This is a genomic window from Pelomonas candidula, from assembly GCF_043555985.1.
Classification (GTDB): Bacteria; Pseudomonadota; Gammaproteobacteria; order Burkholderiales; family Burkholderiaceae_C; genus Pelomonas; species Pelomonas candidula.
This window is the reverse complement of sequence record NZ_JBIGIC010000002.1, coordinates 332,248-444,039: the sequence shown is the minus strand read 5'-3', so window position 1 is coordinate 444,039 and position 111,792 is coordinate 332,248. Positions and strand designations below refer to the sequence as shown.

At 68.7% G+C, this 111,792-nt stretch carries 104 protein-coding genes, 1 tRNA gene and 2 pseudogenes (2 of these 107 cut by a window edge); 71 read left to right on the top strand and 36 right to left on the bottom strand.

Features of this window, described 5'->3' with window-relative positions; genetic code table 11:
• Together ACG04R_RS05610 and ACG04R_RS05605 are read left to right on the top strand one after the other, a co-directional pair.
• A protein-coding gene (locus tag ACG04R_RS05610) for a LysR family transcriptional regulator (RefSeq protein WP_394407078.1) crosses the window boundary here: on the top strand, window positions 1–117 show its end. The gene continues 759 nt to the left of window position 1, outside the view; 117 of the gene's 876 nt are visible here — the last part of the coding sequence; the start codon falls outside the window, past its left edge; its stop codon occupies window positions 115–117.
• Window positions 114–716 (top strand): DUF1294 domain-containing protein, encoded by a 603-nt coding sequence (locus ACG04R_RS05605; protein ID WP_394407077.1) that lies wholly within the window; start codon window positions 114–116, stop codon window positions 714–716. The genes ACG04R_RS05610 and ACG04R_RS05605 overlap by 4 nt, the downstream gene beginning before the upstream one ends.
• On the opposite strand, the gene ACG04R_RS05600 is transcribed toward ACG04R_RS05605, so the two are convergent.
• The gene (locus tag ACG04R_RS05600) at window positions 713–1,381 is read right to left on the bottom strand and encodes a 2-keto-4-pentenoate hydratase (RefSeq protein WP_394407076.1); all 669 of its coding nucleotides are present in this window, start codon (window positions 1,379–1,381) and stop codon (window positions 713–715) included. The genes ACG04R_RS05605 and ACG04R_RS05600 overlap by 4 nt on opposite strands.
• A 593-nt stretch (window positions 1,382–1,974) precedes the next feature.
• Here ACG04R_RS05600 and ACG04R_RS05595 point away from each other — a divergent pair.
• Together ACG04R_RS05595 and ACG04R_RS05590 are read left to right on the top strand one after the other, a co-directional pair.
• On the top strand, window positions 1,975–3,957 hold the full coding sequence (locus ACG04R_RS05595; protein ID WP_394407074.1) for an OPT family oligopeptide transporter: 1,983 nt from the start codon (window positions 1,975–1,977) through the stop codon (window positions 3,955–3,957).
• 16 nt (window positions 3,958–3,973) lie between these two features.
• Window positions 3,974–4,050: transfer RNA gene (locus ACG04R_RS05590), tRNA-Arg, on the top strand.
• A gap of 175 nt (window positions 4,051–4,225) precedes the next feature.
• Here ACG04R_RS05590 and ACG04R_RS05585 read toward each other — a convergent pair.
• The 5 genes and pseudogenes from ACG04R_RS05585 to ACG04R_RS05565 form a co-directional block, all read right to left on the bottom strand.
• Window positions 4,226–4,507, bottom strand: coding sequence for a hypothetical protein (locus tag ACG04R_RS05585; RefSeq protein ID WP_394407073.1), 282 nt, complete (start codon window positions 4,505–4,507; stop codon window positions 4,226–4,228).
• 324 nt (window positions 4,508–4,831) lie between these two features.
• Window positions 4,832–5,047: pseudogene (locus tag ACG04R_RS05580) on the bottom strand (transposase domain-containing protein); the annotation flags it as partial.
• Window positions 5,048–5,308: 261 nt separating this feature from the next.
• The gene (locus ACG04R_RS05575) at window positions 5,309–5,872 is read right to left on the bottom strand and encodes a hypothetical protein (RefSeq protein WP_394407072.1); all 564 of its coding nucleotides are present in this window, start codon (window positions 5,870–5,872) and stop codon (window positions 5,309–5,311) included.
• A gap of 253 nt (window positions 5,873–6,125) precedes the next feature.
• The gene (locus ACG04R_RS05570; RefSeq protein WP_394407070.1) at window positions 6,126–6,737 is read right to left on the bottom strand and encodes an OmpA family protein; all 612 of its coding nucleotides are present in this window, start codon (window positions 6,735–6,737) and stop codon (window positions 6,126–6,128) included.
• Between the two features lie 254 nt (window positions 6,738–6,991).
• Entirely contained in the window at window positions 6,992–7,681 is a 690-nt protein-coding gene (locus tag ACG04R_RS05565) for an NUDIX hydrolase (protein ID WP_394407069.1), read from the bottom strand.
• Between the two features lie 104 nt (window positions 7,682–7,785).
• Between ACG04R_RS05565 and ACG04R_RS05560 the strand changes: the two genes are divergently transcribed.
• Genes ACG04R_RS05560 through ACG04R_RS05540 form a run of 5 tightly spaced genes read left to right on the top strand, consistent with a single transcriptional unit; the run spans window position 7,786 to window position 13,133 of the window.
• Window positions 7,786–8,628, top strand: a complete 843-nt coding sequence (locus tag ACG04R_RS05560) for a cysteine hydrolase family protein (RefSeq protein WP_394407067.1) — start codon at window positions 7,786–7,788, stop codon at window positions 8,626–8,628.
• Window positions 8,629–8,636: 8 nt separating this feature from the next.
• A complete protein-coding gene (pncB, locus tag ACG04R_RS05555) occupies window positions 8,637–9,833 on the top strand; it encodes a nicotinate phosphoribosyltransferase (RefSeq protein WP_394407066.1) in 1,197 nt (398 codons plus the stop codon).
• Window positions 9,830–11,542 (top strand): NAD+ synthase, encoded by a 1,713-nt coding sequence (locus ACG04R_RS05550; RefSeq protein WP_394407065.1) that lies wholly within the window; start codon window positions 9,830–9,832, stop codon window positions 11,540–11,542. The genes pncB and ACG04R_RS05550 overlap by 4 nt, the downstream gene beginning before the upstream one ends.
• Window positions 11,539–12,102 (top strand): prolyl hydroxylase family protein, encoded by a 564-nt coding sequence (locus ACG04R_RS05545; protein ID WP_394407064.1) that lies wholly within the window; start codon window positions 11,539–11,541, stop codon window positions 12,100–12,102. The genes ACG04R_RS05550 and ACG04R_RS05545 overlap by 4 nt, the downstream gene beginning before the upstream one ends.
• Window positions 12,099–13,133: a bifunctional nicotinamide-nucleotide adenylyltransferase/Nudix hydroxylase gene (locus ACG04R_RS05540; RefSeq protein ID WP_394407063.1), complete on the top strand. Its 1,035-nt coding sequence runs from the start codon at window positions 12,099–12,101 to the stop codon at window positions 13,131–13,133. The genes ACG04R_RS05545 and ACG04R_RS05540 overlap by 4 nt, the downstream gene beginning before the upstream one ends.
• A gap of 2 nt (window positions 13,134–13,135) precedes the next feature.
• On the opposite strand, the gene ACG04R_RS05535 is transcribed toward ACG04R_RS05540, so the two are convergent.
• Entirely contained in the window at window positions 13,136–13,816 is a 681-nt protein-coding gene (locus ACG04R_RS05535; protein ID WP_394407062.1) for an N-acyl amino acid synthase FeeM domain-containing protein, read from the bottom strand.
• 392 nt (window positions 13,817–14,208) lie between these two features.
• Between ACG04R_RS05535 and ACG04R_RS05530 the strand changes: the two genes are divergently transcribed.
• From ACG04R_RS05530 to ACG04R_RS05515, 4 genes are all read left to right on the top strand, one after another.
• On the top strand, window positions 14,209–16,257 hold the full coding sequence (locus ACG04R_RS05530) for an SPFH domain-containing protein (protein ID WP_394407061.1): 2,049 nt from the start codon (window positions 14,209–14,211) through the stop codon (window positions 16,255–16,257).
• A gap of 12 nt (window positions 16,258–16,269) precedes the next feature.
• Complete coding sequence (locus ACG04R_RS05525) at window positions 16,270–17,553, top strand: sensor histidine kinase (protein WP_394407060.1); 1,284 nt, start codon at window positions 16,270–16,272, stop codon at window positions 17,551–17,553.
• Window positions 17,550–18,236 carry a response regulator gene (locus ACG04R_RS05520; RefSeq protein WP_394407059.1) on the top strand — a complete coding sequence of 229 codons (687 nt, stop codon included), beginning with the start codon at window positions 17,550–17,552 and terminating at the stop codon, window positions 18,234–18,236. Before ACG04R_RS05525 ends, ACG04R_RS05520 begins: the two co-directional genes overlap by 4 nt.
• Window positions 18,237–18,322: 86 nt before the next feature.
• Window positions 18,323–18,607, top strand: coding sequence for a hypothetical protein (locus ACG04R_RS05515; RefSeq protein WP_394407058.1), 285 nt, complete (start codon window positions 18,323–18,325; stop codon window positions 18,605–18,607).
• Between the two features lie 89 nt (window positions 18,608–18,696).
• On the opposite strand, the gene ACG04R_RS05510 is transcribed toward ACG04R_RS05515, so the two are convergent.
• Window positions 18,697–19,389 (bottom strand): glutathione S-transferase C-terminal domain-containing protein, encoded by a 693-nt coding sequence (locus tag ACG04R_RS05510; RefSeq protein ID WP_394407056.1) that lies wholly within the window; start codon window positions 19,387–19,389, stop codon window positions 18,697–18,699.
• 40 nt (window positions 19,390–19,429) lie between these two features.
• Here ACG04R_RS05510 and ACG04R_RS05505 point away from each other — a divergent pair, with 40 nt between their 5' ends.
• Entirely contained in the window at window positions 19,430–20,164 is a 735-nt protein-coding gene (locus ACG04R_RS05505; protein WP_394407054.1) for a hypothetical protein, read from the top strand.
• Between the two features lie 15 nt (window positions 20,165–20,179).
• Here the strand turns inward: ACG04R_RS05505 and ACG04R_RS05500 are convergent, their stop codons facing one another.
• The gene (locus tag ACG04R_RS05500; protein ID WP_394407053.1) at window positions 20,180–21,412 is read right to left on the bottom strand and encodes a glycosyltransferase; all 1,233 of its coding nucleotides are present in this window, start codon (window positions 21,410–21,412) and stop codon (window positions 20,180–20,182) included.
• Entirely contained in the window at window positions 21,412–22,494 is a 1,083-nt protein-coding gene (locus ACG04R_RS05495) for a nitroreductase family protein (RefSeq protein ID WP_394407052.1), read from the bottom strand. The genes ACG04R_RS05500 and ACG04R_RS05495 overlap by 1 nt, the downstream gene beginning before the upstream one ends.
• On the opposite strand from ACG04R_RS05495, the gene ACG04R_RS05490 reads away from it, so the two are divergent.
• From ACG04R_RS05490 to ACG04R_RS05435, 12 genes are all read left to right on the top strand, one after another.
• Entirely contained in the window at window positions 22,378–23,490 is a 1,113-nt protein-coding gene (locus ACG04R_RS05490) for a ThiF family adenylyltransferase (RefSeq protein WP_394407050.1), read from the top strand. The genes ACG04R_RS05495 and ACG04R_RS05490 overlap by 117 nt on opposite strands.
• A 224-nt stretch (window positions 23,491–23,714) precedes the next feature.
• Window positions 23,715–24,362, top strand: coding sequence for an XrtA/PEP-CTERM system exopolysaccharide export protein (locus ACG04R_RS05485; RefSeq protein WP_394407263.1), 648 nt, complete (start codon window positions 23,715–23,717; stop codon window positions 24,360–24,362).
• Window positions 24,363–24,431: 69 nt separating this feature from the next.
• A complete protein-coding gene (locus ACG04R_RS05480) occupies window positions 24,432–26,024 on the top strand; it encodes an XrtA system polysaccharide chain length determinant (protein ID WP_394407048.1) in 1,593 nt (530 codons plus the stop codon).
• Window position 26,025: 1 nt separating this feature from the next.
• Window positions 26,026–27,009, top strand: coding sequence for an XrtA-associated tyrosine autokinase (locus ACG04R_RS05475; RefSeq protein ID WP_394407046.1), 984 nt, complete (start codon window positions 26,026–26,028; stop codon window positions 27,007–27,009).
• Between the two features lie 85 nt (window positions 27,010–27,094).
• Window positions 27,095–28,531: a TIGR03016 family PEP-CTERM system-associated outer membrane protein gene (locus ACG04R_RS05470; RefSeq protein ID WP_394407044.1), complete on the top strand. Its 1,437-nt coding sequence runs from the start codon at window positions 27,095–27,097 to the stop codon at window positions 28,529–28,531.
• 26 nt (window positions 28,532–28,557) lie between these two features.
• The gene (locus tag ACG04R_RS05465) at window positions 28,558–29,655 is read left to right on the top strand and encodes an XrtA/PEP-CTERM system-associated ATPase (protein WP_394407042.1); all 1,098 of its coding nucleotides are present in this window, start codon (window positions 28,558–28,560) and stop codon (window positions 29,653–29,655) included.
• A 17-nt stretch (window positions 29,656–29,672) separates the two neighbouring features.
• The gene (locus ACG04R_RS05460; RefSeq protein WP_394407041.1) at window positions 29,673–30,560 is read left to right on the top strand and encodes an XrtA system polysaccharide deacetylase; all 888 of its coding nucleotides are present in this window, start codon (window positions 29,673–29,675) and stop codon (window positions 30,558–30,560) included.
• A 48-nt stretch (window positions 30,561–30,608) separates the two neighbouring features.
• Window positions 30,609–31,610: a FemAB family XrtA/PEP-CTERM system-associated protein gene (locus tag ACG04R_RS05455; RefSeq protein ID WP_394407040.1), complete on the top strand. Its 1,002-nt coding sequence runs from the start codon at window positions 30,609–30,611 to the stop codon at window positions 31,608–31,610.
• Window positions 31,611–31,617: 7 nt separating this feature from the next.
• Window positions 31,618–32,808 (top strand): TIGR03087 family PEP-CTERM/XrtA system glycosyltransferase, encoded by a 1,191-nt coding sequence (locus tag ACG04R_RS05450; RefSeq protein WP_394407038.1) that lies wholly within the window; start codon window positions 31,618–31,620, stop codon window positions 32,806–32,808.
• Window positions 32,802–34,373, top strand: a complete 1,572-nt coding sequence (gene xrtA, locus ACG04R_RS05445) for an exosortase A (protein WP_394407036.1) — start codon at window positions 32,802–32,804, stop codon at window positions 34,371–34,373. Before ACG04R_RS05450 ends, xrtA begins: the two co-directional genes overlap by 7 nt.
• A 44-nt stretch (window positions 34,374–34,417) precedes the next feature.
• Window positions 34,418–35,698, top strand: a complete 1,281-nt coding sequence (locus ACG04R_RS05440) for a nucleotide sugar dehydrogenase (protein WP_394407034.1) — start codon at window positions 34,418–34,420, stop codon at window positions 35,696–35,698.
• A 46-nt stretch (window positions 35,699–35,744) separates the two neighbouring features.
• Window positions 35,745–36,908, top strand: a complete 1,164-nt coding sequence (locus tag ACG04R_RS05435; protein ID WP_394407032.1) for a TIGR03088 family PEP-CTERM/XrtA system glycosyltransferase — start codon at window positions 35,745–35,747, stop codon at window positions 36,906–36,908.
• An 11-nt stretch (window positions 36,909–36,919) separates the two neighbouring features.
• Here the strand turns inward: ACG04R_RS05435 and ACG04R_RS05430 are convergent, their stop codons facing one another.
• Window positions 36,920–37,300 carry a GtrA family protein gene (locus ACG04R_RS05430; protein ID WP_394407030.1) on the bottom strand — a complete coding sequence of 127 codons (381 nt, stop codon included), beginning with the start codon at window positions 37,298–37,300 and terminating at the stop codon, window positions 36,920–36,922.
• 236 nt (window positions 37,301–37,536) lie between these two features.
• On the opposite strand from ACG04R_RS05430, the gene ACG04R_RS05425 reads away from it, so the two are divergent.
• Genes ACG04R_RS05425 through ACG04R_RS05370 form a run of 12 tightly spaced genes read left to right on the top strand, consistent with a single transcriptional unit; the run spans window position 37,537 to window position 52,903 of the window.
• Entirely contained in the window at window positions 37,537–39,456 is a 1,920-nt protein-coding gene (locus ACG04R_RS05425; RefSeq protein ID WP_394407028.1) for an XrtA/PEP-CTERM system amidotransferase, read from the top strand.
• A 19-nt stretch (window positions 39,457–39,475) separates the two neighbouring features.
• Window positions 39,476–40,792, top strand: a complete 1,317-nt coding sequence (locus ACG04R_RS05420; RefSeq protein ID WP_394407026.1) for a nucleotide sugar dehydrogenase — start codon at window positions 39,476–39,478, stop codon at window positions 40,790–40,792.
• Complete coding sequence (locus ACG04R_RS05415) at window positions 40,789–42,003, top strand: glycosyltransferase family 4 protein (RefSeq protein ID WP_394407024.1); 1,215 nt, start codon at window positions 40,789–40,791, stop codon at window positions 42,001–42,003. Before ACG04R_RS05420 ends, ACG04R_RS05415 begins: the two co-directional genes overlap by 4 nt.
• A gap of 5 nt (window positions 42,004–42,008) precedes the next feature.
• Window positions 42,009–43,205 carry a glycosyltransferase family 4 protein gene (locus tag ACG04R_RS05410; protein ID WP_419964740.1) on the top strand — a complete coding sequence of 399 codons (1,197 nt, stop codon included), beginning with the start codon at window positions 42,009–42,011 and terminating at the stop codon, window positions 43,203–43,205.
• A complete protein-coding gene (locus ACG04R_RS05405) occupies window positions 43,198–44,514 on the top strand; it encodes a putative O-glycosylation ligase, exosortase A system-associated (protein WP_394407020.1) in 1,317 nt (438 codons plus the stop codon). The genes ACG04R_RS05410 and ACG04R_RS05405 overlap by 8 nt, the downstream gene beginning before the upstream one ends.
• The gene (locus ACG04R_RS05400; RefSeq protein ID WP_394407018.1) at window positions 44,511–45,470 is read left to right on the top strand and encodes a polysaccharide deacetylase family protein; all 960 of its coding nucleotides are present in this window, start codon (window positions 44,511–44,513) and stop codon (window positions 45,468–45,470) included. Before ACG04R_RS05405 ends, ACG04R_RS05400 begins: the two co-directional genes overlap by 4 nt.
• Window positions 45,470–46,744: a glycosyltransferase gene (locus ACG04R_RS05395; protein WP_394407016.1), complete on the top strand. Its 1,275-nt coding sequence runs from the start codon at window positions 45,470–45,472 to the stop codon at window positions 46,742–46,744. The genes ACG04R_RS05400 and ACG04R_RS05395 overlap by 1 nt, the downstream gene beginning before the upstream one ends.
• A complete protein-coding gene (locus tag ACG04R_RS05390; RefSeq protein WP_394407014.1) occupies window positions 46,741–48,234 on the top strand; it encodes a lipopolysaccharide biosynthesis protein in 1,494 nt (497 codons plus the stop codon). The genes ACG04R_RS05395 and ACG04R_RS05390 overlap by 4 nt, the downstream gene beginning before the upstream one ends.
• 5 nt (window positions 48,235–48,239) lie before the next feature.
• A complete protein-coding gene (locus ACG04R_RS05385; protein ID WP_394407012.1) occupies window positions 48,240–49,310 on the top strand; it encodes a Gfo/Idh/MocA family protein in 1,071 nt (356 codons plus the stop codon).
• Entirely contained in the window at window positions 49,310–49,897 is a 588-nt protein-coding gene (locus tag ACG04R_RS05380) for an acyltransferase (RefSeq protein WP_394407010.1), read from the top strand. Before ACG04R_RS05385 ends, ACG04R_RS05380 begins: the two co-directional genes overlap by 1 nt.
• Window positions 49,898–50,995, top strand: a complete 1,098-nt coding sequence (locus tag ACG04R_RS05375) for a DegT/DnrJ/EryC1/StrS family aminotransferase (RefSeq protein ID WP_394407008.1) — start codon at window positions 49,898–49,900, stop codon at window positions 50,993–50,995. It abuts the gene before it with no gap.
• Window positions 50,996–51,004: 9 nt separating this feature from the next.
• Window positions 51,005–52,903, top strand: a complete 1,899-nt coding sequence (locus tag ACG04R_RS05370) for an acyltransferase family protein (protein WP_394407006.1) — start codon at window positions 51,005–51,007, stop codon at window positions 52,901–52,903.
• Here ACG04R_RS05370 and ACG04R_RS05365 read toward each other — a convergent pair.
• The 9 genes from ACG04R_RS05365 to ACG04R_RS05325 all read right to left on the bottom strand — a co-directional run bounded on the left by ACG04R_RS05365 (window position 52,888) and on the right by ACG04R_RS05325 (window position 60,792).
• Window positions 52,888–54,561 (bottom strand): asparagine synthetase B family protein, encoded by a 1,674-nt coding sequence (locus ACG04R_RS05365; protein WP_394407004.1) that lies wholly within the window; start codon window positions 54,559–54,561, stop codon window positions 52,888–52,890. The two genes, ACG04R_RS05370 and ACG04R_RS05365, sit on opposite strands and share 16 nt — an antisense overlap.
• Window positions 54,562–54,575: 14 nt before the next feature.
• Window positions 54,576–55,685: a GNAT family N-acetyltransferase gene (locus ACG04R_RS05360; protein ID WP_394407002.1), complete on the bottom strand. Its 1,110-nt coding sequence runs from the start codon at window positions 55,683–55,685 to the stop codon at window positions 54,576–54,578.
• A 249-nt stretch (window positions 55,686–55,934) separates the two neighbouring features.
• On the bottom strand, window positions 55,935–56,090 hold the full coding sequence (locus ACG04R_RS05355) for a hypothetical protein (protein ID WP_394407000.1): 156 nt from the start codon (window positions 56,088–56,090) through the stop codon (window positions 55,935–55,937).
• Window positions 56,087–57,190, bottom strand: a complete 1,104-nt coding sequence (locus tag ACG04R_RS05350; RefSeq protein ID WP_394406998.1) for a glycosyltransferase — start codon at window positions 57,188–57,190, stop codon at window positions 56,087–56,089. Before ACG04R_RS05350 ends, ACG04R_RS05355 begins: the two co-directional genes overlap by 4 nt.
• Window positions 57,187–58,128, bottom strand: a complete 942-nt coding sequence (locus ACG04R_RS05345) for a glycosyltransferase family 2 protein (RefSeq protein WP_394406996.1) — start codon at window positions 58,126–58,128, stop codon at window positions 57,187–57,189. The genes ACG04R_RS05350 and ACG04R_RS05345 overlap by 4 nt, the downstream gene beginning before the upstream one ends.
• Window positions 58,129–58,131: 3 nt before the next feature.
• Window positions 58,132–58,800: a tetratricopeptide repeat protein gene (locus tag ACG04R_RS05340; RefSeq protein ID WP_394406994.1), complete on the bottom strand. Its 669-nt coding sequence runs from the start codon at window positions 58,798–58,800 to the stop codon at window positions 58,132–58,134.
• 2 nt (window positions 58,801–58,802) lie between these two features.
• A complete protein-coding gene (locus tag ACG04R_RS05335; protein WP_394406992.1) occupies window positions 58,803–59,729 on the bottom strand; it encodes a hydrolase 1, exosortase A system-associated in 927 nt (308 codons plus the stop codon).
• On the bottom strand, window positions 59,726–60,538 hold the full coding sequence (locus ACG04R_RS05330) for a hydrolase 2, exosortase A system-associated (RefSeq protein WP_394406989.1): 813 nt from the start codon (window positions 60,536–60,538) through the stop codon (window positions 59,726–59,728). The genes ACG04R_RS05335 and ACG04R_RS05330 overlap by 4 nt, the downstream gene beginning before the upstream one ends.
• Window positions 60,535–60,792, bottom strand: coding sequence for an acyl carrier protein (locus ACG04R_RS05325; protein ID WP_394406987.1), 258 nt, complete (start codon window positions 60,790–60,792; stop codon window positions 60,535–60,537). Before ACG04R_RS05325 ends, ACG04R_RS05330 begins: the two co-directional genes overlap by 4 nt.
• A 121-nt stretch (window positions 60,793–60,913) precedes the next feature.
• On the opposite strand from ACG04R_RS05325, the gene ACG04R_RS05320 reads away from it, so the two are divergent.
• Window positions 60,914–62,503, top strand: coding sequence for an acyl-CoA ligase (AMP-forming), exosortase A system-associated (locus ACG04R_RS05320; protein ID WP_394406985.1), 1,590 nt, complete (start codon window positions 60,914–60,916; stop codon window positions 62,501–62,503).
• On the top strand, window positions 62,500–63,762 hold the full coding sequence (locus tag ACG04R_RS05315; protein WP_394406984.1) for a pyridoxal-dependent decarboxylase, exosortase A system-associated: 1,263 nt from the start codon (window positions 62,500–62,502) through the stop codon (window positions 63,760–63,762). Before ACG04R_RS05320 ends, ACG04R_RS05315 begins: the two co-directional genes overlap by 4 nt.
• Window positions 63,763–63,826: 64 nt before the next feature.
• On the opposite strand, the gene ACG04R_RS05310 is transcribed toward ACG04R_RS05315, so the two are convergent.
• From ACG04R_RS05310 to ACG04R_RS05295, 4 genes are read right to left on the bottom strand one after another with little or no spacing between them, the layout of a single operon-like run.
• Window positions 63,827–64,744, bottom strand: a complete 918-nt coding sequence (locus ACG04R_RS05310) for a hypothetical protein (protein WP_394406982.1) — start codon at window positions 64,742–64,744, stop codon at window positions 63,827–63,829.
• Window positions 64,741–65,478: an arginyltransferase gene (locus tag ACG04R_RS05305; protein ID WP_394406981.1), complete on the bottom strand. Its 738-nt coding sequence runs from the start codon at window positions 65,476–65,478 to the stop codon at window positions 64,741–64,743. The genes ACG04R_RS05310 and ACG04R_RS05305 overlap by 4 nt, the downstream gene beginning before the upstream one ends.
• Complete coding sequence (locus ACG04R_RS05300; RefSeq protein ID WP_394406979.1) at window positions 65,475–66,206, bottom strand: leucyl/phenylalanyl-tRNA--protein transferase; 732 nt, start codon at window positions 66,204–66,206, stop codon at window positions 65,475–65,477. Before ACG04R_RS05300 ends, ACG04R_RS05305 begins: the two co-directional genes overlap by 4 nt.
• The gene (locus ACG04R_RS05295) at window positions 66,206–68,008 is read right to left on the bottom strand and encodes a methyl-accepting chemotaxis protein (RefSeq protein ID WP_394406977.1); all 1,803 of its coding nucleotides are present in this window, start codon (window positions 68,006–68,008) and stop codon (window positions 66,206–66,208) included. Before ACG04R_RS05295 ends, ACG04R_RS05300 begins: the two co-directional genes overlap by 1 nt.
• A 50-nt stretch (window positions 68,009–68,058) precedes the next feature.
• Between ACG04R_RS05295 and ACG04R_RS05290 the strand changes: the two genes are divergently transcribed.
• From ACG04R_RS05290 to ACG04R_RS05205, 18 genes are all read left to right on the top strand, one after another.
• Window positions 68,059–68,421 (top strand): ArsC family reductase, encoded by a 363-nt coding sequence (locus ACG04R_RS05290; protein WP_394406975.1) that lies wholly within the window; start codon window positions 68,059–68,061, stop codon window positions 68,419–68,421.
• 196 nt (window positions 68,422–68,617) lie between these two features.
• The gene (locus ACG04R_RS05285) at window positions 68,618–69,766 is read left to right on the top strand and encodes an ammonium transporter (RefSeq protein WP_394407262.1); all 1,149 of its coding nucleotides are present in this window, start codon (window positions 68,618–68,620) and stop codon (window positions 69,764–69,766) included.
• A gap of 49 nt (window positions 69,767–69,815) precedes the next feature.
• Window positions 69,816–70,520: a riboflavin synthase subunit alpha gene (locus ACG04R_RS05280; RefSeq protein ID WP_394406973.1), complete on the top strand. Its 705-nt coding sequence runs from the start codon at window positions 69,816–69,818 to the stop codon at window positions 70,518–70,520.
• Between the two features lie 177 nt (window positions 70,521–70,697).
• On the top strand, window positions 70,698–70,790 hold the full coding sequence (gene kdpF / locus ACG04R_RS05275) for a K(+)-transporting ATPase subunit F (RefSeq protein WP_394406971.1): 93 nt from the start codon (window positions 70,698–70,700) through the stop codon (window positions 70,788–70,790).
• Window positions 70,787–72,583, top strand: a complete 1,797-nt coding sequence (kdpA, locus tag ACG04R_RS05270; RefSeq protein ID WP_394406969.1) for a potassium-transporting ATPase subunit KdpA — start codon at window positions 70,787–70,789, stop codon at window positions 72,581–72,583. Before kdpF ends, kdpA begins: the two co-directional genes overlap by 4 nt.
• Window positions 72,580–74,715, top strand: a complete 2,136-nt coding sequence (gene kdpB / locus ACG04R_RS05265; protein ID WP_394406967.1) for a potassium-transporting ATPase subunit KdpB — start codon at window positions 72,580–72,582, stop codon at window positions 74,713–74,715. Before kdpA ends, kdpB begins: the two co-directional genes overlap by 4 nt.
• A 20-nt stretch (window positions 74,716–74,735) precedes the next feature.
• Window positions 74,736–75,476 carry a TorF family putative porin gene (locus tag ACG04R_RS05260; RefSeq protein WP_394406965.1) on the top strand — a complete coding sequence of 247 codons (741 nt, stop codon included), beginning with the start codon at window positions 74,736–74,738 and terminating at the stop codon, window positions 75,474–75,476.
• A 14-nt stretch (window positions 75,477–75,490) separates the two neighbouring features.
• Window positions 75,491–76,108, top strand: a complete 618-nt coding sequence (kdpC, locus tag ACG04R_RS05255; protein ID WP_394406963.1) for a potassium-transporting ATPase subunit KdpC — start codon at window positions 75,491–75,493, stop codon at window positions 76,106–76,108.
• 6 nt (window positions 76,109–76,114) lie between these two features.
• Window positions 76,115–76,249, top strand: coding sequence for a hypothetical protein (locus ACG04R_RS05250; RefSeq protein WP_394406962.1), 135 nt, complete (start codon window positions 76,115–76,117; stop codon window positions 76,247–76,249).
• A gap of 4 nt (window positions 76,250–76,253) precedes the next feature.
• Window positions 76,254–77,225: a magnesium and cobalt transport protein CorA gene (locus ACG04R_RS05245; RefSeq protein WP_394406960.1), complete on the top strand. Its 972-nt coding sequence runs from the start codon at window positions 76,254–76,256 to the stop codon at window positions 77,223–77,225.
• 171 nt (window positions 77,226–77,396) lie between these two features.
• Window positions 77,397–80,090: a DUF4118 domain-containing protein gene (locus ACG04R_RS05240; RefSeq protein WP_394406958.1), complete on the top strand. Its 2,694-nt coding sequence runs from the start codon at window positions 77,397–77,399 to the stop codon at window positions 80,088–80,090.
• A 17-nt stretch (window positions 80,091–80,107) separates the two neighbouring features.
• Complete coding sequence (locus tag ACG04R_RS05235) at window positions 80,108–80,770, top strand: response regulator (RefSeq protein WP_394407261.1); 663 nt, start codon at window positions 80,108–80,110, stop codon at window positions 80,768–80,770.
• The gene (locus ACG04R_RS05230; RefSeq protein ID WP_394406956.1) at window positions 80,767–82,053 is read left to right on the top strand and encodes an MFS transporter; all 1,287 of its coding nucleotides are present in this window, start codon (window positions 80,767–80,769) and stop codon (window positions 82,051–82,053) included. The genes ACG04R_RS05235 and ACG04R_RS05230 overlap by 4 nt, the downstream gene beginning before the upstream one ends.
• Before the next feature lie 19 nt (window positions 82,054–82,072).
• Entirely contained in the window at window positions 82,073–82,291 is a 219-nt protein-coding gene (locus ACG04R_RS05225) for a DUF3820 family protein (protein WP_394406954.1), read from the top strand.
• Entirely contained in the window at window positions 82,288–82,998 is a 711-nt protein-coding gene (locus tag ACG04R_RS05220) for a phosphodiester glycosidase family protein (protein ID WP_394406952.1), read from the top strand. The genes ACG04R_RS05225 and ACG04R_RS05220 overlap by 4 nt, the downstream gene beginning before the upstream one ends.
• A 259-nt stretch (window positions 82,999–83,257) precedes the next feature.
• On the top strand, window positions 83,258–84,124 hold the full coding sequence (locus ACG04R_RS05215) for an ABC transporter ATP-binding protein (protein ID WP_394406950.1): 867 nt from the start codon (window positions 83,258–83,260) through the stop codon (window positions 84,122–84,124).
• Window positions 84,121–85,692: a hypothetical protein gene (locus tag ACG04R_RS05210; RefSeq protein WP_394406948.1), complete on the top strand. Its 1,572-nt coding sequence runs from the start codon at window positions 84,121–84,123 to the stop codon at window positions 85,690–85,692. Before ACG04R_RS05215 ends, ACG04R_RS05210 begins: the two co-directional genes overlap by 4 nt.
• Before the next feature lie 56 nt (window positions 85,693–85,748).
• Window positions 85,749–86,270 carry a hypothetical protein gene (locus tag ACG04R_RS05205; protein ID WP_394406946.1) on the top strand — a complete coding sequence of 174 codons (522 nt, stop codon included), beginning with the start codon at window positions 85,749–85,751 and terminating at the stop codon, window positions 86,268–86,270.
• A gap of 6 nt (window positions 86,271–86,276) precedes the next feature.
• On the opposite strand, the gene ACG04R_RS05200 is transcribed toward ACG04R_RS05205, so the two are convergent.
• Window positions 86,277–86,672, bottom strand: a complete 396-nt coding sequence (locus ACG04R_RS05200; protein WP_394406944.1) for a YciI family protein — start codon at window positions 86,670–86,672, stop codon at window positions 86,277–86,279.
• A gap of 90 nt (window positions 86,673–86,762) precedes the next feature.
• Here ACG04R_RS05200 and sigJ point away from each other — a divergent pair, with 90 nt between their 5' ends.
• Both sigJ and ACG04R_RS05190 read left to right on the top strand, forming a co-directional pair.
• Complete coding sequence (gene sigJ / locus ACG04R_RS05195) at window positions 86,763–87,761, top strand: RNA polymerase sigma factor SigJ (RefSeq protein WP_394406942.1); 999 nt, start codon at window positions 86,763–86,765, stop codon at window positions 87,759–87,761.
• Window positions 87,758–88,237: a carboxymuconolactone decarboxylase family protein gene (locus ACG04R_RS05190; RefSeq protein WP_394406940.1), complete on the top strand. Its 480-nt coding sequence runs from the start codon at window positions 87,758–87,760 to the stop codon at window positions 88,235–88,237. Before sigJ ends, ACG04R_RS05190 begins: the two co-directional genes overlap by 4 nt.
• 6 nt (window positions 88,238–88,243) lie before the next feature.
• On the opposite strand, the gene ACG04R_RS05185 is transcribed toward ACG04R_RS05190, so the two are convergent.
• Both ACG04R_RS05185 and ACG04R_RS05180 read right to left on the bottom strand, forming a co-directional pair.
• Window positions 88,244–88,651, bottom strand: a complete 408-nt coding sequence (locus ACG04R_RS05185) for a VOC family protein (RefSeq protein WP_394406938.1) — start codon at window positions 88,649–88,651, stop codon at window positions 88,244–88,246.
• Window positions 88,648–89,136, bottom strand: coding sequence for a helix-turn-helix domain-containing protein (locus tag ACG04R_RS05180; protein WP_394406936.1), 489 nt, complete (start codon window positions 89,134–89,136; stop codon window positions 88,648–88,650). Before ACG04R_RS05180 ends, ACG04R_RS05185 begins: the two co-directional genes overlap by 4 nt.
• A gap of 34 nt (window positions 89,137–89,170) precedes the next feature.
• On the opposite strand from ACG04R_RS05180, the gene ACG04R_RS05175 reads away from it, so the two are divergent.
• The 7 genes from ACG04R_RS05175 (at window position 89,171) to ACG04R_RS05145 (ending at window position 98,934) form a co-directional block, all read left to right on the top strand.
• Entirely contained in the window at window positions 89,171–90,409 is a 1,239-nt protein-coding gene (locus tag ACG04R_RS05175) for a M20/M25/M40 family metallo-hydrolase (protein WP_394406935.1), read from the top strand.
• A 282-nt stretch (window positions 90,410–90,691) separates the two neighbouring features.
• Window positions 90,692–92,521 (top strand): thiamine pyrophosphate-binding protein, encoded by a 1,830-nt coding sequence (locus tag ACG04R_RS05170; RefSeq protein ID WP_394406933.1) that lies wholly within the window; start codon window positions 90,692–90,694, stop codon window positions 92,519–92,521.
• A complete protein-coding gene (locus ACG04R_RS05165) occupies window positions 92,518–93,294 on the top strand; it encodes a citrate synthase family protein (RefSeq protein WP_394406931.1) in 777 nt (258 codons plus the stop codon). The genes ACG04R_RS05170 and ACG04R_RS05165 overlap by 4 nt, the downstream gene beginning before the upstream one ends.
• Window positions 93,291–94,115, top strand: coding sequence for a citrate synthase family protein (locus ACG04R_RS05160; RefSeq protein ID WP_394406930.1), 825 nt, complete (start codon window positions 93,291–93,293; stop codon window positions 94,113–94,115). Before ACG04R_RS05165 ends, ACG04R_RS05160 begins: the two co-directional genes overlap by 4 nt.
• A gap of 97 nt (window positions 94,116–94,212) precedes the next feature.
• Entirely contained in the window at window positions 94,213–96,234 is a 2,022-nt protein-coding gene (locus tag ACG04R_RS05155; protein WP_394406929.1) for a TonB-dependent receptor plug domain-containing protein, read from the top strand.
• Window positions 96,235–96,352: 118 nt separating this feature from the next.
• A complete protein-coding gene (locus tag ACG04R_RS05150; RefSeq protein ID WP_394406928.1) occupies window positions 96,353–97,282 on the top strand; it encodes an ABC transporter substrate binding protein in 930 nt (309 codons plus the stop codon).
• Window positions 97,282–98,934: an ATP-binding protein gene (locus ACG04R_RS05145; protein ID WP_394406927.1), complete on the top strand. Its 1,653-nt coding sequence runs from the start codon at window positions 97,282–97,284 to the stop codon at window positions 98,932–98,934. Before ACG04R_RS05150 ends, ACG04R_RS05145 begins: the two co-directional genes overlap by 1 nt.
• Window positions 98,935–98,949: 15 nt before the next feature.
• Here the strand turns inward: ACG04R_RS05145 and ACG04R_RS05140 are convergent, their stop codons facing one another.
• Both ACG04R_RS05140 and ACG04R_RS05135 read right to left on the bottom strand, forming a co-directional pair.
• On the bottom strand, window positions 98,950–99,702 hold the full coding sequence (locus ACG04R_RS05140; protein WP_394406925.1) for an MgtC/SapB family protein: 753 nt from the start codon (window positions 99,700–99,702) through the stop codon (window positions 98,950–98,952).
• Window positions 99,703–99,789: 87 nt separating this feature from the next.
• Entirely contained in the window at window positions 99,790–100,209 is a 420-nt protein-coding gene (locus ACG04R_RS05135) for a PilZ domain-containing protein (protein ID WP_394406923.1), read from the bottom strand.
• Window positions 100,210–100,371: 162 nt separating this feature from the next.
• Here ACG04R_RS05135 and ACG04R_RS05130 point away from each other — a divergent pair, with 162 nt between their 5' ends.
• Entirely contained in the window at window positions 100,372–102,723 is a 2,352-nt protein-coding gene (locus ACG04R_RS05130) for a putative bifunctional diguanylate cyclase/phosphodiesterase (protein ID WP_394406921.1), read from the top strand.
• A 25-nt stretch (window positions 102,724–102,748) separates the two neighbouring features.
• Here ACG04R_RS05130 and ACG04R_RS05125 read toward each other — a convergent pair whose 3' ends face one another.
• The 4 genes and pseudogenes from ACG04R_RS05125 to ACG04R_RS05110 form a co-directional block, all read right to left on the bottom strand.
• Window positions 102,749–103,096, bottom strand: a complete 348-nt coding sequence (locus tag ACG04R_RS05125; protein ID WP_394407260.1) for an FKBP-type peptidyl-prolyl cis-trans isomerase — start codon at window positions 103,094–103,096, stop codon at window positions 102,749–102,751.
• Window positions 103,097–103,126: 30 nt separating this feature from the next.
• A pseudogene (locus ACG04R_RS05120) lies at window positions 103,127–103,471 on the bottom strand (FKBP-type peptidyl-prolyl cis-trans isomerase); the annotation flags it as partial.
• Window positions 103,472–103,557: 86 nt separating this feature from the next.
• Window positions 103,558–104,421 (bottom strand): tRNA glutamyl-Q(34) synthetase GluQRS, encoded by an 864-nt coding sequence (gene gluQRS, locus ACG04R_RS05115; RefSeq protein ID WP_394406919.1) that lies wholly within the window; start codon window positions 104,419–104,421, stop codon window positions 103,558–103,560.
• 163 nt (window positions 104,422–104,584) lie between these two features.
• Entirely contained in the window at window positions 104,585–105,553 is a 969-nt protein-coding gene (locus ACG04R_RS05110; RefSeq protein ID WP_394406918.1) for a LysR family transcriptional regulator, read from the bottom strand.
• Between the two features lie 101 nt (window positions 105,554–105,654).
• Here ACG04R_RS05110 and ACG04R_RS05105 point away from each other — a divergent pair, with 101 nt between their 5' ends.
• Complete coding sequence (locus ACG04R_RS05105) at window positions 105,655–106,380, top strand: pirin family protein (protein WP_394406916.1); 726 nt, start codon at window positions 105,655–105,657, stop codon at window positions 106,378–106,380.
• Between the two features lie 181 nt (window positions 106,381–106,561).
• Complete coding sequence (locus tag ACG04R_RS05100; protein WP_394406914.1) at window positions 106,562–107,122, top strand: flavodoxin family protein; 561 nt, start codon at window positions 106,562–106,564, stop codon at window positions 107,120–107,122.
• 57 nt (window positions 107,123–107,179) lie between these two features.
• Here ACG04R_RS05100 and ACG04R_RS05095 read toward each other — a convergent pair whose 3' ends face one another.
• The gene (locus ACG04R_RS05095) at window positions 107,180–108,382 is read right to left on the bottom strand and encodes a DUF1501 domain-containing protein (protein ID WP_394406912.1); all 1,203 of its coding nucleotides are present in this window, start codon (window positions 108,380–108,382) and stop codon (window positions 107,180–107,182) included.
• Window positions 108,383–108,386: 4 nt separating this feature from the next.
• Window positions 108,387–109,922 (bottom strand): DUF1800 domain-containing protein, encoded by a 1,536-nt coding sequence (locus tag ACG04R_RS05090; protein WP_394406910.1) that lies wholly within the window; start codon window positions 109,920–109,922, stop codon window positions 108,387–108,389.
• A 253-nt stretch (window positions 109,923–110,175) separates the two neighbouring features.
• Here ACG04R_RS05090 and ACG04R_RS05085 point away from each other — a divergent pair, with 253 nt between their 5' ends.
• The gene (locus ACG04R_RS05085; protein ID WP_394406908.1) at window positions 110,176–111,132 is read left to right on the top strand and encodes an intradiol ring-cleavage dioxygenase; all 957 of its coding nucleotides are present in this window, start codon (window positions 110,176–110,178) and stop codon (window positions 111,130–111,132) included.
• Window positions 111,133–111,229: 97 nt separating this feature from the next.
• Here ACG04R_RS05085 and ACG04R_RS05080 read toward each other — a convergent pair whose 3' ends face one another.
• Window positions 111,230–111,792, bottom strand: the 3' portion of a protein-coding gene (locus ACG04R_RS05080) for a sulfate ABC transporter substrate-binding protein (RefSeq protein ID WP_394406907.1). The gene runs 430 nt beyond the window's last position; 563 of the gene's 993 nt are visible here — the last part of the coding sequence; its start codon lies beyond the right edge, outside the window; the stop codon is at window positions 111,230–111,232.

Genomic DNA, 111,792 nt, shown 5'->3' with positions numbered 1-111,792 from the left:
GAACTCGCGCTGCCGGACCTGCCCGTCTGGGCCTTGACGCCGCAGCGCGACGCGCAGCCGGCCAAGGTCCGCCACGCCATCGCGGCGCTGAAGTCCCATCTGGAGGACGCGCGATGAAGGGCGTGCTGACCCAGTGGGACGACGCCAAGGGCTACGGCTTCATTACGCCCGATGGTGGAGGCGCGAAATGCTTCGTCCACATCAAGGCCTTCGGGCCGCGTCCGCAGCGCCCCTTCGTCGGCGAGCGGCTGAGCTATCGGGAAGGGCTGGACGCGCAGGGCAAGAAGCGCGCGCAGGACGTGCGCAGCCTGGAGCCGCGGGCCATGCCGCCCATCCCCAAGGCCCGCGACCGCGGGCGCGTGCTGCTGCTGGTGCCGGCCTTTGCCGCCTTCGTGCTGGCCTGCCACCTGCTGTGGGGTGTGCCGAACGCGGCCTGGGGCGCGTACTCAGCCATGAGTATGGCCACCTTCATCACCTACGCGCTGGACAAGCGCGCCGCGCTGCGCGGCGGCTGGCGCGTGGCCGAGAACACGCTGCACACGCTGGCCTTGCTGTGCGGCTGGCCCGGTGCGCTGCTGGCGCAGGAGACGCTGCGCCACAAGAGCGCGAAGCCGGCTTTCCGGCGCGTGTTCTGGCTGACCGTGGTGCTGAACGTGCTGGGCTTTGCGCTGCTGTTCACGCCGCTGCGCGAGTGGGCGACGCAGCGACCGATCTAGAAAGCGAACTCGCCCAGGCCTTCGATGCTCAACGAGCCGTGGGCCGGGCCGGTGTGGGGATGCAGTCCGCCCCAGGCCCCCGTCGTCACGACGGCGCTGGCCGGCAGCGGTCGGCCGTTGCGCGTCGCATGCGCCCGCCACGCGGGCAGCACGCCGGCCGGGTTCGCCAGCGAATGGCCGCCGCGGCGCACGATGGTCTCCTGGCCGGGCAGTGCGAGACGCCATTCGAGATTCGCCCAGTCCAGCGCGCGGTAGGGCTGCCACTCGCCCAGCAGCAAGCCGGCGTTGGACTGGTGATCGGCCATGCGCAGTAGCGCCGGGGCGTCCAGGCCTTCCGCCCAGCGCGAGGCCACCAGCTCGACGGCGATGCACATCGCCTCGGGCGCGCCATCCGAGCCGACGCGCAGCGCCACCTCGGCCTCCACCCCCAGTAGCGCCGCGCCGGCGAGCGGGTTCACCGGCGAGTGACTGAACGGGCCCTGTGCGCCGGCACCGCCGGACTTCCAGCGGGCCAGTGGCCAGCCCAGCGCGGCGGCCACGCCGTCCTGCACAGCGTAGGCATCGGCCTCGTCGCGAACGGCACCGGCCCAGTCGGAGGCGTGCAGGTGGGTGCCGTCGCGGTGGGCGGCGGCGAGGGCTTGGATCAGGTCGTGGGCAGAGGGCATGGGCGGCTCGGAAATGGAGCGCCAGTGTCGGCGATGGCGCTTCGGTGGGCGCTCAACCATGTGATCACGAGGGCAGGGCGATCAACTTTCGCGACCGGATGGCGCCTCTTCTTGGGCAACTTCACACCCCACGCGGGCGGCAGATTTCGCAGCTCCGTTACATCCCACCGAGCGCCTTTCGGATGAAGTGTCGCCATTTCTGCTGCCTCCTACCTTCAGGTAGGAAGTTCGAATCCTCGCGAATATGGAGACAACCAGAGGTCGGGCTGTAGCGGGTAGAGGTTGGATGGTCTGTGGCGATGGTTTTTGTAAGTCATTAATTTATCAATGAAATCTCAGATTCCAAGAAGTTCCGGAAAGTCTCGTAAAATTCGCGCTGCTCTAACTTGGAGCAAGAGTCGCGAGTTCGAATCTCGCCGCCCCGATCAAACCTTTCCATGAACCCGCCGCCGGCTTGGTGCCGCCGGCGGGTTTGTCTTTTTGAAGGCCCTGCATCCAGGGGCTTCCCCCAAAGTCCGACCGGGCGGTCGGCCGGGACAATCCCCGCACTCGTTGCAACCCCTGGCATGGCCACAAGCCGTGCCTGAGAACCCATGGCTCTTCCCTACCTGACCGACGAACAGATCGCCACCTGGACCCGCGCCCAAAAGGACGAGTGGTGGTTCAAGAACGTGTTCCGCGGCGACATGGCCCAGCTGACGCTGCGTTCGGGCCTGACCGGCTTCCTGCTCGGCGGCGTGTTGTCGTCCACCGGCCTGTACATCGGCGCCAAGACCGGCATTTCGCTGGGCGTCGGCCTCACGTCGGTGATCCTTGCCTTTGCGCTGTTCCGCGCGCTGCATGCTGCCGGCATGGCGCAGGACTACACCATCCTCGAAAACAACTGCACACAGTCCATCGCCACGGCGTCGGGCTACGTGACCACGTCACTGATCTCCAGCCTGCCGGCCTACATGCTGGTCACCGGCCATGTGCCGCAGTGGTGGCAGATCGTGATCTGGATGTTCCTGGTGTCGCTGGTGGGCGTCCTGCTGGCCTTCCCCCTGAAGCGCCGTTTCATCAACGAAGACCAGGCGCCATTCCCCGAAGGCCGTGCCTGCGGCGTCGTGCTGGATTCGCTGTACCACGGCAAGGGCAACGAAGGCGTCTTCAAGGCCAAGCTGCTGGCCTGGGTGGGCGTCGGCGCTGCCGTCCTGCAAGGCATCTGCGGCGAAGGCTGGATGAAGCTGATCCAGTTCAAGCTGCTGGCCATGGACAAGTGGGCCGGCATGAAGGAGCCCTGGTATCTGCACGACCGCATCGACGACTACTACTACGCGTGGGCCGTCAAGGCGCACGGCTTCATCCCCAGCATCCTGGGCACGGACTTCCGCACGCTGGGCCTGCGCCTGGTCGTTGATGCCGCGTTGATCGGCACGGGCGGCCTGATGGGCATCGCCGTCGCGGCCAGCTGCTTCCTGGGTGCCTTCATCAACTTCTTCGTGCTGGCGCCGATGATGATCCAACTGGGCGACATCGCCCCGCGCGTGGGCCCGAGCGGCGCGCTGATCCCGCTGAACCGCGTCGAGATCGTCAACCAGTGGTCGCTGTGGTGGGGCGTGACGATGATGGTCGTCGGCGCGCTGGTGTCGCTGCTGGCCAAGCCGGAGATCTTCACGAGTGCCTTCAAGCGCAAGGCTGCCAAGGCCAAGACCGAGCCCCAGAGCGACCTGCTGAAGGACATCGAAGTGCCGCTGTGGGTATCGTGGATCGGCGTGCCCATTGCCAGCCTGCTGTGCTGCTACGCCACGCATGTCTTCTTCGGTGTGCCGCTGTGGCTCGCGATCCTGTCGCTGCCGCTGATCTTCGTGCTGACGGTGATCTGCACCAACTCGATGGCGCTGACGTCGTGGACGCCGACCGGCTCGCTGGCCAAGATCACGCAGTTCACGATGGGCGCGCTGGACCGCAGCAACCCCGGCTCCAACCTGCTGCCCGCCGGCATGACGGCGGAGATGGCGTCCAACGCGGCCAACCTGCTGTCGGACATCAAGCCCGGCTACATGCTGGGCGGCAAGCCGCGCCACCAGGCCATCGGCCACGTCATCGGCAACCTGGCCGGCGTGCTCGTCTGCGTGCCGCTGTTCTTCCTGCTGTTCATCAAGCCGGACGCCAGCGGCGCCTCCAGCGCGGCGGGCATGGTGTCCGACCAGTTCGGCTTCCCGGCCGCGCTGCAGTGGAAGGGCGTGGCCGACATCATCGCCAGGGGGCTGAAGAGCCTGCCGATGTCGGCGCTGATCTCGATGGCCGTCGCGGCCGTGGCGGCCATCGCCATCGAGCTGGCACGTATTGCCACCAAGGGGCGCTCGGGCCTGTCGGCCGTGGCCATCGGCCTGGGCGTCACGCTGCCGCCTCAGGCCACCTTCATGATGTTCGTCGGTGCGTTGCTGTTCTGGTACCAGGGCCGCAAGCACAAGGCGCCCGGCACCCAGGGCCATCGCATCTGGGTCGAAGGCATGGAACCCATTTGTGCGGGCTTGATCTCCGGCGCGGCGCTGATGGGCATCGGCGACGCGATCATCAACGTGTTGATCTGATAATCACGGGTTCTGTCTGTCCGTAGCTCAACTGGATAGAGCAGCTGCCTTCTAAGCAGCAGGTCGGGGGTTCGAGTCCCTCCGGACAGGCCAAATTGAAGAACTCGACCCGGAGAGCCAGGCCTGGTACGGCGGCGAGGTGTTCGTTCAGCGTATGCGTGACCGACTTTGACGCATGGTGGCCCCGGCCAAGGGCTTGTCCCAGCGTGTGGCCGAAGGCTCTGAAACGTCATAGGAAAAGGGCTAAGAACATGCACCGCGGCGTAAGTCAGCGGGCATGCATCCGTTTCGCGCGCCGCAGCGCCTTGCGAACGGTCCGTTTGCTGCCCCCTGCGCCGACATAACGCCCCTGCCAGATGCCGGCGGAGATCTTGCCGCCGATAAGACCCACCCACCCCTGCGGCGTGAGCTCGTAGCGTCGTTCAATCGTGTGCATTTCGGTCTCGCGATGCGCCTGGAACTCAGGCTGTCGCACATCATGCGCGAGCCAGGATTCGTTACGGAAACCGCAGTTGGCCACCAGCGCCGCCGGCGCACAGCGGCACGACATGGTCGACGACGTAGCCCGGGCGTCCATGTACGTCCGGCCAACTCGCCGAGCACTGCGACTGCGTCCAAGATGGCCTCGGCAGTGAGGCGCCCTCCTTGCTACTGACGGTGCGTTTGCGCAGCGCATTTGGCAACGCCAAGGACGACGACCACGCATATCACGACCCCTAGCAGCCCACCTTTCAGCAGCGGCAACCAGCCAGATTCATAGGAAGACTTCGCCTACAGCACCGCTCCAACGAGCGCCGCCAAGGTTGTCCATACTGACGCGCGCAATACAAGTGGCGGTTTCATTGCTAACTCCAACGCAAGCCGTGAGCGGACTCTACGTCGCCACTGAAGTCCAGCGGTGTGGCAGCAACTCGCTGATCTTGCTGGCCGATTGAGTCGGCAGCCGATCCAGCACATCGCGAAGGTAGGCGTAGGGATCAAGCCCGTTGAGTTTGGCCGAGTGGATCAGGCGCATCACGGTCGAGGCCCGTTCGCCCGTGCGCAAGCTGCCGGCGAAGAGTCAGTTCTGCCGCCCGAGCGCGATGGGCCGGTTCCGCCAACTGCCTGCAGCGCCTTGAGCTGAGCAGCGTGCACTGCAGAGAAGCGATTCTGGGGAAACAAATGGGGTAACGAACGCAGTCGATCACGGTGGATCGTCAGTATCTATGCGGCCTAGCAGCCGATGTTCGAACTCCTCCGGAGGCAAGGTTAGTCATTGCTTGGTGGGGCAAGCTTGGCTGAAGCCTGATGGCATCTCGCGCCACGGCGCGAATGACAACGGGACCCAATGGTCCCGTTGCAGTGTGGGCAGTCAGTCCCTCAAACGCCTGCACTCCCACATCGCCCACACGGCCGCAGCGCACACGCACAGCGAGCGGAGCAGGTGTGCCAGCTGCAGTTGTTGGAAGGCTGCATCGGTGAAGCCGTGATCGTGCATGTCGTCTTGCGCGCCGGCGGCCCAGGGCGTGCATGCCACCGACAGCAGCCACAGCGTGGCCATGCCCCACAACGCGCGGCGTGAGACGCCCCTGGGCGAGCTCCACAGAGACAGTGCGGCGGCCAGTGCGCCGGCGCCGTAAGGCAGCACCACGATGGGTAGCCGGGTGGTGTAGCCGCGGGCAAAGGCCAGGAACGCGACGTCGCTTACGGCAGCCATGTCTACGTGGATGCGGTAGACGTTGAAGTAAAGCAGCCAGCACACACCGAAGTTGATCCAGGCCAGCGCAAGGTGCACCGTCTGTAGGCCGTCGGCCGCGCCGCCTTTGATAAGTGAGGGCAGCGGCCTTCGCATCACGGCCACTGTGCCCAGTGCGCCCGCATAGAACAGCACCGCCGAGCCGAGCATGGCCAGGAAAAAGATGAAGTAGACCGGCATCGCGAGGCTCCCTGTGAGGCCTTGCAGGGCTTCACAGCCGCAGCGCGGCGGATGGTACCCGTCGTGCCGGTTGTCCACGGTCGCTCTGCGTCCCTAACTGAGGTGAAGCTTCCGTGAATCTCGTGGCCCATGCCGGCCAACTGCCTCTCGGGGCGCCTGGGTCAATCAACGATCCAGGCGCCTTTCCCATTTCAGGTTCGCGCACGAGGACACCGACCTGGGCCTCGGCGCACGCCAGTCCGCAGCCGTTGGCTCAGCGCATCACGATCAGCTGAACTCGCCGGTTCGTGCTGCGACCTTCGCGAGTCTTGTTGTCGGCCAGCGGCGCAGAGTCACCGTAGCTGATCGTTGCCATGCGCGCCAGCGGCAGGCCGGCGCGGGACAGGTGCAGGCGCACGGCTTCGGCTCGCTTGAGGCCCAGTTGCTGGTTGATCGCCTGGCTGCCGGTCGAGTCGGTGTGGCCCTGGATCTCGATGAACACCGGCTGGTTGTCGGTCTTGAGCTTGGCGACGAGCTGATCGAGCTCCTGGCCGGCCTGCTCGGTGAGTTCGGCATGGCCTGACTTGAATTTGATCTTGTCATCGCTCAGCAGGACGCTCATCAGCAGCCCGGGCGGCGCGGGCAGGTTCTTGGCGGCCTGGGCTCGCGCCGCAGCCTCCTGCTCCAGGGCTTGGATACGTGCCTCGCTGCCCTGCAGCCGCCCGCCCAGTGCCTTGAGGCCGTCGTCATGTGCCTGCACGCGGGTGCCGAGGCCGTCCACGCTGGTCTGCACCGGTGCGACGGTCTCCTTGACGAAATCCTGGGTGGCGCAAGCGCTCAGCAGCAGGACGCTGCTGGCGAGGATCAGGGGCGAAATTTTCAGCATCGTTGGTCTCGTGAAGAAAGAAACGGCGCGACTCTAGGCAGCCGCCCCACGGACAAACGTACCGAGCTGTGAGCAATCCGCACCTCGTTAACCGGGCTCAACAAAGCCTTACCGGTTTTTCGCGATGGCGCTTATGCCGCAGGCAAGGGGTATTGGTTGCTGTGTGGGCAGCCTTCGGGGAACGAGCCGGGCTGCGGTGGGCCCGATCGCCAGCATCCATGCGTGCTGACTGGCCGGGTTCGGCACCCGCCGGATCAGGCGTTCAAGCCTCGCCCGACCACCCTCAGCGTCTGCCGGAATTCATCCTTCAGCCGGTACAACTGGGCCGGCCGATGTGCTCCCTCGGCACGCTTGGCGCCCGGCACGGCCTCGAGGATGGCCAGTTCGTCCATCTTGCGGCGGAAGCTCACCGGGTTGATGGCCTCGCCCAGCAGTGCCTCGTAGATGGCGTGCAGTTGCGGCAGCGTGAACGGCTCGGGGCACAGGTGCACCGGCAGCGACGAGTACTGACTCTTGTTGCGCACGCGCTCGACCGCGGTGGCGACGATGCGACCGTGGTCGAACGGCAGCTGGGGCAGGCGGTCTACCGGCAGCCACAACTGGCCGGGCTGGGTGGATTCCGGCGCCGGCACCAGCGCGAAGTAGGCGACCGACACGCTCCAGCCGCGTGGGTCGCGGGCCGGGCCGCTGAAGCTGGCCAGCTGCTCCAGGTACGGGCTTTGCAAGCCGGCCTTCTGCAACAGTACGCGCTGGGCGGCGTCCTCGCAGCCCTGGTCTTCGTCGGCGTGGACGTAGCCGCCCGGCAGCGCGAGCGCGCCGCCGAAGGGCTCCCGGTCGCGCTTGAGCAGCAGCACCTGCAACTGGGCATCGCGCAGCGTCAGCAGCACGACGTCCACGGTGCAGATCAACCGCGTGTCGGACGTGGAGTTCGTTGAGTCGTTCACCGAAGAGAGGATAAGCGGTCATTCGCACTTGTGAACTTTCCCCATCAACTTAATTGCACACTTAATTTAAGTGGGTTTATCATGCAGCCACACCACGAGAAGACATGCACATGAACACGCATCTACTGCTGATCGACCCGCAGAACGACTTCTGCGACCTGCCGCCCGACTGGCTGCCGCGTTCGCCGGTGACGGGCGAGCCCATCCGCCCCGCGCTGCCGGTGACTGGCGCCCACGCCGACCTGCAGCGCGCCGCCGGCCTGGTGCAGCGCCTTGGCGGCAAGCTCGACGCCATCACGGTGACGCTGGACTCCCACCATCGCATCGACATCGCCCACCCCGGCTTCTGGTTGGAGGCGGCCACTGGCAGCGCGCCTGGCCCGTTCACGCCGATCACGGCGGCGCAGGTCCGCGCCGGTGCCTACGCGCCGCGCGACGCGGCCCAGCTCGACCGCGTGCTGGCCTACCTCGACGCGCTGGAGTCCACCGGCCGCTACACGCTGATGGTCTGGCCCGTGCATTGCCAGATGGGCAGTTGGGGCCACGGCGTGCACGCCGGCCTGCAGGCGGCGCTGGACGCGTGGGCGGACGCCGCGGGCCGTTCGGTGGAGGTCGTCACCAAGGGCGAGAACCCATGGACCGAGCACTACAGCGCGCTGCAGGCCGAAGTGCCCGATCCGGCCGACGAGGGCACCGCGCTGAATCGGGCGCTGCTGGCCGAGCTGGATCGCTTCGACCGCGTGCTGATCGCCGGCGAGGCTGGCAGCCACTGCGTGCGCGCGACCGTCGAGCACCTGGCCGCCCACCTGCCGTCGAAGCAGCTGAACAAGCTGGTGCTGCTGACCGACTGCATCAGCCCCGTGGCGGGCTTCGAGGCGCAACAGGCCGAGTTCCTCGCCGCGATGCAGGCACGCGGCCTGCAACTGATGCGCAGCACCGACCTCTGAGAGAAAACATGACCACCCCCGTCATCACCAGCCTGCTGGACACCGACCTCTACAAGTTCACGATGTGGCAGGCGATGCTGCATCGCCACCCGCAGACGCAGGCCGAGTACCGCTTCGTCTGCCGCAACCAGCCGGGCTATCCGCTGGCCGAGCTGAAGGCCGACGTCGAGCATGAGCTGGACGCGCTGTGTTCCTTGAGCTTCCGCGCCGATGAGCTGGCCTACCTGAAGGGCCTGCGCTTCATCAAGAGCGACTTCGTCGACTTCCTGCGCATCTTCCGGTTCCAGCGCGACTTCGTCGAAGTGACCACCGACGGCCCGCAGCTGCACATCGTCGCCCGCGGCCCGCAGGTGCATGTGATGGGCTTCGAAATCCCGGTGCTGGCCATCGTCAACGAGCTGTACTTCCGCCGGCTCGACACACCCGAGGTGCGCGCCGAAGGCCAGCGTCGGCTGGCCGCCAAGATCGCCGCGCTGCAGGCCTTCGCCGCCGAGCCGCGCCCGCAGCGCCACCCGTTCGACCTGTTCGACTTCGGCCTGCGCCGCCGCTTCTCGGGCGCCTGGCAGCGCGAGGTCGTCACGCAGCTGCGCGACGCGCTGCCTCAACACTTCAAGGGCAGCTCCAACGTGCTGCTGGCCAAGGAACTGGGCCTGGTGCCCATCGGCACGATGGCGCACGAATACCTGCAGACCTACCAGGCGCTGGGTACCGTGCGGCTGCGCGACCACCAGAAGGCCGCGCTGGAGGACTGGGTGCAGGAGTACCGCGGCGACCTCGGCACGGCGCTGACCGACGTCGTCGGCATGGAAGCCTTCCTGGCCGACTTCGACCTGTACTTCGCCAAGCTCTTCGACGGCCTGCGCCACGACAGCGGCGATCCGGTCGTCTGGGGCGAGAAGGCGCTGGCCCACTACGCCAAGCTGCGCATCGACACGCACACCAAGCGCCTCGTGTTCAGCGACGGCCTGACGGTGACCAAGGCCATTGAGCTGTACCGCCACTTCGCCGACCGCGTGCAGCTGGGCTTCGGCATCGGCACCCACCTCAGCAACGACTTGGGGCCCACGCCGCTCAACATCGTCATGAAGCTGACCCACGCCAACGGCCAGCCCGTGGCCAAGCTCAGCGACAGCCCCGGCAAGACGCTGTGCGACGACGAGACCTTCCTCGCCTATCTGCGCCAGGTGTTCGGGATCAAGCCGTGATCAAGCTCACCATCGCCCAGCTGAACCTCACCGTCGGCGACGTGGCGGGCAACGTGCAGCGCATGGTCGCCGCGGCGCGGCAGGCGGCGTGGGCGGGCTCGCAGCTGGTCGTCTTCCCCGAGCTGGCGCTCAGCGGCTACTACCCCGGCGACCTGCTGGACGAGCCGGCCTTTCTGCGCCAGGTCGATGCCGGTCTCGAATCGCTGCGTGCCGCATCGCGCGAGCTGCCCGAGCTGGCCTGGGTGTTCGGCGCGCCGCTGCGGCGCGACGGCCCGGGCAAGCAGCTGGAGAACGGCCTGCTGGTCATGAAGGGCGGCGAGGTGTTGCTGCGCTACGCCAAGCAGCTGCTGCCCACCTACAACATCTTCGACGAGCGCCGCCACTTCGAGCCCGGCCCGGACGTCGCCAAGGTGCTGCGCGTCGGCGCGGCCCAGGTCGGCCTGCTGATCTGCGAGGACGGCTGGAACGACGACGGCGCCGATTACGGCATCAACCCCTTCGAGCGCCTGCGCGACGCCGCGCCCGACCTCGTCATCAGCATCAACGCCAGCCCCAGCAACATCGGCAAACGCGAGCAGCGCCACCAGGTCTTCGCCGCCGCGGCGAAACGCAACGGCCTGCCCATCCTCTACGTCAACCATGTCGGCGGGCATGACCAGCTGGTCTACGACGGCGCCAGCTTCGCTGTCGAGCCCGACGCCGGCGTCGTCTTTGAGGCCGATCGCTTCGTCGAGTGCGTGCGCACGCTGGGCTTCGAGGATGGCCGCTTCGTGGAGGCGGACGGCAACCGCCCCGCGTGGCCCGACCCGGTGGGCCTGAGCGCCATGGCTTTCTACCGCGCGCAGATCGTGCTGGGCTTGCGCGACTACGCGCGTCGCTGCGGCTTCACGAAGGCGGTGGTCGGCTGCTCCGGCGGCATCGACAGCGCGTTGACGCTGGCCTTGGCCGCCGAGGCGCTGGGCGCGGACAGCGTCGTCGGCATCACGATGCCCTCCAGCTTTTCGTCCAGTGGCTCGGTGACGGACTCCGAGACGCTGTGCCGCAACCTGGGCATCACGCTGCTGAACCACCCGATCCATGGCGCCGTCGACGCGCTGAAGGCCCAGTTCGCCGACAGCTTAGGCGCGGCCATGCAGGGGCTGACGCTGGAGAACTTGCAGGCCCGTGTGCGCGGCACCATCCTGATGGCCTACTCGAATGCGAACGGCCACCTGCTGCTGACCACCGGCAACAAGAGCGAGGTGTCGGTGGGCTACTGCACGCTGTACGGCGACACCAACGGCGGCCTGGGGCTGATCGGCGATCTCTACAAGACCGAGGTTTTCGCGCTGAGCCGCCACCTCAACGACGCGGCCGGCCGCGAGCTGATCCCGATGGCCATCATCGACAAGGAGCCGTCCGCTGAACTGGCCCCGGGCCAGCGCGACAGCGACAGCCTGCCGCCTTACCCGGTGCTGGACGAACTGCTCAAGCTGCTCATCGAAGGCGAGCGCCTCGCCGCCGGCGAACGTGAGCCTGCCGAGGCGCGCATGGCCGCGCTGCGCGAGACGGCCGAGGGCAGGGCGCTGATCGAGAAGGTCGCCTGCATGATCCAGCGCAGCGAATACAAGCGCCGCCAGGCGCCGCCGCTGATCCGCCTGCGCGCACGGGCCTTCGGCCAGGGGCGGCAGATGCCCATTGCCGCGGTGTTTCCGGGCGCGCTGTCATGACGATCATCCAGCACAGCGAGCGGGCGTTTTCGGTCCCCGGCCTCGTAACGCCAGACGAATGCGGCGAGCTGATCGCGCTGGCCGAGCGGTCGGGCTTTGACGCGGCCTCGGTGCGGACAGAGGCTGGCCAGCAGGCCATGCCCCGCGTGCGCAACAACGAGCGCACGATCGTCGATGAATCGGCTTGGCCGGCGAGGCTTTGGCAGCGGTTGAAGGGCATCGAGCTGCCGTTGGTCGATGGCCAGAGCGCGGTGGGGCTGCCGCGCTCGCTGCGCTTCTACAAATACCTGCCCGGCCAGCGCTTCAAGATGCACAAGGATGGGCCGTGGCGCGAGGACGAGTTGGTCAGCCAGCTGACCTTGCTTGTCTACCTGAACGATGGCTTCGGCGGCGGCTGCACGGATTTCCGCAGCTTCGTCGTGCAGCCCGAGGCGGGCAGCGCGCTGTTGTTCCTTCACGATACCTGGCATGAAGGCGCCGCCGTCACCGACGGTGTCAAGTACGTGCTGCGTTCCGACGTGCTGTACGCCCCCCATTCCTCAACGACTGTTCTGCCATGACCTCTGCCGCCGTTGTCATCGGTCGCTTCCAACCCGTCCATAACGGCCACCTCGCGCTGCTGCGTGCGGCGCTGGCCGAAGCGCCGCGCGTCATCGTGATGCTGGGCTCGGCCCACCAGGCGCGTTCGCCGCGCCACCCGTTCAGCTGGACGGAGCGTGCCGAGATGATGCGCCTGGCGCTGACCGAGACCGAGCGCGAGCGCGTGGAGATCGTGCCGCTGCGCGACCTCTACGACGAGGCCCGCTGGGTGCAGGCCGTGCGGGCGGCCGTGCAGCAGCGCGTCGGCAATGGCGACGTGACGCTGGTGGGCCACTTCAAGGACGCGACCAGCGGCTACCTGCGCCGCTTCTCGCCGTGGAAGCTGCTGAGCCTGCCGCGCCAGCACCGCGTGGACGCCACGGATCTGCGCGCCGCGCTGTTCGAGGCTGAACCCGACGTGCTGGAAGGCGTGCTGGCCAGTTGGGTCGATCAGGTACCGGCCGGCACGCGCAGCTTCGTTCAGGCCTGGGCGCATCTGCCGTATCTCGCCGCGCTGCGACGCGAGTGGGCGATGTTGAAGCGCTACCGCCAGGCCTGGGCCGCGGCGCCGTATGCGCCGACGTTCGTCACGGTGGACCTGGTGCTGCGCTGCGCCGGCCATGTACTGCTGATCCAGCGCGGCAAGGACCCTGGCCAGGGGCTGTGGGCCTTGCCGGGTGGTTTCGTCGAGCCGCGCGACACGCTGTACCAGTCGGCCGTGCGTGAGCTGGAGGAGGAGACGGGCCTGCGTCTGTTGCCTGAGACGCTGCAGCGCGCGTTGCAGGGCATGGCAGTGTTCGACCACCCCGACCGCAGCCAGCGGGGCCGCACGATCTCGCACACGCACCACTTCGACCTGGGCGACCGTGAACTGCCCGAGGTTCAGGGCGGCGACGACGCGGCGCACGCGCGCTGGGTGCCGGTGGCCGAGCTGGCGGCGATGGAAGCGGAGTTCTTCGACGACCACTTCCACATGCTGGACCGCTTCCTGGGCCTGCTGCCCGCGGCCTGAATTCAGGGCAGGCGGGCCAGCATCGTCGCTTCGGTCGCCTCGTCCCAGAACAGCGGGTACAGGCTGCGTGCCGACGCGACGGAGTCCGGGTGGCCGCCCCACAGCGCGATCTGCTCGCGCACGTCGGCGAAGGCGATGCTCATCAGCACGGCCGGCGCGTTGACGCGCGGGTTGTGCCGGGCGGCCGTGATCGGCACGAGGCCCAGGCAGCGCCGGTAGAAGCCGACGTGGCGCGGGTTCACCTCGACGACCAGCCGGTCGCAACGGGCGCGGCGGTGCGCGTGCAGGTAGCCGAGATGGAAGAGGTGCGCCAGCGCCCGCTTGGGGTCGCGGGAATGATGGTCCATCGCCAGGCCGCCGAATTCGCACAGCTTGACGCCGGTGGCGCGCCACTCATTCAGCTCGGCGCTGAACAGCAGGTCGGCGTGCAGACCGCCCACGCCATCGAAGCGTACGGACAGCGTGCCGACGATGTCGGCGCCATCGCGGGCGGTGCAGACGACGTCGCCATCCTGGTTGCGGCTGGTGTAGCGCTCACGGGACACAGCCAGGCCGCGGTCGCCGTAACGGCGCTCGACGAGATCAAGCGCTTCGCCATCCAGGCCGCCGAAACCACTGTCCATTGCCAGTGGTTCGCTGGCGAGGGCGGGCGAACGTCCGCTTGCTTCAAAGGTGGGGAACATCAACTGCATCCTTTGCGCTCAGGGTATGAGCGCGGCGCAGTCTAGGGATGAGAGGCTCTGCCAGGTGGGTATCTCACACACCGATACACCGGCCCTTCGCCAGCCATGAGATTTCTCACGCGGTGGGTGTCGCGGGTGCGACGGCCGTGCGGCGTTGTCCTACACGGCCGGTGCGGATGGCTTGCTGTCCTACACACGGCGGGCCCACTCGCGGCTACATTGGTTTCGGGCTCACGCCCCCTGCTGTTCCTCCCTGAGCAGGCGTCTGTCCGTGACAGCGGAAGACGGTTTCAACCCCGGCCGCAAGGCTGGGGTTTCTTTTTTGCGCGCTCCTTATGCGGCCCTGATGCCGCCGCGGACACAGTGGTGACACCTTCACTACGGTGCTCCGCATGGACATCCAGTTCTTCCCCGTCGCCCAGACGTTGCTTGTCGTCACCTTGCTGCTGGCGCTCGTCTTCTACAAGCGCCTGCTGCGCCTGTTCGGTTTCGTCATCGTGCCCGACGACTCCATCGGCACGGTGACGAAGAAGTTCGTGCTGTTCGGCCGCCACCGCGAGCTGCCGCCCGGCCGCATCGTCGCGCTGTTCGGCGAGGCGGGCCTGCAGGCGGACACGCTGGCCCCCGGCCTGCACGTGGGCCTGTGGCCGTGGCAGTACCAGGTCGACCTCGTCAAGTTCACCGTCGTGCCGGACGACGCCATCGGTATCGTCGAGGCTTGCGACGGCCTGCCGCTGCCCGATGGACGCGTGCTGGCCCGTCACGTCGACTGCGACAACTTCCAGGACGCGCGCGCCTTCCTCGCCGGTGGCGAGCGCGGCCTGCAGACGAGCGTTGTGCCGCCCGGCGCGTGGCGCATCAACACGCTGCTGTTCACGGTGCGCCTGGAGCGCATGACCGCCATCGAGCCCGGCAAGATCGGCATCGTCGAGGCGCGTGACGGCCGTCCGCTGACTGGCGGCCGCGTCATCGGCCGCGCCGTGGCCTGCGACAGCTTCCAGGACGCCCGCGCCTTCATGGACGGCGGCGGTGAACGTGGCCCGCAGATGAATGTCATCCCGCAAGGCAAGTACCGAATCAACCCCGGACTGTTCCGGGTCACGCAGGTGCAGGTGACCGACGTGCCCGACAACAAGGTCGGCATCGTCACCACGCGCGAAGGCGCGTCGCTGACCACCGGCGAGATCGCCGGCCCCGAGGTGCCCGGTCACAACCTGTTCCAGGACCCGCAGGCCTTCGTCAACGCCGGCGGCACCAAGGGCCTGCAGGAGCAGGTGCTGCTGGCCGGCCGCTACTTCATCAACCCGATGTTCGCCACCGTCGAGATCATCGACATGACCGAGGTGCCCATCGCGTCGGTGGGCGTCGTCGTGGCTTTCGTCGGCAAGGCTGGTGTGGATGTGACGGGTGAGGGGTTCCGCCACGCCAACATGGTCCGCAAGGGCGAGAAGGGTGTGTGGGTGGACGTGCTGGACCCGGGCAAGTACGCCATCAACACCTACACCCACAAGGTGCGCGTCGTGCCCACGGCCAACGTCGTGCTGAACTGGGCCACCGGCAAGACCGAGGCGCACAAGCTGGACGCGAATCTCTCGACGATCACCGTGCGCTCGGCCGACGGCTTCACGTTCAACCTGGATGTGAGCCAGATCATCCACATCCCGCGCAACGACGCGCCCAAGGTCATCGCGCGTTTCGGCAGCATGGAGGCGTTGGTCACCCAGGTGCTGGAGCCCACCATCGGCAACTACTTCCGCAACGCCGCGCAGAACTCGGACGTCATCGACTTCCTGAAGAAGCGCAGCGAGCGCCAGGCCGAGGCCAAGGCCGCCATTTCCGCGGCGCTGAAGGCCTATGACGTGGGCGCCGTCGAGACGCTGATCGGCGACATCGTGCCGCCGGCCGAGCTGATGAAGACGCTGACCGACCGCAAGCTGGCCGAGCAGGAGAAGGTCACCTTCGAGACGCAGATGGAAGCCCAGGGCGTGCGCCAGCAGCTGGAGCAGGCGACGGCGCTGGCCCGCACGCAGGCCCAGGTGGTGGACGCAGAGCGCAAGGTCGCGATCGCCGAGTTCAGCGCCCAGGCGGCCGTGAAGACGGCCGACGGCGCGGCGCGTTCCAAGAAGATCACGGCCGAGGCCGACGCCGAGGTCACCCGCGTGACTGGCCAGGCGGAGGCCGGCCGCACGCTGGCCATCGGCGAGGCCGAGGCCGAGGTCATCCGCCAGAAGATCGGCTCGATGGAGTCTGGCAACTACGCCATCGTGCAGGTGGCGCAGGCACTGGCCGGCGCCGGCGTGCAGCTGGTGCCGGAGGTGCTGGTCGGTGGCGGGCAGTCGGCAGGGCAGGGCGGCACGCTGGTCGACGTGCTGCTGGCCGGGCTGGTGAAGGACAGGCTGGCGAAGCCTGAACAGCCTCGGGTCGCCGCGGAGGCCACCTAAACTGCGCGCCCCATGATTCCCCGCCCCATCGTCCAGTTCCTGCCCTGGATCGCCACCGGTTCGCTGATGGCGCTGGCCTGGGTGGGCTGGAAGCTGCGCCGGGCCTGGGAGGGCCTGCGCGCGGCGCAGCGGGCCGCGCAGCTGGAGCGCGCGCTGCGAGAGTTCGGCGACCTGATGCGCGATGCCGAGCGGCCCGAGGTCCACGCCCATGAGCTGCTGCAGGCGCTCCATCAACTCGGCGGCCTACCCGCCGCGGCGCTGCTGCGGCCGTCCTGCGGCGCGCAGGACGTCGTCCTTGGCGAGCCCGACGCCAACGCGCTGGCCGGCCTGGAGCTGTGCGCCGACAGCGGCCGTGCGCTCGGCCCCGGCACGGCCCACCACGCCGGCGAGCCCGACCTCTACCTGCCGCTGCGCGGCCGCGACGCGGCGCTCGGTGCCGTCACGCTGCGCGGGCTGGGCGCCGCGGTGCTGGCACCCGACCACCTCGCCCATGCCCAGGCCTTGTGCGACCAGATGGGCCTGGCGTTGCAGCGCCGCTGCGTGCAGGACGCGGCCCGGCAGTCCGCCGAGCTGGCCGAGATGCAGTCCACCCGCAATGCGATGCTGGCCGCCATCTCGCACGACTACCGCACGCCGCTGGCCACCATCATGGGTTCGGCGTCGGCGCTGCACGCGCAGGGGGAGCGGCTGTCGCACGAGCAGCGCCAGGAGCTGGCGGCCCGCATCGTCGACGAGACGACCCGCCTCGTGCGGCTGACCGACAACACCTTGCAGCTGGCGCGCCTGGGCGCGCCGGGCGTGTCGCTGCGCTGCGACTGGGAGTCGGCCGAGGAGATCGTCGGCGCCGCGCTGCGCCGCGTGCGCCGCCGCCCGGACGGCGACCGCGTGAAGGCGCGCATCGAGCCCGAGCTGCCATTGTTGTGGTGTGATGCGGCCCTGATGTCTCAGCTGCTGGACAACCTCGTCGACAACGCCCTGAAGTACAGCCCGGCCACCGCGTTGGTCGAGCTGGTGGTGCGCCGCGTCGGCGAGCAGGCCATGTTCGCCGTGCGCGACCGCGGCGCCGGCATCGAGCCCGCCTGGCGCGACCGCGTGTTCGACGCCTTCCAGCGCGGCGACCTGGCTGCGTTCAAGCAGCGCCCGCCGGGTGCCGGCGTCGGCCTGGCCGTGTGCCGCGCCATTGCTGAGGCGCACGAAGGCAGCTTGAGCCTGCGCCCGCGCGGCCACGGCGGCTGCAGCTTCGAGGCGCGTCTGCCTTTGCGCGAAGCGCCGGAACTTCCCGAGGCCGTGGCATGAGGCTGCTGCTCGTCGAAGACGACCGCGAACTGCGCGTGACGCTGCGCGAGGCGCTGTCCGTCGAAGGCTACGAGGTGCTGACCGCCGCCAGCCTTGCCGACGCGATGGCCCAGCTCGCCCACGCGGGCAACCTCGACGCGGTGCTGCTGGACTTGGGCCTGCCCGATGGCGACGGCGAGGAGCTGCTGCAGGCGCTGCGCCGCGACCGCGCCACGCCGCTGATCGTCATCTCGGCTCGTCAGGTGGAGGGGCAGAAGATCCGCCTCCTTGACGCCGGTGCCGACGACTACCTCGTCAAGCCCTTCGGCATCGGCGAGCTGCTGGCGCGGCTGCGCGTGGCGCTGCGGCACCGCGGCACCGTGGCCCAGCCGGCCATCACGATGTACCGCCGTGCCGGCCTGGAGGTGGATCTCACCGCCCACCGCGTACGCCGTGACGGTGCCGACGTGCGCCTCACGCCCACCGAGTTCAAGCTGCTGGCCCGCCTCGTGCGGCAGGCCGGCCAGGTCGTCACGCACCGCCGGCTGCTGGCCGATGTGTGGGGCGCCGAGGCGACGGAGCAGACGCACTACCTGCGCCTGTACATGGCCCAGTTGCGCGCCAAGCTGGAGGCCGACCCGGCCGAGCCCTGCGTGCTGCTGACCGAGCCCGGCGTGGGCTACCGCATCGCCGAGCCGCGCTGAACGTCTTCCGCGGCGTTCGAAGATGGACGCATGGCAGGCGGCCGCTAGGATGCGCGGCCCCTGACCTGCCGATCGCCTACTTGCCCATGAGAGTCCTGCTGCTGTTGATCTGTGTCGCGCTGAGTGCCTGTGCCACCCGTTGGGTGAACCCGCGCAATCCCACGGCAGACCTGCAGGCGGACATGGCCTCCTGCGACAAGGAAGCGGAGCGTGTGGCGCGGTTGGATCAGCTCATCGGGCCCGCCGGGAGCGGCTGCTATTCCAGTCGTGACTGCACGGCGACGGCGGAGACGCAGAACCTTCGAATCACCACGCACGCCGTACAGGTGCGCAAGCAGTGCATGGCGGTACGCGGCTGGCGTCAAGACTGAGGCCCGGAAGGCATGCTGCGCGCGCGATCCCCGCGTGCCGCAGTCGCTTCCTCAGTCGTCAAGGTCCCATTGTTCTGACCAGGCCTGGTTCAGCGCTGCTCCACCTGCCGCTGCCCGAACAGCACTTCCCGCGCCTTCTCGTCCGTCAACGGCCTCCGCGCGCCCGCCAGCACTTCCAGCCCTCGCTGCACCGCCGGCCGCTTGGCGATCTCGTCGAACCACCCCTTCAGGTGCGGGTAGTCGGCCATCTCCACGCCCTGGTTCTTCCACGAGCGCAGCCACGGGAAGACGGCGATGTCGGCGATGCTGTATTGCGGCCCGCCGAGGTAGGTGGTGTGCGCAAGCCGCTTGTTGATGACACCGTAGAGGCGCCTGGCCTCGTTGGTGTAGCGCTCGATGGCGTAGGGCAGTTTCTGTGGCGCGTAGATGCGGAAGTGGTGCGCCTGCCCCAGCATCGGCCCCACGCCGCCCATCTGGAACATCAGCCACTGCAGCACCTCGTACTTGCCGCGCGTGTCGGCGGGCAGCAGCTTGCCCGTCTTGCCAGCGAGGTAGAGCAGGATGGCGCCGCTCTCGAACAGCGAGATCGGCTCGCCATCGGGCCCCTCGGTATCGGTGATGGCCGGGATCTTGTTGTTGGGGCTGATGGCGAGGAAGCCCGGCGCGAACTGGTCGCCGGCACCGATGTCCACGGGATGGACCCGGTACGCAAGGCCGCACTCCTCCAGCATGATGTGCACCTTGTGGCCGTTGGGTGTGGGCCATGAATACACTTCGATCATCGTTGCCTCCATCAGCAATGCAGCCCGATTCTCTCGACTCATGGTCGTAAAGCAAGTCAAGCACTGGCTCGTGACCCGCGCCAACGCAGCGCGGTGGCGTCCGATCCAGGAATGGGCCGAGGCACGCGGCGCCGAGTTCTCGCAAACCCGTGACGGCCAGGGTTTCCTCATCGAGCATCCCGGCGCGTCGCCCGGTCCGTTGCGCGTTGAATGGGGCGTGTCCCAGCGCAGCTACCTCCCCGGCACCGAGTTGCGCATGCGCTGCGAGATGGGGCTGCACCCCGACCTGCAGACCATGGTGCTGTGCCGCGCGCTGATGGAGAACCTGGAGCGTGCCGTCTTCGAGGCCTACACGGACACGCTCAAGACCCGCGTCGACACCGACACACCGGAGGAGATGCGCTGGCTGGTGATGTTCCCCAAGTTCAACCACGCGGCCTCGCAGATCGTGCGCCAGCGCTACGGCATCGTGGGCGTCACGAAGGAGCTGACGGGCGCCTGGGTCGACGGCGAGCTTGGAGAGGCGCTGGTGCAGGCCAGCCAGGATCTGCTGCCCGAGGGCCACCCCTTCGTGCTGATGTGCATGCGCGGCAACCTCTACCTGCGCACTGAGATGGCCGAGGCTGACCTGCCGAAGGTGCAGGCCCTGGTACGGCTGCTCGAAACGGCCGCGCGCGAGGCGCGGCGCGTGAACGACGGATTGTCCGAGACCGGTGTCTGGCCGACGACGACGTCCATCGCGTGGACGCCGTCCACGCGGCTTGGCGACACTTAGAGCGTCGACAGGCCCTCAGGGGTGCGATGCCAGCAGTCGGGTGGCGGCCTTGTCGAAGGCGGCTCCAACGCCCCTGGCGGCGGCCAGCAAGGGTTGCTGGAAACCCCTCGCAGCGTTTGCTGCAGCCTCCGAGCGCAGCAGCCTCTCGGCGGCCTGTCGGATGGCCGACTTGCTCAATCGATCGGCACGCAGCACGATGCCTGCGCCCGCGGCTTCAATGGGTGCCATGTTCAGGAATTGATCCATGTTGCTGGCGATGCCCAGTATCGGAACGCCCGCGGCCAGCGCCTGCTGGGTGCTGAGGCTGCCGCCGTTGCAGATGACCAGGCGCGAACGCAGCGCTGCGGCATCCCCTGGCAGATAACTCGCGAGCCGCGCATTCGTCGGCGTGTCGGGAGGTGCGGCGGCACCGGCTGTCGAGGCCAGTGCACGGACGGGCATGTCCTTCAGCGCCTCCAGAATCATCGGGAGCAGCGATGCGTTACCTGAACTGCCCAGCGTGACATAGGCGCTGCCGAGACTTTCGTCGACCGGTTCGTCCCACCAACTCGGTGGCGCGACGGATGGTGACCACATCAGCGGGCCGATGTAGGAGTGGGTATCGCTCGCGCCGCTCATCGGGTAGAGCGGCTTGAGGTCCGGGATCAACAGGTGGTCGGCATCGGTGTAGACGCGTCGCAGGTTGTTGCCCAGTGGAGGCAGCTTGTGGTGCCTGCGCAGCCGGTTCATCGGCTGGCAGTGGGGGATGAAGGCCAGTGGCCGGAAGGTATGGAACAGTGCGCTGGCCAGCGGGAGCGGCAGTACGCGGCTCAGCGGGATCACCGGCAGTGCGTAGCCGCCCTCGTATTGCGGTGTCCAGTAGGCATTGGTGATGGCCATGTACGGTATGCCGGCCAGCCGCGCGCTGACGGACAGCGACAGCCGGAAATCGCCGATCACCAGATCCGGCTTGAAGCCCTCCAGCAGGTGAAGGTCCTCGGTCACGTAGGCATTCAGCGTGTCGAAGTCGTAGACCGGCTTGCCCTTGGCGAGCGCCTCGTTGAACTGCGCGCTCGGGATGCTGCGCATGTCCTCGCGCTGCCACGGCCCGTCGGCGGTGAAGGCGGCATATCGTGGGTCGCAGGCGAGCAGCAACTCGTGACCTGCGGGCGCAATGGCGCGGGCGAGCGCGATCGGCCGCGCGACGTGAGCCAGCGTGACGGCTTCGGCAAAAAGCGCGATCCGGAGCGGGCGGTCCGGCGCTGGCATCACGCTGCCCCCTTGATCAACAGGCTCTCCAGTGGGCGCCTCAGCGAGCGTGCGGTAGGCGACGGGCCGTGGCCGACGCGCCCCATGAAGACGGCGTGCGACGCGGCGTGTTCGCCCACCACGCCGACGAAACGCTGGTCGAGCTGCTGCGCCATCTCCCGTGCACCGGGCTTGATGGAGAAGTCGATGCCTTCGCGGGCATAGCGGGTGAAGACCAGCGGCGTGACCTCGGGCTGCAGCATCAGGCCCAGATGCGTGGCCGTCAGCCAGAAGCGTTGTGTCGCGCGGCCGGCCTCGATGTAGTCGTCGATCGTGCGCGCAGGGGTCTTGGCGAGCAGCAGGAAGTGAGCGGCGCAGGCCAGTCCCGGCACGAAGTCGAGCTGGATGCGCGGCGCCCAGGTGCCGGCGAAGAAGCGGTTGAACATCTCCACCCGGCCCCAGTTGTTCATGACGAAGCGCATCAGCCGCGTCGTCATCGGGTCGGTGCCCAGAGCCTGGTCCGGCACCCGGTCCTCGCTGAACTGCGCCTGCCATTCAATGATGTCCTTGTGGACACGGTAGGCCTCGGGTGTGACCAGGCGGATCTTGGCCGAGTGGAAAAGCATCTTGGCGACCTTCAGCCGCGAGCTGGCGCCTTCCAGCCATTCGATGGTGTGGCTCGGCCCGACAGCGGCTTCGAAGGCCTGCTTCTGTTGCGTGGTGAGCGGCTGGGTCTTCAGCGGGCGCCGCTGCACGCTGCGGGTCTTGATGCTGGCTTTCAGCGGATCGGGATCGATGGCTGGGTCGCCGATGAACTCGAGATCAAACACCGGCCGGGTTTCCGGCGAGTCGGCTCGCCGCCGCACCTCCGTGCGAAGCTGATGATGGCTGGCGGCAATCGCAGCCGTCTCGATCATTGCGCCGATGGAGATCTGGCTCGGATGGCCGTCCAGGTCGTAGACGCAGTGCTCGCGCGTGTCAAAACCATGGATTACCACGCGATGGGCATCGATGATTTCGAAGCGCCAGGGCTGCGTGTTGTCGCCGCTGGGGGCCCATCGTGCAAAATCGAGGATCTGCAGAATGGTGGCTTGCGAATCCATGGTTTTCGCGACCTTTCTCGTATTGGATTGCCGCGCGGTGGCGACGTGGTGGCGGCAGGCTCAGGTCTGAGCTTGTCCTTGACGGCGTCGTCGCTTGGCGCAAAGGGAGGGAACTTGAACCAAGCTTCGACCTTCGACTATGGGCGAGCATTTTCCCGGAACATCGGCTGGGTGACCGAAGCCGAGCAGGAAAAACTTCGCTCGGCGCGCGTGGCGATTGCCGGCCTTGGCGGTGTCGGCGGGGCCCATCTGCTGACGCTGAGCCGGCTCGGCATGAGCCGGTTCAATATCGCGGACTTCGATGAGTTCGGCGTCCACAACATGAACCGGCAGGTTGGTGCGTTCATGTCGACCGTCGATCAGCCGAAAGCGCGGGTGCTGGCAGGAATGGCGCGCGACATCAATCCGGAGACAGATGTCCGGGTATTTCCGGAAGGTGTCACCGAGGCGAATCTCGATGAATTCCTGCGCGACGTCGACGTGTATGTGGACGGAATCGATTTCTTTGCGCTGCCGGCACGGCGCATGCTGTTCAAGGCCTGCTACGAGCGCGGCATTCCGGCGCTGACGGCGGCGCCACTCGGGATGGGCGTGGCGCTGATGTATTTCAAGCCGGGCGGCATGAGTTTCGAGCAGTATTTCAGGGTCGAGGGCCGCGGCGAGAATGAGCAATATGCGCGATTCATTGCCGGCCTGTCGCCGGCGATGCTGCAGCGCGATTATCTGGTGGCGCCGCACGCAGTGAATTTCAAGGAGCGGCGTGGCCCGTCGACCATGATGTCCTGCGACCTGTGTGCCGGCGTCATGGGGGTGGCGGTATTGAAAGTGCTGCTGGGTCGTGGCAAGTTGCGTGCGGCGCCGTGGACCATGCAATTCGATGCCTACCACCAGAAGCTCAAGTTCACATGGCGCCCGTTCGGGAATGCCAATCCGATCCAGCAGCTCATGTTGCTGCTGATCCGGCCCTTGCTTGAGGGGCGGGCGAAGCCGGGTTGAGTTCGAGGGGCGGGCGCAGGGATTCTGGGGTGTGAAATTGCACGACTTTCGGAGGTGTACCCCCCCGATTCCACTGCCGGTATGCAGTCGGGCCTATGGCATCATGCGCGCGCCCATTCCGGCGTGGCGAGGAAGCTTTCTGCTCGCGCCGTTTCGATGAACAGACCCACAGAGGACATGCCTTGGACACCCTTCATGCTTTAGCTCGCGGCGATGCGCAACAGATGTCGGCCGGCGGTGTTTCGGCGTCCGGTCATCGCGGGGTGTGGTCCAGCCTCTGGAAGGTGTTGACGGTGCTGGCGATCGGGCTGGTGGCGGGTTGCGCCAGCACCAATCACCCACCCGCACCGGCGAGCGTGGCCAGCAGTGACTACAGCTACATCATCGGCGCTGGTGACAACCTCAACATCCAGGTCTGGCGCAACCCAGAGCTGTCGATGTCCGTGCCGGTGCGTCCGGACGGCAAGATCGCTGCGCCGCTGGTCGACGAGATGGTCGTGCAGGGCAAGACATCGGTGCAGGTCGCGCGCGAGGTGGAGAAGCAGCTCAGCAAGTACGTGCGCGACCCGGTCGTGACCGTCATCGTCACCTCGTTTGTCGGGCCCTACAGCGAGCAGATCCGCGTCGTCGGCGAGGCCGCCAAACCTCAGTTCCTGCCCTACAAGCAGCAGATGACGCTGCTGGACGTCATGATCGCCGTCGGTGGTCTGACAGACTTTGCGGCCGGCAACAGTGCCACCATCCTGCGTACGGCGGAAGGCAACAAGCAGTATTCGGTTCGCCTGAAAGATCTCATCAAGCGTGGTGATGTGTCTGCCAACGTGGAGATGCGGCCGGGCGACATCCTGATCATTCCGCAGAGCCTGTTCTGATTTGCCGATGGAGCCTTTCCGGCCTGGGCTGGTGGGGCTTCACGAAAGCATTAACCGAGACTGTTTTCGATGGAATTGCTGATTGCTCAGCTGCTGGTCATTGTCCGGCGTATGTGGAAGTACCGCTGGGTGGGCCTGGTGGTGGCCTGGGTGACCGGCGTGGTCGGTGCCGTGGTCGTGTTCGTGCTCCCGGATCGGTACGAGGCCAGCGCGCGCATTTACGTCGATACCCAGTCCATCCTGAAGCCGCTGATGTCGGGTCTGGCGGTTCAGCCCAACGTCGAGCAGCAGGTGACGATGCTGAGCCGGACGCTGATCAGCCGGCCCAACGTCGAGAAGCTGGTCCGCATGGCTGACCTGGATCTGAAAAATCAGTCCAAGGCCCAGCAGGAAGCCACCATCGAGACGGTGACCAACAACCTGTCCATCCAGAGCATCGGGCGGGACAACCTCTACGTGCTTGGCTATCGCGACAGTGATCCGGAGACGGCCAAGCGCGTCGTGCAGTCGCTCGTGTCGATTTTTGTCGAATCCAGCCTTGGCCAGACGCGTGTCGGCGCATCGACGGCAACGACCTTCATCAACGAGCAGATCAAGACCTACGAGACCAAGCTCGAAGAGGCCGAGACGCGCCTGAAGGAATTCCGGCTGAAGAATCTGACGTTGGCGGGCTCCGGTGAGGGCAAGGACTCCGCCGCCCATATCGCTGAGATCAGCAACCAGCTCGAAGCGGCGCGTCTCGAATACCGATCGGCAGTCAATGCGCGCGACGCGGCGAAGGCGCAGCTTGACGCGGAGAGGGCCCGTGGTGGCGCTCAGACGACGACGCAGAGCCTGATGCAGGAGTCGAGCGCCAACGTCGGTACGCCTGAGCTGGATGCGCGGCTGGCCGAGCTACGGCGCAATCTCGACGGGCTGCTGCAGCGCTATACCGACCAACATCCGGACATCATCGCGACGCGCAAGTTGATCAAGGATCTCGAGGAGCAGCGCAAGCGCGAGATTGCCGAGCTGCGCAAGGCAGCTGCGGCAACGCCAGTGGTGAGCCTGGCTCAGGGGGGAGGTACGTTGGCGATGCAGGAGCTGGTGCGCATCCTTGCGACGACCGAGGTGCAGGTGGCTTCGCTGCGTGCCCGCGTGGACGAATACTCCTCGCGCTATGCCCAGGCGATGGCGGCCCTGAAGACGGCCCCGCAGGTCGAGGCCGATTTGGCCCAGCTGAATCGCGACTACGCGATCAACAAGAAGAACTACGAGGACCTCGTGCAGCGGCGCGAGCAGGCCTCGATCTCCGGCGAACTGGATGTGGCTTCGGGCGTGGCGGATTTCCGCGTCATCGACCCGCCGCGTGCCAATCCCAAGCCCGTGGCGCCCAACCGGCTGCTGCTGTTGGCCGGTGCGATGGCGGCAGCGCTGGGTATCGGCGTGTTCACGACGTTCGCGGCCAGCCAGCTGCGCCCGGTCTTCCATGACGCCAACGACCTGCGGGCTCGCGTCGAGCTGCCCATCCTGGGCGTCGTGACTCGGCTGGTCACCGATGCCGATCGTGCGCGGCTGCGGGTGGACCTGATCCGCTTCTCGGCAGGTGCCGGTGGGTTGCTGGCCATGTTTGCCGTGGCCTTGACGATCTTGGCTGTGCAATTGAGCCGGCAGGTGGTTTGACATGACGAGCTTGATCGAACAGGCCGCACAGCGGTTGGAGCAACTGCGCCAGGCGGGCGTTGTGCTGCCCGGTGATGAACAAGGCGTGCCGGCCGCTGGATCGCCGGCCCTCCCGTCGGCGGCGGCTGCCGCTCCGGCCACCGGTCTCCCCGCGTCGTCGCCTGCGCCAGCGGTCGGCATCTCGTTGGTGGAGGATGGTCCTCATCCGTCTTCCAAGCGGGTCGAGCTGGATGTCGTCGCGCTGGCTGCCCAGGGCTTCCTGATGCCCCACACACCGCGTTCGCAGACCGGAGACCAGTACCGCGTCATCAAGCGGCCGCTGATCAAGAACGCGATGGGCAAGGGCGCCGCGACGATCAACCATGCCAACCTGCTGATGGTGACCAGCGCGCTGGCGGGTGAGGGCAAGAGCTTCACGTCCGTCAACCTGGCGCTCAGCATCGCGGCGGAGCTGGACAACACGGTCATGTTGGTCGATGCCGACGTGGCGCGCCCGTCGGTGCTTCGCATGCTGGGTCTGCCGCAGGGCCCGGGCCTGCTGGACGTGCTGGAGGAGCGGGTCGACATGTCGGAGGTGCTGCTGCGCACCAATGTCGAGAAACTGACGCTGCTGCCCAGCGGCACGCCGCACCCGCGCGCCACCGAGTTGCTGGCCAGCGACGCGATGAGCCATCTGCTGGACGACATGGCGAGGCGCTACCCTGACCGCATCATCATCTTCGACTCGCCGCCGCTGCTGCTGACGACCGAATCGCGCGTGCTGGCGTCCCACATGGGGCAGATCATCGTCGTGGTCCATGCCGAGAAGACGCCGCAGAGTGCGGTGCAGCAGGCGCTGGCTGCCATCGAGACCTGCCCGGTGAAGATGATGCTGCTGAATCAGGCCAGCCCCAACGCTGCCGGTGGCTACGGCTATGGCTATGGGTATGGCTATGGGTATGGCTACGGTTACGGCTACGGCAGCAATGATTCGGCGCAGAGCTGAGCCGCGCTGCCTCGCGTTCGCACTGGCCGCCTGTGCGGTGGCTGCGCAGGCCCAGCAGGGCGGTGCTGGCGATCAGTCGCGTGGGGTGAGCATCCAGACGAGCGTCAACGTCATGCAGACCTGGACCGACAACCTGCGTCTGAGCGACCAGAACAAGGATGCCGCGCTGATCACGACCGTGGCGCCGGGCATCCGTGTCGTCAGCAACAGCGGGGCGGTGCGAGGCAGCCTTGACTACTCGCTCAACGGCATTGCCTACACGAAGTCGGACCAGCCCTCGCGGCTGCAGAACGCGCTGACGGCCAACGCCCAGGCCGAACTGATCGCCCGCACGCTGTTCGTCGACGTGCGGGCCAACATCGGCCAGCAGAACGCCTCCGCCTTCGGTCTGCAAAGCGTGCCGACGCAAGGCTCGCAGGGATCGGTGGACAACCTCGCCAATCCCAACCAGCACGAGACCGGTACGCTGGCCGTGTCGCCGTCGCTGCGTGGCGTGCTGGGAGGGTTGGCGACCTACGAACTGCGCGGTGATTTCTCGCGCACGGAGGCGCGTGGCACGAGCCTCGGCGACAGCCGCAGCAGTGGCGGCTCGCTGCGCCTCAACGAGGCCAACCCAGGATTGCTGGGCTGGTGGGTGCTGGCGAGCAGCCAGGAGGTGAAGGCCAAGACGGCGTCGTCCAACCGCAACGACCTGCTGAAGCTCGGGGCGGACTACCACCCCGACGCGGACTGGATCTTCACGCTCAACGCCGGCCGGGAGCGCAACGACTATCTGGGGGGCAGCAGCCAGAGCGGCAACACCGGCGGCATTTCGTCGCAATGGACGCCGACGCCTCGCACGCAGATCGGTGCCGACTGGCAGTACCACAACTATGGCAACAGCCACGGGCTGACCTTCTCGCACCGGATGGCGCACTCGGTCTGGCGCTTCTCCGACACGACGACGACGACGCTCGGCAATACCGGTGCGTCAGGCGGCGCGCGTACCAACTACGACTTTTTCTACCAGCTGTTCGCTCCAAACGAAAAAGATCCGGTCAAGCTGGATGCCTTCGTGCGCGGCTATCTACAGTCGCAGAACCTGTCACCCGATGCGCTCTTGGCCGGCGGCTTCCTGTCCACCGGCCCCAGCCGGCTGCACAGCCAACAGCTGGGTGTCTTGCTGCAGGGCGTGCGGAGCACGCTGTCGGCGCAGATCAGCCGCACGATCACCAGCCGGCTGGGCAGCAACCTGAACCAGGGTGACCTGGCCAGCACGTCGCAGATTGAGCAGCGCTCGTACTCGCTGACCGCCAGCCACCAGCTGACGCCGCTGGCGGCGCTCTCGCTGACGGCCTCCCGCCAGGACACGAAGGGTGATGTCAGCAGCCAGTCGACGAAGTTGACCAGCCTGCTCGTCGGCTGGAATGCCCGCCTGGGCGCGCGGCTCAGTGCGCTACTCGGCGCGCGCCACAGCCGCTTCGAAGCTGTCACGCCCTACACCGAGAATGCGGTCTACGCCAGCCTGACCCAACAGTTCTGACATGGAACGACTCAGTCGCCACCGTCATGTATGAAGCCTTCTACGGCCTGAGCAGCAAGCCCTTCCAGCTCAGCCCGGACCCGAATTTCTATTACGGCAGCAAGCAGCATCGCCGCGCCAAGGCCTATCTGGACTACGGCGTGCTGCGCAACGACGGCTTCATCGTCATCACCGGCGAGATCGGCGCCGGCAAGACGACGCTGCTGCGCGGCCTGCTGGACAGCCTGAACCGCAGCAACGTCGTCATCGGCAACGTCGTGACGACCCAGCTCGACGCCGAGGACACGCTGCGCATGGTCGGCGCCGCCTTCGGCGTGCGCGTGAAGGACGCGCCCAAGTCCGAGCTGCTGATGACGCTGGAGGCCTTTTTCGTCAACCAGGTCACGCAGGGCAAGCGCTGCCTACTCATCGTCGACGAGGCGCAGAACCTCACGGCCCGTGCGGTCGAAGAGCTGCGCATGCTGTCCAACTTCCAGTTCGCCAACCAGTCGCTGCTGCAGACCTTCCTGGTCGGACAGCCGGAGTTCCGCAACATCCTGCAGAAGCCCGAGATGGAGCAGTTCCGCCAGCGCGTTGCGGCGACCTGCCACATCGGCCCGCTGGACGAGGACGAGACGCAGCGCTACATGGAGCATCGCCTGAAGTGCGCGGGCTCCACCGGCAAGCCCACCTTCGACCACGACGCCTTCCCGGCCATCCACAAGGCCAGCAACGGCATCCCGCGCCGCATCAACCGCCTGTGCGACCGCCTGCTGCTGCTGGGTTTCATGCAGGGGCGCAGCCACCTGACGCTGGCCGACGTGAAGGAAGTGCTGCGCGACATCGCCCAGGAGAGCGAGACGCCGCGGCACAGCGACGTCAGCCCGCTGGACAGCGTCCCGGCCAAGTTGCCCGACAGCCGTCCCGCAGCGTTGGACAGTGCGCCGGGCTCGCTGGACGTGGCCAAGCTCAAGCTCAGCGTCGCCGAGGTCGAAGGCCTGTCCACCGAGATCGCGGCGCTCAGCGCCGACCACCACACCGATCGCCTGCAGCGGCTGGAGCGCAGCATGATGCGCCTGGAGCGCATCAACCTGCAGACGCTGGCGCTTCTGCAGAAGCTGGTGGACGCCGTCAAACAGCACTGAGGTTGTCGATCATGCTGATGCCCACACCCACTCCGCCGCTGCGCAATGCGATGAGCATTGACGTGGAGGACTACTTCCAGGTCTCGGCCTTCGCGCCCTACATCCGCCGCGAGGACTGGAACGGCCTGGAGTGCCGTGTCGAGCGCAACATCGACAGCATCCTCGCGCTGCTGGCCGACAAGCAGGTCAAGGCCACCTTCTTCACGCTGGGCTGGATCGCGGAGCGCTATCCGCAGGTCGTCAAGGCCATTGTGGCCGGCGGTCACGAACTGGCCAGTCACGGCTACGGCCACGAGCGCGCCAGCGACCTGACGCCCGAAGCCTTCCTGGCCGACATCGCCAGCGCCAAGAAGCTGCTGGAGGATCTGGGCGGCGTGCCCGTCGTCGGCTACCGCGCGCCGAGCTTTTCCATCGGCAAGGGCAACCTGTGGGCCTTCGACGTGCTGCGCGACGCGGGCTACCGCTACTCGTCCAGCGTCTACCCGATCGCGCACGATCACTACGGCATGCCGGACTCGCCGCGCTTTGCCTATCCGGTGCGCGAGGGCCTGCTCGAGATCCCGGTCACGACGCTGCGCATGGGCTCGAAGAATCTGCCCAGCAGCGGCGGCGGCTACTTCCGCCTGCTGCCCTACGCGCTGTCGCGCTGGATGATCCGCCGCGTCAACGAGGTGGACGGAGAGTCGGCGGTCTTCTACTTCCACCCGTGGGAGATCGACCCCGGGCAGCCTCGCGTGCCGGGCATCAATGCCAAGACGCGCTTCCGGCACTACGTCAATATCGAGCGCACCCACGGCCGCATTGCGCGCCTGCTGGAAGACTTCCGCTGGGGCCGGATGGACGAGATCTTCCTTGGCCGCGAGGCCAGCCCGCGCGCTGTGGCGCCCTCGCTGAGCCCCGCCTGAATGAGTTCCTCTCTTCGTATTGCGCGGCTGGCCGCGCAAGATCAAGCCATGTCCGCCCGCTGGGACGCCTTCGTCCTGGCCCACCCGCTGGCCACGTTCTTCCATCGCAGCGGCTGGCTGCGCGTCATCGAGAAAAGCTTCGGCCACCGCGGCTTCTTCCTCTACGCCGAGCGTGACGGTGTCATCGAGGGCGTGCTGCCGCTGGCCGAGGTCAAGAGCCGGCTGTTCGGCCACTCGGTGTCCAGCCTGCCTTTCGCCGTCTATGGTGGCGTCGCCGCGCTGAACGACGAAGCCGCGGCGGCGCTCGAAGCCGAGGCCGAGAAGATCGCCAGAGGGCAGGGCGCCGAGCACCTCGAATACCGCAACCTCGGCGCCACCCGCCATGCCGACTGGCCGAGGCAGGACCTCTACGTGACCTTCCGCAAGGAGATCCTGCCGGAGGAAGAGGCCAACATGCTGGCCATCCCGCGCAAGCAGCGCGCGATGGTGCGCAAAGGCATCAAGAACGAGTTGACGGCCGACGTCGACGCAAACGTCGACCGCTTCTTCGACCTCTACGCCGACAACGTGCACCGCCACGGCACGCCGGCCATGCCGAAGAAGTACTTCCAGGCGCTGCTGGATGAATTCGGCCCGGACGCCGAGGTGCTGACCGTCACCACCTCCGACGGCAAGCCGCTGTCCACCGTGCTGACCTTCTACTTCCGCGACGAATGCCTGCCTTACTACGCCGGCGACGACGAGGCCGCCCGCGACCTGGCCGCCAACGACTTCAAGTACTGGGAGCTGATGCGCCGGGCCTGCGCGCGCGGCCTCAAGGTGTTCGACTACGGCCGCAGCAAGCAGGGGACCGGCCCGTACGCCTTCAAGAAGAACTGGGGCTTCGAGCCGCAGCCGCTGAGCTACGAGTACCGGCTTTTCAAGCGCGACGCGATTCCGCAGAACAACCCGAACAACCCGAAGTACCAGTTGATGATCAAGGCCTGGCGCAAGCTGCCCATCGGCTTTGCGAACTGGCTGGGCCCCTTCATCGTCAAGAACCTGGGTTGAGTATCTCTTGAAGATCCTCTACCTCGTCCACCGCCTGCCTTACCCGCCCAACAAGGGCGACAAGGTGCGCTCCTACCACCTGCTCAAGCATTTGGCGGCGAGGCATGAGGTTCATCTGGGCAGTTTCATCGACGACCCCGACGACGAGCAGCACCTGCCGCGTGTGCGTGAGCTGTGCGCCGGCCTGCACATCGCCCGGCTGAACCCGCGCAGCGCCAAGCTGTTGAGCCTGCGCGGCCTGCTGAGCGGCGAGGCGCTGAGCCTGCCCTATTACCGTGATGCCGGTCTGAAGGCATGGGTCGACGAATCCATGGCCCGCGTGGGCTTCGATGCCGTCGTCGTCTTCAGCGGCGTGATGGCGCAATATGCGCCGCCGGGACTGCACCAGCTCGTCGACTTCGTCGACGTCGATTCCGCCAAGTGGCGCGACTATGCACCGGAGCACGCCTGGCCGATGTCATGGCTGTATCGGCGCGAGTTCGACAAGCTGCTGGGCTTTGAGCAGCGCGTCGCGCGCGAGGCGCAATGCAGCTTCTTCGTGACCGACAACGAGGTCGCGCTGTTCCGCGAGCTGAGCCCGGGGCAGTCGTTCAATCTGGCGGCGCTGGGCAACGGCGTCGATGCCGATTTCTTCAAGCCCGATCCAGCTCGCGAGAGCCCGTTTTCAGCCGGTGAGCTGCCGCTGGTCTTCACCGGCGCGATGGACTATTGGCCCAACGTCGACGCGGTGAGCTGGTTCGCCAACGAGATGCTGCCGCCGTTGCGCGAGCGCTTCCCGGCGCTGCGCTTCCACATCGTCGGCCGCAGCCCGTCGCCGGCCGTGCTCGCATTGAGCAGCGAGATCGTCAACGTGACCGGCACCGTGCCCGACGTGCGGCCCTACCTGCAGCACGCGGCGGCCGTCGTCGCGCCGCTGCGGCTGGCGCGCGGCATCCAGAACAAGGTGCTGGAAGCGATGGCCATGGCCCGCCCTGTCGTGGCCGCGGGCAGTTGCGTGCGCGCCATCACGACGGCTGTGCAACCCGGACTGCTGCCGGCCGATGATGCGGCCAGCTATGTCGAGCGCCTGTCGGCACTGCTCGCCGACCGCGAGGCCGCGGACGCTGCAGGCCACAGCGCGCGTGATTTTGTCCTGGGCGCTTACAGCTGGGACGCCCACCTGTCCGGTCTCGATCGCCACCTGGAGAAGGCGTGCTGAACGTGCCCAAGCCCTGGCGCCTGCCGCTGCTCGGCCTGGCCGTGGCCTGGGCGCTGCTCGCGGTGATGTATTACGACACCGGTGCGGCCATGGTCGTCATCTGGAACCGCTCCGAGACGTTCGCGCACGCCTGGGTCGTGCCGCCGATCTCGGCCTGGCTGGTCTGGCGCCTGCGTGGCGACCTGACGGTCCTGGCGCCCCGGCCCGCGCCGTGCTGGCTGTGGTTCACGCTGCCGCTGGGCCTGCTGTGGTTGTTGGGCGACCTGGCGGTGGCCAATGCCGCGACGCAGTTCGCGTTGGTGGGCATGGTCGTGCTGATGGTGCCGGCCGTGCTGGGCACCGAGGTCGCGCGCCGCATCGCCTTCCCGCTGGGTTTCCTGTTCTTCGCCGTGCCCTTCGGCGATTTCCTGACGCCCTGGCTGGTCGATCGCACGGCCGATTTCACGGTGGTTGCGCTGCGCGCTACCGGCATCCCGGTGTTCCGCGAAGGCACGGAGTTCGTCATCCCGACCGGCTCCTGGTCCGTGGTGCAGGCCTGCAGCGGCATCCGCTACCTGATGGCCTCCGTCATGGTCGGCACGCTGTTCGCGTACCTGAACTACCGGTCCTACCGCCGGCGCTGGGCCTTCGTCGGCGTGTCCATCGTCACGCCGCTGGTGGCCAACTGGCTTCGGGCCTACATGATCGTCATGCTGGGCCACCTGTCCGGCAACAAGCTGGCCACCGGTGTGGACCACATCATCTACGGCTGGGTCTTCTTCGGCGTCATCATGCTGGCCATGTTCATGATCGGTGCGCGCTGGTCGGAGCCCGATCCCGAGCCCGCGTCGGTGCCCGCAGCGGCGTCGGCGCAACCGACTTCGCCGGTGCGCTGGTGGGGGGCGCTGCTTGTTGCGATGGTGACGCTGGCGCTGCCGCTGGTGGTCCGTTCGCAGGCCCAGCAGGCCGTCATCCATGGCGAGCCGACGCTGGCCGCGCCCGCACTGCCGCGATGGACCTGGCACAACGAGCCGATGACCAGCTGGCAGCCTTTCTTCCAGAACCCCGCTGGCGTGCTCCACGGTCGCTACGAGCCGGAATCCGGCGGCCCGGCCATCGGCGTCTACGTCGGCTACTACCGCGACCAGCGCTACGGTCGCCAGCTCGTCACGTCGGTCAACCGGTTCGTCGATGATGAGCGTGACAAGTCGTGGTCCCAGACGGCCTCGGGCCTGACGCAGCTCGACACCTCGTCCGGCCCGCAGCCCTGGCGCACCGGCGAGTTGCGCGGCCAGGCGCTGAGCCAGGTCAGCGGCGACGGCAGCCAGGCGCCGCGGCTGCGGGTCTGGCAGATCTACTGGATCAACGGCCGTCCCTTCACCAGTGACTGGCAGGCCAAGCTCTACGGCGCCTGGCAGCGCCTGCTGGGGCATGGTGACGACGCCGCCGTCCTGCTGATCTATGTCGACAAGGCCGCCGCCGGCGCCGACGACGCCGTGCTGAAGGACTTCCTGCGCATGCATTGGGCGGCGCTGGACACCGCTTTGCGTGGGGTCCGGGACCGCGATGCGGCCCGCCAGCAGTGACAATCACGCGCCCTTTTCCAAATCAAAGCAACGAGAAACGACCTATGAAGACGCTCGCAGTCATCGGCCTCGGTTACGTGGGCCTGCCCCTGGTGGTGGAGTTCGGCAAGCAGATCCGCACCATCGGTTTCGACATTGCGAAGAACAAGGTCGAGGCCTGCCAGCGCGGTACCGACCCCAGCCGCGAGCTGACGGACGAAGAGGTGCAGGCCGCCAAGCTGGCGGTCTACACCGACGACCCCAAGATGCTGGCCGAGGCCGATGTCATCATCGTCGCCGTGCCCACGCCGGTGGACGAGGCCCACATCCCCGACTTCCGCCCGCTGATCGGTTCCTCCACCAGCGTCGGCCGCCACATGAAGAAGGGCGCCATCGTTGTCTACGAGAGCACCGTCTACCCCGGCGCCACGGAAGAGGTCTGCATCCCCGTGCTGGAGCGCGAATCGGGCATGAAGTGGAAACAGGACTTCTTCGTCGGCTACAGCCCTGAACGCATCAACCCGGGCGACAAGGAACACACGCTGACCAAGATCCTGAAGATCGTCTCCGGCGACACGCCCGAGACGCTTGACGCGGTCGCCAAGGTCTACGAGAAGATCATCATCCCCGGCGTGCACCGCGCGTCCAGCATCAAGGCCGCCGAGGCCGCCAAGGTCATCGAGAACACGCAGCGCGACCTCAACATCGCGCTGATGAACGAGCTGTCCATCATCTTCGACAAGCTCGGCATCGACACCACCGAGGTGCTGGAAGCCGCCGGCACGAAGTGGAACTTCCTGAAGTTCAAGCCGGGTCTCGTCGGCGGCCATTGCATCGGCGTCGATCCCTACTACCTGACACACAAGGCCGACATGCTGGGCTACCACCCGCAAGTCATCCTGGCCGGTCGCCGCATCAACGACGGCATGGGCAAGTTCATCGCCGAGCAGACCATCAAGCAGATGATCGCCAGCGGCAGCTACATCAAGGGCGCGCGCGTCAACGTGCTGGGCCTGACTTTCAAGGAGAACTGCGGCGACCTGCGCAACTCCAAGGTCATCGACATCATCAACGAGCTGAAGACCTACGGCGTCGAGGTCTTCGTGACCGACGCGCAGGCCGAGGCCGAAGAGGCCATGCACGAGTACGGCGTGCGCCTGATGCCCTTCGACGACCTGCCGCGCGCCGACGCCATCGTGGCCGCCGTGTCGCACCGCGAGTACGCGGCGCTGTCCGTCGAGGACATCGGCAAGAAGCTGACCAAGGGCGGCGCCTTCATTGACGTGAAGGCGGCCTTCGACGCCAAGGCGCTCGTCGACGCGGGCTTCCGCCTCTGGCGCCTGTAAGGATGAAGCCCCCACGCTCGCTTCGCGAGCTGCCCTCCACGGGGGGGTGTCAGCGCCTTCGGGTGGCCGGGCGGCGCTGACCGTGCAGGCAGATTCGCGTCCGCTGGTCGTGCACCTGCTGCACCGCTTCGACACCGGCGGGCTGGAGAACGGCGTCGTCAACGTCATCAACCACCTGCCGGCGTTCCGGCATGCGGTGGTGGCGGTGACGGAGATCACCGCGTTCAAGGAGCGCGTGAAGGCGCCCGGCACGCAGTTCATCGCACTGAACAAGTCGCCCGGCCAGGGCTTCTGGCTCTACCCGCGGGTCTACCGGCTGCTGCGCGAACTGCGGCCGGCCGTCGTGCACACCCGCAACCTCGGCGCGATGGAATTCCAGCTGCCGGCCTGGGCCGCGCGCGTGCCGCTGCGTGTGCACAGCGAACATGGCTGGGACACCAACGACCTGGGCGGCGTCAGCGTCACCAACCAGCGCCTGCGCCGCATCTACGGCGTCGGCACGCAGCGCTTCGTGGCCTTGTCCAAGGCCATCGAGACCTACCTGACCGGTCCGGTCGGCTTTGCGCCGGAGCGCGTTCAGCGCATCTGCAACGGTGTCGACACGCAGCGCTTCGCGCCGTCTGCCACGGTGCCTGATGCCTGGCCCTATCGCCGCGGCGAGCATCTGGTCATCGGCGCCGTCGGCCGCATGCAGGCGGTGAAAGACCCGCTCAACCTCGTCGACGCCTTCCTGAGCCTGCGCGATCTGTGCCCGGCCGACTGGCCGCGGCTGCGCCTGGTCATGCTGGGCGGTGGCCCGCTGCTGGACGCCGCGCAGCAGCGCCTGGCCGATGCGGGCGCGGCCGATCAGGCCTGGCTGCCGGGCGATCGCAGTGACGTTGCGCAGCTGCTGCCGCAGTTCGACATCTTTGCGCTGCCGTCGCAGGCCGAGGGCATCAGCAACACGCTGCTGGAAGCCATGGCCTGCGGCTGCGCGCCCGTCGCGACCGACGTGGGCGGCAATCCTGAACTGGTGGCACATGAAGCCAACGGCCTGCTCGTGCCGTCCCAGGACAGCGCTGCGCTCGCCGCCGCGCTGGCACGCGTCGTCAGCGAGCCGGCACTGCGGCAGCGGCTGGCCGACGCGTCGCTGGCCCGCGTGCGGACCCAGTTCAGCCTCGACGGCATGATCGCCGCCTACGGTGCGCTGTACGCCTCAGCGGACGCGTAGCCTGGCGCCGATCAAGGCTTGCGGAACACCCACAAGCGGCTGAGCACGAAATTGCTGGCCAGCACGCCGGCGGTGGCGCAGATCTGCGCCGGCACCGGATGCAGGCCCAGGGCGACGCCGGCACGCAGCAGGCCGGCATTCAGCGCGCAGCCCAGCGCCACCATGGCGGCAAAGCGCAGCTGCTGGCTGCGGTTGGTGACGTGGCTGCCCTGCTTGGCGAAGGTCAGCCGCGCGTTGGCCCAGTAGTTGAAGACGGCGCCGATGAGGAAGCTCACCGTGGACGCCGCCACCAGCGTCAGCCAGCCCGCCAGCACGAAGCCGGCCGTCAGCGAGTACTGCAGCAGCGTGGCGAGGGCGCCGACGGACAGGAAGGAGAACAGCTGGGCGATCAAGGTGGCTGGGCGGAAGAGGGCGCCGAAGTATCGGCGCAGGCGCAACTCCGTTCGCCCTGCTTCCCGAGGGCGCGGCATCCCCCGGACAGGGGGATAAGCCGTGCGCCACGTCACACGTCCAGGCGCCAAGGCCGGGAGGCGTCACCAAGCTCGGTAAGAATCCGCCTTTCTTCGCGCCAGGCCCTTGCAGCGGGCGCGCCCCTTTCCCAATGATTGGTTGAACCAGGTCCCAACCCATGTGCGGCATCACCGGTCTGTTCGATATCCGCAGCCAGCGCATTCCCGAACGGGAACGCCTGCACCGGATGAACGAGTCCCAGCACCACCGCGGGCCTGACGAGGGCGACCTGCATATCGAGCCCGGTGTGGGCTTCGGCCACCGGCGCCTGTCGGTCATCGACATCGCGACCGGCCAGCAGCCCATCTTCAACGACGACAAGTCGGTGGCGCTGGTTTTCAACGGCGAGGTCTACAACTACCTGGAGCTGATGGACGAACTGCGCGGCCACGGCTACGTGTTCCGCACCAAGAGCGATTCCGAAGCCATCGTGCGCGCCTGGGAACATTGGGGCGAGGACTGCGTGCATCACCTGCGCGGCATGTTCGCCTTCATGATCCACGACCGCCGCCGCGACTGCCTGTTCATGGCCCGCGACCGGCTGGGCGTGAAGCCGCTGCACTATGCCGTGACGGAAGACGGCTGGCTGCTGTTCGGTTCCGAGCTCAAGAGCCTGATGGCCCACGGCGGCCTGCGCCAGGAGATCGACCCGCGCGCCGTCGAGGCTTATTTCGCGCTGGGCTATGTGCCCGACCCCTGGACCATCTACCGGCACGCGCAGAAGCTCGCGCCGGGCCATCGCCTGCTGGTCAAGCGCGGCCAGCCGCTGGGCGAGCCCCAGCGCTACTGGGACGTCAGGTTCACGCTGGACGCCAAGATCGGCGAGGAAGAGGCCGCCGAGGAGCTGCGCCGGCGCCTGTCCGAATCGGTCAAGCTGCGCCTGAAGGCCGAGGTGCCGCTGGGCGCCTTCCTGTCCGGTGGCGTCGATTCCAGCGCCGTCGTCGCCGCGATGGCGCAGCTGGACGAACAGCCGGTCAACACCTGTTCCATCGGCTTCGACGACCCCAAGTTCAACGAGACCGAGTTCGCGCAGCAGGTGGCGGACCGCTACCGCACCAACCACCGCGTCGAGGTCGTCAACAGCGACGACTTCGGCCTCGTGGACCTGCTGGCCCACCTGTACGACGAGCCCTACGCCGACTCGTCCGCCATCCCCACCTACCGCGTCTGCGAGCTGGCCCGCAAGCATGTGACGGTGGCGCTGTCCGGCGACGGCGGCGACGAGAGCCTGGGGGGCTACCGCCGCTACAAGATGCACATGATGGAAGAACGCATGCGCAGCGCCTTCCCGCTGGCGTTGCGCAAGGGGGTGTTCGGCCCGCTGGCCAGGCTCTACCCCAAGGCCGACTGGGCGCCGCGCGTGTTCCGTGCCAAGACGACCTTCCAGGCCATCGCCCGCAACTCGGTCGACGCCTACTTCAACACCATGGGCCTGGTGCGCGACCCGCTGCGCAACGAGCTCTTCAGCGACGCCTTCAAGCGCGACCTGCAGGGCTGGCACGCCAGCGAGGTGTTCCACCACCATGCCCGCCGTGCCGGGACGGACGATCCGCTGGCGCTGATCCAGTACCTGGACATCCACACCTACCTGCCGGGCGACATCAACACCAAGGTCGACCGTGCCAGCATGGCCCACAGCCTGGAGGTGCGCGAGCCGCTGATGGACCACAAGCTGGTCGAGTGGGTGGCCACGCTGCCGTCCGACCTCAAGCTGCGCGGCCAGGAAGGCAAGTACATCTTCAAGAAGGCGCTGGAGCCCATGCTGCCGCATGATGTGCTGTACCGGCCCAAGATGGGCTTCGCCGTGCCGCTGGCGCGCTGGCTGCGCGGCCCGTTGCGCGAGAAGACGCGCCAGGCCTTGCAGCAAGGTGCGCTGGCGCAGACCGGCTGGTTCAACCAGAGCACCATTGCCCGCCTGCTGGACCAGCACGAGCGCGGCGCGATGGACCATGCGCAGCCGCTGTGGGTGCTGCTGATGTTCGACGCCTTCCTGCGCAACGCGGGTCTGGGCACCGCCACGGCTCGCGCCGCCGCTTGATTTCGAGAAGGACAACAAGATGAAGGTTTCGGTTTTCGGTCTGGGCTACGTCGGTGCCGTGTCATGCGCCTGCCTGCCCGAGTTGGGCCACGAGGTGGTGGGCGTGGACATCAACGCGCTCAAGGTCGAGCTGATCGCGTCGGGCCAGTCGCCCGTCGTGGAGGAGGGCATCGAGGAGCTGATCTCCGCGGCCGTCAAGGCCGGCAAGCTGACGGCGACCAACGACGTCGCCGCCGCCGTGCAGGGCACCGAGGTCTCGCTGATCTCGGTCGCTACGCCGTCGCTGCCCAACTACATGCCCGACCTGACCGCGCTGGACGCCGTCGTCGGCCAGATCGGCGCCGAGATCGCCAAGAAGGACGGCCACCACACGCTGGTCATCCGCAGCACCGTGGCGCCGGGCACGACGCGTGCGCGTATCGCGCCGCTGCTGGAGAAGGCCGCGGGCCGCAAGATCGGCGACCGGTTGTCGCTGGTCTTCAACCCCGAGTTCCTGCGCGAGGGCTCGTCGGTGTCCGACTTCCACAACCCGCCGCAGACCATCGTCGGCAGCGTGGACGAGGCCGGCGTCGAGGTCATGAAGCGCCTCTATGCCGGCGTGCCCGGCAACTTCGTCGCGGCCGACGTCGGCGTGGCCGAGTCGGTCAAGTACCTGTGCAACGTCTTCCACGCGCTCAAGATCGTCTTCGCCAATGAGGCCGGCGCCGTGTTGAAGGAAACGGGCCTGGACTCGCGCGACGTGCTGGAGCTGTTCTGCCGTGACACGCAGCTGAACATTTCCAAGGCCTATCTGCGACCCGGTTTCGCGTTCGGCGGCTCCTGCCTGCCCAAGGAGGTCAAGGGCTTCCTGACCATCGCCCGCGAGCGCGGCGTGGAGATCCCCGTGCTGGGCTCGCTGCTGGACAGCAACGACGCCCACATCGGCCGCGCCTACGACCTGGTTGCCGCCGTCGGCCGCAAGCCGGTCGCGCTGTTCGGTCTGGCCTTCAAGCCCGGCACGGACGATCTGCGCGACTCGCCGCTGGTGGTGCTGGCCGAGAAGCTGCTGGGCAAGGGGTTCGATCTCGCCATCTACGACAAGTTCGTCAAGATCGCGCGGCTGCTGGGCAAGAACAAGGAATACATCGACCGCGAGATCCCCCACCTCGACAAGCTGCTGCACGAGACGCCCGATGCGGCGCTGGCGCGCGCCGAGATCGTCGTGGTGGGTCATGCGGACGCCGAGACGCGCCAGCGCATCATCGCCGTCGCGAAGAACGCCCGTGTCGTCGACCTGAACGGCTATGCCGACCTGCGCGCCGCGGGCTTTGCGCAGTACGAGGGCATCTGCTGGTGAGCGCACCGCAGCGCCGCCTGAAGGTCGCCTTCATCTCGCCGGTCTTCCTGTTTCCGGCCGATGCCGGCGGCAAGATCCGCACGGGCAACATCCTGCGCGGCCTGAAGGAGAGCGGGGTGTTCGACATCACGCTGCTGTCGCCGGCCACGGCGGAGCAGCAGCGTGAATGGCAGGGCGAGCTGGACCGGCAATGCCATCGCTTCGTCGGCTGGGCACCCAGCCCGGCCCGCCCGCGCTGGCAGCGCGCGCCGGACCTGCTGTCGTCGTTGCCCATCAACGTCGCTGCCGACCGCACACCGGCCGCCGTTGCGGCGGTCGAGAAGCTGCTGGGGGCACAAGCCTTCGATGTCGTCGTCTTCGACTTCGTCCATGCTGCCGTGCTGCGCCCGGCCAATCTGCGCGGCGCCACGGTCTGCTTCACGCACAACGTCGAGGCTGAGATCTTCGAGCGCCATGCCAAGACGGCCGCGAGCGCGCCGCTGCGCTGGCTGTGGGCCTCGCAGGCGGCCAAGATGCGCCGCTTCGAGCGTGAGGCGCTGGGTCGTTTCACTCGCGTCGTCGCGGTGTCGGAACGCGACGCGAAGAAGTTCGCCGCCGACGGCCTGGCGACGGCCCGCGCCATCCCGACCGGCGTGGATCTGGACTTCTTCTCGTGGCAGGCGCCGGCAGACGGCAGCCCGGTCGTCGTCTTCACCGGTTCGATGGACTGGGAGGCCAACGTCGACGGCATCCGCTTCTACATCGAGGAAGTCTGGCCGCGAGTGCGCGCGCAGGTGCCCAACGCCCAGCTTCGCGTCGTCGGCAAGAACCCGCCGGCGGCGCTGGTGCAGCGCAACGTGCCGGGCGTCAGCTTCACCGGTTTCGTCGACGATGTGCGCGACCATGCGCGCGACGCCCAGGCCTTCGTCATCCCGCTGCGCGTCGGCGGTGGCACGCGCATCAAGGCCTTCGAGGCCATGGCCATGGGGCTGCCGGTCGTGTCGACGACCATCGGCATCGAGGGCCTGGACGTGGATCACGGCACGCACTTCCTGCGCGCCGACGGCGCCGACGAGCTGGCCAGTGCGACATGCAAGCTGATCGCCGATGGCGCGCTGCGCCTGAAGCTGTCGCGCGCGGCGCGCGGGCTGGTGGAAGACCGTTTTGGCCACCGCGTGGCGGCCGACGTGTTCGGTCGCATCCTCATCGAAGCGGTGGAGGCCGCCGCGTGAGGCCGCTGAAGGTACTGACCTTCTCGACGCTGTTCCCCAGCAGCGTCAAGCCCAGCCATGGCATCTTCGTCGAGACGCGGCTGCGCGAGCTGCTGAAGAGCGGCCTAGTCGAGTCACGCGTCATCGCGCCGGTGCCCTGGTTCCCATCCAAGAACCCGCGTTGGGGCGAGTACGCCAAGTTCGCCGCCGTGCCAGCCCGCGAGCAACGCAACGGCATCGACGTGCGGCATCCGCGCTACCTGCTGCTGCCCAAGGTGGGCATGACCTCGGCGCCGCTGACGCTGGCGTTGGGCGCGAAAGCCGCGGTGCAGCAACTCATCGACGAGGGTTTCGACTTTGACCTCATCGACGCGCACTACTACTACCCCGACGGTGTCGCGGCGGCCTTGCTGGCCAAGTGGTTCGACAAGCCGCTGACCATCACCGCCCGCGGCACCGACCTGAACCTGATCCCGCAGTACCCGTTGCCCAAGCGCATGATCGAGTGGGCCGCCCACCGTGCCGCTGGCTCCATCGGTGTCTGCGCCGCGTTGATGGACGTGCTGCGCGGCTGGGGCCATGAGCCGGCCAAGCTGCACACCCTGCGCAACGGCGTGGACCTGGAGCGCTTCCGGCCACTGCCACCGGCCGACATGCGGGTCGAGCTGGGCGTCGGTGGCGAGCCGCTGCTGCTGTCGGTGGGGCACCTGATTGAACGCAAGGGCCACCACGTTGCCATCGATGCGCTGGCTGAACTGGCCAAGGCGCGGCCCGGCGCCCGCCTCGTCATCATCGGCGAGGGCGAAGAGCGCGCGGCGTTGACGGCCCAGGCCGCGCGCCTGGGCGTTGCCGACAAGGTGCGGCTGACGGGCTCGCTGCCCAACACCGATCTGCTCAAGTGGTACAGCGCCGCCGACGTGCTGTTGCTGTGCTCCAGCCGCGAGGGCTGGGCCAATGTGCTGTTGGAATCCATGGCCTGCGGCACGCCGGTCGTGGCGACCGACATCTGGGGTACGCCGGAGGTCGTCGCGTCGCCTGCGGCGGGCCGCCTCGTGGGAGAGCGCACGGGGGCCGCGTTCGCGGCCGGCATCGAGGCACTGCTCGCCACCGGCGTGGATCGCGCCGCGACGCGCCGCTACGCCGAAGGTTTCAGCTGGCAGGCGACGACGCAGGGACAGCTCGAGCTGTTCGGCCGCATTGCGAAGAAGGCCGCCCATGCGTGACCTGGTGTTGCTCGTGATCCTCGGCTGGATCTTCATTCAGGCCTTCATGAGGCCGTGGATCGGCATCCTCGGTTGGACCTGGCTCAGCATCATGAACCCGCACCAGCTGTCGTGGGCGCTGAAGACCATGCCCTTCGCTGCCGCCATAGGCGGTGCGACGCTGATCGGCTTGTTCATATCCAAGGACAGGCGCGACTACTCGCTGAACCGCGAGAACGTCACGCTGATGATCTTCATGCTGTGGATGTGCATCACGCTGCCGTTCTCGATGATCTGGGACGAGAGCTTCGACCTGTGGAAGCGGGTCATGAAGATCGACCTGATGATCCTCGTGACCATGGTGCTGCTGCACAGCAAGCGGCACATGATGTTGCTGACGTGGGTGCTGGTCTTCTCCATCGGCTTCTTCGGCGTCAAGGGCGGCGCCTTCACGCTGCTGACGGGCGGCAGCTACAAGGTCTGGGGGCCGGAGAACACCTACATCGACGGCAACAACGAGGTCGCGCTGGCCATCGTCATCGTCATTCCGCTGATGCGCTTCCTGCAAATGCAGATGAAGGCCAGATGGGCCAAGGCGGTGATGACCATCTGCATGGTGCTGATGGCGCTCGCGGCGCTCGGCAGCCATTCGCGCGGTGCGCTGCTGGCGATCGGGGCCATGGCCCTGGTGCTGTGGTGGCGCGGCAAGAACAAGTTCGTCGGTGCGATTGTCATGGTGGTCGTTGCCGTGGCCCTGCTGTCGCTGATGCCGGCCGAGTGGTGGGAACGCATGAACACCATCAAGAGCTACCAGCAGGATGAGTCGGCGCTGGGCCGCATCAACGCCTGGGGCATGGCATGGAATCTGGCCAAGTCCAATTTCTTCGGCGGTGGCTTCTACATCTGGACCGGCGTCATCTTCGCCATCTACGGCCCTGATCCCACCGACGTTCACGCGGCCCACAGCATCTACTTCATGGTGCTGGGCGAGCAGGGCTTTGTCGGCCTGTTCCTGTTCCTGCTGCTGTTCACGATGGTCTGGTTCTCGGCAGGTGCGTTGAGGACGCAGGCGCGTGGCAAGCCCGAGACGCAGTGGCTGTCCGACCTCGGCGGCATGCTGCAGGTGAGCCTGGCCGGTTATGCGGTGGGCGGCGCTTTCCTCTCCTTGAGCTACTGGGACCTGCCTTACAACCTGCTGGTGCTGGCCGTCGTGGGCCGGCGCTGGCTGGCGCGCAAGGAATGGCTGCGCGAGAAGGATGAGCCGATCATCTACTGGCCGGAGTTCCTGAAGAAGCGCTTCGAGAAGAAGAAACACGTGCCGCTGCCATGAAACCCCTGTTCAGCCTGCTGTCCCCGCAGGGCGCGCGCGCGCGCCTGACCGTGTTGATCTTCCATCGCGTGCTGCGCGAGCCCGATCCGCTCTTTCCCGACGAGGTCGACGCGGCGTGCTTCGACGAACTGCTGGGTTGGGTCAAGTCCTGGTTCAACGTGCTGCCGCTGGATGCTGCGATCCGGCAACTGCACGACGGCAGCCTGCCTGCGCGTGCAGCGGCATTGAGCTTCGACGACGGCTATGCCGACAACCACGACGTCGCGCTGCCGCTGCTGCGCAAGCATGGCCTGCCGTGCAGCTTCTTCGTCGCCACCGGCTTTCTCGACGGTGGGCGGATGTGGAACGACACGCTGATAGAAGCCGTGCGGCTGAGCCAACTGCCCACGCTGGACCTGCGCGGCCTGGTGGACGGGCGCGGCGAGGACCTCGGCCAGCATGTGCTGGGTGACGACGCTGGCCGTCGCGCCGCGCTGGGCCGGCTCATCGAACGCGTCAAATACCTGCCGCCCGAGCCGCGCGTGGCCTGTGTGGATGCGATCGCGGCGCGCGCCGAGGTGCGCCCGCTCGACGACCTGATGATGAGCAGCGAGCAAGTGCGCGGCCTGCGTCGCGCCGGCATGCAGATCGGCGCCCACACGGTCAGCCATCCCATCCTTGCCACACTCGACCCTCGGCAGGCCGCCGACGAGATCGGCCGCAGCCGCGACGTGCTGCAGGCGCTGCTTGGCGAGAAGGTCGGTCTGTTTGCCTACCCGAACGGCAAGCCCGGGACCGACTACCTGCCCGAGGTGCATCCGGCCATCGTGCGGGAACTGGGCTTCGATGCCGCGGTCTCGACGCGCTGGGCCGCCGCCAGCCGCGGTGACGACGTCTTCCAGATCCCGCGCTTCACGCCCTGGGACCGGGGGCGGCTCAAGTTCGGTCTGCGCCTCGCCCGCAATCTCGTCAACTGATGCGCCGCGTCCTCTTCATCGCCTACCTGTATCCGCCCATTGCCAATTCGGGCACGCGGCGCAGTCTTGCGTTCGCCAATCACTTGCCCGACCTGGGCTGGGAGCCGCTGGTGCTGACGCTGGAGCCTGAGCCCCAGGTGCCGTTGGATGCCGAGCTGTTGGCCGAGGTCCGGCCAGGCACGCGTATCGAACGTGTGCCGCTTCAGAGTCGCTTGCGGGCTCGCCGCTGGGCGGGTTGGCTGCCGGGTCGACTGGGCGAGCGAGTGGTCGAGGCACTGGCCTGGCGCCTGCGCGCGAAGGCCAATGTGCCCGACGATGCTGCTGCCTGGTTGGCGCCGGCCGTCGAGCGTGCCGTGGCGTTGCATGGCAGCGTCGGTTTCGACGCGATCTACGCGACCGGTTGGCCCTGGACCGGTTTTCTGATTGCCCGCGAGGTGGCGCGCCGCACTGGCAAGCCCTACGTGCTGGACTACCGTGACCAGTGGACGCCCAGCGGCGACATGGCCTGGGAGAGCGTCTCGGCCGACCAGGCCCGCGACAACCCGGCCCTGGAGCGATTGGCTGCGAAAGATGCGGCGGCCATCGTCACCGTGACTCGGGCACTGGTCGACAGCATTGCCCGTGATTGCGGTCGCGATGGCCTGCATCTGATCACCAATGGCTTCGAGCCCAAGGACTTTGCCGGTGACGTGGCACCCATTCGCGATGGGCTGCTGCGCATCAGCTACACGGGTGTCTGGCGGCCGGGCTACGGCTTGCAGGACCTGTACGCCGCCATCGCCTTGCTGAAGGCCCAGGGGCGGCCGGAACTGGCGCGGCTGCGCGTCCAGGCGGCTGGCTTCAAGCCCGGTCATGCGGCTGAGGCTGGCGTCACAGACTGCGTGACGGAACTGGGCCCCGTGCCGCACGGCCAGGCGCTGGCGCTGATGAAGCAGGCCGATCTGCTCTATTTGCCGGTGCCGAGCGGCTACTACGCCATGGCCTCGCTGCCGGGCAAGTTGTTCGAGTACCTGGGCTGCGGTCGGCCCGTGCTGGCTGTCGTTCCCGAGCGTAGCGAGGTGGACCTCGTACTGCGCGAGACGGGCGGCGGCATGCGTTGCGAGCCCGGTGACGTGGCCGGATTGGCCCGCACGCTGCTCGGCTGGTTGCGCGGTGAAGTCAGCGTGGCGCCGCCCCGTGGCATCGATCACTACAGCCGGGCGGCCACGACGCGGCGCCTGGCGCAGGTGCTGGATGCGGCCGTTGAAGGCCGTGTGCTGGAGCCGTTGCGATGAGCGGCGTGCGCAGTGCGCTGCTGTTCTCGTTCGCGGAACGCTATGCGCTGATCGTCATCAACCTGGCGGCCAATCTGCTGATCGCCCGCCTGCTGACGCCGGCCGAGATCGGCGTCTACTCGGTGACGCTGGCCGTCATGAGCATTGCCCAGGTGCTGCGCGACTTCGGCGTTGCCAGCTATCTGATCCAGGAGAAGGAGCTCACCGACGACCATGTCCGCACGGCACTGGGCGTCACGCTGGTCATCGGTATCGGCCTGGCCGCGCTGCTGGCCGCTGCCGCGCCCTGGGTGGCGGACTTCTACCGCGAGCCGCGCATGCGCAACCTGGTCTGGCTGGCCTCGCTGAACTTCCTGCTGCTGCCGTTCTCGACGATCTCGCTGACGCTGCTGCGCCGGCGCATGGCCTTCAAGGCTGTCGCCGGCGTGAACCTCGTTGCGACGGTGGCCGGCGCGGTCACCAGCGTGGGCCTCTCCTGGGCCGGCTTCGGGCCGCTGGGCCTGGTGGCCGGCACCCTCGTCGTCAGTGCGACGACGGGCTTCGTCGCCTGGCTGGCCCAGGGCGAGCGGCGCCTGCTGCGGCCCAGCCTGTCGCACTGGCGCAGCCTGTTCAGCTTTGGCGCGCAGAGCTCGGCGGTCGGCATCGTCACGACGGTGGCCATGGACATCAACGACCTGGCCGTGGGCAAGCTGATGGGCTTCGAACCGGTCGCGTTGCTGAGCCGTGCCCAGGGGCTGATGTTCCTCTTCTACCGCGACCTGATGGGCGCCGTGCGCAACGTCGCCTACCCGGCCTATGCCAAGGCCGTCCGTGAGCAGCAGCCGATGGAGCCGCTGTATGTGGCCAGCGTCAACTTCGTCTGCGTCGTCGCCTGGCCCTTCTACGGGTTCGTGTCCCTGTACGCGCTGGAGACGCTGCGCCTGCTCTTCGGTCCGCAGTGGGACGCGGCCGCGCCGCTGGTGCCGCTGTTCTGCATTGGCGGCGCCTTCGCGGCGGTCGGCAATCTGATGGGCAACCTGACCGTCGCGATGGGGCGCATGGACCTGCTGACGCGCATGGAACTGGTCTTCCAGCCCCTGCGCGCCATCCTTATCGTCGTGGCCGCTGCCACCTGGCGCCAGCCCTGGGCCTGCGCTGCCGCGTTCGGCCTGACGCTGGTGTTGCAACTGCCCCTGATCTACGCCGTCAAGTCCAGGTTCCTGCCCAACGATTGGGGGGCGCTGCGGCGCAACCTGGCGCGCAGCTTCGCCGTGTCGGCCCTGGCTTTGGCCGTGCCGGCACTGTTGCGTGTGCTGCTGCGGCACCAGCCGGACGCCCCGATGGCCTGGTCTGGCTTCGGCCTGGCCATCGTCAGCTGCATCGTTTCATGGCTGCTGGCCCTGTCGTGGTGCCGTCATCCGTTGGCGGCAGACCCCGCGTTTGCGAGGCTGACGGGGTTCTGGCGCCGCCGCCGGCCTGACAATCCGCTCCAGATCGACAAAACCGAATGAACCGTATGCGTCCATCCCACATCCCCGTCACGGGCCGCCGGGTCCGCTTTGCGCTGATCGGCTGCGGCCGCATCGCGCAGAACCATTTCGAGGCCATCAAGACGCACGCCGAGCGGGCGGAGCTGGTGGCCGTGGCCGATGTGGACCCGGTGGCGCTGAGCGCCGCCGTCGCCAAGACCGGCGCGCGTGGTTTCGGGTCGCTGACTGAGCTGCTGGCCGCCCGGGCCGAGCTGGGCATCGATTGCGTCGTGCTGACCACGCCCAGCGGCCTGCATCCGCGCCAAGCCATCGAGGTGGCGCAGGCCGGCATCGACGTGATGACCGAGAAGCCCATGGCCACGCGCTGGCAGGATGGCCTGGCCATGGTCAAGGCCTGCGACGACGCCGGCGTGCGTCTGTTCGTCGTCAAGCAGAACCGCCGCAACTCCACGCTGCAGCTGCTCAAGCGTGCCGTGTCGGAAGGCCGCTTCGGGCGGCTCTACAACATCGCCGTCAACGTGTTCTGGACGCGCCCGCAGGCCTACTACGACAGCGCCGAATGGCGCGGCACCTGGGAGTTCGACGGCGGCGCGTTCATGAACCAGGCCAGCCACTACATCGACCTGCTGGACTGGGTCTGCGGCCCGGTCGAGAGCGTGATGGCCTACACCGGCACGCTGGCGCGCAACATCGAGGTCGAGGACAGCGGCGTGGCCGCGCTGAAGTGGCGCAACGGCGCGATGGGCACCGTCAACGTCAGCATGCTGACCTACCCGAAGAACCTCGAGGGCTCGATCACCCTCCTGGGCGAGAAGGGCTCGGTGCGTGTCGGCGGCGTCGCCGTCAACGAGATCCAGCACTGGCAGTTCGATGCGCCTCACGAGATGGACGCGCAGATTGCCGACGCCAGCTACCAGACCACGTCTGTCTACGGCTTCGGCCACCCGCTGTACTACGACAACGTCATCAACACGCTGCGCGGCGAGGCGCACCCCGAGACGGATGGCCGGGAAGGCCTGAAGTCGCTGGAGCTGCTGATCGCGATGTACATGAGCGCCCGCGACGGCAAGCGCATCAACCTGCCGCTTCACTACTGATGGCCACGACGATCCACCCCTCCGCGATCGTCGACGACGGCGCCCAGCTCGGTGACGGCTGCCGCGTCTGGCATTTCGTGCACATCAGCGCGGGTGCCCGCATCGGCGAGCGCTGCTCGTTCGGCCAGAACGTCTTCGTCGGCAACGACGTCGCCATCGGCAATAACGTCAAGATCCAGAACAACGTCTCCGTCTACGACGCCGTGACGCTGGAGGACGACGTGTTCTGCGGCCCGAGCATGGTGTTCACCAACGTCTACAACCCACGCTCCGCCGTCACGCGCAAGGACGAGTACCGCCGCACGCTGGTGAAGCAGGGCGCCACGCTGGGCGCCAACAGCACAATAGTCTGCGGCACGACCGTCGGCCGCTTCGCCTTCATCGGCGCCGGCGCCGTCATCAATCGTGACGTACCCGACTTCGCGCTGATGGTCGGCGTGCCGGCGAAGCAGATCGGCTGGATGAGCCGCTTCGGCGAGCGGCTGGAACTGCCGCTGAGCAGCGACCAGCCCATCGACGTGGCCTGCCCGAACACCAGCGACCGCTACCGCCTCAGCGGCCAGCAACTCCAACTGATCGAGAGCTGAATGGACTTCATCGACCTCAAGAGCCAGTACGCGGCCCTGCGCGACAACATCAATGCCCGCATCCAGAAGGTGCTGGACCACGGCCAGTACATCCTCGGCCCCGAGGTCAAGGAGATGGAAGCAGCGCTTGTGGCCTACAGCGGCGCCAAGCACTGCATCAGCGTCGCCAGCGGCACCGAGGCGCTGCTGATCTGCCTGATGGCGCTGGACCTGAAACCTGGCGACGAGGTCATCACCAGCCCCTTCACCTTCGCCGCGACGGCCGAGATGATCGTGCTGGCCGGTGGCGTGCCGGTGTTCGTCGACATCCAGCCCGACACGGCCAACATCGACCCGACGCTGATCGAGGCAGCTATCACGGCCAGGACCAAGGCCATCATGCCGGTCAGCCTCTACGGCCAGGTCGCCGACATGGACGCGATCAATGCCATCGCCGCCCGGCATGGGCTCGCCGTCATCGAGGACGCCGCACAGAGCTTCGGCGCCAGCTACAACGGCAAGAAGAGCTGCAACCTGTCCACCTTCGGCTGCACCAGCTTCTTCCCAAGCAAACCGCTGGGCTGCTATGGCGACGGCGGCGCCATCTTCACGAGCGACGACCAGTTCGCACAGGCCTGCCGCGAGATCCGTACGCACGGCCAGAGCCAGCGCTACCTGCACACGCGCATCGGTGTCGGTGGCCGCATGGACACGCTGCAGTGCGCCGTCGTGCTGGGCAAGCTGGACCGCTTCGAGTGGGAAGTGCGTCGCCGGCTGGCGCTGGGCGAGGCCTACAAGCAAAAGCTGCAGGCGGCCATCCCGGGCCTGCAACTGCTGGCCGTGCGCGAGGACCGTGACTGCGTCTGGGCGCAATACACCGTCTTCGTCGACGACCGCGAGGCCGTGCAGGCCCGCCTCAAGGATGCCGGCGTGCCGACGGCCGTGCACTACCCGCGCCCGCTGCATCACCAGCCGGCCTATGCCAAGTACGGCAAGCCCGAGGACTGCCCGCACAGCGTCCGCGCGGCCCAGCGCGTCATGAGCCTGCCGATGAGCCCTGATCTGACCGACGAGCAGCAGGACGAGGTCGTCCGCGCGCTGGCCCAGGCACTCGCCTGACGCCTGCGCGTGAAATTCCGGCCGGACATCGAAGGGCTGCGGGCCCTGGCCATCGTGCCGGTCGTGGTGTTCCACGCCTGGCCGGCCGCCATGCCTGGCGGCTTCATCGGCGTCGACATCTTCTTCGTCATCTCCGGCTACCTGATCACGACGCTGCTGCAGCAGCGCCTGGCGGCCGGCAAGTACACCGTCGCGTCCTTCTACGCGGCGCGCATCCGGCGCATCTTCCCGGCGCTGTTCATGATGCTGGCGCTCGTCGCGCCGGCCTGCTGGCTGCTGCTGGAGCCGGCCTCGCTGCACGAGTTCGCGCGCCTGCTCGGCGCGACGGGCCTGTTCGTCTCCAACGTCGAGCTTTACCGCACGACGGGCTATTTCGAAGGCGCGGCCGAGCTGAAGCCGCTGCTGCACACCTGGTCGCTGGCGGTCGAGGAGCAGTACTACATCCTGTTCCCGCCGCTGCTGGCGCTGTTGTGGCGCTATGCGCGCCGCGGCATCGGTGCCGTGTTGCTGGGCGTCGGGCTCGTGTCGCTGGCCTATTGCCTGCGGCTGATGCCGTACGACCCCGAGCTGGCCTTTTTCGCCGCGCCAGCCCGCACCTTCGAGCTGATGGTCGGCTCAGGCCTGGCCTGGTGGATGGGCCGCGACGCCGCGACCCCGCAGCGTCCGGCCTGGGTGGATGCGTGGGTGGGGTGGGGGGCGCTGGCAGCATTGGCGGCCGCGCTGGTGCTGATGCGTCCCGACCGCGCCTTTCCCGGCCCCGCGGCGCTGTGGCCCTGCCTGGCGACCGCGGCGCTGATCTGGGTCGGCAGCACGCGCCAGGCCGTGGCGACGCGCTGGCTGTCCGCAGCGCAGCTGCGCTGGATCGGTGCCCAATCGTTCTCGCTCTACCTGTGGCACTGGCCCATGCTGGTACTGGCGCGTCACCTGCTGCTGGACCAGCCGACGCCCGTGCAGGCCGCAGCTGCCGTGCTGCTGTCGGTGGCGCTCGCCTGGGCATCGCTGCGCTGGATCGAGACACCGGTGCGTCAGTCGCGCGTCTCGCAGCCGGTCCTGCTCGCCTGCGGCGCCGTGACGATCGCGTTGAGCCTGGTGGGTGCTTGGCTGCTGGCAGCCGCGGCGGATCACCGCGCTGCCCAGCCCGGCCCGGACGCCGCGCTGCGCGCCGGCGCCGACGATTTCAGCCCAGACCGCAAGCGCTGCCATTCCAGCGGCAATCACTGGCTCGGCTACGACGAGCGCTGCCTGTTCGGCCCCGAGGCGGCGGCCGCGACGCTGGTGGTCTGGGGCGACAGCCATGGTGTCGAGATGGCCCGCGCGCTGGGCAACCAGGTGCGGGATCGCCGCGTCGCCGAGCTGACCGGCTCGACCTGCCCGCCGGCCGTGGGCTACGTGCCGCCCGGTCGGCCGCGCTGCGACGCCGTCAACCGGGTGCTGCTGCAACGGCTGGTTGCCGACCCGCACGTCGACAGCGTGCTGCTCGCGGCGCGCTACGAGTTCTATCTGAACAGCGGCGACGCGGGCGCCTTCGAAGCGGGCCTGGCCGAGACCGTGCGCCAGCTGCGCGCGGCCGGCAAGCAGGTCCTGCTGCTCGACCCGGTGCCGACCTACCGCTACCCGATCCCGGCCGCGCTGGCGCTGCGCGAGCGCCGTGGCCAGCCGCTGGACGAGCAGGGCCAGACGGCCGCGCAGTACGCCGAGCGGCAGGCGGCGTCGCTGGCCCTTGTCGAGCGGCTGGTGGCTGCCGGCCAGGCGCAGCGCGTGCCGGTGGGCGATGTGCTATGCAGCGGTGGACGCTGCGCCGTGCGTGACGGCGAGCACAGCCTGTACTTCGACGACAACCACCTCAGCATGCGCGGCGCCGCGCTCGTTGCGGCGCGGGTGCTGTCCCAGCTTCAGGCCAGCCGGTAGTTCGGCGCGTGCTTGCGCAGCCACTGCTCCAGCATCATCAGAATCCACACCATCTCGCCGTAGTAGCCGGCGTGTTCCTTCAGGCGCTGGTTCAGCAGGCTGTCGACGAACTCAGCGCGCACGAGGCCGCGGGCGACGACGCCGCGCAGGGACTCGGCAGCGAGCGCGTTCAGCGCGGCGTCCTTCACCGCCCAGGGGCCGAAGGGCAGGCCGAAGCCGTGCTTCTTCTTCGTCAGGATCTCATCCGGCAGGAAGCCTCGCAGCGCCTCCTTGAAGAACCAGCGCAGCTTCAGGCCCTTGAGCTTGTAGCTGGTGGGCAGCTTCAGCGAGAAGTCCAGCAGCCGCGTGTCCAGCAGCGGGAAGCTCACGTCCATGCCCGCGAGGCCCGTCGTGCCGACGACCTTGGGCAGATCGTTCTCGGCCAGCGTGTAGCGCCAGTCGAAGGCCAGCATCTGGTTGACGAGGCTGGCGTCGTGCGGGCCGGCGGCCCAGGTGGCGCGCTGATGCTCGCGCGGTGAGTTGGTGTCGACGGCCGACAGGAAGGCAGGCGTGAACACTTCGGCCAGGCCCAGGCGGTCCAGCAGGTTGTAGCTCTGCATGCGGTCCGGCATCGGCACGCGGGCCTGGCGGATGTAGCTGGTGCCCTTCTTCAGCAGCGGGATGTTGCCCGTCACCGGGTTCATGAACAGCGGGTTCAGCACGCCGGCGCGCAGCGGCGACGGGATCTGGCTGTAGACGTGGAAGACGCGCTCCTTGGCGTAGCGCACGTTGCCGCCGAAGAGCTCGTCGCCGCCGTCGCCCGCCAGCAGGCGGGTGTAGCCGTCGTCGTGTGCCTTGCGGGCGCAGTAGAAGGCCGGCACGGCCGAGGAGTTGCCGAAGGGCTGGTCGTAATGGGCGGCGACGTCGGGGATGGCCGCGACAAGGTCGGCCGGCGTCACGTAGTACTCGTGGTGGTCCGCGCCGTAGGCCTTGGCGGCGATGCGGGCGTATTCCATCTCGTCGTAGCCTTCGGCCTCGAAGCCGATGGAGTAGCCCGCTGGCGCCTGGCCAGTGGTCTCGCGCAGCAGGCCGCAGACGGTGGAGCTGTCGGTGCCGCCGGACAGGAAGCAGGCGGTCTTGCCGTCGCCGGTCAGGCGGTCCTGCACGGCGCTGCGCAGGATGCCGCGGAACTCGTCGCGCAGTGCGTCGAAGCTGGGGCTGGCCTGCTCGGTGAAGTGTGGTGTCCAGTACGGCGCCACGGTCAGGCGGCCGTTCTCGAACAGCGCGTAGTGCGCCGCCGGCAGGCGCAGGATGCCGACGTAGATCGTGCGCGGCGACGGGATGCAGTGATGGAACAGGTAGTCGAACAGCGCCTGGGTGTCCAGCTCCTGGATGCCGAGCTGGCGGGCCAGCACGTCGGCACGGGTCGCAAAGTGCAGCCGGCCATCGCGCACGGCGTAGCACAGGCTGTGCACGGCGAAGCGGTCCACGGCCAGGTAGGTGCCGCCGCCCGGCAGGTCCAGCGCGACGGCGAACTCGCCGCCCACGTCCGCGGCGCAGGCGGTGCCGCGCGTGGCATAAGCCTGCTGCCAGGCCGCGAGCGCGTCAGCGGTCGGGGAGGTGAAGCGTGGGGTGCCGGAGGCGAAGGGCATGTCGGGCGGCAGGGCTTGGGCTTGCATCTTGGTCTTGGGATTCAGGCGGCCGGATTGTCCATGGGTGGCTTGGGTCGGGCGCGCAGTCGGCGCCAGGTCTCACCCATCGCCTGGCGAGCGAGGCCGGCCAGGCCGCGCAGTGTCAGCGGGTCGTAGGCGACGAGGCCGAAACGTTCGCGGCGCTGGCTCATCCATGCGGCCTTGTACGCATCGTCGCCGATGAGGTAGTCGATCTCGCGCACCTGGTCGACATCGATGGCATGTTCCATCAGCAGGGCCGTCAGCAGGGTGCCCGGCGCATGGGCCTTGTGGGCTTCATCGTAGGCAAGCTTGTAGATGTCGGCGCGCCCGTTGGCGACGATCCAGATCTGGGCGGCCACCGGCTTGTCACCCAGCCAGGCAAGCCCCAGGCGCAGCCAGCCTCGACGCGCGCACAGGCGGATCAGGTTGGGCACGAAGTCGGGGAAGGGCTCCGGGACCTTCCAGCTCTGGCCGTAGACCGTCTGGTAGGCCATGAGCGCGGACTCCAGCGCATCGCCGCCTCGCACGATCTCCAGTCGCCCGCCCTCGGCGGCGAACTTCTTGGCATTGCGCTTGATGGTACTGCGCACCTGGCCGCTGCGATCCTTGAGGTAGTCGGCCCAGTTCTGGCGGACCGGCTCGTACCAGTTGCCGAAGGCGAAGTAGCTGTGCACGCTCAGACCCGCCAGGCCGAGCGAATGTTTGAGCAGCGTGAAATCGCGCGAGGCAGGGTCCATCGGCGAGAAACGATAGGCCGCCGCACCGCGCCCCGCGCGCCGCAGCACGCGGGTCAGCGGCAGCAGGTCGTCCGCTTCGAGGCCGGCTGCCAGCGCCGGCGCGTAGATGGCGGTGTAGAAGTTGGACAGCGCGCTGACCTCCCGACCCAGCGCCCCGGCCTGTGCGACGGTGGGCAACACCGCGAGCACGCGGCCGTCACGGCGCAAGACGTGGAAACGAACCTCGTGTCCCTGTGGCTCAAGGGCATAGACGTTGTCGACGAGGTTGGCATGCCAATCGGGACCGAACTCGATATGGCGCTGCTCGGCCTCGCCCATCAAGGCCAATGCATCGGCCGGCAGTTCGCGCACGTGCGCGTAGCTGTCGACGCTGGCTCCACTGCGGTTGATCATGGCCTAGGCATCCAGCGGTTGTCCTTTGTCGTGTCGTCGCCAGCCGCGAGTACCACGCCTGTGCAGGTCGTCAATCGCTGGCAGGCCGGTGTGCTTTTACATGCTGACATGGTTGATCCAATGTGGCGATGTGACCAGGCCAGCAGGTCGGGCTCGGCGTTCGTGTGGAACTCCACAACGCCGCCCCGCGCCCGGGTGAGGGTGTGCAGCTGCCGGTGCAAGGAGGGGCTCATGGCGCGTCGGAACTCTTCAGGAAATGCGCGCCGAAACGCCTGCGTGGGCAATCGTGATCGCGTTTGAGGCCATCACACCCAGCGATCGCAGGCCGGCCGGCATGTCCGCCATGTGGAGCCGCAAACCACGGTTGAGGGGCGAGGCGGCGCCGAAGAAGTCGGGCCGTGTCATCGGCCTGCTGCCACGCGGCGATAGACCTCCAGATGGCGCCGGTAGCTCTCTTCCCAGCGGAAACCCTGGGCCCAGGCGCCTGCACGTGCCGCCTTGTCAGCGCGGGCTGCTGGGGCCAGTGTTGCGGCCTCATGCAAAGCGGCCGCCCAGGCGGTCAGGTCATTCTCCAGCACCAGCGTCGTCAACGGGCCGACCAGCTCGGTCAGGCTGCCCAGCGGGCTGAAGATCACGGGCGTGCCGGCGGCCTGGGCCTCCACGGCCGGGAAGCCGAAGCCCTCGTAGAGCGTCGGATACAGCACCGCCACCGCGTCCCGATACAGGGCCAGGAGCTCGGCATCGGACAGGAACTCGGCAAACAGCACGCGGCCCTGCAACTCCCGGGGCAAGGCCTGGCGGGCCGTCTCGCGTGCGTTGGCGCCGAAGCCGCACGCGACGAGCTTGAGCGATGGGTCGGGCTGCGCCGCCAACGTCTGAACGGCCCAGTCGAAGCGCTTGCGCTTCATCGGCCCACCGACGTAGACGGCATACCGGGCACCACCGAGCGCCTGTTGCAGCGTCGCCGGAATGGGGGCGTTGGGCGGCGCGAAGTACGCGGTCTCGATGCCGTGATGGATGACGGTGAGGCGAGGTTCCAGCTCGGGCCAGCGCGCAAGGATGTCGCGCCGCGAACACTCGCTGATGGTGATGACGTGAGCCGCGCGCTTCAGTGCCGCCGGAATGACGTGGTCCCAGTAGAGACGTTGTCCGGCGGTGTCCGGGCGCTCTTCGAACGCCAGCGTGTCATGCAGCGTGACCACGGTGGGCAGCGGCTGCCAGAGCGGCAACGCCCCCTCGGTGCAATGCAACAGCGTCAGCGGCATGCGTCGAGCGCGCATCGGCAGCCCGAGCTGTTCCCAAAGTTGCAAGCGGTCCCCGCGGAACTCGAAGATGTCCGGCGTGAAGCGGGGGCCTTCAGGGTGCAGCAGCGGGTGGCGCGGGTCGTCGGCGAAGAGATGCCAACTGATGTCGTCGCCGCTCTGGCGCAGCAGTTCCATGACGTACTTGCCCATGCCGCGCACATGGGCCGTGTTCAGGCAGCGGGCAACGAGGCCGATCTTCATGCGTTGCGTCCCATCCCCGGCAGGCATGAGCGCAGCAGCAGCTTCCAGCCTGGCCAGTGCCCCGGTTGCACGCGCAAGGCTTCCCGCACGCTGCTGCGCGCGGCATGCCGCTGACCGGCTTGCAACTGAACGTAGGCGAACTGACTCCAGCTGCTGGCCAGTTCGGCACGCACGGCGGCGACATCGGCGACGCGTCCATCCGGACCGACGAGGCCCCAGGTATCCAGGGCACGCTGCACGACACGGCCCCTATAGTTGTCGCGTGGCGCACTGCGGGTGATGCTGGCGGGGTGTTGCCGATAGAGCGCCAGTGGCCGGGCGACGCGTTCGATGCGGGTGACGCGCGAGGCACGCAGCCACAGGTCATAGTCCTCGCCGATGCGCAAGCTGGTGTCGAAGTCGCCGATCTCGTTCAGCAGGCTGCGCTGCATCAGCACGGTGGAGGTCCAGACGACGCAGTCCAGCAGCAGTTCGGGATAGAGCCAACCGGTTGCGCCGGACCATTTCGGGCCCGAGTCTTCCGTGGCCAGCCGCTGCAGCAGCGCTGATTCCGGCTCTGCAGCGTCGCTGAACCAGACTTCCCACGCCGTGTAGCTCATGCGGCAGCCGGGTGCTTTGTCCATGGCGGCGAACTGCGCGGCAAGTTTGCCCTGCAGCCAGATGTCGTCGGCATCGCAGAAGGCAACCCATTCGGCCGTCGCCGCAGCAATGCCGGCATTGCGCGCCGCGGCAACGCCGGCATTGGCGCGCCGCAACAGGCGAACCTCGGGAAAGTCCCGCTCGATCAGCGCTGCCGAGCTGTCCGTCGAGCCATCGTCGACGACGATGATTTCCAACTGGGCGCCGGACTGGGCCTGCACGGCCCGCAATGTCGATGCGATGTAGCGCTCCGCGTTGAAGCAGGGGATGACGACGCTGACTCGTGGCAGGGCGGTCATGCGTTATTGCGAAGCGGCCGAGGCGGGCGCGGCCGGCGGCGGCTCCACCCAGCGGCCGACCGACGCCAGCCGATCACGCAGTTCGCGGCGATCCGAGCCCAGGGCGATGGCACGGTGCGCCTGGATCAACGCCCGGTCGTAGTCCTTCATGTCGAAATAGAGCATCCCGGCGTTGAACTGGGTCAGCGGGCTCTCTTCCGTTTTCTCGACGACGTACTCGAGGTGACGGTGCGCGTCTTCCAGCCGGTTGTTCCGGATCAGATAGCTCACGTAGAGCATGCGCGGCACCGGGTCGTCGGGCTTGTAGCGCAGCGCCCGCTCGTAGAAGCACTCCATCGTGTACTTCGCGCCGGACGGCGGGTCGCTTTTTTCCTTCGCGACGAGGCGTTCCATGGCCAGCAGCGCCCGCGGATGGTTCGGAAAGACGCTCAGCGTGTACTTGATGTCCGCGCCGAAATTGCCGGTGGCCGACTCGGTCAGGTTCTCCGTGCTGGGCGTGAAGTGGGCAGCCTCGACCAGCTTGCGCTGATGAGGCGTCATGGTCCGGTAGTCATACGGCCCGTAGTTCCACTCCAGCGAGCCGCATTCCCTCTCGGTGTTCGCGTCCGCCGCGGCGGGCAGGGCATGGGCTGCGAACACCGAAACCATCAGATAGGGCAGGATGACTTTCATCTTCATCTCACTCGGATCTTGTCCAGCCAGCTCAGCGTGATCGCCTCGACGGTGGCCGCCTGGTGTGGGTCAGAAAAGGTGTGGTCGGCCTGCACCAGAGCTTCCCTCTGCAGTCGGGGCGTGCCCAGCAAGCCCGCCCACGCAGGCGAGGCTTCGACGTGCAGGCCGAACTCCCGCGCAGTGTAGTCATCGCCGCTGAGGATCAGTAGGGCCGGCCCGTCGAAGCCGCGCAGCCCCGCGGCCATGCGGTCCTGGAAGCTGCGGCTGTCAGACGCCTTCCTGCCGGCGCCACGGGCCAGGCGCAGGTTGCTCGCCAGCGTGCGCAGCGCGGTCCCGCCGATGCCGCCCTTCAGCAGCTTGAGCCAGAACTCGGGCTGGCGCAGCCGGCGCCAGTAGTAGTGCTTGACGTGGGTCTGGGCCAGCGTCGCGGCGGAGCGGACCCAGGGGTTGAGCAGCGCGACGCCGGCGACGCGTGCATCACGGGTCGAGTCGAGGTAGAGCAGGGCGGCCGAGGCGGCGTCGCACAGGCCCCACAGCACCACGCGCTTGAGCGCCGGGCGCGCGGCCAGCAGGGCGTCGATGGCGGCGGCGATGTCGGCATCGACGGCCAGGAAGTCACGCGTCTCGCCGGGGCTGTCGCCCATGCTGCGGTAGTCGAAGCGCAGCGCCACGAAACCGTTGGCGGCCAGGTGGCGGGCCAGCAGCGTGAACTGGCGGTGGCTGCCGGCGCGGTATTGCGGGCCGCCGACGATGATGAGCACGCCCACTTCGGCCGGCATGCCTTCGGGCTCGGCCAGGATGCCGACCAGTGGCTCACCTTCGCAGGCGAAGCGCAGCACCGACTCGTTGCCAGCGGTGCCCGGCCGCCCGAAGCCGCTGGCCGCCCCCTCGGGGGGCAGCGAGCCTGGTGAGCGTGGGGGCTGCGTCATGACAGCGCCTCCACGGTGCGGGCGATCAGTGCCGGTGCGAGTTCGATCTCGCTGGTCGCCCAGAAACCCGGGCCCTGCACGATCTGCGGACGGACCGTCCAGCCCGCGTCTTGCCAGCTCTTGATGGCCTGCTCGCTGACCGGCGTCAGCGTCGCGTCGTCGCGGGTACTGAGTTCCAGCCATTCGACGCGGCCTGGCGCGCCGGTGGGCGCGAACTTGGCTGATTCCAGGCCAGAGGCCAGTGCGGAGCCCAGCCGGTAGCCGGCAATCTCGACCGGCCTGCCGGCCGCCAGTTCGGTCTTCAACTGGTCCATCAGGCCCTTGCTGGCGCCGCTGGCCATCTCTGCAGCCAACTTCAGGCGCAGGAACTGCTGCAGTGCCAGCTTGCCGTTGGTCATCGGCTGCCAGACGAGGTGGTTCACTGGCCGGCCCCAGTCAGCCGCGGCCAGCAGCGCGCCGGCGCGCAGACTCCACAGCCACAGCGGCGCAGCATCCGAATCGGGAACACGCCGGTCCAGCTCGGCCAGCGCGAGACGCACGTCGGCCTGCCAGTCTGCCCAGCTGGCATCGCCGAAGTCGGCTGAGGAGTCCCCGCAGCCGCGCAGGTCGATCTGCAGCACGGCGTGGCCGGCCTCGGCCAGCGCGCGGCAGGCCAGGGCGGCCATGCGGCGCGATTTGTTCATCTCCTCGGCAAACGGGTGCAGGTACAGCACCTTGCTGCGAGGTGTCCCGGCTGGTGAATGGAAAAGGCACAGCCGCTGCTCGCCGTTGCCGGCGGGCAGGAAGAAGACGTCGGCGTGCGGGATCAACCCAGCCGGGCGGCGACGAAGTCCGCCAGCGAGCCGACCGTGGCGAAGGTGTCGCCGTCGATGTCGTCATCGTCGACGACCAGGCCCAGCTGCTCCTCCATCGCGGTGATCAGGCTGACCACCGCCATCGAGTCCAGCTCGGGCAGGGCGCCGAGTAGGGCGGTGTCGCGGGTGAAGGTCTGGGCGCGGCCGTTCAGGCTCAGCACGTCGTCGAGAAGCCTCTGCACATGGCCGAGGACTTGGGCGTTGTCCATCTCTAGCGTCCAAAAATCAAGCCGCGCAGTTTAGCGGCGCGCCCCCTCGCCTCCGGGGAGGGCACCCCTCGGCCTCGGGGGCGCGTGAGATACTTTTTTCACTCTGATCCGACCCTCGTCCATGCCCGAATCCACGTTGCTTCACGAGTTGGTGGCCGTTGCCGCCGAGCGCACGCCCGACGCCCCGGCCCTGACCTATGGCGCGGCGACGCTGAGCTACGGCGAGCTGGATGCCGCCGTGCGCGGCTTTGCCGGCGGCCTGATGCAGCTGGGACTGGCCCGTGGAGAACGGGTCGCGATCTACCTCGAAAAGCGCTTCGAGACCGTCGTCGCCAGCTTCGGCGCGCCGGCCGCCGGCGGCGTGTTCGTGCCGCTGAACCCGCTGCTCAAGCCCGAGCAGGTCGGCTTCATCCTGCGCGACTGCGATGTGCGCGTGCTGGTCACGTCGCCCGAGCGGCTGGCGCAGCTGGGTGATGTGCTGACGCAATGCCCCTCGCTGCGCCACGTCGTGCTGACCAGCGGTGCCGGTTCGGCGCCGGTGCCCGTGCATGACTGGGCCCAGTTGCTGGCGGTGCCTGCCGCTGCCGGACACCGCGTCATCGACACGGACATGACGGCCATCCTCTACACGTCCGGCTCCACGGGCCGGCCCAAGGGGGTCGTGCTGTCGCACCGCAACATGGTGGCCGGTGGCAAGAGCGTGGCCAGCTACCTGGAGAACCGCGCCAGCGACACGCTGCTGGCCGCGCTGCCGCTGTCCTTCGACGCCGGCTTCAGCCAGCTGACGACAGGCTTCCACAGCGGCGCGCGTGTCGTGCTGCTGAACTACCTGCTGCCTCGCGACGTGCTGAAGGCGATGGAGCGCGAGAAGGTCACGGGCCTGACCGCTGTGCCGCCGCTGTACATCCAGCTGACGCAGCTGGAGTGGCCTGCCGCCATCGACGCCAACCTGCGCTACTTCGCCAACACCGGCGGCCGCATGCCGAGGGCGACGCTGGATCTGCTGCGCGCCAAGGCGCCGTCGGCCCAGCCCTTCCTGATGTACGGGCTGACCGAGGCCTTTCGCTCGACCTACCTGCCGCCCAGCGAGGTCGACCGCCGGCCGGACTCCATCGGTAAGGCCATCCCCAACGCCGAGATCCTCGTGCTGCGCGAGGACGGCACGGAATGCGCGCCGGACGAGCCGGGCGAACTGGTGCACCGTGGCGCGCTGGTGGGCCTTGGCTACTGGAACGACGCCGAGAAGACGGCTGAGCGCTACAAGCCGCTGCCGGTCGGCGTCGGCGGGCGTGAAGGTGGCCTGCAACTGCCCGAGTTCGCCGTGTTCTCGGGCGACACGGTGAAGCGCGATGCCGAAGGCTTCCTGTACTTCGTCGGCCGCCGTGACGAGATGATGAAGACCTCGGGCTACCGCGTCAGCCCGACCGAGGTCGAAGAGGTGTTGTACGCGACCGGCCTGGTCGGCGAGTGCGTGGCCTTCGGCGTCTATCACGACACGCTGGGCCAGAGCATCCAGGTCATTGCCACGCCGCCGGAAGGCGCCGCCGAACTGGATCTGGCCGCGCTGACCGCCGCCTGCAAGGCGCGCATGCCGGCCTACATGGTGCCGCACGGCATCGATGCACGGACCGGCCCGCTGCCGCGCAACCCCAACGGCAAGATCGACCGCAAGACGCTGTCGACCGACTGGCTCGAACGAAACGCCGCATGACTGAACCCGTGATCCCGAAGCGCGCGCTGGAGCACGCCCCCGTCCTCTTCCCGCGTGACGCCAACGGCGAACTGCTCGTCGGCGGCCAGCGGCTGTCGGTGCTCGCGGAGCGCGTCGGCCAGACGCCGTTCTATGCCTACGACCGCGGGCTGTTGAAGGCTCGTGTCGCCGAGTTGCGCGCCGCGCTGCCCAAGGGCATCGAGTTGCACTACGCGATGAAGGCCAACCCGATGCCGGCGCTGGTGCAACTGATGGCTGGGCTGGTGGACGGCATCGACGTGGCGTCGGCTGGCGAGCTGCAGGTGGCGCTGAACGCCGGCGCCGACCCGCACGAGATCAGCTTCGCCGGCCCCGGCAAGCGCGACATCGAGCTGGGACAGGCGGTTGCGGCGGGCGTGCTGGTCAACGTGGAGTCGGTGCGTGAACTGGCACCGCTGGCGCGGGCATCGCAGCGCCTGGGCCTGCCGGCGCGCGTTGCCTTGCGCGTGAACCCCGACTTCGAGCTGAAGGGCTCGGGCATGCGCATGAGCGGCGGTCCCAAGCAGTTCGGCATCGACGCCGAGGCGCTGCCCGAGGTGCTGGCGGAGGTCGGCCGGCTGAGCGGTGATGGTGTGGCCTTCGAGGGCTTCCACCTATTCGCCGGCTCGCAGAACCTCAAGGCCGAGGCGATCTGCGAGGCGCAGCAGAAGAGCTACGAGCTCGCGTTGCGTCTGGCCGAGGCCGCACCGGCGCCAGTCAGGTTCCTGAACCTCGGCGGCGGCTTCGGCATTCCCTACTTCCCGGGCGAGGCGCGGCTGGACCTGTCACCCATCGCCGACAACCTCGCCGCGCTGCAGGCCCGTGCCAAGACCGATTTGCCGGCAGCCAAGCTGGTCATCGAGCTGGGCCGCTACTTCGTCGGCGAGGCGGGTGTCTACGTGAGCCGCATCGTCGACCGCAAGGTCTCGCGCGGCCAGGTTTTCCTGGTGGCGGACGGAGGCCTGCATCACCACCTGTCGGCCTCGGGCAACTTCGGCCAGGTGCTTCGCAAGAACTACCCGGCGTCCGTCGAGCCGCAAGGTCGTCGCGAGATGGCGACGGAGGCCGCCAGCGTCGTCGGCCCGCTGTGCACGCCGCTGGACTTGCTGGCCGACCGCATGGACATGGCCAAGGGCGAGATCGGTGATCTCGCGGTCGTCTACCAGAGCGGTGCTTATGGCCGCAGCGCCAGCCCCGAGGGCTTCCTGGGCCATCCGGCCTGCGTGGAAGTGCTGGTCTGAATTCGGCAGGGCCATCGGATGCAGGGCGGGTGTGACCGTCGCGAAACCCGGCGGTCGGTTCATCTCACGGCGACGGCGCTGCCGCCTCGACCATCCAGCGTCGGCCGGGGTAGTCGATGGTCAAGACGCTGTGCATGAACGGAGCCAGGCCCACCAGGCCGATCACGCGGATGGTTGGCTGGAAGCCCAGTGTGGGGCAGTAGGTGGCCCGCCGCACCAGGGGGCCGAAGCCGTCGATGCTGACCGCCGCAACCGTCGGCGCGGACGCGCAGGCAAGTGAGCGGCCCCATGAGGGCATGGTGAAGTTGGTGATGTGGGGGCCCTGCATCGCGGCAGACCCCGTGAGCTGTGCCCACCATGGAGCGTCCATCACGCCGATCTCCGCGGATGCTGCGCCGGTGTCCAGCATTCCGTAGCCTTTGCCGGCCTGTTGGACGTCCAGCTCGATGAAGATGTGCCCGCCGGCTTGGATCCATCCTTCCTGGAGTGCAGGCGCGGCATAGAAGAAGCGCCGGGCCCGCGGCTGGTTGTCAAGGGTGGAACCGGCCTGCCAGGCCAGCCGTTGGTGCGCGACGTCCAGGGTCAGCGTGCCGCGCTCGAAAAAGGCATTGCCCAGGGTACCGACTGGACTGCCCGAGACGCATTCGTCAATCGAGCGCTGTGTCGCCGATCCGACTTCAAGCTCGGTCTCCAGCTCGCCCAGACGCAGCTTCAGCGGCCTCCGGGGCTCATCCTGCTCTGGCGCCGTATGCCAGATCACCGCCGCACTGGCGCCGGTGTCGAGCTGCATGTCGCAGGCGCGCTCGCCCAGCTTGACCGGCACCAGCAGGGCCAAGGGTGCCGGAGGCAACCCGCCGAGGCTGCCAACCTGCCAGTGAAACGGCTGGAAGGCCATGACATGTGCTCGCGCATCAGCGCTGAGGGCGCCGGTCGCCACGACAGCTGCGAGACAGATCAGCAGTCGGACGGCGTTCGCCGTCATACAGCGGCGTCTTCCCAGACGCCGTTCTGCAGGATCTGGTAGGGCCGGAAGCCGGACTTGTAGGCCATCTTGGGGCTCTCCTCGATCCAGTAGCCCAGGTAGACGTGGCTGAGCTTCAGCTCCTTGGCCTGCTGGATCTGCCACAGCACGCCGTAGGTGCCGTAGCTGGCCTCGATGTCCGGGTCGTAGAAGGTGTAGACCGCCGACAGGCCGTCGCTGAGGATGTCGAGGATGGACACCATGCGCAGCGGCGTGCTGCCGTCGGGCAGCGTCTCCCGGAACTCGACGAGCCGCGAGTTGATGCGGCTTTGCAGCAGGAACTGCGTGTACTGGTCGACGCTGTCGTGGTCCATGCCGCCACCGCTGTGCCGGCCGGCCTGGTAGCGCAGGTAGAGGGCGTAGTGCTCCGGCGAGTAGCCCAGGCGCATGACCTTGGCCTGCAGGCCAAGGTGGGCCTTCCATGCCCGCTTCTGGCTGCGATTGGGCTCGAAGCGCGCCACCGGCACGCGCAGCGCGATGCAGGCGCGGCACTGGTCGCAGTAGGGGCGGTAGGTGAACAGCCCGCTGCGGCGAAAGCCCGCGGCGACGAGGTTGGAGTAGGCGTCGGCGTGGATCAGGTGGCTGGGTGTGGCGACCTGCGAGCGCGCCTGCCGGCCGGCCACGTAGCTGCACGGGTAGGCGGCCGTGGCGTAGAACTGGATTTGCGCGAGCGGCAGTTCTTTGGGGTGGGTCACGTCGAGGTCAGGAGCCGGTGCCAGTAGGCCGGATGATAGGTCCACGGCCCGGGCGAGGCTTCACCGACATGCGTGGCCAGGTGGGTTTCGAACACGTTTCGCGGCACTTCCGCGGCGCCCAGCGATGCCAGGTGGCGGGTGTTCTGCTGGCAGTCGATCCACGGGATGCCGAACTCGCGGCACAGGCAGATGAGGGCGCACAGCGCGATCTTGGACGCGTCGGTGCGGCGCATGAACATGGATTCGCCGTAGAACATGCGCCCGAGGTTGACGCCATACAGCCCGCCGACGAGTTCACCGTCCATCCAGGTCTCGACGCTGTGCATGGCCGGCCAGGCCAGGTAGGCGGCCTGCAGCTCGGGCACGATCCAGGTGCCGCTCTGGCCCTCGCGCGGCGCGCTGGCGCAGGCGTGCAGCACGGCGGCGCGGTTGAAGTCGACGCGGATCTCGCAACCGGGCGTGGCGGCGAAACGCTGCACCGTCTTGCGCAGCGAGCGCGACAGTTTGAAGTCTGCCGTCTTCAGCACCATGCGTGGGTCGGGCGCCCACCACAGTGGCGGCTGGCCGGGGCCGTACCAGGGGAAGACGCCGCGGCGGTAGGCGGCCTCCAGACGCTGCGGTGTCAACGTGCCGCCGGCGGCCAGCAGGCCCGGCGCGTCGGTGCCCGGGCCCAGCGCCAGGTGACTGGGCGGGAAGTCGAGGCTTGCTTCGTCCAGCCAGTCGATCATCAGCGGCTGATGCGGAAGGTGGCGACGATCTGCGACAGCTGGGCGGCCTGTTCCTTCAGGCTCTCCGCGGCGGCGGCGGACTGCTCGACGAGGGCGGCGTTCTGCTGCGTCATCTGGTCCAGCTGAACGACGGCCGTGTTGACCTCGCCGATGCCGCGGCTCTGCTCGGCCGCGCCGGCGCTGATCTCGGTGACGATGGCTGTCACGCTCTGCACGCTGCGCAGGATTTCATGCATGGTCTGCGCGCTCTGGTCCACAAGCCGGCTGCCATCGGCGACCCGCTCCACGCTGCTGCCGATCAGCCCCTTGATCTCCTTGGCCGCCTCCGCGCTGCGCTGGGCCAGCGCGCGCACCTCGCCGGCCACGACGGCAAAGCCGCGGCCCTGCTCGCCGGCGCGTGCCGCCTCGACGGCGGCGTTCAGTGCCAGGATGTTGGTCTGGAAGGCGATGCCGTCGATGGTGCCGATGATGTCGTTAATGCGGGTGGAGCTGGCGCTGATCTGCTGCATCGTGGCCGCGACCTGCTGGGCCACCGCGCCGCCCCGCTCGGCGACCGCCGCGGTATCGCGGGCGTGGCCGTCGGCCTGGCTGGCCTGGTCGGCGCTGCGGTGCACGGTCTCGGTGATGTGCTGCATCGACGACGCGGTCTCCTCCAGGCTGGCGGCCGCGCTCTCGGTGCGGCCGCTGAGGTCCTGTGCGCCGGCGGCGATCTCGCGCGACGCCACGGCGATGGATTCGGCGCTGGCGGCCACGCCGCGCATGACCGACTCGATCTGCGACACGAACTGGTTGAAGGCCCGCGCGATGGCGCTGAGCTCGTCCTCGCCCGCGTCGTTGAGGCGTTGGGTCAGGTCGCCGCCGCCGGCGCTGCCGATCTGCAGCATCGCGTCCTTCACGACGACCAGGCGGTGCAGCAGTGAATTGACCAGCCAGGTCGCGAAAAGCGTCGCGCCGATGATCAGCAGCACCAGCGCGATGCCGGCGTCGCGCAGCAGCGTGGTCAGCGAGGCCAGCGCCTCGCCGCGCTCGGCAGCGGTGACCAGCAGCCAGTCGGTGCCGGCCACCGGGGCCGCGCGCAGGAAGAAGCGGTGCTCGCCGATGGTGACGTCCACCAGCTCCTCGGCGCCCGCACCCGTCAGGCGCGCCGGCGTCAGGTCGGTCACCAGATCAGACATCGGCTTCAGCGTCAGCGCCGTGTTGGGGTGGGCAATGATCTTGCCCTCCTTGTCCGCCAGGAAGGCGAAGCCCGACGGCGTGGGCTTGAGCTGGTTGACGGTGGCGACGACTTCATCGAGCGTCACGTCGGAGCCGGCCACGCCCTTGATCTCGCCGCCTTCGCGCACGGCGTAGGCGAACGTCACGACCAGCTTCTTGGACGAGGCCGCGATGTAGGGCGCTGTCAGCACCGGCTCCTGGCTGGTGGCGGCCAGCTTGTACCAAGTGCGGGAGGTGGGGTCGTAGTCCGCGGCGCGCTTGCGGTCGGGCACGGAGACCATGCGCTTGTCGGCACTGCCGACGTAGGCCAGGTCCAGTGCGCCCGACGTGAGGCCCTGCTGCAGCGCCGGGGTCGGGTCGGCGGCTGCGAGGGCGGGCGCCATGGCCTGCACCACGTGCTTCTGCCCGTTGGCCCAAGAGGCGATGCGGTCCGCCTGCGCCTGGCCGTTCTCGCTGAGTTGGGTCGCCAGGTCGTGCAGGATGGTGTTGCGGGCGGCACGGTAGCTGGTCAGCGTGGCCAGCAGCACCGACACCACCATCAGGCCCAGGCAGGCCGCCAGCAGCCGGCTCTTGATCGTCTTCAGCATCGCTTCCCCCGTGGCGTGGACGTCACCGGGACATGGTAGCTTTGCCACCCATGATCACGATCTATGGCATACCCAACTGCGACACCGTCAAGAAGGCCCGGGCCTGGCTGGCCGACCGAGGCCTGGAGGTCGCGTTCCATGATTTCAAGAAGCAGGGCGTGCCGGCCGAGCTGCTGCCGGCCTGGCTGGCCGCCTTCGGCCGCGACAAGCTCGTCAACCGCGCCGGCACGACGTGGCGCAAGCTGGACGACGCGACCCGGGCCGGCGTTGTCGACGACGCCAGCGCCACCGCGCTCATGCTGGCCGAGCCCAGCCTCATCAAGCGGCCGGTCGTGCGCTGGGCGGATGGGCGCTGGACGCTCGGATTCAGTGCGCAGACGTTCGAAGACGGTGCATCTTGCGCACCAAATTAGAGCCGCCCGGCCGGCGTCGGCGCACACCACCCTGGGGCGTCTATGCATTGAAACTGGGCATTGAACTTGCTGTTTCGGTGCGGTTTGGTTTCGCCTTGGTGCGTTATCCAAGGCCGAAAGCCACTGACCGGAGACAGCGTTGGAGTCATCAATCAAGCAGGGCGCGGATGCGCTCTTCATCCTTCTGGGCGCCATCATGGTGCTCGCCATGCACGCGGGGTTTGCCTTCCTGGAGCTGGGCACCGTGCGCAAGAAGAACCAGGTCAATGCGCTGGTGAAGATCCTCGTCGACTTCGCCGTGTCGACGTTGGCCTACTTCCTCGTCGGCTACCTGGTGGCCTACGGCACGCACTTCTTCACCGGCGCCGAGACGCTGGCGCAGAAGAACGGCTATGAGCTGGTCAAGTTCTTCTTCCTGCTGACCTTCGCGGCGGCCATTCCTGCCATCGTGTCGGGCGGCATCGCCGAGCGGGCGCGCTTCGGCCCGCAGCTGATGGCCACGTCCGTCATCGTCGGCCTCGTCTACCCATTCTTCGAGGGCATCGCCTGGAACCAGGCCTTCGGCATCCAGGGCTGGCTGAAGGCCACCACCGGCGCCGAGTTCCATGACTTCGCAGGCAGCGTCGTCGTGCACGCCGTGGGCGGCTGGATCGGCCTCGCGGCCGTGCTGCTGCTCGGCCCGCGCCTGAACCGCTACCGAAAGGACGGTGCGATGAGCGCGCACCCGCCGTCCAGCATTCCCTTCCTGGCGCTGGGCGCCTGGGTGCTGACCGTGGGCTGGTTCGGCTTCAACGTGATGAGCGCACAGACGCTGGACAAGATGTCGGGCCTGGTCGCCGTCAACTCGCTGATGGCCATGGTGGGCGGCACGCTGGTGGCGACGCTGCTGGGCCGCAACGACCCCGGCTTCGCCTACAACGGCCCGCTGGCCGGCCTGGTGGCCGTCTGCGCCGGCTCGGACGTCATGCATCCGCTGGGCGCGCTGGTCACCGGCGGCGTGGCCGGCTGGCTGTTCGTGCAGTTCTTCACCCTGACGCAGAACCGCTGGAAGATCGACGACGTGCTGGGCGTGTGGCCGTTGCACGGCCTGTGCGGCGCCTGGGGCGGCATCGCCTGCGGCATCTTCGGTCTCAAGGGGCTGGGCGGCATCGGCGGCGTGTCGTTCGGCGCGCAGCTGATCGGCACGCTGGGCGGTGTCGCCTGGGCGCTGGCGGGTGGTTTCGTCGTCTACGGCCTGATCAAGAAGGTCGTCGGCCTGCGGCTGGACGCCGAGCAGGAGTTCGAGGGCGCCGACCTGTCCATCCACAAGATCGGCTCGACGCCGGACCGCGAGGTCAGCTGGTAAGCTGGCCTACCGATCTCCAAAACGGCCCCACCCGGGGCCTTTTTTCATCATGTTCACAGGCATCGTCCAGGGCGTCGCCCACGTCGAATCGATTGACGCCCGCGAGGGGCTGCACACGCTGGCGCTGAAGCTGCCGGCCGGTTTCGATGACGAGCTGGCCATCGGCGCCAGCGTCTCCTGCGACGGCGTCTGCCTGACCGTCACCGAGCGGCCGTCGCCCGACGTCGCGCTGTTCGACGTGATGGGCCAGACGATGAAGCTGACGACGCTGGGCGGGCTGAAGGTCGGCTCGGGCTTGAACGTCGAGCGTGCCGCCAAGGACGGCGCCGAGATCGGCGGCCATCCGCTGTCCGGCCACGTGGACGTGTCGGCGCGCATCGCCGAGATCCGCAAGCCCGACAACAACCACGTCATCCGCTTCGCCGTGCCGGCGCCGTGGATGCGCTACGTGTTCGCCAAGGGCTACATCGGCGTCAACGGTTGCAGCCTGACGGTCGCCGAGGCGAAGCGCGAGCGAGACGGCTCGGGCTGGTTCGAGGTGTGGCTGATCCCCGAGACGCTGCGCATGACGACCTTCGCCGACAAGGGCGTCGGCGACGCCATCCACATCGAGATCGATCGCAGCACGCAGGTCGTCGTCGACACCGTGCGCGATGCGCTGGACGAAAAGCTGGGCGCGCTGCTGCCGATGCTGGAAGCCATCGCGCAGGAGCGCGGCATCGACCTCACTCAGCTGGCGCTGCCGAAATCTTGATGCTTTCTTGATGCCGCCCGCCGCGATCTTGTCGGCGGTTTGACGGCGTGATTTCCAGAATGACCTCCATCGTTATGGAGGTGTCATGGACATCGTTTTTCTCGGTCTCTGCGCGGCCCTCGGGCTCGTGACCGCTCTGGCAGCCTGGGGCTGCCACAAGCTGGCGGGGAGGAAGTCATGAGTGGCTTCGAACTCGCTGCGACCATCCTCGTCGTCGGGCTGGTCGGCTATCTCTTCTGGGCGCTGTTGTTTCCGGAGGACCTGTCATGAACAGTTCCGGCTGGTTGCAACTGGTGGCCTTCCTCGTCGTGCTGTTCGCGCTGGCCTGGCCGCTGGCGCGATGGATCTACGCCGCGATGGAAGGCCGCATCGCGGGGCTGAAGCGTGTCGAGCGCGGGCTGCTCAAGCTGGCCGGCGTCAATGCCGACGCCGAGCAAGGCTGGCTGCGCTACGCGATGGGCCTGTTGATCTTCAATGCGCTGGGCGTGCTGGCCGTCTACGCGCTGCAGCGGCTTCAGCAATGGCTGCCGCTCAACCCGCAAGGCATGGCCGCCGTCTCGCCCGACTCGGCCTTCAACACCGCCGTCAGCTTCGTGACCAACACGAACTGGCAGGGCTACGGCGGCGAGACGACGATGAGCTACCTGACGCAGATGCTCGCGCTGACGGTGCAGAATTTCCTGTCCGCCGCGACCGGCATCGCCGTCGTGGTCGCGCTGGTTCGTGGCTTCGCTCGCCATACCGGCAAGGCCATCGGCAACGTCTGGGCCGACCTGACCCGCGCCACGCTGTGGGTGCTGCTGCCGCTGTCCCTCGTGTTCGCCATCGTGCTGGCCGGCATGGGCGTCGTGCAGACGCTCAAGCCCTACCAGGACGTGACGACCATCGAGGCCCAGAGCTGGCAGGAACCGCGGCTCGGCCCTGACGGCCAGCCGCTCAAGGGCGCCGATGGCCAGCCCGTCATGGACGACAAGCACGGCCAGTCGCAGAGCATCGCGCTCGGGCCGGTCGCGTCCCAGCTGTCCATCAAGATGCTGGGCACCAACGGCGGCGGCTTCTTCAACGCGAACTCGGCCCACCCCTTCGAGAATCCGAGCGCGGCGACGAATGCGCTGCAGATGCTGTCCATCTTCCTGATTCCGGCGGCGCTGTGCTTCGTCATGGGCCGCCAGGTGGGCGACATGCGGCAGGGCTGGGCGCTGCTGGGCGCGATGACGGCGATGTTCGTCGTCGCCGTCGTCGTGGCCACGGCGGCCGAGCAGGCCGGCAACCCGAAGCTCGCCAGGCTGGGCGTCGACGCCGTGCAGAGCGCCACGCAGTCCGGCGGCAACATGGAAGGCAAGGAAGTGCGCTTCGGCATCGAGGCCTCGTCGCTGTTCGCCGTCATCACGACGGCCGCCAGCTGCGGTGCCGTCAACGCGATGCACGACAGCTTCACGCCGCTGGGCGGGCTCGTGCCGATGGTGATGATCCAGCTGGGCGAGGTCGTCTTCGGTGGCGTCGGTGCGGGCCTGTACGGCATGCTGGTGTTTGCCATCCTGGCCGTTTTCGTCGCCGGGCTCATGATCGGCCGCACGCCCGAATACCTCGGCAAGAAGATCGAGGCGCACGAGATGAAGATGGTGTCGCTGGCCATCCTGCTGACGCCGCTGGCCGTGTTGATCGGCACGGCGATCGCCGTCGTCGTCGAGCCGGGCAAGGCCGGCGTCGCGGCGCCCGGCGCGCATGGCTTCAGCGAGGTGCTGTATGCCATGTCCTCGGCGGGCAACAACAACGGCAGCGCCTTTGCGGGCCTGTCGGCCAACACACCGTTCTACAACCTGCTGCTGGGCCTGGTGATGTGGGTCGGCCGCTTCGGCGTCATCGTGCCGGTGCTGGCCATGGCCGGCTCCCTCGTTGGCAAGAAGCGCCTCGCTCCGGGCGAGGGCACGCTGCCCACTCATGGTCCGCTGTTCGTCGCGATGCTGATCGGCGTCGTGCTGCTGGTCGGTCTTCTGAACTATGTGCCGGCGCTGGCCCTGGGGCCGGTGGTCGAGCACTTCATGCTCTGGAGCGCTTCATGAATCGCGCTGGTTTTTCCCTGTTCGACCCGGCGCTGACCCGCGCCGCGCTGGTCGACTCCGTCCGCAAGCTGGACCCGCGCACCCAGTGGCGCAATCCGGTGATGTTCGTCGTCTACCTGGGCAGCCTGCTGACCACCGCGCTGTCCGTTGCCCAGCCGAACGGCTTCGTCATTGCCGTGACCGTGTGGCTGTGGTTCACCGTGCTGTTCGCCAACTTCGCCGAGGCGCTGGCCGAAGGCCGCAGCAAGGCCCAGGCCGCGTCGCTGCGCGGCCTGAAGAAGGAGACCTGGGCCAAGGTGATGGCCAGCTGGAAGCCCGGCACCTCGCGTGAATCGCTGACCTGGCATCCGCGCGAGGCCAGCACGCTGCGCAAGGGCGAGATCGTGCTGGTGGAGGCGGGCGATGTCGTGCCGGCCGATGCCGAGGTCGTCGACGGCGTGGCGTCCGTGGACGAAAGCGCCATCACGGGCGAGTCGGCCCCCGTCATCCGCGAGAGCGGCGGCGACTTCTCGGCGCTGACCGGCGGCACCCGTGTGCTGTCCGACTGGGTCGTCGCCCGTGTGGCCGTCAACCCCGGCGAGACCTTCGTCGACCGCATGATCGCGATGGTGGAGGGCGCCCAGCGCAAGCGCACGCCCAACGAGATCGCGCTGACCATCCTGCTCGTCGCACTGACGCTGGTGTTCCTGGGCGTGTGCGCCACGCTGCTGCCGTTCTCGCAGTTCAGCGTGGCGGTCGCGGGCGCCGGCCAGCCGGTCGGACTCGTCGTGCTGGTGGCGCTGCTGGTCTGCCTGATCCCCACAACCATCGCCGGCCTGTTGTCGGCCGTGGGCGTGGCGGGCATGAGCCGCATGCTGCAGGCCAACGTCATCGCCACCTCGGGCCGTGCTGTGGAGGCCGCAGGCGACGTGGACGTGCTGCTGCTGGACAAGACCGGCACCATCACGCTCGGCAACCGCCAGGCCGACGCCTTCTGGCCCGTCGAGGGCACCAGCGAGGCCCAGTTGGCCGAGGCCGCCCGCCTGGCCTCGCGGGCCGACGAGACGCCCGAGGGGCGCAGCATCGTCGTGCTGGCGGACCGCAAGTTCGGCCCGGCTGCAGCCGAGGTCGAGCCCGGCGAGTTCATTCCGTTCACCGCGCAGACGCGCATGAGCGGCGTGGACCTGGGTACGCGCCAGATCCGCAAGGGCGCTGGCAGCGCGGTGCGTGCCCACGTCGAAGCACTGGGCGGCCGCTGGCCGGCCAGCGTGCAGTCCGCGGTGGACGAGGCCGCCCGCCGCGGCAGCACGCCGCTGGTCGTGGCGATCTGTGACACCCGGCCGCCGGGTGCGGCGGCCACCCGCCAGGCGGGTGCGCAGCCGGCTTGGGGCGGCCCGGCGCCGGCTGCGGTCGCCCAGGTGCTGGGCGTCGTCGAGCTGAAGGACATCGTCAAGCCCGGCATCAAGGAGCGCTTTGCGCAGCTGCGACGCATGGGCATCAAGACGGTGATGGTCACCGGTGACAACCGGCTGACGGCCGCGGCCATCGCGGCCGAGGCCGGCGTCGACGACTTCCTCGCCGAGGCCACGCCCGAGGCCAAGCTCGCGCTGATCCGCGAGCAGCAGGCGCAGGGCAAGCTCGTGGCGATGACCGGCGACGGCACCAACGACGCCCCGGCGCTGGCCCAGGCCGACGTGGCCGTCGCGATGAACACCGGCACGCAGGCTGCCAAGGAGGCCGGCAACATGGTCGACCTCGACAGCAACCCGACCAAGCTGATCGAGGTGGTCGAGACCGGCAAGCAGATGCTGATGACGCGAGGGTCTCTCACGACCTTCTCCATCGCCAACGACCTGGCCAAGTACTTCGCCGTGCTGCCGGCGGCCTTCGTGTCGACCTACCCGCAGCTGGCCGCGCTCAACGTGATGCGGCTGGCCAGCCCCAACTCGGCCATCCTGAGCGCCGTCATCTTCAACGCGTTGATCATCGTCGTGCTGATCCCGCTGGCGCTCAAGGGCGTGCGCTACCGCGCCATCGGCGCCGCCGCGCTGCTGCGCCGCAACCTGCTGGTCTACGGCCTGGGCGGCGTCATCGTGCCCTTCATCGGCATCAAGGCCATCGACCTGATCCTGGTCGCCCTCGGCCTGGCCTGAACTTCTCACTCTCATATCCCATGAAAACGCTTCTTTCCCTGCTCGCCCTCGCGGCAGCACTCCCTGCATTGGCTGACGAGCCCGCACCGGCCGACCCGCTGTCGTTCAACCTTGGCGCCGTCAGCGACTACCGCTACCGCGGCATCTCGCAAAGCCGCCTCAAGCCCGCCCTGCAGGGCGGCATCGACTACGCCGCCGCCAACGGCCTGTACGTCGGCACGTGGGCGTCGACGATCCACTGGATCAAGGACATCCCCGGTGGCGACGCCAGCGTCGAGGTCGACCTCTATGGCGGCTACAAGGCCGAGGTCGCCCCGGGGCTGACGCTGGATGTCGGCGGCCTCTACTACCTCTACCCGAGCAACAAGCTCAAGGGCGTGCCGGGCTTCGCCGATGCCAACACCTTCGAGCTCTACGGCGCGTTGAGCTACGGCCCGGTGACGGCCAAGTACTCGCATGCTGTCACCAACCTGTTCGGCAACGTCGACAGCAAGAACAGCGGCTACCTGGACGTGACGGCCAACTTCGACCTCGGCGAGGGCTTCACGCTGTCGCCGCACGTCGGCCATCAGACGATCAGGCACGTCCCGGCCGGTTCGTACACCGACTACTCGCTGACGCTGGCCAAGGACTTCTCAGGTCTTTTGCTCAGCGCTTCGGTGATCGGCTCGGACGCCGACAAGACCTTCTACGCCAGCCCGGCCAACGGCCAATTCCTTGGCAAGACCACGCTGGTGGTCGGCCTGAAGAAGACCTTCTGAACAGGAGCCTCGCGATGAGCACCACACTCTCCACTCCCGCCCCGTCGGCGGCCGCACCCGAGGTGCCGTTGTGGCGGCCCGCGCTGACGATCTTCGTCGTGCTGTCCCTCGTCACCGGCCTGGCCTACCCGCTGGTCGTGACCGGTCTGGCCCAGACGCTTTTCCCCCACGAGGCCAACGGCAGCCTGGTGCTGAAGGACGGCAAGCCGGTTGGCTCGATGCTGATCGGCCAGACCTTCGCCGACCCCGGCCACTTCTGGAGCCGCCCGTCAGCCACCGGCCCCATGCCCTACAACGCCGCCAACTCGTCGGGCTCCAACCTGGCGCCGACCGCGCCGGCGCTGTCCGATGCCGTCAAGGGCCGCATCGAGGCGCTGCGTGCCGCCGACCCGGGCAACACGGCACCGGTGCCCGTGGACCTCGTGACCACGTCCGCCAGCGGACTGGACCCGCACATCAGCCGCGCCGCGGCCGACTACCAGGTGACCCGTGTGGCGCGCGCTCGCGGCCTGCCGGTCGAGCGTGTGAAGGCGCTGGTCGAGCAGCACACCGAAGGCCGCTGGCTGGGCTTCATCGGCGAAGCGCGCGTGAACGTGCTGGCGCTCAACCTGGCGCTGGACGCGTCTCATTGAGCGGGCATGGACGATCTGCACGCGCTGCTGGCCCTCGGTGCCGTCGCGTTGCCGCTGGCGGTGGCCTGGGTGCTGATGGCGTCCCAGGCCCGGCGCCGCGCTCGTGCGAGGATGCCCCGATGTTCAAGACCTCGACCCTGATCGCATGCTGATCAACAGCGCCCTGTACGACGATGGCCGTGTCGTGGCCGAGCCGGGCCTGGATGGCGTGGCCGAGGCGCTCGCGTCCCGCGCGGGCTTCGCCTGGATCGCGCTGCGCGACCCGAGCGACGACGAGCTCACCCGGCTGCAGCGCGAGCTGAACCTGCCGCCGCTGGCCGTGGAGGACGCCCGCAAGGGCCACCAGCGGCCCAAGGTGGAGGAGTACGGCGACCTGCTGTTCGCCGCCATGCATCTGCTGGAGGCCGGCGCCGACGGCGAACTGCGCGTCGGCGAGGTGCATGTCTTCGTCGGCCCGCGCTTCGTCGTGTCGGTGCGCCACCGCAGCGACCAGGGCTTCCTCGGCGTGCGTGGCCGGGCCGAGCGCGAACCTCACCTGCTGCGCCTGGGGCCGGGGTTCGTGTTCTACGCGTTGATGGATGCGGTCGTGGACCGCTACTTCCCGCTCATCGATGAGGTCGAGGCCGAACTGGAACGGCTGGAGGCGTCGATGTTCCAGGCCGGCCAGGACCGCCAGGCCATCGTGCAGCAGCTCTTCGGCCTCAAGCAGCGCCTTGCCACGCTGCGCCATGCCGTGACGCCGCTGCTGGAAGTGACGTCCAAGCTGCACGGCGGCCGGGTGCCCGGCGTCTGCATGGCGATGCAGGACTACTTCCGCGACGTCTACGACCACCTGCTGCGCATCCAGGCCAGCATCGACGCGGCGCGCGAAACCATCATCGCGGCGACGCAGGTCAACCTGACGCTGGTCACCATCGACGAATCCCTCGTCACCAAGCGGCTGGCTGCCTGGGCGGCCATTTTCGCGGCGTCCACCGCGCTGGCCGGCATCTGGGGCATGAACTTCGAGAAGATGCCCGAGCTGAAATGGGCCTTCGGCTACCCGATGGCGCTGGGTGCGATCGCTGTCGTCAGCGGGGCCCTGTACTGGCGCTTCAGGCGACTCGGATGGCTGTGAGATGAGGCGACCGCTCGCCCAATCTCGCCTGGCTGAACGCCGGCTAGCCTGGTCGGTCCCCCAAGGGGACGGCGATGCTTGCGGCAGTGAGCCGCTCTCACATCGCCCGGCGGGCCGGCTTGGGAGCGGCCCGGCGCTCGGCCCGAAACGCTTCCGTTTCTCCGGCCTGTCATGACCGACTGCAGACCCGACCCCGATGCGCTGCTGGCCAAGGTCCAGCGTGACGAAGCCGCTGCGCGGCGAGGCCGGCTGAAGATCTTCTTCGGCGCGAATGCCGGTGTCGGCAAGACCTTTGCGATGCTGGCGGCCGCGCACGCGGCCCAGGCTCAGGGGCGGGCGGTGATCGTCGGCGTCGTGGAGACGCACGGCCGCATCGACACCGAAGCCGTCGCCCGCGACCTGCCGCGGCTGCCGCTGAAGGACGTGGCCCACCGCGCCCAGACGCTGAAGGAGTTCGACCTCGACGCCGCGTTGGCGTGGAGCTCCGGCCAGCCGAGCGGCGTGCTGCTGCTGGACGAGCTGGCGCACACCAATGCCCCGGGCTCGCGCCATGCCAAGCGCTGGCAGGACGCCCAGGAGTTGCGCGAGGCCGGCATCGAGGTCTGGACGACGCTGAACGTGCAGCACCTGGAGAGCCTGAACGATGTCGTCGGCGGCATCACCGGCATACGCGTCTGGGAGACGCTGCCGGACAAGGTCTTCGACGAGGCCGACGAGGTCGTCGTCGTGGACCTGCCTCCGGACGAGCTGCTGCAGCGGCTCAAGGAAGGCAAGGTCTACCTGCCGGCACAGGCCGAGCGCGCGGCCAGGAACTTCTTCCGCAAGGGCAACCTGCTGGCCTTGCGCGAGCTGGCGTTGCGCCGCACGGCCGACCGTGTGGATGACCAGATGCAGGCCTACCGGCGCGAGCACGCGCCGCTGGCCCAGGGCGTCGTCTGGCCCAACCGCGAGTCGCTGCTGGCCTGCGTGGGCCCGGGTGCCGCCAGCGACAAGGTGGTGCGCAGCGCCGCCCGGCTGGCCCAGCAGCTGGGGCTGGAATGGCATGCCGTGCATGTGCAGACCGCCCGTGCGCTGGGCGAGGCCGATCGCCAGCGCGTGCAGCGCACGCTGGAGCTGGCGCAGAGCCTGGGTGCGCGCACGGCGGTGCTGTCGGCCCCCGAGGTGGGGCCGGCGCTGGTGGGCTATGCGCGGGAGCACAACCTGGCCCGGCTCGTCGTCGGCCGCCGCGAGCGGGCCTGGCGCTGGCCGGGGCGGCCCGCGCTGGCCGAGGCGCTGAACCGGCTGGCCGAGGAGCTGGACGTGCTGCAGGTGGCCTTGCCCACGGCTGCCCGCGACGCCGAGCCGCCGCCCCGCATGCCGCGCGGCCTGCTGTCGCCGCAGGCGCTGCGTGGCCATGCGGCGGCGCTTGTCGGCGTGGGGCTGACCACAGGCCTGGCCGCGCTGCTGTTCGAGGTCATCGCGGTCACCAACATCGCGATGCTCTACCTGCTCAACGTCGTCGGCATCGCGCTGCGCTTCGGGCGGGCGCCGGCGGCGCTGGCGGCGCTGCTGGGTGTCGGGGCGTTCGATTTCTTCTTCGTTGAGCCGCGCTGGTCGTTCGCGGTCGGCGATGCGCAGTACCTCGTCACCTTCGCCGTGCTGCTGCTGGTGGGCCTGGTCATCGGACAGCTGGCGGCCGGGTTGAAGGCACAGGCGCGGGCAGCGCAGGAGCGTGAGCGCCGCGTGCGCGGGCTGTATGCGATGTCGCGTGACCTCGGCGCCGCGCTGGTGCCGGAGCAGGTGGCGGAGATCGGTACGCGCTTCCTGCGCGCCGAGTTCGGCGTCGCCTCGGCCGTGCTGGCGCCACCGCTGGGGGCGACACCCGGCCGCGAGGTGCTGGCCCTGCTGCCGGTGCCGGGCGCGGGCAGCGCCGAGCCTGACCTGGGCGTCGCGCAATGGGCCTTCGACCATGCCCAACCGGCCGGGCAGGGCACCGACACGCTGCCTGCCAGCCCCTGCCTGATGCTGCCGCTGACCGCACCCATGCGGCTGCGTGGCGTGCTGGCGGTGGACAGCCAGGGCCGGCGCTGGCTGCCTGACGAGCGCGAGCTGCTGGACACCTGCGCCGCGCTGCTGGCCATCTCGCTGGAGCGCATCCACTACATCGAGGTGGCGCAGCAGAGCACGCTGCAGATCGAGAGCGAGCGGCTGCGCAACTCGCTGCTGACGGCCATCTCGCACGACCTGCGCACACCGCTGGCGGCGCTGGTGGGGCTGGCCGACGCGCTGAAGCTGACGACGCTGCAGCCCCAGCAGGCGGACGTCGCCGACGCGATGCGCCGCTCGGCGCTGCGCATGAGCGCGCTGGTCGCCAACCTGCTGGACATGGCGAGGCTGCAGTCCGGCACCGTGCAGCTCAACCGCCAGTGGCTGCCGCTGCAGGAAGTGGTGGGCAGCGCGCTGGCGAACCTGGACGAGGTGCTGGCCGGTCGCGAGGTGGCCGTGGAGCTGCCTGCCGAGCTGCCACTGGTTGAGCTTGACGCCGTGCTCATCGAGCGCGTGCTCGTCAACCTGCTGGAGAACGCGGCCAAGTACACCGACGGCCCCGTCCGCATCGGTGCGCGCACCGCGGGGCACTTCATCGAGATCGACGTGATCGACAGCGGCCCCGGCTTCCCCGCCGGCCGCGAGGCCCAACTGTTCGACAAGTTCGAGCGCGGCAACCGCGAGAGCGCCACGCCCGGCGTGGGCCTGGGCCTGGCCATCTGCAAGGCCATCGTCGAGGCGCACGGCGGCCGCATCAGCGCCCACAATGTGGCGACGGGCGGCGCCTGTGTCCGCATCGAGCTGCCGCTCGGCCAACCGCCCCTGGAGAAGCCCGAGTGAGCGCCGCACGCGTGTTGATGATCGAGGATGAGCCGGAAATCCGCCGGTTCGTGCGCATGGCGCTGGAGAGCGAGGGCCTGGAGGTGTTCGAGGCCGCCACGCTGCAGCGCGGCCTCATCGATGCGGCCACGCGTCGGCCCGAGCTGGTCGTGCTGGACCTGGGCCTGCCGGACGGCGACGGGCTGGATTTCATCCGCGAGTTCCGCGGCTGGTCGCAGGCGCCGGTGCTCGTGCTGTCGGCCCGTGAGGGCGAGGAGCGCAAGGTGCAGGCGCTGGACGCCGGCGCCGATGACTACCTCGTCAAGCCCTTTGGCGTGGCCGAGCTGCTGGCCCGCGTGCGCGTGCAGCTGCGCCGCCGCGGTGGCGCCGGCGAGGCCGACCCCGTGCTGCGCTTCGGCGACATCGCCGTGGACCGCGCGCTGCGCACCGTGCGGCGCGGTGACGAGGAACTGCACCTCACACCCATCGAGTACCGGTTGCTGCAGGAGCTGGCCACGCAGCCCGGCCGCGTGCTGACGCACCAGCATCTGCTCAAGGCTGTCTGGGGGCCGGGCCATGCCGAGGACGTGCACTACGTGCGCGTGCACATGGCCAATCTGCGCAAGAAGCTGGAGGCCGACCCCAACCGGCCGCAGTGGCTGGTGACGGAAGCGGGCGTGGGCTACCGGCTGAAGGCGTGATCGGCGTTCCGGCGGAGGTCCGTGACCTGCTTCGTTGGCACCCGGCGCTGCGTGCGGTGCTGCTGACGGACTTCCTCGTCCGCCTCGCCGAGCTGAGCGCGCTGGTCATCCTGCCGTGGTGGATCACCAGCAGCGGCGGGGCCTCGGCGCTGGCGGCCTTCGGTGTCACGCTGGCCGTGGCGACCTTCATCGCCGCGCCGGCCGCTTCGCCGTTCGGCGACCGGCTCTGCAAGCCTCGGCAGATCACCTGGGGCCTGGTCTGCCTGTGCCTGGTGGCAGCGGCGCAGGCGGGGCTGTCGTTCGCCGGCGTGTTCAGCCTGGCTGCGCTCGTCGTGCTGGCGGTCTTGCAGGTGCTGGCCTCCGCGTTCGTGGACCCGGCGCGCGACGCGGTGCTGACCGAGCTGATGCCGCTGGCGCAGTTGCCGGCGGCGATCCGCCTGCGCAAGACGACGCAGGCGGTCAGCGGCATCCTGGGGCCGCTGCTGGCGGGGCTGGCCATCGGCGCCGCGGGCGTCACCGGCAGCCTCTGTGTCTACGGTGGGTTGCTGGCGCTCGGCGCGCTGACGGCGTCGCGCATCCCACGCACGACGGTCGTTGCGGCCAGGCGAAACAGCGTGCCTGCCTGGTGGCGCGACCTGCGCGCCGGGCTGGCGGCCAAATGGCTCATGCCGATGGAGCGTGGCTGGACCGTCGTGAACTTCGCGGTCTGGATCTTCCAGGGCCCGGCCGTCGGGCTGCTGATTCCTCTCAAGGTGCAGTCGCTGGGAGCACAGGGCGGCTGGCTGGGCATCTGCCTGGGGGCGCTGTCGACGGGTGCGCTGCTCGGCAGCGTCTTCGGATCGCAGATGCTGGTGGAGCGCTTCGGCCGCTACCGCGTCCGCGTCGGCTTGGGTCTGGCCGAGGGCCTGGCGCTGGCGGCCGTCGGGCTCGCCGTGTCGCCGTGGCCCATGGTGCTCGGGCTGGTGGCGGCGGGCTTCTGCAATGCGGCCATGGGTCTGGTGGGGGCGACGCACCGTGCGCTGGCGATTCCGCAGTCCTACCGGGTCCGGATGTTCGCTGCGGGCGCGATGACCACGCAGATCGCCGGCGCCATCGGCCCGGCGCTGGTTGGTTTGGCGCTGGCGCGGCACGACATCGCACGGGTCTACACGGCCTGGGGGCTGGGGATGGCGGCGTGCGTGCTGGGCCTGCTCGCCGTGCCGCGCCTCAGGGAGTTCCTGACGCTGGGCCACGACGAGATCGTCGACTGGTACCGGCTGCAGTACCCGGCCATCTTCAGGTAGTTCACGGCACACTGCGGCGATGGACCCGGAAGACCTCCTCAAGCTCGTCACGACCCAGATGCCCTTCGGCAAGCACGAGGGCACGCTGCTGGCCGACCTGCCTGGCAACTACCTGGGCTGGTTCGCACGCGAAGGCTTTCCCAAGGGCCAGATCGGGCGGTTGCTGGCCTTGATGTACGAGCTGGACCACAACGACCTGCGCGGCCTGCTGCAGCCGCTGCGGGGTGTGCGGCGATGAAGCGGCGGCTGTTCGCGTTGGCGCTCGCGTTCGCGGGCTTTGCCGCCAAGGCGCAGGGCAACGGCCTGTTCACCGTCGTGCGCGTCGACGTCGCCAGGCTGGAGCTCTTCTGGCAGGACGACAAGGGCCAGCCGCTGCGTCGCCTGGACCGGCTCGCCGCCTGGCAGAAGGCCCAGGGCAAGACGCTGACCTTCGGCATGAATGCCGGCATGTACCACGCCGACGCGGCCCCCGTGGGCCTGCTCGTCATCGACGGCCGTGAGCTGTCGCCGCTGAACCTGGCTGACGGCCAGGGCAACTTCTTCCTGAAGCCCAACGGCGTGTTCTTCATCGACGCGACCGGAGCGCATGTCGCCGATGCAGCGGACTACGCGGCGGCCGCGCACGACGGCGTGCGGCTGGCCACGCAGTCCGGCCCGCTGCTGCTGAAGCACGGCCAGATCCACCCGGCCTTCCGCCCGTCCTCGGCGTCACGCTACATCCGCAACGGCGTCTGCGCGCAGGGTGGGCAGGTGGTGTTCGTCATCAGCGAGCGGCCTGTCACTTTCCACGAGTTCGCTAGCTTCTTTCTCGACGAGCTGCACTGCCAGGATGCGCTCTACCTCGACGGTGCCGTGTCCAGCCTCTGGTCGCCCCGGCTGGGTCGGAACGACCACCTGCACGAGCTGGGGCCGCTGTTCGGCGTGACCGAGTCAGGGCAACGCTGAACAAGTCCCTCGCGCGCGGCGCATCCCGCTTTGGGCGGCCCGCGGCGTTGCAAATCCTCGCCATAGCCAAGCTATGACTGCGGTTTGCGCCTTGCAGTCCATCCCAAGCCGGGCGCGCCGCATCGCGGGGACTTGCTCAGCGTCGCCCAAGCCTTGCTTTCGACCGCCTGAGCCGCGCCCCCTGCGGTCCGTCGGAAGCGTGTTTGAGGCTCAGCGCCCGCTGCCTAACCTGCGAGCCATCGCAAGACAGGAGGCGGCCGTGCTGCAGATTCAAAACGTCGTCAAGACCTTCGGAAAACTCAACGCCGTGGACGGCGTGTCGCTGGAACTCACGCCCGGCGTCGTGGGTCTCATCGGCCACAACGGCGCGGGCAAGAGCACGCTGATGCAGATGCTCGCCACGCTCAGCAAGCCAACGAGCGGGCGGCTGCTGCTGGAGGGGCAGGACATCGTCGCCAAGCCAGAGCTGATGCGCCGGCGCCTGGGCTATCTGCCGCAGGACTTCGGCGTCTACCCGCACCTGACGGCGCTGGAGTTCCTGCAGTACTTCGCCGCGCTGAAGGGCGTGCGCGACCGGCAGCGCCTGCAGCAGTTGCTGGAACTCGTGAACCTGCACGAGCAGGCCCACCGCCCGGCCGCCGGCTTTTCGGGCGGCATGCGCCAGCGGCTGGGCATCGCGCAGGCACTGTTGAACGACCCCGACGTGCTCATCGTCGACGAGCCCACCGCAGGTCTGGACCCCGAGGAGCGGCTGCGTTTCCGTCACTTGCTGGGCGACCTGGGGCGGCAGCGGCTGGTCATCGTGTCCACGCACATCGTGTCGGACATCGAGAACATGGCCTCGCAACTGGCCATCCTGCGCCAGGGCCGCCTCGTCAGCTACACGACGCCCGAAGCCGTGCTGGCCAGTGCGGCAGGCAAGGTCTGGACGGCACTGCTGGCGCCGGCTGACTACGAGGCGCTGAGCGGCCACGTCCACGTGCTGCAGGCGCAGCCGCAGGGCGGGCGCGTGCAGGTGCGCATGGCCCACGCGACGCGTCCTTTCGCCGAGGCGCAGCCCGTGCAGGCCAGCCTCGAGGAAGCGTTGATGGCGCAACGCTATGCCGATGCGCGGGTGGCGGCATGAACGCGTCCATCTACCAGGCCCTGGTGCTCAACGAATGGCGGCTGCGCAGCCGCCGCATCAGCAGCCTCGTCATCCTGCTGGCCGTCGTCGCAGTGAGCTGGCTGATGGTGCTGGACCCCAGGACCGGCGCGGCGATGATGGTCGTCAACAAGCAGCGCCTGGCTTACGACAGCCAGGCCCTGTCCTTCGGCACGATGCTGCTTGCCTCGATGCTGTTCGGCCTGGCGGGCTTCTACCTGGCGCGCGGTCGCAGCCAGGAAGACCTGCGCTGCGGCACCGCTGGCGTGCTGGCGTCCACGCCCGTGGCCAACGCGCAGCTGCTAGGCGCGCGCTGGCTGGGCGCGTTCGGTTTCCTGTTCTCGCTGGGCACCGTCGTCATGCTGACGATCTGGGTGCTGCAACTCGTGCGTGGCGAGGGGCCGCTGCAGCCGCTGCCCTATCTGCAAATGCTGGTGCTGGGCCTCGCTCCGGGGCTGATGCTGTGTGCCAGCCTGGCCGTGCTGGCCGACGCCTGGGCGCCGCTGATGGGCAAGCGTGGCGACGCGTTGTACTGGGTCCTGTGGATGCTCCAGTTCGGCTTCATGCCGGCTTTTCTGGGCGAGGGCGCCGCCCGGCTCAGCGGCTGGCAGGTGTTCGACATCAATGGCGCGTCGCCGCTGCTGGTGGGCTTGGGCCAGCTGCTGGACGTACGGCAGGTCAGCGTCGGCGGCAGCCCGTTCGATGCCACGCTGCCGGTGCTGACGATGCCTGGCGGGCTGTGGACCCGCGAGCTGGTGGCGCTGCGCCTGGGATCGATGATGCTGGCGCTGCTGCCGCTCATTCCCGCCGTGCTGGCCTTCCACCGCTACGCGCCGGATCGCGTGAAAGTTCGCCACGTCGCCGATCGCGGGCGTCTGGCGCGGGCGCTGCAATGGCTGCTGGGCCCGTTGATGCGACCCTTCACCGCCGCGCTGGGACTGCTGCTGCGCGCGGGCGCGCATCTGCCCGGTCTGCCCGGCCGCTGCCTGGCAGACGTGGGCCTGGTGCTGCTGAGCCAGCCGCTCCTGGCACTGTCGATGCTGGGCTGCGCCGTGGCTGCCACGTTCGTGCCGGTGCAAGCCTTGCCGGGCGTGATGGCGGCGGCGCTGGGGGCCTGGGGCATCGCCGTGGCCGACGTCAGTTCCCGCGATCTGCAAAGCGGCACGCTGGCGCTGGCCAGTGCCGTGCCCGGCGGGGCGGCCGAGCGCGGCTGGCGGCATGCGCTGGCGGCCTTCGGCCTGGGGCTGCTGGTCAGCCTGCCGGCGCTGTTGCGCTGGTCGTCGGCCGGGGCATCGTGGCGGGCTGCTGCCTGCGTGGCCGGCCTGCTGTGTCTGAGTGCATTGGCGGCGCTGCTGGGGCAGTTGACACGGGGCTCGCGCACTTTCCTGGCTCTGTTCCTGTTCGGCCTGTACCTGAGCCTGCAGAACACCGGCCTGGCCGCGCTGGACCTGCTGGGCCTGAGCGGCGCCGCGCGGCCGGCCAGCGTGGCGGGCTTTGCGGTGGCAGGCTTGCTGGCCGCGGCGGCGCTGGTGATCCCGCGTCGGACGTGAGGCGAGCGCCAGGGCCTGCAGACAAGGCAGCCGGCATGGCGCAAGATGGAATCATCATGAGTGCAAAACCCGCCTGTCTCTGTGCCGCGCTGATCGGCCCGCTGATCTGCCAGGCCGTGCACGCGGCTGAGCTACCGAAGTCTCCCGCCTGCCGCATGGCGCTGCAGGCGCTGGAACAGGCGGAAGACGCGCTCGCGGACGCGAAGTCCACGCCGTCGCTGACCTCTGCGCCCGACGTGCAGCGCCAGCATCTCGTGACGGCCAAACTGCGGCCGCTGCGCCAGCGCGTCGCGGACGCCTGCCTCGGCGGCATGACGTCATCGCCGCCGCCGTCACAGCACACCTTGATTGTTCCTTCGACGCCGCGTGTTGCACCTGCTGCGCCGCCGGCGCGGCTCGCCACCCCGCAGGTGGGCTCGGAGCCGCTGCTGCGCTGGCAGCCGCCGGTCACAGTGACGAACTGCTCCGGCGCCACCTGCACGGCCAGCGACGGCTCCACGCTGACGCGCGTCGGGCAGACGCTGGTCGGCCCGCGGGGTGCATGCACGCTGCAGGGCAGCTTCCTGAACTGCCCTTGAGTCCGTTCAGCCCTGGCGCCACTGCAGCGGCGTCTCGTTGGTGATGTCCGTCGACCGTGGCCGTTCGGCGTCGAGCGGGCGCAGCTCCAGCGTCAGGCCGACGGCCAGGCAGGGGTTCTGCGCGGCCAGCGCGGCGGCTTCGTCCAGGCTGGCCGCGACGATGAACCAGTAGCCGCCAACGATCTCCTTGGTTTCGGCGAATGGCCCGTCGGTGATCAGCTGATGGGTGATGACCTTGCCCGCCGAGGCCAGCCGGCTGCCCGGCTTCATGCGGCCGCTGGCGAGGTGGCTTTCGTACCAGACGTAGAACTGGTCGATGGCGCGCTGGACGTCTTCGTGGCTGGCGTGCTCGTCCCACTGGCCGCGGGAGATGACGAGGTAGTCGTGCTTGGGCTGGTCCATGGCCGGATGCTACGGGGCTCACGGCTGCGCGTGATGTCACAAATCCCGCGGCCGTTTCGTCATGGGAGGATGCCCATCGAAAGGCCTGCCATGACCGACGACCCATCCCCTGCCGCCCGCGCGCGCCGCTTCGACAGTGACCACGCCCGCCGCCTGCGCGCACTCGCCTACCGCATGCTCGGCTCGCGCGCCGAGGCCGAGGACATCGTGCAGGAGGCCTGGCTGCGCTGGGCCGAGGTGGACGAAGCGACCGTCGATCACGCCGGCGCCTTCCTGTCGCGGCTGGTCACCAACCTGTGCCTGGACAAGCTGCGCTCCGCCGCCCATCAGCGCGAGCAGTACGTGGGCGTGTGGCTGCCGGAGCCGATGCTGGAGGACGAGGCCTTGTTCGGCTGGGCGCCCGGCCCCGAGAAGCAGGCCGAGTTCGCGCAGGACGTGTCGATCGCCTTCATGCTGGCGCTGGAACGGCTGTCGCCGCTGGAGCGCGCGGCCTTCCTGCTGCACGACGTGTTTGATCTCGATTACGACGAGATCGCCCGCCACCTCGACCGCAGCGAGGCCGCCTGCAGACAGCTCATCAGCCGTGCGCGCAAGAACATCAAGGCCGACTACGCGCGTCGCGAGGTGGCGAAGGAAGAGGCCGAGCGCCTGGTGACGGCCTTCATGGACGCCGTGCGCAGCCGCGACGTGGCGGGCCTCGCGCTGCTGCTGGCCGAAGACGCCGTGCTGATGGCCGACGGCGGCGGCAAGGTCAGCGCCGTGCCGAAGCCGCTGCACGGTGGCGCCGTCATCGCGCGCACCTTCATCGGCTTCGCGCAGATGCCCACCAGCGCCGCGTGGCGCTTGCTGCCGGCGACAGTCAACGGCCTGCCGGGCCTGCTCATCGTCGACGACGCGGCCGGTGGCCGTCTCGTGCAGACCATCGCGCTGGCGCCTGGCGCGGCGCAGGGGCAGGTCGGCGCGGTCTACATCCAGCGCAATCCGGACAAGCTGAGCGCCATCGCGTCACAAACCGCCGGGCTGCTCCGTCTTGAAGATGAGGCCAGCACATCTGCCGGCCCGCAACACGCCAAGGACACACCGACATGAGCACGCACGAACCCCGCCTCGACTACTCTCGCCTCAGCGCCGAACTGTTCAAGAAGTACCTCGACTTCAGCATGGCGTTCAAGATGGACGAGACGCTGGCCATCCTCGTCGACATCCGCGCTTCGCAGCTGAACGGCTGCGCGTTCTGCCTGGACATGCACGTCAAGCAGGCCAAGATCCACGGCGAGCGCGAGCTGCGCCTGCATCACGTGGCGATCTGGCGCGAGTCGCCGCTGTTCACGCCGAAGGAACGCGCCGCGCTGGCCTGGACCGAGGCACTGACGCGCATCGCGCCCGAGGGCATCTCCGACGCCGCCTACGCCGAGGTGCGCGAGCAGTTCGCGGAGGCCGAGCTGTCCGACCTGACCTGGCGCGTCGCCGCCATCAACGGCTGGAACCGCCTGAACGTCGCCTTCCGCAACATGCCGGGGTCCAAGGACAAGATGTACGGGCTGGACAAGGCCGGGCTGAACTGAGCGCGCTCAGCGACCGGCCTGGATCATCTTCCAGCCATTGCCCGACGGATCGCGGAAGCCGGCGTCGACGTTGCCATAGCGCTCGGTCGGCTCCTGCGTGAACTCGACGCCGCGCTCGCGCAGCTGCGCATAGACGGCGCGGCAGTCGGACACCTGCAGCACCAGTGGCGGCATCGCGCCCTTGGCGACCATTGCGTTCAGCGTCTGCGCGGTGGCCTCGTCGTGCACCGGCGGGCCGGGCTGGAACAGGCCCAGCTGGAAGCCGGGCTGGTCGGGGTGCTGCACGGTCAGCCAGCGGTAAGGGCCGTTGCCGACATCGGTGTGGACACGAAAGCCCAGCTTGCCGACGTAGAAGTCGAGCGCTTCGGATTGGTCACGCACGTAGAGGCCGACGACCTGGATGCCTTGGATCATTTGGGTTGCTCCTGGTTTGGAGGCTCGTTTGTATCGTCGGCCTCGCGGCGGCGCTTCTCCGAAACTGCCATCTTGAGATGCGGCCGCTGCGACGCGCTCAGCACGCAGGCCGGCATGCGGCCCAGCTCGGGCGCCAGGTCGCGGGCCTGCTCGCGAATGGCGCTGGGGCTGGCGCCGGTGATGTCGCGAAAGATGCGGCCGAACGTGCCCAGGCTGGCCCAGCCGGTCAGGAAGGCGATATCGGTGACAGGCAGGTCGGTCTCGCGCAGCAGTGCCACGGCGCGCTCGATGCGGCGCGTCAGCAGGTAGCGGTGCGGCGGCACGCCGAAGGCCTGCTTGAATGAGCGCGCGAAATGCGCTTCGGACACATGGCTGACGGCGGCCAGCCGCTCGACCGGCCAGTCTTCGTGCGAGGCCGCATCCATGCGGTCCTTGGCGCGCAGCAGGCGGCGCAGCAGGTCGGGGGCCTGGGGCGGCGGGAACATGGCGTGGATTGTCGGCCGCTATGCTGTGAGCACCATGAAGCTGCCCACCACGCTCGCGCTCCTCGTCACCCTCGGGGCTGCCGCGACAACCCACGCCCAGGCGCCGGCCGATCCTGTCGCCACCCTCGTCAACCAGCTCGAGCTGGATCGCTACAAGGCCACCGTCAAGGGCCTGACGCAGTTCGGCGATCGCCGCCAGGGCACGGCGCGCAACCGCGCGGCGCTGGACTGGATCGAAGCGCAGCTGAAAAGCTACGGCTGCACGAACACCGAGCGGCTGCGCTACGACTTCACCGAACCCGTGAAACGCGGCCCGGTACAACTGCAGCCGCTGCGCGCCGGCGGCCCGGCGGCGCAGGGCGGTGGCACGCTGTTCGGCAAGCGTGCGCCCATCGGCGTCAACACCGACCCGCTGGCCCAGCCCGACGAGAAGCTGCGCGCGCTGAACGCGGAGCAGACGCCGCTGGGCACGTCGCCACGCGAGAGCGTCTACTGCACCAAGGTCGGCACGACCAGGCCCGACGAGATGTACATCGTCTCGGCGCACATGGATGGCATCGGCTTCGGCGAGGCTGCCAACGACGACGGCTCGGGCACGGCGCTGGTCATGGAACTGGCGCGCGTCTTCAACGCGCAGGGCGTGACGACGGAGCGCTCCATCCGCTTCATCTTCTGGAACAACGAGGAGACCGGCCTGAACGGCGCCTACGCCTACGTGGCACAGCGCAAGGACCTGCAGGGCATCGAGTCGCCCGCCGGCTCGGGCCGCTACCCGGAGCCGAAGTGGCTGGGCGTCATCCAGCACGACATGCTGCTGTTTGACCACGGCATGCCCATCCCGAAACTCGACGCCGCCGGCAAGCCCGTGCTTGACGCGCGCGGCCAGCCGGTCTACACGGCGCCGAAAGAGCAGCGCGCCGAGGCCGACGTGAACATCGAATTCCAGGTCAACGCCAAGCAGGCCGACGGCGCCGCGAAGCTTGCCTGGGCGCTGCGCGCCGCCAACGAGATGTACGCGACCGACTACCCGGCCGCGGTCGGCAACCGCATGACCAACACCGACTCCACGCCGTTCATGGACTGGGCGCCGGCCATCTCCGTGCGCGAGAACGAGCGCGGCATGCAGATCGGCGCCGGCTGGAACCCGCACTGGCACCAGCCGACCGACCTGTACTCGACCTACTCGGACAAGGACTTCCTGCTCGGCCTCAACGCCGCGCAGACGACCTTGGCCGCCGTGGCGCAGCTGGCGGGGGCCAAGGTCAAGCCCTGACCCCAAGTCCTTCACGAGAGCTTCGTGTTTTCCCGCATTCGCGGGGATGTAATCGCGTTTCAACTCGATACAGTTGCGTCCATCGCGCGGTTGCTAACGGCACTCATGCGCGGGCACACAGATGCCGCAGGGGCGCACGCCCCCAGCTGAAGCAGGGAAGGGCTGACGGACTGGAAAAGTCTGCAGCCCGACAGGGGTCCACCGTGCTGGACCATCCAATCATCGATGTCGTGCGGGCGGCTGTCGTCGCTTCCGTCGCGGCGTGCCTTGCCTGCCTGCAACGTGGAAACCAACACTGCTTTCGCTCCGATTCATGACTTCGTCGCGGAACCCGCACGCGACTCTGCCGACCTGATCGTCGAGGCGCTCGAAGCGCTGGGCGTGGAATACGTCTTCGGCGTGCCCGGTGGCGCCATCGAGCCGCTGTACAACGCGCTGGCCCGCAGCGGCCGGCGTGGCGGCCCGCAGGCCGTGGTCGCCCGCAACGAGCAGGGTGCCGCCTACATGGCCGACGGCTATGCCCGCGAGACCGGCAAGCTGGGCGTGTGCATCGCCACCTCGGGCCCCGGCGCCACCAACCTCATCACGGGTGTCGCCTGCTCGTACGACAACAACGTGCCCGTCCTGGTCATCACCGGCCAGCCGCCGATCAAGAACTTTGGCAAGGGCGCGCTGCAGGAGTCCAGCTGCACGGGCATCAACACGATGGCGATGTTCCGCCCGTGCACCCGCTACAACTCGCTGGTCTCGCACGCCGAGCAGCTGCCCACCAAGCTGTTCAACGCCATCATGCAGGCGCAGCGCGCGCCCAGCGGGCCCAGCCACCTGTCCATCCCCGTGGACATCATGCGCGAGCCGCTGCCCGCCGGCCTGGAGATGCCCGACTTCGCCGGCCTGCTGCGCCGCGCGCCCGCCCTGGTGGACCTGCCGGCCGTGCGCCAGCTGGCGCGGCTGCTGTTCTCGGCGCGCCAGCCGGTCTGGCTGATCGGCGACGGCTGCGGCGAGGCGGCCAATGACCTGATGCAGCTGGTGCAGCGCACAGAAGGCCACTTCATCGCCACGCCCGACGGCAAGGGCTTCATCAACCCGCGCCATCCACGCTTTCGCGGCGTGTTCGGCTTCGGCGGCCACGCCAGTGCGGCCGAGCTGCTGCGGGCGGAGCCCGACCTCGTCATCGCGCTGGGCACGGGCTTCGGCGAGTTCAACAGCGGCGGCTGGTCCACGGCACTGCTGAACAGCCGCCTCGTCCACGTCGATGACAGCGACGAGAACCTGATGCGCTCGCCGATGGCGCGGCTGCATGTGCGCGGGCACATCAAGTCAGTCTGCGAGCAGTTGATCGCGCTGCTCGCGCCTTCTCAGCAAGGGCAGGAAGCGCAGCTGCTGCCCTTCACGCACCCGCAGATGGCGCGCCAGGCCTTCGAGGCGATGGTCGACAGCCCGCAGGCGCTGCGTGGCGACGGCGAGCCGGTCAAGCCTCAGCGCCTGCTCGCGGCGCTGGGCGAGCGCTGCGCGCCGCAGACGCGCTTCGTCGCCGACGCCGGCAACAGCGCCGCCTGGGCCGTGCACTACCTCGCGCCGCGGGACCAGCGCAGCAGCCGCATGCCTGGCGGCGCCTACCTGCCGGCCGGCAAGGAGCGGCGCACGCGCCCGTCCAGCTGGCTGCGCGTGACGATGGACTTCGCGCCCATGGGCTGGGCCATCGGCTCGGCCGTGGGCATCGCGCTCGCCAACCGGCGCTGCCCTGTGGTCTGCCTGACGGGCGACGGCAGCTACCTGATGAACGGCCAGGAGATCACGGTCGCTGCCGAGCTGGGGCTGCCGGTGCTTTACGTGGTGCTGAACGACGGTGCGCTGGGCATGGTCAAGCACGGCCAGCGGCTGGCCGGCGCGGAGCCCATCGGCTTCCAGCTGCCCAAGGTCGACTTCGCCGCGATGGCCATGGCCATGGGCATTCCGGGGCATGTCGTGCACTCGTCCCACGACCTGGATGCGCTCGACTTCGACGCGCTGCTGTCGCGCCCGGGCCCCACGCTGCTGGATGTGCGCATCGACGGTGAAGAAGTGCCGCCGATGAACCTGCGCATGAAGACGCTGGGCACGGCCCGATGAGCGCGCTGCATACGCGGATCTGGCAGGAAGACCCTGAGCCCGCCAACCCCTTCGCGGCGCGCGCCGCACGCTGCCATGGTTACGACGTCTACGGTGAGATGCTGGGTCGTGCAGGCTGGGTGGACATGCTCTTCCTGCTGCTGCGCGGCGAGGCGCCCTGGCCCGAGCAGGCCGAGCTGCTTGAGATGCTTGCCGTGGCACTGGCCAATGCCGGCCCGCGCGACGGTGCGGTGCACGCGGCCATGGCTGCCGCCGTGGGCGGCGCACCCGCGGCGGCGGCGCTGATCGCGGCGCTGTCGGTCGGGGCCGGGCGGCACGATGGCGCGCGCGATGTCTTCGATGCGATGACGGGCTGGGCCGAATGCGGCTTCGATCTGCCCGCGTGGCAGCAGCGGCTGGCTGCCAGCGCGCCGGCGCGGCTGGATCTCTGGCCGGACAGCGGCCGCGCGCCCGGGTTCGACCCGCACGGCCGCGGTACGGCCGGCATCGTGCTGCAGGCGCTGCAGGCCATGGCCGGCCTGGCGCAGGCGGAGCGTCTGCGCTGGCTGGCCCGCCATCGCGCCGAGCTGGAGGCCGCAGCCGGCCTGCCGCTGGCGATGAGCGGCGTCGCGGCCGCGGCGCTGGCCGACCTCGGCTTCAGCCCCGAGCAGGGCGAGATGCTGTTCCTGCTGCTGCGCCTGCCCGGCGCCGCGGCGCACGCGCTGGAGCAACGCGAACTGGGCTTCAAGCAGTTCCCGTTTCCGCAGGTCGAGCTGGAAGGCGTGGCGGCATGAACGGACCCGAATTGCTCTCCGAACACGCGGGGGTGTTCCGCACCTGCGTCGGCGCCTGCTGGCCCGGCTCACACGCCGTCTTCCGCGGCCAGGACCTGCACCGTGACCTGGCCGGCATCGGCTGGATGGATCTGTTCCTGCTGGGCATCACCGGCAGGCGCTTCGCCGCGAACGAACTGCGCCTGCTGGACGGCATGTGGGCCCTGACGGCCTACCCGGACACGCGGCTGTGGAACAACCGCGTCGCTGCGCTGACGGCCAGCGCGCGCAGCCTGCCGTCGCTGGGCCTGGCGGCCGGCATCGCGGCGAGCGACGCTCGCGTGTTCGGTGGCGGCCCGGCCTTCTTCTCCATCGACTTCTTCCTTCGCGCCGGTGAAAGGCAGCGCGCGGGCGACGACGTGGAAGCCATCGTCGCGGCGGAGCTGGCCGAGCGACGCCGCATCCTCGGCTACGGCCGGCCGATGAGTTCCACCGACGAGCGTCTGCCGCCGCTGCTGGCCCTGGCCGCGCGCGAAGGCCTGGCCGATGGCCGGCACTTCCGCCTCGCGCTGGACGTCGAGCAGGCGCTGTTGCGCCGCAAGCCATTCCTCAAGCTCAACTACGCCGGCGCCACCGCGGCACTCGCCGCGGATCTCGGTCTCACGGCGCGGCAGTACCAGCTTTACAACGTCTTCAAGACCATGGCCGGCATGCCGCCCTGTTTCGTCGAAGCCTCGGAAAAACCCGAGGGCGCGCTGATGCCAACGCCTTGCTCGAATGTGATTTATGAGGGTCATCCCCGGCGCAATTGGTCAGAAACACGGACTGCCCGCCACTCATAATCGCGGCCCCGAAACCCCCTTCAGCAGGTGCCGTATGCCTCGTGGTTCTGCAGGTCTTGTCGGTCTGGTTGCGGCCCTGGCGTTCGCTCCTGCCGCCGTGCTTGCGCAGAGCGATGAGGACGAATTGGCGCTGGCCTATGGTGACCAACGTTCGGTGAGCATTGCTGCGGGCAGCCTGCAGCCGCTACGGCAGGCGCCGGCGGTGGCCAGTGTCATCACGGCCGAGGCCATCCGCGCGATGGGGGCCATCGATCTTGACGAGGTGCTGCAGTCGGTGGCCGGCCTGCACGTGGGGCGGGCGGCCAACCAGTACATGCCGCTCTATATCTTCCGCGGCATCTACAGCCAGTTCGGCTCGCAGGTGCTGGTGCTGCAGAACGGCGTGCCGATGACGACGGTCTTCGTCGGCAACAAGGGCAATATGTGGGCGGGCTACCCCGTCGAGCACATCGCGCGCATCGAGGTCATCCGCGGCCCGGGCTCGGCGCTGTACGGCGCGGACGCGTTCGCCGGCGTCATCAACATCATCACCAAGAGCGCGGCCGACACGCCCGGCACCAGTGCCGGCGCCCGTGCCGGTTCATTCAACACGCGTGACGCCTGGGTGCTGCACGGGGGCAAGCTGGGCGCGCTGGACGTGTCGGCCTACCTTCGCGTGGGCGGCACCGATGGCGCTCACAGCATCATCGAGAAGGACGCGGCGCAGGCCTCGGTGACGCGTGCGCCCGGCTCCATCAACGTCGGCCACGATGCGGTCGACGGCAACCTCGAACTGGGCTGGGGCGGCTGGCGTGCCCACGTGGGCTACAAGCTGCGCAGCAACATCGGCACCGGGGCCGGCGTGGCGCAGGCACTGGACCCCACCGGCAAGAGCCGCAGCGCACGCACGCATGCCGACGTCAGCTGGACCGAGCCGCGGGTCACCTCGGACTGGGGGCTGGGCCTGCAGGCCAGCTTCCTGCACTACTCCGAAGTCGCGACGACCAACTACGTGCTGCTGCCCGCGGGCACGACGCTCGGGGCCGGCAACGTCTTCACCGACGGCCTCATCGGCGGCCCCAACAAGGCCGAGCGGCAGGTGCGCCTGTCGGCCTACGCGACCTACGCCGGCTTCAACGGCCACAGCATCCGGCTCGGCGTGGGCCACGATGACCTCGATCTGTACAAGACCACCGAGTACAAGAACTTCAACCCGAACTACAGCCGCATCGGCACCGGCAGCTGGGCCGACGTGACGGACTTTTCCAACACGACGCTGAAGTTCATGCTGCCGCAGCAGCGCCAGGTGAGCTACGTCTATGCCCAGGACGAGTGGCGCTTCCACCCGGACTGGATCGTGACCGCCGGCGTGCGCCACGACCACTACTCCGACTTCGGCTCCACGACCAACCCGCGCGTGGCCCTCGTCTGGAGCGCGGCCTACGACCTGACGGCCAAGCTGCTCTACGGCCAGGCCTTCCGCGCCCCGTCGTTCAACGAGCAGTACAGCATCAACAACCCGGTCATCGGCGGCAACCCGGCGGTCAAGCCCGAGACCATCCGCACCACCGAGGCCGCGCTGGCCTGGACGCCGGACGACACGCTGCAGGTCAACCTGAGCCTCTTCAGCTACGAGATGCGCAACATCATCCGCAGCGTGCCCAACTCGCCTGCGCCGCCGGCCAACATGATCCAGAACAGCGGCGGGCAGGATGGCCGCGGCGCCGAGCTGGAGGTCGTCTGGGACGCCTTGCGCGGCCTGCGGCTGTCGGGCAACCTGGCCTTGCAGCGCTCCGTCGACGATGCCACGCGCGTGGACGCCGGCTACGCGCCGCACCGCCACGCCTACCTGCAGGCCGACTGGGCCATGGCGCGCGGCTGCACCGTCAGCGGCCAGGTGAACTACGTGGCGGGCCGCATGCGGCCCGCTGGCGATGCCCGGGCGCCGATCAAGGACTACACGACGCTGGACCTGTCGGCGCGCACGCGTGTCGCCAGCTCCGACTGGGAACTGGCGCTGGTGCTGCGCAACCTCTTCGCCGCCGATGCCCGCGAGCCCAGCCTGGCCGGCGGCGGCATCATCAACGACCTGCCGGTCGCGCCGCGCGCGGCCTATGTGCAGCTGCAGTACCGCCACTGATCCCCCTAAGTCGCGTCGCCGCCCCTTTGCATAATCCCGCCCACCCCTCCCGGCCCTGCACCGCAGTCCTCTTGTTTTGATCGACCCCGGCAGCCTCGCTACAGCCACTCGCCGCGCCTTGTTGCGACAAGCGGTCGGTGGTGCCGTGGTCCTGGCCGGTGGTGCCGCCGTGGCGGCCGAGGCGCGTTCGCTCGCCGTTGTCTACCCCGAGCTGGGCGAGCCGTTCAGGCAGGTCTTCGCCGCCATCCTCGAAGGCATCGAGGACCGTGTCGGCAACGCGCTGTCCAGCTTCGCGGTGGCCAGCAGCGCCAACCCGGCGCAGGTCGTCGACGACATCCGCCGGCGCGACCCGCAGGTGCTCATCGGCCTGGGCCGTGGCGGCATGCGCATCGCCAGCGCGTTGGCGGGCGAGATGGCCGTGATGGTGGGCTGCGTCGTGTCGGTGCAGGAGACCGAGGCGCGCAGCTTCCCGGTCCACACGCTGGCGCCCGACCCGGCGCTGATGCTGGCTCGGCTCAAGAAGCTGCGCCCGGGCGCGCGGCGCGTGCACGTCGTCTACGACCCGCGCGTGAACGCCTGGCTCGTCAGGCTGGCCCGCGACGCCGCCCGTGCCGAAGGCCTGGAACTGCTGGCCCAGGAGGCCGCCGACCCCGCCGAGGCCTTGCGCGCCTACACGCAGCTGATGGCCGCCGCCGACCCGGCCCGCGACGCGCTGTGGCTGCCGCAGGACCCCACCACCGTGGATGACAACGCCGTGCTGTCGCTGGTGCTCAAGGAGGGCTGGAACCGCAACGTCGCCGTGTTCTCCAGCCATCTGGCCCACGTGAAACGCGGCGCGTTGTTCTCGCTCTACCCCGACAACCGCGAACTGGGCCGCTCGCTGGCCGCCTCGGCCCTGCGCCTGGCCGCGACGCCCAAGTCCGCCGCCCCAGGGGTGTTGCCGTTGCGGCAGGCGCTCGCCGCCCTCAACATCCGTACCGCTGCCCATCTGGGCATCGATGTGGCCGCTGCGCAATCGAACTTCGACCTGGTCTATCCGTCCAACTGATGCCTACGCACCATCTCGACAGCCAGCCCCCGGCCAGCATCCTGCCGGACGAGGCGCAACTGCCGCCAGCCGCGCTGCCACGGCCGTGGCTGCTGCGGGTCTGCGTGCGCTGGCTGCGCGAAGCCTCGTTCCGCCGCCACCTGAGCCTGGCCGTCGCGCTGGGCACGCTGAGCCTGGCGCTGCTGATGGCCGCGGTCAACGCCTGGCAGGGCGGCCGGCAGGTGCGCGCCATGCTGCTGGAGCAGGGCGGCCGCGTGGCGGCCAACCTGGCGTCCAACAGCTCGCTGGCGTTGATCTACGCCGCCGCCGACAACGCCGAGGAGGCCGTGCGTTCGTCGCTGACCTTCCCCGACGTGATGGGCATCGAGATCCGCGACACGCGTGGCCGGCTGCTGATGGGCCTGGGCGCCGCGCGCGACAGCCGGCCGGTGGTCGCGCCGCCGGCCGGGGCCGCCAGCGCGCCCTGGCTGGACGACGAGACCGAGGACAGCTGGACCTTCGCCGCGCCGGTCTGGACCCGGCCCGAGGCGTCGCCGTTCGAGGTCACGCTGCGCCCGGCCCAGCTGCTGGGCCATGTGCGCGTCATCCAGAGCAAGGCCGCGCTGCAGCGCACGCAGGCGTCGCTGTTCATCGCCAACTTCGGCGTGGCGCTGTTGTTCGCGGGGCTGTTCCTGGTGGCGGTGCGCTTCCTGGCGCTGCGGCTGACACAGCCGCTGGCGGCGCTGGCTGCGGCGATGGAGAAGGTCGAGCGCGGCGACAACGATGCCCGCGCACCGGCCGGCGGCCCGCGCGATATCGCCGCCATGGCCCACACCTTCAACCGCATGATCGCCGCGTTGCAGGAGCGCGAGACCGAGCTGGGCGCCCATCGCGACCACCTGGAAGAACTGGTGCGCGCCCGCACGCTGGAGCTCAGCGTGGCCAAGGAACGCGCCGAGGTGGCCAGCCGGGCCAAGAGCCAGTTCCTGGCGCGCATGAGCCACGAGCTGCGCACGCCGCTGAACGCGGTCATGGGCTACGCGCAGATCCTGAAGATGGACAACGGCATCACGCCCAAGCAGCGCAACGGGCTGGACATCATCCACAGCAGCGGCCAGCACCTGCTGACTCTGATCGTGGACATCCTGGACCTGTCCGCCATCGAGGCCGGCAAGGCCGAGCTGCGCCTCGGGCCGGTGGACCTGAGCTCGCGCCTGAACGCGGTGGCCGACATCGTGCGCGTGATGGCCGTCGACAAGCAGATCCAGCTGGACCTGCAGCTCGACCCGGCGCTGCCCACCACCGTGCTGGCCGACGACAAGCGCCTCAGCCAGATCCTGCTGAACCTGCTGGGTAATGCGGTGAAGTTCACCTACGTCGGCGGCGTGACGCTGCGCGTGCAGACGCTGCCGGCGGCCGACACGCTGCCGGGCCACGTGATGTTGCGCTTCGACGTGCAGGACAGCGGCGTCGGCATCGCCAACGACCAGGTCGAACGCCTGTTCGAGCCTTTCGAGCAGGCCGGCAACGCCGAGCAGCGCGTCGGCGGCACGGGGCTGGGCCTGGCCATCAGCCGGCAACTGGTGCGCATGATGGGTGGCGAGATCCGGCTGGAGAGCCGGCTGGGCGAGGGCAGCCGGTTCTGGTTCGACATCAGCGTGCCGGTGGCCTGACGGCGACCGGCGGCCTCAGTTGCGCGCGTGCGTGACGCGGTAGCCCGCCACGCCGGGCAGCTCGTGCAGGCCGTCGGTGAAACGGCACAGCGTCTCGCCCTTGAAGTTGCGCTTGGCGGTGCAGACAAAGCGCCATTCCTCCTGGTCGCCGAACTGCTCGATGCTCAGCGAACCGGGCGCGAAGCGGTAACCCAGGTCGTTGGTGAAGCGGGCCAGCTCGTCCTGCGTGAAGCGCCGGCCGGGCTCGCCGCGCAGCATCACCGCGATGGCGGGGTGGGACGGCAACTGGTTCTCCAGCTTGGCACCCCACATCATCAGCGTGGCACACAGCAGCGTCAGCGCGATGGCGGCGAAGTAGAAGCCCATGCCTAGCACGATGCCGATGGCCGACGCGGCCCACAGCGACGCCGCTGTCGTCAGCCCGGAGATGTTCATGCCCTCGCGCATGATGACGCCGGCGCACAGGAAGCCGATGCCGGTGACCACGCCCTGGATGACGCGGGTCGGGTCGGTGAACGCCGGTAGCGCGCCGCCGGCCACATGGCCGCCGAACCATTGGTCCGGGTAGCCCACGAGGATGGTCACACCGCAGGCCGCCATGCAGACCAGCGCGTAGGTGCGCATGCCCGCCGCCCGGCCGTGATAGGCGCGCTCGTAGCCCAGCAGCAGGCCCAGCAGCATGGCGCCCACCAGGTGCATCAGCATGAGCACGTTGGCGGCCCATTGGCCGGCGGTCCAGTAGCGCAGCAGGTGGTCAGGGTCGAGCATGGCGTGGGCAGTGGCAGGGCGACCTTGCCCCGCGGCCACGCTAACCCAGTCCCGCCCCACTTGCCAGCAGGGCGGACGCGGACGGAATCAGGCCAGCGCCGTCATGCGTTCGACGAGCACGCAGCGCACCCACTTGCGTGCGGTGATCTGTGCTGTCTGCGTGCGCAGGAACTCTTCGGCCTGCGAGTTGGACGACTCGAACTCGAAGCCGCACAGCTGCACGATCTGGCTCAGCGGCCGGCTCCAGACGCGGCGCACGGAGGCGCTGAAGAGCGGCACGCCCTCGTCCTCGCCGAGCAGCAGGCGAAGCTCGTAGTGCTGGGCATCCAGCGGCGGTTCGGCCGCGGTCAGTAGTTGCAGTCCTTCCTCGCTGAGGTTGACCACCACGCCGCCGCGGGCGTCGGCCAGCCCTTGCGGCTTGATGACCCAGACCGGCAACTGCTCGTGCTCGGCGGGTACGAGGAAGAACTCGACGCGAGGGGAACGGCGTTGGTCGGTCACGGACATGGCGGTGTACTCCATTCAAGTGGCAGGCAGATGATGCAAACGCCACGCAGAAGACCAGCACCGCGTGACATCGTCGTGAAGTCGCTCGTTACCATCCGTCCCAAGAGGGACCAGTACAGCAGAAAGCGCATCATGACGCGGGCTGAAGGGATTTGGGGACGTTTGCGGCGGACGTTCGAGCTTTATGTTGACAGCGATGCCGAGTCCGCGCGCATCCGTGCCGAACATCTCGGCCAGTTGATGCGGCTGACGCCGTCGCTGATGGCGGCCAACCTGGTCGCCGGTGGCCTCGTCTGGCTGGCCGTGGGCCGTGCCGGCGGCCTGTTGCTGGCGGGTTGGCTTGGTCTGCTGCTGCTGCTGCTGGCCATGGGCATCGCAGGCTGGTGGACCCAGCGTGGTCGCGTCCGCGACACGGCCTCTAGCAAGAGCTACCGGCGCGGCAGCTGGCACGCCGCGCTGCTCGGGCTGTGCTGGGGGCTGGCGGCCGCCTTGTGGTTCGTGCCCGCCGCGCCGGCCGAGCGCGTGCTGATCGCGACGCTGGTGACGGGCATGCTGGGCGCCGGCGCCTTTGCGCTGGCCATGCTGCCGGTGGCCAGCCTGGCCTACACCTGGCTCATCGTGGCTGGCTCCCTGGTGGCGTTGTGGCGGTCCGGCGAGCCCATCCTCCTGGCCGTGGCGGTGCTGCTGCTGAGCTATGCCAGCGTTGTCTCGCTGGCGGCGATGGCGCTGGCGCGGCAGTCCACGGCGCTGCTGAGGGCGCGCTTCTCGTACGCGCGCCAGCAGCAGGTGGTGTCCCTGCTGCTCAGGGATTTCGAGGAGAACGCCAGCGATGCGCTGTGGGAGGCCGATGCCGCCGGCCGACTCGTGCATCGCTCGGCGCGCCTGGCCAGCCTGCTCGGCACGACGGAAGAGCGTCTCGGCGACGTGAAGCTGCCGCAGTGGTTTGCCGCGCGCTCGCAGCAGTCCGGGCCGCTGCTGGCCGCCTGGGCGCTGGGCCGCCCGTTCCGCGACATCAAGCTGCAGCTGGGCCGGGGCGAGCAGGCGCGCTGGTGGGCGCTGAGTGCCAAGCCCATTGCTGCAGCGGACGGCACCGGGGGCGGCTGGCGCGGCGTCATCGCCGACATCACCGAGGCCCAGCGCTTCGAGAACCAGTTGCGCATGCACGCCGAGCAGGACGCGCTGACGGGGCTGGCGAACCGGCGCAACCTGATGAACGCGGCCCAGGCGGCGATGTCGCTGGGCCGCTCCGGCTGGCTGCTGTCCATCGACCTGGACCATTTCAAGGGCATCAACGACAGCTCGGGGCATTCCACCGGCGACGAGGTGTTGCGCGTCGTTGCCGGCCGGCTGTTGGCGCTGGTGGAGGAGGGCGATCTTGTCGGCCGGCTGGGTGGCGACGAGTTCGCGATGCTGCGCCTGGGCGAGTCGCCATCGCGCGCCCCACAGGCAATGGCGGCCCTCATCATCGACAAGCTCAGCCAGCCCATCGAGATGGGCGCCAAGCGCCTGCACGTGGGCGCCAGCGTGGGCCTGGCACGGCTGGACCCCAGCGTCGCCAACGTCGAGGACCTGATGGTCAACGCCGACCTGGCGCTCTACGACGCCAAGCGCTCTGGCCGGGGCCGCAGCGTCGTCTACGCCAGCTCGCTGGGCGCCGCGAGCCGGCGCATGAACACGGTGGAGCAGGCCTTGCGCGAGGGGCTGGAGAAGCGCCAGTTCGAGCTGCACTTCCAGCCCAAGGTCGATTCGCAGAGCCTGCAGGCGCTGGGCGTGGAAGCGCTGATGCGCTGGGAGCATCCGGTGCTGGGCTCGGTGTCGCCGGGCGAATTCATCCCGGCAGCCGAACGCTGCGGCCTCATCCACGAGCTGGGCGCGTTGGCCCTGCAGCAGGCCTGCCTCGCGGCGCGCGAACTGCCGGGCCTGAACGTGGCGGTCAACGTGTCGCCGCTGCAGCTCATGGAGCCGGGCTTCATCGACAGCGTGGAGCGCGTGCTCGTACGCGCCGGCGTGGGGCCGTCGCTGCTGCACCTGGAGGTCACCGAGTCGCTGATGCTGGAAGATGCGCAGGCGGCGCTGCGCCGGCTGCATGCCTTGCGCGAACTGGGGGTGCAGGTGGCGCTCGACGACTTCGGCACCGGCTTCTCGTCGCTGGCCTACCTGCGCGCGTTCCCGTTCCACACGCTCAAGATCGACCGTTCCTTCGTGCGCTCACTCACCGAGCACGCGGACGCACGCGCCATCGTCAACACCATCGTGCGCATGGCCGGCGTGCTGGGCATGCGCACCGTCGCCGAAGGCATCGAGACCGAGCGCGAGCTGGCCGTCATCCGCGCCATTCGCTGTGACGAGGTGCAGGGTTATCTGGTGGCGCGGCCCATGCCGCTGCCCAAGTTCAAGGACTGGCTGGCCGGCCGGCCGCTGACGGGGCCGGTCGACGACATGGACTCGCGCGTCCTGCCGTGGCGTCTGACCCAGTTCTCGCCGCCGACGACGATGTTCAGCGCCGAGCCCTGAGCGCGGCGCCCCGGCCTTGCCGGCGTCAGACCGCCAGCAGCTCCACTTCGAACAGCAGCGTCGCGTTCGGCGGGATCACGCCGCCGGCGCCGTGCGCGCCGTAGCCCAGTTCGGGCGGCAGGACCAGCATGCGCGTGCCGCCGACCTTCATGCCCTGCACGCCTTCGTCCCAGCCCTGGATGACCTCGCCGCCGCCCAGGCGGAACTTGAACGGCTGGCCGCGGTCCTTGCTGGAGTCGAACTTCTTGCCGCGCATGCCGTCCTTGTAGAGCCAGCCGGTGTAGTGCACCGACACACGCTGGCCGGCAGTGGCCTCGGCGCCGTCACCGACAACGCGGTCTTCGTACTGCAGGCCGCTGGAGGCGGTGTGCAGGTTCAGCTCGACGGCCTCGGGGCCGCCGGCCAGGCCCAGCAGCTCGACCTCGAAGCACAGCGTCGCGTTCGGCGGGATGACGCCGCCGGCACCGCGCGCACCGTAGCCCAGCTCGGCCGGGATGATCAGCGTGCGCTTGCCGCCGATCTTCATGCCCTGCACGCCCTCATCCCAGCCGCGGATGACCATGCCGGCGCCCAGCTCGAACTCGAACGGGTCGTTGCGGTCCTTGCTGGAGTCGAACTTGCTCGTCTTGGCGCCGTCGACCCACAGCCAGCCGGTGTAGTGGACGGTCACGTCCTGGCCAGCCTGGGCCACCTTGCCGTCACCCTCGACGGTGTCATCAAACTGCAGGCCGCTGGGGGTGGTGTTCATGGGGGAATCCTTGAGCTGTTGGAGGGGAAGGCGGCATTGTCGCCGCCGGCGCATCAGGCCGTGAGGTGCGCGGGTTGCTTCCTGCATCAGCTGGTCAGCGCAGGTTTCCACCGCGGCGCGAGTTCGGCCAGCAGGTCGCCGACGGCTGTGCTGTTGCCGTTGGCCGGGATGCCCAGCTCGGTTGCGGCATCTCGCACGCGAGCAATGGGGTCTGACAGATCAATCGCCGCCGCGCCGTTCTGCTTCGACAGCTTGTGCCCGTCCGCCGCCAGCACCAGTGGCGTGTGCAGATAGCGCGGTGTCAGCAGCCCGAGCGCGCGTTGCAGCGCGATCTGGCGTGGCGTGTTGTCGGCGAGGTCTTCGCCGCGCACGACATCGGTGATGCCCTGCTCGGCATCGTCGACGACGACGGCGAGTTGGTAGGCCCACAGGCCATCGGCGCGCTTCAGCACGAAGTCGCCGACTTCCTTTGCAAGGTCTTGCGACTGCGTGCCGAGGCGGCGGTCCTGCCAGTCGACGCGGCCCTCGACGCGCAAGCGCCAGGCGCGCACCGGCCGGCCGTTCGTGCCGTGGCGGCAGGTGCCGGGATAGACCAGCTCGCCATGCTTGGCCCGAGGCCCCATCGCCGCGGCGATCTCGGCGCGCGTGCAGGCGCAGCCGTAGGCGTGGCCGGAAGCGATGAGCCGGTCCAGCGCCGCCTGGTAGAGGTCGCCGCGGCGGGACTGCCAGACAGGCGGCTCGTCGGGCACCAGCCCCAGCGCGGCGAGCTGGCCGAGGATGACCTCGTCCATGCCTGGCGGGCAGCGCGGCCCGTCGACGTCCTCGATGCGCACCAGCCACTGGCCGCCGTTCGCACGGGCATCCAGCCAACTCGCGAGCGCGGCGACCAGCGAGCCGGCGTGCAGCGGGCCGGTGGGCGAGGGCGCGAAGCGGCCGCGGTACCTGGCCATCAGAGGTTATGGGCGCGCCCTGCGCGGCCGAGCAGACCGTCACGGCGTCGCCAATCAAGGCGCAAAGCACAACCGTAGCTCGGGCTACGGCGAGCATTTGCAACGCCGAGTGGCGGCGTTGCGGCGGGGTGAGCGGGCGTGAGGGGCGCGTCCATGGCCTCTGTTAGAGCAGCAGCCCTTCGTGCTGCTCCAGCAGCGCCCTGCGCGTCGTCTCGCTGCGCAGCCGGTCCAGCCACCAGGCCAGGGCCCGGCCCGGCGTCTGGCCGTTGTCGCGCCAGGCGTAATGCATGACGCCAGCGCGACGGCCCTCATAGGTGGCTTTGCGCACGAGCCGGCCGGCCTCGACGTGCCGCCGCACCATGCTGGCCGGCAGGGAGCCGCAGCCCAGGCCGCGCAGCAGGGCTTCGAGCTTGGTGGCCATGGAGGGCATGGTCAGCACGTCCTGCCCGGGCAGCAGGCCCACGGTGATGGGTTTGAGCGTGCGGGCACTGTCCGCCACGGCGATGATGCGGTGCTCGGCGATCTGGACCGCCGTCAGCGGCTCCGGCAGCTCGGCAAGCGGGTGGTGCGGCGCCACGCAGAAGGCGAACTCCAGCTCACCCGCCGGCTCGCAGTGGATGGCGCTGCTGGCCGACTGGGCGGGCACACCCAGGGCCAGGTCCGCCTCGCCGCGCAGCAGGGCCTCCCACGTGCCGGCCAGCACTTCCACGCGCAGCTTCAGGCGGGTGGGCGGCGGCGTGCCGTCCTCGCAGCGCTGGGCGTAGAAAGCCTCCATCAGGTCGAACACGGCACGGCGCGCGACGGCGTCGTCCATGACCAGCGTGAGTTCGGTTTCCCAGCCCGTGGCGATGCGGCGCACGCGGTTGGCTACGGCGTCCAGCTCCTGCAGCAGGCGCCGCCCTTCGTGCAGCAGTTCCTGGCCGGCCGACGTGAGCACGGCCTGGCGCGAGCTGCGGTCGAACAGCAGCACGTCCAGCGCGTCCTCCAGCTGGCGCACGGAGTAGGTCAGCGCCGACGGCACGCGGCCCATCTCGCGCGCGGCGGCGGCGAAGCTGCCGGTGCGGGCGATGGTGTCCATCATGGACAGGGCTTCGGGTGTCAGCGCGCGGCGCTTGTCTTGCGGGTGTGACATGCGTTCAGTCTATTTGAATGGTGTCCTCAGAGCCGCTTGTCGATGGCCGAGGCCCCGGCTCCTACATTGACTCCATCGCAAGCAAAACCAAGGAGCCCAGCATGACCACCCAACTGATCAAGTCTTCGGATCGCGGCTACGCCGACCATGGCTGGCTGAAGTCCTTCCACAGCTTCTCGTTTGCCGACTACTACGACCCGGCCCGCATGGGCTTTGGCGCGCTGCGAGTCATCAACGAGGACAAGATCGAGCCGGGCCGCGGCTTCGGCACGCATGGCCACCGCGACATGGAGATCATCAGCTATGTGCTCTCCGGCGAGCTGGCGCACAAGGACAGCATGGGCAACGGCGAGGCCGGTGGCGCGAACGCCGGCGTCATCCGCCCCGGCGACGTGCAGCGCATGAGCGCCGGCACCGGCGTGCTGCACAGCGAGTTCAACCACGCCAAGGACCAGACGACGCACTTCCTGCAGATCTGGATCATGCCGGACCACCGCGGCATCGCGCCCAGCTATGAGCAAAAGCATTTCGACGCCGGCTCCAAGCGTGGCAAGCTGCGCCTCGTCGCCGCCAACGACGGTGCCGACGGCGCGGTGACCATCCATGCCGACGCGAAGCTGTATGCCGGCCTGTTCGACGGCGCCGAGCAGGCGGATCTCGCGCTGGCCGATGGACGCATCGCCTACGTGCATGTCGTGCGCGGTTCGCTTAACGTGAACGGGCAAGACCTGACGGCCGGTGATGCCTTGCAAGTTCGCCAAACATCGCGCCTCGCGTTGAGCGCCGGGCATGATGCTGAGGTGCTGGTCTTCGACCTGGCTGCCTGAAATGGTGCCCCTCGTCCAGGCTCGCCCCGTTGAACGCGGGCGAGTCTGGACGGTCCCCCGAGGCGGCGGCGATGCTTGCGGCGTTGAGCCGCAAGCACAACGCCAGAGCGGGCCGGCTTGGGAGCGGCCCGGCGCTCGGTCCGCAGGTTTCTGATTCACCCCCCTCCGAAAGGAACTGTCCATGAGCAAGATCGTCGTTCTGTACCACTCCGGCTACGGCCACACGAAGAAGGTCGCCGAGGCCGTGGCCGGCGCCGCTGGCGCGCAGCTGATCGCCATCGATGCCGAGGGCAACATCACCGAAGCGGACTGGGCCTCGCTGGCCGCCGCCGACGGCGTCATCTTCGGCACGCCGACCTACATGGGCGGCCCGAGCTGGCAGTTCAAGAAAGTGGCCGACGCCAGCAGCAAGCCCTGGTACGCCCAGGTCTGGAAGGACAAGATTGCTGCCGGCTTCACCAACAGCGCCACGCTCAACGGCGACAAGCAGGGCACGATCCAGTACCTGCACACGCTGAGCCAGCAGCACGGCATGATCTGGGTGGGCATGGGCCTGAAGGCGCCCAACCACAAGGCCGCTACGCGCGACGAAGTGAACAACCTCGGCGGCTACGCCGGCCTCATCACGCAGACACCCAGCGACGCGTCGGCGGAAGAAATGGTGCCGGGCGACCTCGCCACGGCCAGGCATTTCGGCGAGCGCGTGAAGGCAGTGGTCGACCGCTGGGCAGGGAACCGCTGAACGCGCCCCTCGCGGCGTGCGCATCTTGGCTGCGGGCCCCTTCAGCGGTTCCGCGGCCTAAACCAGCCCGATATCGCGCGCGCTGGCCCCGGGGAACACCGAGGCCAGCTGCGTGTCGTTCAGGCCATACATGCGCTTGAACAGGCCGCCGAACAGCGCCCGGTACTCGTTGAGCACCGGGTAGTCGCGGTTCTGGAACAGCGTGGACGCCTTGACCTCCACCTGCTCGCCGGCGATGCGCCCGCCCTTCACGCCGCCGCCCAGCACCCAGTAGGCGCTGCCGTGGCCATGGTCCGTGCCGCGGTTGCCGTTCTCGCGGAAGGTGCGGCCGAACTCGCTGACGACGACGACCACGGTGTTGTTCCACTGCGGTCCCATCTCGTCGGCGAACAGCGCCAGGCCCTTGCCCAGCTCGCCGAGCTTGCCAGCCAACTGGCCGGTCGCGCCGCCTTCGCCGACGTGGGTGTCCCAGCCGCCGACGTCGATGAAGCCCAGGGTCACGCGCTCGCGCATCAACCGCGCGACGCGGCGGGCCTCCAGCGCGAAGCCCTTGGCTGCGATGGCGCCGCGGCTGGCGGCCTCCATCTCGCCGGCCATCTCACGCGTGACCTCGTCGCGCACCTCGAAACCGCCGCTGACGGTGTTGGCCAGCCGCGTGTTGGCGTACATGCCGGCAATCGTCTGCGCCTGGGCCGCGCTGATGGATGGTTTGCCCAGGTCGCGCAGCGCCTGGTTGGCCACCGGCTGCCTGCCGCGCATGATGAGCGGTACCTGGTCGGTGAAGGCCATGGCCTCCAAGCGCGAGCTGGCGACGCCCCCTGCGCCCAGCACGCCGGCCAGCCGGTTCATGAAGCCGCTGCGGAAGTCGCGGCTGCCTCCCACGACGTCGTCGGCCTGGCCCAGCTCGATGTGGTCCTGCGTCTCGAAATGGCTGCGCGTCGTGTCGTTGGTGCCGGCAAAGGGCACGAAGGCGGCCTGGCCCTTGCCCCACAGCGGGTGGATGCTGTCGGCCAGTGCCGGCGCCAGGCCCCAGTCGGCGTTCAGTGGCAGTGCGTCCTTCTTGGCGATGGCGATGTTGGGCCGGGCCTCGTAGTAGAAGCTCGACGATGTCGGCACCAGCAGGTTGGCCGCGTCGTAGGCGCCTCGCAGGAAGACGACCAGCAGGCGCGGGGCGTCAGGTGCTGCGGCCCAGAGTCGGGCGGGCAGGGCGGCCGAGCCGAGGCCGGCGAGGCCAAGTTGGAGCAAAAGACGTCGGTCCATGCGATCACCTGTGCATGAAGTCGGGGGAGGCGAGCAGGTAGGTGTTCCATTCCTGCGGCGAAGTGGCCTGGCCCAGCGCCTGCTGCGTGGCGGCGGCCAGGCGCGGTGCGATGCCGTCGTAATACAGCGGGTTGGCGATCTGCGGGAAGGCGGGCCGGTCCTTGACCTCGCCCTCGACCTTGAACAGCCCCGCGCTGCCGCTGCCGATGGCGCGGGCGATCTCGAAGCGCGTCGTCATCTGCCCCGGGCCCGCCCAGGCGTTCTCGTCGAGCGGATAGCCGTCGGGCGTCTGGCGGTTGTAGGGCGCCTGGCCCAGGCGGTAGAGCCAGCCGATCATGGGGCCGGTGTTCAGCACCACCTTGTCCGCATAGGCCAGCCGCACGGCGGAGACGACGTAGTGCGTCGGGTCCTTGAACTTGCGGCCCAGCGAAGCCTCGAATTCCGGCGATGAGACCATGGCGCGCAGCACCTCGGAAATGCGGCCATCGCTCTGCTGCCAGCGCTCGGCCATGCGCTCCACCAGAGCCGGCGGCGGCTCGTCGGCGACGAAATACTGCGCCAGCTTGCGCGACACGAAGCGTGCCGTGCTGGGGTGCCGGGCCAGCAGGTCCAGCACCTGGTCCAGCTCGGCGTAGCCCTGGCCCTTCACGGTGATGCCCAGCAGCGCCTTGTCGCCGAAGTCGTGCCGCGCGGGGTTGAACTCCACGGCCCCATCGCGGTGGTACTGGGCTTCCTGCGCGGGCTTGAGCTTGGGGTGGGTGTCGGTGAAGTTCACGCCCAGGCCGGTCAGCACGCGGGCCAGTTCCTGCACGTCCTTCTGGCTGTAGCCGCCACCCACGCCCAGCGTGTGCAGCTCCAGCAGCTCACGCGCGTAGTTCTCGTTGATGCGGTTGGCGGCGTTCTGCTCGTTGTCGAGGTAGCGCAGCATGGCCGGGTGGTGGGCCGTGTAGCCGAGCAGGTCGCGGAAGCGGCCGAGCGAGCGCTCGCGCAACCCCTGCTCGTAGTCGCCCACCATGACGCGCAGGTTGCTCTTGTACTGGTGCACGTTGAAGTGGTTGAACCAGAACCACGCCATCTGCTCCTGTATCTGGCGCGGCGAGTACAGCGCCTGCAGCAACTGGCGGGCCGAGGCGTCGCGTGCCAGCTTGGTCAGCGCCTGCTGGTAGTCCTTCTGGGCCTGCGCCTTGACGGTGTCGTCGGTCTGTGCGTCGGCGGCCTTGCGCTGGGCTTCCAGTTGCTGCACCAACGGCAGCAGCGGTTGCTGGGAGATGGCGAAAGCCTGGATCTGGGCCCTGGCGGCCTCGGGCAGCGGCGCCGTGGCTGTGGGTTGCAGCTGGGCGTCCAGCCAGGCGGCACGCCCCTGGCCGCGCACGGCCGCGAGGTCAGCGCTGCTGGCACCCCAGGTGAGGCGGTCCAACCACAGCGCATCCTGGGCAGCGCCGCGGGCGGCAAGGGGCTGTGGTGGTGCGCTGGCGCAGGCGGCCAGCAGCAAGGCGGAACACAGCGCAGAACACAACGCGATGCGGGGCAGGGCTTTCATCGGAGGGTGGCCTTTCGGGCTGGGCTTGGCGCCAACGGCCCACCGCGGCCCCGGGTTGACGGCGGCAGGCTAGCAGAAGGTTGCCCCCCTAATGTGTTGCCGCTGCGCACCCCGTCCCCGGGCCGCTGGGCGCTTTGTGTCTGCGCGACACATTTTGCAGACAAAGGTGTTACCGCCCCCGGCGACATTGCCAGGTTTTGTTCGGTGCGCATGGGCGCACCGTCGCTCGCAAAACCTTGCAAGGACGCCCCGCATGGCACGCCCCTCACCATCCCCGGCCGACGCCGGACCCCAGCCACCTTCCGGGCGCCGCCGCCTGCTGGGGGCGCTGGGCGGGCTGGGGGCCACGTCGCTGGTCGGCTGCGCCGCCCCGCCGCGCTCGGTCGGTGTGATGGCGCCCGCGCCGGACGGTCGCGGCGAGGACGAGCTGGCCCGCATCATGGCCACCGGCCTGCCCAGCTGCCGCGTGACGCCGACGGAAACCGAAGGGCCGTTCCCGCTGCGGGCAGCGCTGGCCGGCTCGGCCCTGCTGCGCGAGGACATCACCGAGGGCTGCCCCGGCGTGCCGCTGACCTTGCGCATCAAGCTGGTGGACGTCAACAACCGCTGCCGGCCCGTTGCCGGCGCGTGGGTGTACGTCTGGCACTGCGATCGTGATGGCCGCTACTCCGGATACGACGGCATGGGCAACCCGGGGCAGACCGGTCGAAGCTACCTGCGCGGCATCCAGCGCAGCGACGCCGACGGGATCGTCACCTTCAAGACCATCTACCCGGGTTGGTACGAGGGCCGCATCACGCACATCCACTGCATGGCCTTCCTCGCGGCCAGCATGCTGACGAGCAGCACGCCGTCCATGGCGACGGCGCAGTTCGCCTTCCCGGACGCGGTGACGGCCGAGGTCTATGCGAGCCCGCTGTACGGCAAAGGCCCGAACACCTCCGTCACACGGATCGAGGATGACGGCGTGTTCACCGACGGCGCCGGCACCGAGATGCTGGCGGTGTTCGGCAGCGTCGAGGCCGGTTACGTGGCGGGCATCGTCGTGGGCGTGGACCAGACCGTATCCAACCGCGTCGAAGGGGGCGGCCCGCCGGGCGGCCCGCGGGGATGGCCACCGGGGGCGCCGGACGGGCGCCCGCCGATGCCGGGCGGAGGCCTGCCGCCGCGGGGTGGCCCGGGGCCACGCTCGCGAGGTGGGCCGGGCTGAAGGCGTCAATCGCAGAACAAAGAAAGGCCGGCCACCTCGCGGTGCCGGCCTCCTGGCGCGGGGCGCCACCCGCTGAAGGTGGCGCCTGCACGGGCGTTTACTTGGCGCCCGGCGTGTAGATCTTGTCGAAGGTGCCGCCGTCATCGAAGTGCGTCTTCTGCACCTTGCGCCAGTCGCCGAACAGATCGTCGATGGTGAACAGCTTCACCGGCGCAAAGGTCTTCGCGTACTTGGCCGCGACCTTGGCGTCACGCGGGCGGTAGTAGTTCTGCGCCGCGATCTCCTGGCCTTCCGGGCTGTACAGGTATTCCAGGTAGGCCTGGGCCTGCTTGCGCGTGCCGCGCTTGTCGACGACCTTGTCGATGACGGCGACGGGCGGCTCGGCCAGGATGGAGATGCTGGGCGTGACGATCTCGAACTTCTCCGGGCCCAGTTCCTTGACGGCCAGGTAGGCCTCGTTCTCCCAGGCGATCAGCACGTCGCCGATGCCGCGTTCGACGAAGGTTGTCGTGGCACCGCGGGCGCCGGAGTCCAGCACCTTGGTGTTGGCGTAGATCTTCTTGACGAAGTCCCGCGCCTGCGCCGGCGTGTTGCCGCTCTTCAGCGCGTAGCCCCAGGCGGCCAGGTAGTTCCAGCGCGCACCGCCGCTGGTCTTGGGGT

What these genes read in the sequence shown, in the direction of transcription:
- kdpA (WP_394406969.1), top strand. Translation starts at nt 70,787, where the DNA reads ATGAACAGTTCCGGCTGGTTGCAACTGGTGGCCTTCCTCGTCGTGCTG.
- ACG04R_RS05575 (WP_394407072.1), bottom strand. Translation starts at nt 5,872, where the DNA reads ATGCCGGTCTACTTCATCTTTTTCCTGGCCATGCTCGGCTCGGCGGTG.
- ACG04R_RS05180 (WP_394406936.1), bottom strand. Translation starts at nt 89,136, where the DNA reads ATGTTCCCGCCGCCCCAGGCCCCCGACCTGCTGCGCCGCCTGCTGCGC.
- ACG04R_RS05285 (WP_394407262.1), top strand. Translation starts at nt 68,618, where the DNA reads ATGGTGCTCGCCATGCACGCGGGGTTTGCCTTCCTGGAGCTGGGCACC.
- ACG04R_RS05560 (WP_394407067.1), top strand. Translation starts at nt 7,786, where the DNA reads ATGCACATGAACACGCATCTACTGCTGATCGACCCGCAGAACGACTTC.
- ACG04R_RS05290 (WP_394406975.1), top strand. Translation starts at nt 68,059, where the DNA reads ATGATCACGATCTATGGCATACCCAACTGCGACACCGTCAAGAAGGCC.
- ACG04R_RS05355 (WP_394407000.1), bottom strand. Translation starts at nt 56,090, where the DNA reads ATGACACGGCCCGACTTCTTCGGCGCCGCCTCGCCCCTCAACCGTGGT.
- ACG04R_RS05525 (WP_394407060.1), top strand. Translation starts at nt 16,270, where the DNA reads ATGATTCCCCGCCCCATCGTCCAGTTCCTGCCCTGGATCGCCACCGGT.
- ACG04R_RS05480 (WP_394407048.1), top strand. Translation starts at nt 24,432, where the DNA reads ATGGAATTGCTGATTGCTCAGCTGCTGGTCATTGTCCGGCGTATGTGG.
- ACG04R_RS05490 (WP_394407050.1), top strand. Translation starts at nt 22,378, where the DNA reads ATGGATTACCACGCGATGGGCATCGATGATTTCGAAGCGCCAGGGCTG.
- ACG04R_RS05465 (WP_394407042.1), top strand. Translation starts at nt 28,558, where the DNA reads ATGTATGAAGCCTTCTACGGCCTGAGCAGCAAGCCCTTCCAGCTCAGC.
- ACG04R_RS05570 (WP_394407070.1), bottom strand. Translation starts at nt 6,737, where the DNA reads ATGCTGAAAATTTCGCCCCTGATCCTCGCCAGCAGCGTCCTGCTGCTG.
- ACG04R_RS05390 (WP_394407014.1), top strand. Translation starts at nt 46,741, where the DNA reads ATGAGCGGCGTGCGCAGTGCGCTGCTGTTCTCGTTCGCGGAACGCTAT.
- ACG04R_RS05160 (WP_394406930.1), top strand. Translation starts at nt 93,291, where the DNA reads ATGAACGGACCCGAATTGCTCTCCGAACACGCGGGGGTGTTCCGCACC.
- ACG04R_RS05540 (WP_394407063.1), top strand. Translation starts at nt 12,099, where the DNA reads ATGACCTCTGCCGCCGTTGTCATCGGTCGCTTCCAACCCGTCCATAAC.
- kdpC (WP_394406963.1), top strand. Translation starts at nt 75,491, where the DNA reads ATGAGCACCACACTCTCCACTCCCGCCCCGTCGGCGGCCGCACCCGAG.
- ACG04R_RS05235 (WP_394407261.1), top strand. Translation starts at nt 80,108, where the DNA reads ATGATCGAGGATGAGCCGGAAATCCGCCGGTTCGTGCGCATGGCGCTG.
- ACG04R_RS05455 (WP_394407040.1), top strand. Translation starts at nt 30,609, where the DNA reads ATGTCCGCCCGCTGGGACGCCTTCGTCCTGGCCCACCCGCTGGCCACG.
- kdpB (WP_394406967.1), top strand. Translation starts at nt 72,580, where the DNA reads ATGAATCGCGCTGGTTTTTCCCTGTTCGACCCGGCGCTGACCCGCGCC.
- ACG04R_RS05240 (WP_394406958.1), top strand. Translation starts at nt 77,397, where the DNA reads ATGACCGACTGCAGACCCGACCCCGATGCGCTGCTGGCCAAGGTCCAG.
- ACG04R_RS05245 (WP_394406960.1), top strand. Translation starts at nt 76,254, where the DNA reads ATGCTGATCAACAGCGCCCTGTACGACGATGGCCGTGTCGTGGCCGAG.
- ACG04R_RS05315 (WP_394406984.1), top strand. Translation starts at nt 62,500, where the DNA reads ATGACTGAACCCGTGATCCCGAAGCGCGCGCTGGAGCACGCCCCCGTC.
- ACG04R_RS05605 (WP_394407077.1), top strand. Translation starts at nt 114, where the DNA reads ATGAAGGGCGTGCTGACCCAGTGGGACGACGCCAAGGGCTACGGCTTC.
- ACG04R_RS05505 (WP_394407054.1), top strand. Translation starts at nt 19,430, where the DNA reads ATGGTCGTAAAGCAAGTCAAGCACTGGCTCGTGACCCGCGCCAACGCA.
- ACG04R_RS05320 (WP_394406985.1), top strand. Translation starts at nt 60,914, where the DNA reads ATGCCCGAATCCACGTTGCTTCACGAGTTGGTGGCCGTTGCCGCCGAG.
- ACG04R_RS05295 (WP_394406977.1), bottom strand. Translation starts at nt 68,008, where the DNA reads ATGCTGAAGACGATCAAGAGCCGGCTGCTGGCGGCCTGCCTGGGCCTG.
- ACG04R_RS05440 (WP_394407034.1), top strand. Translation starts at nt 34,418, where the DNA reads ATGAAGACGCTCGCAGTCATCGGCCTCGGTTACGTGGGCCTGCCCCTG.
- ACG04R_RS05395 (WP_394407016.1), top strand. Translation starts at nt 45,470, where the DNA reads ATGCGCCGCGTCCTCTTCATCGCCTACCTGTATCCGCCCATTGCCAAT.
- ACG04R_RS05135 (WP_394406923.1), bottom strand. Translation starts at nt 100,209, where the DNA reads ATGTCCGTGACCGACCAACGCCGTTCCCCTCGCGTCGAGTTCTTCCTC.
- ACG04R_RS05095 (WP_394406912.1), bottom strand. Translation starts at nt 108,382, where the DNA reads ATGGACCGACGTCTTTTGCTCCAACTTGGCCTCGCCGGCCTCGGCTCG.
- ACG04R_RS05460 (WP_394407041.1), top strand. Translation starts at nt 29,673, where the DNA reads ATGCCCACACCCACTCCGCCGCTGCGCAATGCGATGAGCATTGACGTG.
- ACG04R_RS05110 (WP_394406918.1), bottom strand. Translation starts at nt 105,553, where the DNA reads ATGTCACACCCGCAAGACAAGCGCCGCGCGCTGACACCCGAAGCCCTG.
- ACG04R_RS05140 (WP_394406925.1), bottom strand. Translation starts at nt 99,702, where the DNA reads ATGCTCGACCCTGACCACCTGCTGCGCTACTGGACCGCCGGCCAATGG.
- ACG04R_RS05145 (WP_394406927.1), top strand. Translation starts at nt 97,282, where the DNA reads ATGCCTACGCACCATCTCGACAGCCAGCCCCCGGCCAGCATCCTGCCG.
- ACG04R_RS05300 (WP_394406979.1), bottom strand. Translation starts at nt 66,206, where the DNA reads ATGATCGACTGGCTGGACGAAGCAAGCCTCGACTTCCCGCCCAGTCAC.
- ACG04R_RS05220 (WP_394406952.1), top strand. Translation starts at nt 82,288, where the DNA reads ATGAAGCGGCGGCTGTTCGCGTTGGCGCTCGCGTTCGCGGGCTTTGCC.
- ACG04R_RS05310 (WP_394406982.1), bottom strand. Translation starts at nt 64,744, where the DNA reads ATGACGGCGAACGCCGTCCGACTGCTGATCTGTCTCGCAGCTGTCGTG.
- ACG04R_RS05495 (WP_394407052.1), bottom strand. Translation starts at nt 22,494, where the DNA reads ATGGATTCGCAAGCCACCATTCTGCAGATCCTCGATTTTGCACGATGG.
- ACG04R_RS05600 (WP_394407076.1), bottom strand. Translation starts at nt 1,381, where the DNA reads ATGCCCTCTGCCCACGACCTGATCCAAGCCCTCGCCGCCGCCCACCGC.
- ACG04R_RS05335 (WP_394406992.1), bottom strand. Translation starts at nt 59,729, where the DNA reads ATGACGCAGCCCCCACGCTCACCAGGCTCGCTGCCCCCCGAGGGGGCG.
- ACG04R_RS05485 (WP_394407263.1), top strand. Translation starts at nt 23,715, where the DNA reads ATGTCGGCCGGCGGTGTTTCGGCGTCCGGTCATCGCGGGGTGTGGTCC.
- ACG04R_RS05385 (WP_394407012.1), top strand. Translation starts at nt 48,240, where the DNA reads ATGCGTCCATCCCACATCCCCGTCACGGGCCGCCGGGTCCGCTTTGCG.
- gluQRS (WP_394406919.1), bottom strand. Translation starts at nt 104,421, where the DNA reads ATGGCCAGGTACCGCGGCCGCTTCGCGCCCTCGCCCACCGGCCCGCTG.
- ACG04R_RS05475 (WP_394407046.1), top strand. Translation starts at nt 26,026, where the DNA reads ATGACGAGCTTGATCGAACAGGCCGCACAGCGGTTGGAGCAACTGCGC.
- ACG04R_RS05200 (WP_394406944.1), bottom strand. Translation starts at nt 86,672, where the DNA reads ATGGACCAGCCCAAGCACGACTACCTCGTCATCTCCCGCGGCCAGTGG.
- ACG04R_RS05165 (WP_394406931.1), top strand. Translation starts at nt 92,518, where the DNA reads ATGAGCGCGCTGCATACGCGGATCTGGCAGGAAGACCCTGAGCCCGCC.
- ACG04R_RS05345 (WP_394406996.1), bottom strand. Translation starts at nt 58,128, where the DNA reads ATGACCGCCCTGCCACGAGTCAGCGTCGTCATCCCCTGCTTCAACGCG.
- ACG04R_RS05085 (WP_394406908.1), top strand. Translation starts at nt 110,176, where the DNA reads ATGGCACGCCCCTCACCATCCCCGGCCGACGCCGGACCCCAGCCACCT.
- ACG04R_RS05535 (WP_394407062.1), bottom strand. Translation starts at nt 13,816, where the DNA reads ATGTTCCCCACCTTTGAAGCAAGCGGACGTTCGCCCGCCCTCGCCAGC.
- ACG04R_RS05210 (WP_394406948.1), top strand. Translation starts at nt 84,121, where the DNA reads ATGAACGCGTCCATCTACCAGGCCCTGGTGCTCAACGAATGGCGGCTG.
- ACG04R_RS05510 (WP_394407056.1), bottom strand. Translation starts at nt 19,389, where the DNA reads ATGATCGAAGTGTATTCATGGCCCACACCCAACGGCCACAAGGTGCAC.
- ACG04R_RS05100 (WP_394406914.1), top strand. Translation starts at nt 106,562, where the DNA reads ATGAGCAAGATCGTCGTTCTGTACCACTCCGGCTACGGCCACACGAAG.
- ACG04R_RS05500 (WP_394407053.1), bottom strand. Translation starts at nt 21,412, where the DNA reads ATGCCAGCGCCGGACCGCCCGCTCCGGATCGCGCTTTTTGCCGAAGCC.
- ACG04R_RS05405 (WP_394407020.1), top strand. Translation starts at nt 43,198, where the DNA reads ATGCGTGACCTGGTGTTGCTCGTGATCCTCGGCTGGATCTTCATTCAG.
- sigJ (WP_394406942.1), top strand. Translation starts at nt 86,763, where the DNA reads ATGACCGACGACCCATCCCCTGCCGCCCGCGCGCGCCGCTTCGACAGT.
- ACG04R_RS05380 (WP_394407010.1), top strand. Translation starts at nt 49,310, where the DNA reads ATGGCCACGACGATCCACCCCTCCGCGATCGTCGACGACGGCGCCCAG.
- ACG04R_RS05595 (WP_394407074.1), top strand. Translation starts at nt 1,975, where the DNA reads ATGGCTCTTCCCTACCTGACCGACGAACAGATCGCCACCTGGACCCGC.
- ACG04R_RS05375 (WP_394407008.1), top strand. Translation starts at nt 49,898, where the DNA reads ATGGACTTCATCGACCTCAAGAGCCAGTACGCGGCCCTGCGCGACAAC.
- ACG04R_RS05325 (WP_394406987.1), bottom strand. Translation starts at nt 60,792, where the DNA reads ATGGACAACGCCCAAGTCCTCGGCCATGTGCAGAGGCTTCTCGACGAC.
- ACG04R_RS05190 (WP_394406940.1), top strand. Translation starts at nt 87,758, where the DNA reads ATGAGCACGCACGAACCCCGCCTCGACTACTCTCGCCTCAGCGCCGAA.
- ACG04R_RS05250 (WP_394406962.1), top strand. Translation starts at nt 76,115, where the DNA reads ATGGACGATCTGCACGCGCTGCTGGCCCTCGGTGCCGTCGCGTTGCCG.
- ACG04R_RS05105 (WP_394406916.1), top strand. Translation starts at nt 105,655, where the DNA reads ATGACCACCCAACTGATCAAGTCTTCGGATCGCGGCTACGCCGACCAT.
- ACG04R_RS05515 (WP_394407058.1), top strand. Translation starts at nt 18,323, where the DNA reads ATGAGAGTCCTGCTGCTGTTGATCTGTGTCGCGCTGAGTGCCTGTGCC.
- ACG04R_RS05185 (WP_394406938.1), bottom strand. Translation starts at nt 88,651, where the DNA reads ATGATCCAAGGCATCCAGGTCGTCGGCCTCTACGTGCGTGACCAATCC.
- kdpF (WP_394406971.1), top strand. Translation starts at nt 70,698, where the DNA reads ATGAGTGGCTTCGAACTCGCTGCGACCATCCTCGTCGTCGGGCTGGTC.
- ACG04R_RS05530 (WP_394407061.1), top strand. Translation starts at nt 14,209, where the DNA reads ATGGACATCCAGTTCTTCCCCGTCGCCCAGACGTTGCTTGTCGTCACC.
- ACG04R_RS05425 (WP_394407028.1), top strand. Translation starts at nt 37,537, where the DNA reads ATGTGCGGCATCACCGGTCTGTTCGATATCCGCAGCCAGCGCATTCCC.
- ACG04R_RS05225 (WP_394406954.1), top strand. Translation starts at nt 82,073, where the DNA reads ATGGACCCGGAAGACCTCCTCAAGCTCGTCACGACCCAGATGCCCTTC.
- ACG04R_RS05545 (WP_394407064.1), top strand. Translation starts at nt 11,539, where the DNA reads ATGACGATCATCCAGCACAGCGAGCGGGCGTTTTCGGTCCCCGGCCTC.
- ACG04R_RS05400 (WP_394407018.1), top strand. Translation starts at nt 44,511, where the DNA reads ATGAAACCCCTGTTCAGCCTGCTGTCCCCGCAGGGCGCGCGCGCGCGC.
- ACG04R_RS05205 (WP_394406946.1), top strand. Translation starts at nt 85,749, where the DNA reads ATGAGTGCAAAACCCGCCTGTCTCTGTGCCGCGCTGATCGGCCCGCTG.
- ACG04R_RS05280 (WP_394406973.1), top strand. Translation starts at nt 69,816, where the DNA reads ATGTTCACAGGCATCGTCCAGGGCGTCGCCCACGTCGAATCGATTGAC.
- ACG04R_RS05365 (WP_394407004.1), bottom strand. Translation starts at nt 54,561, where the DNA reads ATGCAAGCCCAAGCCCTGCCGCCCGACATGCCCTTCGCCTCCGGCACC.
- ACG04R_RS05585 (WP_394407073.1), bottom strand. Translation starts at nt 4,507, where the DNA reads ATGTCGTGCCGCTGTGCGCCGGCGGCGCTGGTGGCCAACTGCGGTTTC.
- ACG04R_RS05360 (WP_394407002.1), bottom strand. Translation starts at nt 55,685, where the DNA reads ATGATCAACCGCAGTGGAGCCAGCGTCGACAGCTACGCGCACGTGCGC.
- ACG04R_RS05420 (WP_394407026.1), top strand. Translation starts at nt 39,476, where the DNA reads ATGAAGGTTTCGGTTTTCGGTCTGGGCTACGTCGGTGCCGTGTCATGC.
- ACG04R_RS05340 (WP_394406994.1), bottom strand. Translation starts at nt 58,800, where the DNA reads ATGAAAGTCATCCTGCCCTATCTGATGGTTTCGGTGTTCGCAGCCCAT.
- ACG04R_RS05090 (WP_394406910.1), bottom strand. Translation starts at nt 109,922, where the DNA reads ATGAAAGCCCTGCCCCGCATCGCGTTGTGTTCTGCGCTGTGTTCCGCC.
- pncB (WP_394407066.1), top strand. Translation starts at nt 8,637, where the DNA reads ATGACCACCCCCGTCATCACCAGCCTGCTGGACACCGACCTCTACAAG.
- ACG04R_RS05175 (WP_394406935.1), top strand. Translation starts at nt 89,171, where the DNA reads ATGAAGCTGCCCACCACGCTCGCGCTCCTCGTCACCCTCGGGGCTGCC.
- ACG04R_RS05260 (WP_394406965.1), top strand. Translation starts at nt 74,736, where the DNA reads ATGAAAACGCTTCTTTCCCTGCTCGCCCTCGCGGCAGCACTCCCTGCA.
- ACG04R_RS05520 (WP_394407059.1), top strand. Translation starts at nt 17,550, where the DNA reads ATGAGGCTGCTGCTCGTCGAAGACGACCGCGAACTGCGCGTGACGCTG.
- ACG04R_RS05350 (WP_394406998.1), bottom strand. Translation starts at nt 57,190, where the DNA reads ATGAAGATCGGCCTCGTTGCCCGCTGCCTGAACACGGCCCATGTGCGC.